At 35.6% G+C, this 100,499-nt stretch carries 98 protein-coding genes, 2 tRNA genes and 1 pseudogene (1 of these 101 cut by a window edge); 51 read left to right on the top strand and 50 right to left on the bottom strand.

Annotated features, from left to right (window positions below):
• The 8 genes from K4G57_RS09080 to glmS all read right to left on the bottom strand — a co-directional run.
• Window positions 1-119: the 5' end (the start) of a hypothetical protein gene (locus K4G57_RS09080; protein ID WP_236035815.1), read on the bottom strand. 460 nt of this gene lie to the left of the window's left edge; 119 of the gene's 579 nt are visible here — the first part of the coding sequence; the start codon lies at window positions 117-119; the stop codon falls past the left edge of the window.
• Window positions 82-669 (bottom strand): class I SAM-dependent methyltransferase, encoded by a 588-nt coding sequence (locus K4G57_RS09085; RefSeq protein WP_236035816.1) that lies wholly within the window; start codon window positions 667-669, stop codon window positions 82-84. Before K4G57_RS09085 ends, K4G57_RS09080 begins: the two co-directional genes overlap by 38 nt.
• A 17-nt stretch (window positions 670-686) precedes the next feature.
• On the bottom strand, window positions 687-1,502 hold the full coding sequence (locus K4G57_RS03840) for a radical SAM protein (protein ID WP_236033208.1): 816 nt from the start codon (window positions 1,500-1,502) through the stop codon (window positions 687-689).
• On the bottom strand, window positions 1,484-1,756 hold the full coding sequence (locus K4G57_RS03845; RefSeq protein ID WP_221561803.1) for a hypothetical protein: 273 nt from the start codon (window positions 1,754-1,756) through the stop codon (window positions 1,484-1,486). Before K4G57_RS03845 ends, K4G57_RS03840 begins: the two co-directional genes overlap by 19 nt.
• On the bottom strand, window positions 1,749-2,486 hold the full coding sequence (locus K4G57_RS03850) for a glycosyltransferase family 2 protein (protein WP_221531890.1): 738 nt from the start codon (window positions 2,484-2,486) through the stop codon (window positions 1,749-1,751). The genes K4G57_RS03845 and K4G57_RS03850 overlap by 8 nt, the downstream gene beginning before the upstream one ends.
• Complete coding sequence (locus tag K4G57_RS03855; RefSeq protein WP_221561804.1) at window positions 2,483-4,039, bottom strand: capsular biosynthesis protein; 1,557 nt, start codon at window positions 4,037-4,039, stop codon at window positions 2,483-2,485. Before K4G57_RS03855 ends, K4G57_RS03850 begins: the two co-directional genes overlap by 4 nt.
• A 3-nt stretch (window positions 4,040-4,042) precedes the next feature.
• On the bottom strand, window positions 4,043-4,432 hold the full coding sequence (locus tag K4G57_RS03860) for an HAD hydrolase family protein (protein ID WP_221531889.1): 390 nt from the start codon (window positions 4,430-4,432) through the stop codon (window positions 4,043-4,045).
• A 104-nt stretch (window positions 4,433-4,536) separates the two neighbouring features.
• Window positions 4,537-6,330, bottom strand: coding sequence for a glutamine--fructose-6-phosphate transaminase (isomerizing) (gene glmS, locus K4G57_RS03865; protein WP_221531888.1), 1,794 nt, complete (start codon window positions 6,328-6,330; stop codon window positions 4,537-4,539).
• A gap of 353 nt (window positions 6,331-6,683) precedes the next feature.
• Between glmS and K4G57_RS03870 the strand changes: the two genes are divergently transcribed.
• Complete coding sequence (locus K4G57_RS03870) at window positions 6,684-7,805, top strand: phospholipase A (RefSeq protein WP_221531959.1); 1,122 nt, start codon at window positions 6,684-6,686, stop codon at window positions 7,803-7,805.
• 2 nt (window positions 7,806-7,807) lie between these two features.
• On the opposite strand, the gene K4G57_RS03875 is transcribed toward K4G57_RS03870, so the two are convergent.
• Entirely contained in the window at window positions 7,808-8,875 is a 1,068-nt protein-coding gene (locus tag K4G57_RS03875; RefSeq protein ID WP_221531887.1) for an isopenicillin N synthase family dioxygenase, read from the bottom strand.
• A gap of 278 nt (window positions 8,876-9,153) precedes the next feature.
• Here K4G57_RS03875 and K4G57_RS03880 point away from each other — a divergent pair, with 278 nt between their 5' ends.
• The 4 genes from K4G57_RS03880 to K4G57_RS03895 all read left to right on the top strand — a co-directional run bounded on the left by K4G57_RS03880 (window position 9,154) and on the right by K4G57_RS03895 (window position 14,732).
• Window positions 9,154-10,377, top strand: a complete 1,224-nt coding sequence (locus tag K4G57_RS03880) for a LamG-like jellyroll fold domain-containing protein (RefSeq protein WP_221531886.1) — start codon at window positions 9,154-9,156, stop codon at window positions 10,375-10,377.
• Entirely contained in the window at window positions 10,374-11,849 is a 1,476-nt protein-coding gene (locus K4G57_RS03885; protein WP_221531885.1) for a hypothetical protein, read from the top strand. Before K4G57_RS03880 ends, K4G57_RS03885 begins: the two co-directional genes overlap by 4 nt.
• Window positions 11,850-11,928: 79 nt before the next feature.
• Window positions 11,929-13,161, top strand: a complete 1,233-nt coding sequence (locus K4G57_RS03890; protein WP_221531884.1) for a LamG-like jellyroll fold domain-containing protein — start codon at window positions 11,929-11,931, stop codon at window positions 13,159-13,161.
• Window positions 13,158-14,732: a hypothetical protein gene (locus K4G57_RS03895; RefSeq protein WP_221531883.1), complete on the top strand. Its 1,575-nt coding sequence runs from the start codon at window positions 13,158-13,160 to the stop codon at window positions 14,730-14,732. Before K4G57_RS03890 ends, K4G57_RS03895 begins: the two co-directional genes overlap by 4 nt.
• A gap of 155 nt (window positions 14,733-14,887) precedes the next feature.
• On the opposite strand, the gene dnaK is transcribed toward K4G57_RS03895, so the two are convergent.
• Both dnaK and grpE read right to left on the bottom strand, forming a co-directional pair.
• Entirely contained in the window at window positions 14,888-16,768 is a 1,881-nt protein-coding gene (gene dnaK / locus K4G57_RS03900) for a molecular chaperone DnaK (protein WP_221531882.1), read from the bottom strand.
• A 25-nt stretch (window positions 16,769-16,793) separates the two neighbouring features.
• On the bottom strand, window positions 16,794-17,366 hold the full coding sequence (gene grpE, locus K4G57_RS03905) for a nucleotide exchange factor GrpE (protein ID WP_221531881.1): 573 nt from the start codon (window positions 17,364-17,366) through the stop codon (window positions 16,794-16,796).
• A gap of 268 nt (window positions 17,367-17,634) precedes the next feature.
• On the opposite strand from grpE, the gene pgp3 reads away from it, so the two are divergent.
• Entirely contained in the window at window positions 17,635-18,525 is an 891-nt protein-coding gene (gene pgp3, locus K4G57_RS03910; protein ID WP_236033204.1) for a peptidoglycan metallopeptidase Pgp3, read from the top strand.
• A 9-nt stretch (window positions 18,526-18,534) separates the two neighbouring features.
• Window positions 18,535-19,152 (top strand): class II aldolase and adducin N-terminal domain-containing protein, encoded by a 618-nt coding sequence (locus tag K4G57_RS03915; RefSeq protein WP_221531880.1) that lies wholly within the window; start codon window positions 18,535-18,537, stop codon window positions 19,150-19,152.
• 204 nt (window positions 19,153-19,356) lie between these two features.
• Here the strand turns inward: K4G57_RS03915 and K4G57_RS03920 are convergent, their stop codons facing one another.
• Window positions 19,357-20,568 carry an NAD(P)/FAD-dependent oxidoreductase gene (locus tag K4G57_RS03920; RefSeq protein ID WP_221531879.1) on the bottom strand — a complete coding sequence of 404 codons (1,212 nt, stop codon included), beginning with the start codon at window positions 20,566-20,568 and terminating at the stop codon, window positions 19,357-19,359.
• A 290-nt stretch (window positions 20,569-20,858) separates the two neighbouring features.
• Here K4G57_RS03920 and K4G57_RS03925 point away from each other — a divergent pair, with 290 nt between their 5' ends.
• Window positions 20,859-22,634 carry a Na/Pi cotransporter family protein gene (locus K4G57_RS03925; RefSeq protein ID WP_221531878.1) on the top strand — a complete coding sequence of 592 codons (1,776 nt, stop codon included), beginning with the start codon at window positions 20,859-20,861 and terminating at the stop codon, window positions 22,632-22,634.
• Window positions 22,635-22,735: 101 nt separating this feature from the next.
• Here the strand turns inward: K4G57_RS03925 and K4G57_RS03930 are convergent, their stop codons facing one another.
• The 4 genes from K4G57_RS03930 to flgB are packed head-to-tail and all read right to left on the bottom strand — an operon-like array spanning window position 22,736 to window position 25,770.
• Window positions 22,736-24,493 (bottom strand): peptidoglycan D,D-transpeptidase FtsI family protein, encoded by a 1,758-nt coding sequence (locus tag K4G57_RS03930; protein ID WP_221531877.1) that lies wholly within the window; start codon window positions 24,491-24,493, stop codon window positions 22,736-22,738.
• A gap of 3 nt (window positions 24,494-24,496) precedes the next feature.
• Entirely contained in the window at window positions 24,497-24,814 is a 318-nt protein-coding gene (fliE, locus tag K4G57_RS03935) for a flagellar hook-basal body complex protein FliE (protein WP_221531876.1), read from the bottom strand.
• Between the two features lie 10 nt (window positions 24,815-24,824).
• Window positions 24,825-25,325, bottom strand: a complete 501-nt coding sequence (gene flgC, locus K4G57_RS03940; protein WP_221531875.1) for a flagellar basal body rod protein FlgC — start codon at window positions 25,323-25,325, stop codon at window positions 24,825-24,827.
• A gap of 10 nt (window positions 25,326-25,335) precedes the next feature.
• Window positions 25,336-25,770 carry a flagellar basal body rod protein FlgB gene (gene flgB / locus K4G57_RS03945; RefSeq protein ID WP_221531874.1) on the bottom strand — a complete coding sequence of 145 codons (435 nt, stop codon included), beginning with the start codon at window positions 25,768-25,770 and terminating at the stop codon, window positions 25,336-25,338.
• A gap of 194 nt (window positions 25,771-25,964) precedes the next feature.
• Here flgB and ilvD point away from each other — a divergent pair, with 194 nt between their 5' ends.
• The 12 genes and pseudogenes from ilvD (at window position 25,965) to K4G57_RS04005 (ending at window position 36,724) form a co-directional block, all read left to right on the top strand.
• A complete protein-coding gene (gene ilvD / locus K4G57_RS03950; protein WP_221531873.1) occupies window positions 25,965-27,659 on the top strand; it encodes a dihydroxy-acid dehydratase in 1,695 nt (564 codons plus the stop codon).
• Between the two features lie 101 nt (window positions 27,660-27,760).
• Complete coding sequence (locus K4G57_RS03955) at window positions 27,761-29,836, top strand: HsdM family class I SAM-dependent methyltransferase (protein ID WP_221561805.1); 2,076 nt, start codon at window positions 27,761-27,763, stop codon at window positions 29,834-29,836.
• Window positions 29,773-32,193 (top strand): restriction endonuclease subunit S, encoded by a 2,421-nt coding sequence (locus tag K4G57_RS09300; RefSeq protein ID WP_221561806.1) that lies wholly within the window; start codon window positions 29,773-29,775, stop codon window positions 32,191-32,193. The genes K4G57_RS03955 and K4G57_RS09300 overlap by 64 nt, the downstream gene beginning before the upstream one ends.
• A gap of 97 nt (window positions 32,194-32,290) precedes the next feature.
• Window positions 32,291-32,566, top strand: coding sequence for a hypothetical protein (locus K4G57_RS03965; RefSeq protein WP_221531962.1), 276 nt, complete (start codon window positions 32,291-32,293; stop codon window positions 32,564-32,566).
• Window positions 32,517-32,693 (top strand): annotated as a pseudogene (locus tag K4G57_RS03970) (dihydroxy-acid dehydratase); the annotation flags it as partial. The gene K4G57_RS03965 and the pseudogene K4G57_RS03970, both read left to right, overlap by 50 nt.
• A 2-nt stretch (window positions 32,694-32,695) precedes the next feature.
• On the top strand, window positions 32,696-32,854 hold the full coding sequence (locus K4G57_RS03975) for a hypothetical protein (protein WP_221531870.1): 159 nt from the start codon (window positions 32,696-32,698) through the stop codon (window positions 32,852-32,854).
• A 202-nt stretch (window positions 32,855-33,056) separates the two neighbouring features.
• Window positions 33,057-33,992: a DNA adenine methylase gene (locus K4G57_RS03980; protein ID WP_236033215.1), complete on the top strand. Its 936-nt coding sequence runs from the start codon at window positions 33,057-33,059 to the stop codon at window positions 33,990-33,992.
• Between the two features lie 2 nt (window positions 33,993-33,994).
• Window positions 33,995-34,378: a hypothetical protein gene (locus K4G57_RS03985; protein ID WP_221531868.1), complete on the top strand. Its 384-nt coding sequence runs from the start codon at window positions 33,995-33,997 to the stop codon at window positions 34,376-34,378.
• Window positions 34,379-34,452: 74 nt separating this feature from the next.
• Window positions 34,453-35,022: a hypothetical protein gene (locus K4G57_RS03990; RefSeq protein WP_221531867.1), complete on the top strand. Its 570-nt coding sequence runs from the start codon at window positions 34,453-34,455 to the stop codon at window positions 35,020-35,022.
• Window positions 35,015-35,872 (top strand): hypothetical protein, encoded by an 858-nt coding sequence (locus K4G57_RS03995; protein WP_221531866.1) that lies wholly within the window; start codon window positions 35,015-35,017, stop codon window positions 35,870-35,872. The genes K4G57_RS03990 and K4G57_RS03995 overlap by 8 nt, the downstream gene beginning before the upstream one ends.
• A gap of 174 nt (window positions 35,873-36,046) precedes the next feature.
• Entirely contained in the window at window positions 36,047-36,367 is a 321-nt protein-coding gene (locus tag K4G57_RS04000) for a restriction endonuclease subunit S (protein ID WP_346728170.1), read from the top strand.
• A gap of 54 nt (window positions 36,368-36,421) precedes the next feature.
• A complete protein-coding gene (locus K4G57_RS04005) occupies window positions 36,422-36,724 on the top strand; it encodes a hypothetical protein (RefSeq protein ID WP_221531864.1) in 303 nt (100 codons plus the stop codon).
• Between the two features lie 50 nt (window positions 36,725-36,774).
• Here K4G57_RS04005 and K4G57_RS04010 read toward each other — a convergent pair whose 3' ends face one another.
• The 8 genes from K4G57_RS04010 to K4G57_RS04045 all read right to left on the bottom strand — a co-directional run bounded on the left by K4G57_RS04010 (window position 36,775) and on the right by K4G57_RS04045 (window position 40,530).
• Window positions 36,775-37,413 carry a LysE/ArgO family amino acid transporter gene (locus K4G57_RS04010; RefSeq protein ID WP_236033203.1) on the bottom strand — a complete coding sequence of 213 codons (639 nt, stop codon included), beginning with the start codon at window positions 37,411-37,413 and terminating at the stop codon, window positions 36,775-36,777.
• The gene (locus K4G57_RS04015; RefSeq protein ID WP_221531863.1) at window positions 37,414-38,181 is read right to left on the bottom strand and encodes a TSUP family transporter; all 768 of its coding nucleotides are present in this window, start codon (window positions 38,179-38,181) and stop codon (window positions 37,414-37,416) included. It lies immediately after the preceding gene.
• 39 nt (window positions 38,182-38,220) lie between these two features.
• Window positions 38,221-38,595, bottom strand: coding sequence for a prepilin-type N-terminal cleavage/methylation domain-containing protein (locus K4G57_RS04020; protein WP_221531862.1), 375 nt, complete (start codon window positions 38,593-38,595; stop codon window positions 38,221-38,223).
• Window positions 38,595-39,065, bottom strand: a complete 471-nt coding sequence (locus K4G57_RS04025) for a type II secretion system protein (protein ID WP_221531861.1) — start codon at window positions 39,063-39,065, stop codon at window positions 38,595-38,597. Before K4G57_RS04025 ends, K4G57_RS04020 begins: the two co-directional genes overlap by 1 nt.
• A 120-nt stretch (window positions 39,066-39,185) precedes the next feature.
• On the bottom strand, window positions 39,186-39,845 hold the full coding sequence (locus tag K4G57_RS04030; protein ID WP_221531860.1) for a 16S rRNA (uracil(1498)-N(3))-methyltransferase: 660 nt from the start codon (window positions 39,843-39,845) through the stop codon (window positions 39,186-39,188).
• A gap of 1 nt (window position 39,846) precedes the next feature.
• The gene (locus K4G57_RS04035) at window positions 39,847-40,257 is read right to left on the bottom strand and encodes a hypothetical protein (protein WP_221531859.1); all 411 of its coding nucleotides are present in this window, start codon (window positions 40,255-40,257) and stop codon (window positions 39,847-39,849) included.
• Window positions 40,258-40,330: 73 nt separating this feature from the next.
• Window positions 40,331-40,407, bottom strand: a tRNA-Met gene (locus tag K4G57_RS04040).
• 48 nt (window positions 40,408-40,455) lie between these two features.
• Window positions 40,456-40,530 (bottom strand) — tRNA-Gln (locus K4G57_RS04045).
• Between the two features lie 119 nt (window positions 40,531-40,649).
• On the opposite strand from K4G57_RS04045, the gene K4G57_RS04050 reads away from it, so the two are divergent.
• Window positions 40,650-41,684: a bifunctional 3,4-dihydroxy-2-butanone 4-phosphate synthase/GTP cyclohydrolase II gene (locus K4G57_RS04050; protein WP_221531858.1), complete on the top strand. Its 1,035-nt coding sequence runs from the start codon at window positions 40,650-40,652 to the stop codon at window positions 41,682-41,684.
• Between the two features lie 266 nt (window positions 41,685-41,950).
• Here the strand turns inward: K4G57_RS04050 and K4G57_RS04055 are convergent, their stop codons facing one another.
• From K4G57_RS04055 to K4G57_RS04080, 6 genes are all read right to left on the bottom strand, one after another.
• On the bottom strand, window positions 41,951-42,472 hold the full coding sequence (locus K4G57_RS04055; protein WP_221531857.1) for an HIT family protein: 522 nt from the start codon (window positions 42,470-42,472) through the stop codon (window positions 41,951-41,953).
• Between the two features lie 8 nt (window positions 42,473-42,480).
• The gene (locus K4G57_RS04060; RefSeq protein ID WP_221531856.1) at window positions 42,481-43,941 is read right to left on the bottom strand and encodes a Mur ligase family protein; all 1,461 of its coding nucleotides are present in this window, start codon (window positions 43,939-43,941) and stop codon (window positions 42,481-42,483) included.
• 53 nt (window positions 43,942-43,994) lie between these two features.
• Window positions 43,995-44,729, bottom strand: coding sequence for an alpha/beta fold hydrolase (locus K4G57_RS04065; protein ID WP_221531855.1), 735 nt, complete (start codon window positions 44,727-44,729; stop codon window positions 43,995-43,997).
• Window positions 44,729-45,766 carry a D-alanine--D-alanine ligase gene (locus tag K4G57_RS04070; protein WP_221531854.1) on the bottom strand — a complete coding sequence of 346 codons (1,038 nt, stop codon included), beginning with the start codon at window positions 45,764-45,766 and terminating at the stop codon, window positions 44,729-44,731. The genes K4G57_RS04065 and K4G57_RS04070 overlap by 1 nt, the downstream gene beginning before the upstream one ends.
• A 94-nt stretch (window positions 45,767-45,860) precedes the next feature.
• Entirely contained in the window at window positions 45,861-46,931 is a 1,071-nt protein-coding gene (locus K4G57_RS04075; protein ID WP_221531853.1) for an alanine racemase, read from the bottom strand.
• A 31-nt stretch (window positions 46,932-46,962) separates the two neighbouring features.
• On the bottom strand, window positions 46,963-47,280 hold the full coding sequence (locus K4G57_RS04080) for a c-type cytochrome (RefSeq protein ID WP_221531852.1): 318 nt from the start codon (window positions 47,278-47,280) through the stop codon (window positions 46,963-46,965).
• Between the two features lie 186 nt (window positions 47,281-47,466).
• Here K4G57_RS04080 and K4G57_RS04085 point away from each other — a divergent pair, with 186 nt between their 5' ends.
• The 7 genes from K4G57_RS04085 to K4G57_RS04115 all read left to right on the top strand — a co-directional run bounded on the left by K4G57_RS04085 (window position 47,467) and on the right by K4G57_RS04115 (window position 54,639).
• On the top strand, window positions 47,467-49,092 hold the full coding sequence (locus tag K4G57_RS04085; protein WP_221531851.1) for a sensor histidine kinase: 1,626 nt from the start codon (window positions 47,467-47,469) through the stop codon (window positions 49,090-49,092).
• A complete protein-coding gene (locus K4G57_RS04090; protein ID WP_221531850.1) occupies window positions 49,089-49,760 on the top strand; it encodes a response regulator in 672 nt (223 codons plus the stop codon). The genes K4G57_RS04085 and K4G57_RS04090 overlap by 4 nt, the downstream gene beginning before the upstream one ends.
• Before the next feature lie 81 nt (window positions 49,761-49,841).
• Window positions 49,842-51,677, top strand: a complete 1,836-nt coding sequence (locus K4G57_RS04095; protein ID WP_221531849.1) for a DNA polymerase III subunit gamma/tau — start codon at window positions 49,842-49,844, stop codon at window positions 51,675-51,677.
• Between the two features lie 8 nt (window positions 51,678-51,685).
• A complete protein-coding gene (gene tsaE, locus K4G57_RS04100) occupies window positions 51,686-52,093 on the top strand; it encodes a tRNA (adenosine(37)-N6)-threonylcarbamoyltransferase complex ATPase subunit type 1 TsaE (RefSeq protein WP_221531848.1) in 408 nt (135 codons plus the stop codon).
• A complete protein-coding gene (gene lptB / locus K4G57_RS04105) occupies window positions 52,093-52,815 on the top strand; it encodes an LPS export ABC transporter ATP-binding protein (protein ID WP_221531847.1) in 723 nt (240 codons plus the stop codon). The genes tsaE and lptB overlap by 1 nt, the downstream gene beginning before the upstream one ends.
• On the top strand, window positions 52,812-54,137 hold the full coding sequence (locus tag K4G57_RS04110) for an RNA polymerase factor sigma-54 (protein WP_221531846.1): 1,326 nt from the start codon (window positions 52,812-52,814) through the stop codon (window positions 54,135-54,137). Before lptB ends, K4G57_RS04110 begins: the two co-directional genes overlap by 4 nt.
• 82 nt (window positions 54,138-54,219) lie before the next feature.
• Window positions 54,220-54,639: a DUF1104 domain-containing protein gene (locus K4G57_RS04115; RefSeq protein WP_221531845.1), complete on the top strand. Its 420-nt coding sequence runs from the start codon at window positions 54,220-54,222 to the stop codon at window positions 54,637-54,639.
• A 50-nt stretch (window positions 54,640-54,689) separates the two neighbouring features.
• Here K4G57_RS04115 and K4G57_RS04120 read toward each other — a convergent pair whose 3' ends face one another.
• The 7 genes from K4G57_RS04120 to recA are packed head-to-tail and all read right to left on the bottom strand — an operon-like array spanning window position 54,690 to window position 60,456.
• A complete protein-coding gene (locus K4G57_RS04120; RefSeq protein WP_221531844.1) occupies window positions 54,690-55,553 on the bottom strand; it encodes a menaquinone biosynthesis family protein in 864 nt (287 codons plus the stop codon).
• Window positions 55,554-55,589: 36 nt separating this feature from the next.
• A complete protein-coding gene (gene waaF / locus K4G57_RS04125) occupies window positions 55,590-56,639 on the bottom strand; it encodes a lipopolysaccharide heptosyltransferase II (protein WP_221531843.1) in 1,050 nt (349 codons plus the stop codon).
• Window positions 56,636-57,127, bottom strand: a complete 492-nt coding sequence (locus K4G57_RS04130) for a shikimate kinase (RefSeq protein ID WP_221531842.1) — start codon at window positions 57,125-57,127, stop codon at window positions 56,636-56,638. Before K4G57_RS04130 ends, waaF begins: the two co-directional genes overlap by 4 nt.
• The gene (locus K4G57_RS04135; RefSeq protein ID WP_236033201.1) at window positions 57,114-57,896 is read right to left on the bottom strand and encodes an AMIN domain-containing protein; all 783 of its coding nucleotides are present in this window, start codon (window positions 57,894-57,896) and stop codon (window positions 57,114-57,116) included. The genes K4G57_RS04130 and K4G57_RS04135 overlap by 14 nt, the downstream gene beginning before the upstream one ends.
• Window positions 57,893-58,138, bottom strand: coding sequence for a hypothetical protein (locus tag K4G57_RS04140; protein ID WP_221531841.1), 246 nt, complete (start codon window positions 58,136-58,138; stop codon window positions 57,893-57,895). Before K4G57_RS04140 ends, K4G57_RS04135 begins: the two co-directional genes overlap by 4 nt.
• A complete protein-coding gene (gene eno, locus K4G57_RS04145) occupies window positions 58,138-59,409 on the bottom strand; it encodes a phosphopyruvate hydratase (RefSeq protein ID WP_221531840.1) in 1,272 nt (423 codons plus the stop codon). The genes K4G57_RS04140 and eno overlap by 1 nt, the downstream gene beginning before the upstream one ends.
• A gap of 18 nt (window positions 59,410-59,427) precedes the next feature.
• Window positions 59,428-60,456: a recombinase RecA gene (gene recA / locus K4G57_RS04150; protein WP_221531839.1), complete on the bottom strand. Its 1,029-nt coding sequence runs from the start codon at window positions 60,454-60,456 to the stop codon at window positions 59,428-59,430.
• A gap of 164 nt (window positions 60,457-60,620) precedes the next feature.
• On the opposite strand from recA, the gene K4G57_RS04155 reads away from it, so the two are divergent.
• From K4G57_RS04155 to K4G57_RS04180, 6 genes are read left to right on the top strand one after another with little or no spacing between them, the layout of a single operon-like run.
• Window positions 60,621-61,034, top strand: coding sequence for a hypothetical protein (locus tag K4G57_RS04155; RefSeq protein WP_221531838.1), 414 nt, complete (start codon window positions 60,621-60,623; stop codon window positions 61,032-61,034).
• A 10-nt stretch (window positions 61,035-61,044) separates the two neighbouring features.
• Entirely contained in the window at window positions 61,045-61,404 is a 360-nt protein-coding gene (fliN, locus tag K4G57_RS04160; RefSeq protein WP_221531837.1) for a flagellar motor switch protein FliN, read from the top strand.
• Entirely contained in the window at window positions 61,401-61,967 is a 567-nt protein-coding gene (locus K4G57_RS04165; RefSeq protein WP_221531836.1) for a hypothetical protein, read from the top strand. The genes fliN and K4G57_RS04165 overlap by 4 nt, the downstream gene beginning before the upstream one ends.
• A complete protein-coding gene (locus tag K4G57_RS04170; protein WP_236033200.1) occupies window positions 61,957-62,787 on the top strand; it encodes an energy transducer TonB in 831 nt (276 codons plus the stop codon). Before K4G57_RS04165 ends, K4G57_RS04170 begins: the two co-directional genes overlap by 11 nt.
• Before the next feature lie 28 nt (window positions 62,788-62,815).
• The gene (locus tag K4G57_RS04175; RefSeq protein ID WP_221531835.1) at window positions 62,816-64,921 is read left to right on the top strand and encodes an ATP-dependent helicase; all 2,106 of its coding nucleotides are present in this window, start codon (window positions 62,816-62,818) and stop codon (window positions 64,919-64,921) included.
• A 31-nt stretch (window positions 64,922-64,952) separates the two neighbouring features.
• Window positions 64,953-65,099, top strand: coding sequence for a hypothetical protein (locus tag K4G57_RS04180; RefSeq protein WP_221531834.1), 147 nt, complete (start codon window positions 64,953-64,955; stop codon window positions 65,097-65,099).
• Here the strand turns inward: K4G57_RS04180 and K4G57_RS04185 are convergent.
• Window positions 65,058-67,724: a calcium-translocating P-type ATPase, PMCA-type gene (locus tag K4G57_RS04185; protein WP_236033199.1), complete on the bottom strand. Its 2,667-nt coding sequence runs from the start codon at window positions 67,722-67,724 to the stop codon at window positions 65,058-65,060. The genes K4G57_RS04180 and K4G57_RS04185 overlap by 42 nt on opposite strands.
• Window positions 67,725-68,076: 352 nt before the next feature.
• Entirely contained in the window at window positions 68,077-68,286 is a 210-nt protein-coding gene (locus tag K4G57_RS04190; RefSeq protein ID WP_221531833.1) for a hypothetical protein, read from the bottom strand.
• Window positions 68,287-68,456: 170 nt separating this feature from the next.
• On the opposite strand from K4G57_RS04190, the gene K4G57_RS04195 reads away from it, so the two are divergent.
• The 8 genes from K4G57_RS04195 (at window position 68,457) to htpG (ending at window position 79,530) form a co-directional block, all read left to right on the top strand.
• Window positions 68,457-71,000, top strand: coding sequence for an AsmA family protein (locus K4G57_RS04195; RefSeq protein WP_221531832.1), 2,544 nt, complete (start codon window positions 68,457-68,459; stop codon window positions 70,998-71,000).
• A gap of 10 nt (window positions 71,001-71,010) precedes the next feature.
• A complete protein-coding gene (locus K4G57_RS04200; RefSeq protein WP_221531831.1) occupies window positions 71,011-71,769 on the top strand; it encodes an exodeoxyribonuclease III in 759 nt (252 codons plus the stop codon).
• A complete protein-coding gene (gene ybeY, locus K4G57_RS04205; RefSeq protein ID WP_221531953.1) occupies window positions 71,759-72,217 on the top strand; it encodes an rRNA maturation RNase YbeY in 459 nt (152 codons plus the stop codon). The genes K4G57_RS04200 and ybeY overlap by 11 nt, the downstream gene beginning before the upstream one ends.
• Window positions 72,218-72,226: 9 nt before the next feature.
• Entirely contained in the window at window positions 72,227-72,814 is a 588-nt protein-coding gene (locus K4G57_RS04210; protein ID WP_221531830.1) for a metal-dependent hydrolase, read from the top strand.
• Between the two features lie 8 nt (window positions 72,815-72,822).
• Window positions 72,823-73,485, top strand: coding sequence for a response regulator transcription factor (locus K4G57_RS04215; protein WP_221531829.1), 663 nt, complete (start codon window positions 72,823-72,825; stop codon window positions 73,483-73,485).
• Between the two features lie 21 nt (window positions 73,486-73,506).
• A complete protein-coding gene (locus K4G57_RS04220; protein WP_236033198.1) occupies window positions 73,507-74,841 on the top strand; it encodes a sensor histidine kinase in 1,335 nt (444 codons plus the stop codon).
• 209 nt (window positions 74,842-75,050) lie between these two features.
• Window positions 75,051-77,339, top strand: a complete 2,289-nt coding sequence (gene flgE / locus K4G57_RS04225; RefSeq protein WP_221531828.1) for a flagellar hook protein FlgE — start codon at window positions 75,051-75,053, stop codon at window positions 77,337-77,339.
• 313 nt (window positions 77,340-77,652) lie between these two features.
• Window positions 77,653-79,530: a molecular chaperone HtpG gene (gene htpG / locus K4G57_RS04230; protein WP_236033197.1), complete on the top strand. Its 1,878-nt coding sequence runs from the start codon at window positions 77,653-77,655 to the stop codon at window positions 79,528-79,530.
• A 159-nt stretch (window positions 79,531-79,689) separates the two neighbouring features.
• Here the strand turns inward: htpG and corA are convergent, their stop codons facing one another.
• From corA to K4G57_RS04255, 5 genes are all read right to left on the bottom strand, one after another.
• Window positions 79,690-80,646: a magnesium/cobalt transporter CorA gene (gene corA, locus K4G57_RS04235; RefSeq protein WP_221531827.1), complete on the bottom strand. Its 957-nt coding sequence runs from the start codon at window positions 80,644-80,646 to the stop codon at window positions 79,690-79,692.
• An 80-nt stretch (window positions 80,647-80,726) separates the two neighbouring features.
• Window positions 80,727-81,935: a phosphoglycerate kinase gene (locus tag K4G57_RS04240; RefSeq protein ID WP_221531826.1), complete on the bottom strand. Its 1,209-nt coding sequence runs from the start codon at window positions 81,933-81,935 to the stop codon at window positions 80,727-80,729.
• Between the two features lie 75 nt (window positions 81,936-82,010).
• Complete coding sequence (locus K4G57_RS09305) at window positions 82,011-83,021, bottom strand: sensor histidine kinase (protein WP_221531825.1); 1,011 nt, start codon at window positions 83,019-83,021, stop codon at window positions 82,011-82,013.
• 2 nt (window positions 83,022-83,023) lie between these two features.
• The gene (locus K4G57_RS04250; protein WP_221531824.1) at window positions 83,024-83,347 is read right to left on the bottom strand and encodes a rod-binding protein; all 324 of its coding nucleotides are present in this window, start codon (window positions 83,345-83,347) and stop codon (window positions 83,024-83,026) included.
• Window positions 83,348-83,357: 10 nt separating this feature from the next.
• Window positions 83,358-84,455 carry a flagellar basal body P-ring protein FlgI gene (locus tag K4G57_RS04255; protein ID WP_221531823.1) on the bottom strand — a complete coding sequence of 366 codons (1,098 nt, stop codon included), beginning with the start codon at window positions 84,453-84,455 and terminating at the stop codon, window positions 83,358-83,360.
• Window positions 84,456-84,609: 154 nt separating this feature from the next.
• On the opposite strand from K4G57_RS04255, the gene K4G57_RS04260 reads away from it, so the two are divergent.
• From K4G57_RS04260 to K4G57_RS04285, 6 genes are all read left to right on the top strand, one after another.
• On the top strand, window positions 84,610-84,912 hold the full coding sequence (locus K4G57_RS04260) for a hypothetical protein (RefSeq protein ID WP_236033196.1): 303 nt from the start codon (window positions 84,610-84,612) through the stop codon (window positions 84,910-84,912).
• Between the two features lie 81 nt (window positions 84,913-84,993).
• Complete coding sequence (locus K4G57_RS04265; RefSeq protein WP_221531822.1) at window positions 84,994-85,827, top strand: DNA-methyltransferase; 834 nt, start codon at window positions 84,994-84,996, stop codon at window positions 85,825-85,827.
• Between the two features lie 61 nt (window positions 85,828-85,888).
• Window positions 85,889-86,236, top strand: coding sequence for a hypothetical protein (locus tag K4G57_RS04270; RefSeq protein ID WP_221531821.1), 348 nt, complete (start codon window positions 85,889-85,891; stop codon window positions 86,234-86,236).
• A gap of 29 nt (window positions 86,237-86,265) precedes the next feature.
• Entirely contained in the window at window positions 86,266-86,934 is a 669-nt protein-coding gene (locus K4G57_RS04275; protein ID WP_221531820.1) for a response regulator transcription factor, read from the top strand.
• Window positions 86,925-88,184 carry an ATP-binding protein gene (locus K4G57_RS04280; protein WP_236033195.1) on the top strand — a complete coding sequence of 420 codons (1,260 nt, stop codon included), beginning with the start codon at window positions 86,925-86,927 and terminating at the stop codon, window positions 88,182-88,184. Before K4G57_RS04275 ends, K4G57_RS04280 begins: the two co-directional genes overlap by 10 nt.
• A complete protein-coding gene (locus K4G57_RS04285) occupies window positions 88,184-89,134 on the top strand; it encodes a Ppx/GppA phosphatase family protein (RefSeq protein ID WP_221531819.1) in 951 nt (316 codons plus the stop codon). The genes K4G57_RS04280 and K4G57_RS04285 overlap by 1 nt, the downstream gene beginning before the upstream one ends.
• Here K4G57_RS04285 and K4G57_RS04290 read toward each other — a convergent pair.
• The 6 genes from K4G57_RS04290 to K4G57_RS04315 all read right to left on the bottom strand — a co-directional run bounded on the left by K4G57_RS04290 (window position 89,131) and on the right by K4G57_RS04315 (window position 96,676).
• Complete coding sequence (locus K4G57_RS04290) at window positions 89,131-90,003, bottom strand: DMT family transporter (protein ID WP_221531818.1); 873 nt, start codon at window positions 90,001-90,003, stop codon at window positions 89,131-89,133. The genes K4G57_RS04285 and K4G57_RS04290 overlap by 4 nt on opposite strands.
• Window positions 89,991-91,469, bottom strand: a complete 1,479-nt coding sequence (locus tag K4G57_RS04295) for a sugar phosphate nucleotidyltransferase (protein ID WP_221531817.1) — start codon at window positions 91,467-91,469, stop codon at window positions 89,991-89,993. The genes K4G57_RS04290 and K4G57_RS04295 overlap by 13 nt, the downstream gene beginning before the upstream one ends.
• Window positions 91,466-92,581 (bottom strand): CDP-glycerol glycerophosphotransferase family protein, encoded by a 1,116-nt coding sequence (locus K4G57_RS04300; RefSeq protein ID WP_221531816.1) that lies wholly within the window; start codon window positions 92,579-92,581, stop codon window positions 91,466-91,468. The genes K4G57_RS04295 and K4G57_RS04300 overlap by 4 nt, the downstream gene beginning before the upstream one ends.
• Complete coding sequence (locus tag K4G57_RS04305) at window positions 92,578-93,075, bottom strand: CDP-glycerol glycerophosphotransferase family protein (RefSeq protein ID WP_221561807.1); 498 nt, start codon at window positions 93,073-93,075, stop codon at window positions 92,578-92,580. The genes K4G57_RS04300 and K4G57_RS04305 overlap by 4 nt, the downstream gene beginning before the upstream one ends.
• On the bottom strand, window positions 93,072-95,063 hold the full coding sequence (locus K4G57_RS04310) for a motility associated factor glycosyltransferase family protein (protein ID WP_221531813.1): 1,992 nt from the start codon (window positions 95,061-95,063) through the stop codon (window positions 93,072-93,074). The genes K4G57_RS04305 and K4G57_RS04310 overlap by 4 nt, the downstream gene beginning before the upstream one ends.
• A 65-nt stretch (window positions 95,064-95,128) precedes the next feature.
• Entirely contained in the window at window positions 95,129-96,676 is a 1,548-nt protein-coding gene (locus K4G57_RS04315) for a flagellin B (protein ID WP_221531812.1), read from the bottom strand.
• 181 nt (window positions 96,677-96,857) lie between these two features.
• Here K4G57_RS04315 and K4G57_RS04320 point away from each other — a divergent pair, with 181 nt between their 5' ends.
• The 3 genes from K4G57_RS04320 to K4G57_RS04330 form a co-directional block, all read left to right on the top strand.
• Entirely contained in the window at window positions 96,858-98,936 is a 2,079-nt protein-coding gene (locus K4G57_RS04320) for a glycosyltransferase family protein (protein WP_221531811.1), read from the top strand.
• Complete coding sequence (locus K4G57_RS04325; protein ID WP_221531810.1) at window positions 98,936-100,258, top strand: CDP-glycerol glycerophosphotransferase family protein; 1,323 nt, start codon at window positions 98,936-98,938, stop codon at window positions 100,256-100,258. Before K4G57_RS04320 ends, K4G57_RS04325 begins: the two co-directional genes overlap by 1 nt.
• 18 nt (window positions 100,259-100,276) lie before the next feature.
• Window positions 100,277-100,499: GTP 3',8-cyclase MoaA family protein (locus K4G57_RS04330; RefSeq protein ID WP_221561808.1), on the top strand; the 223-nt coding region annotated here is incomplete at its 3' end.

The raw sequence follows: 100,499 nt of genomic DNA on the forward strand, positions 1-100,499 counted from the left end.
TTTTGTTGGAGTAAAAACTCTATTACGTTTTCATTTATAAAAATCGTATGCTCAAAATTTAGGCAGTTTGTCCATTTATTTTCAAGCCATTTTTGCATATTGGGGAGAGAGAACACCATCTGCCCCCCCCCTATTATTTAGAATCTTGTAGCATTTTTTTAAGAATTTGTGTGGTTCATAGATGTGTTCAAATAAATGGCTATGCACAATGCAGTCAAAATTTTCATTGATGTTGTGATTTTCAAAATAGCCGTCTATGTATTTTACTTGGCTATTTTTATTTGTTGAGTTTGGTTCAATAATTGTCCAATTTATGTCGCTTTTTTCTAAACAATTTTTGGATAATTTTCCATGTCCCCCGCCAATTTCTAAAACATTCTTAGGAGGAGATTCTAAGATAAAATCTGCAAACTCTTTATGGTGGTTCTCCCAGATAGCACCAACACTACCTGCGTCATGCCCATTTTTGTATAAAATCTCTAAAGGGATAAGTTTTTTAAGAGCGATGACTCCACTTTGATATATCACCCATTCTTGCATAGGTGATATATCGTTGTTGGGTTCTTTTGGATCCACACAACCACAAAAAAGCGGAAATTTGTCATTGGATAATTCTTCAAATTCCTTTTGGGCTGTGATTGGGCAAAATTCTCTGTTAATGTAGTGCATTTGTTATTTCCTTGTTTTTAGTATTGAGAATCTTCTACGCATTTTTTACAAATAGGATGCATTTTATACATTCCATCGCAGTGAAGATTTCTTAAATTTTGCATTTTTGGAGAGTTCCAAAATTCTGAAATTTTAAAATTTTTGTTTTTATTAAGCTCCTCAAATAAATTTCCTATGGGCATTTCATCCCCATAGAAAGTGCAACATGGCAAAACATTTCCTTCAGCAGTAATGACTAGATTTTTGTTAGGAAAAGAGCATTTAAAGCTCTCCATTTTTGTCGTTGTTTTGCTTTTTAGGTTGCTTGTGCTTCTTGGGGGTTTTACCATTTCTTGCACACCAATCATATCCGCTTTATTCTCCCAAAAGTCTATAAACGCATTAAGCTCATGTTCATTTAACTCTGTTCTTACAAAATTGACTCTAATTAAAGGTGCAATGCAATTTCTTTTGTTTTTGATTTCTATTAAGTGCATTATATTATGGACAACTTTTTTGTAGTCTCCACCAGGGCGCATTTTATTGTATGTGTCTTCAGTATAAGCATCCAGTGAAATTTGTATTCTATCCACTCCAGATTCTATTATGGATTCTGCCCTTTTTTCATCAAGAAGCATTCCATTTGTGGAAAAATAAATGTCTAAAATCCCCATTTTTTTAGCATGCTCAATAAACCTTTCTAAGTCTTTTCTTAAAAGGGGTTCGTTCAAGTAGTTCATTCTTATGGATTTTAGTCCCATATCTAATCCCTCATCAATAACTTTACAAAAAACATCAAAGGGAAATTCAATTCCTTTCTTGTCGGCATTGGATTCTACTGATAATGGGCACATTGGGCATTTAAGATTACAGGTTGCATTGAGTTCAAAGTCAATTTGTATTGGAAATCTTGGAAAGAATTCGTATTTAGAAGCAGAATTATACTCCTTGCGGTAAGCATTCCATAATGCCCCCCCCCCCCCTCATTTTTAGCATTTACCCATTGGTATTTTATACTTTCAGCGTCTTTTAAGGAAGCTAGTGTATCAAATTTTTCAGCACCTAAAACTCCTGTAAAAGAAGTTTTATCTCTAGTAATTTTAGCCATTTTTATTCTCCTTGTTGTTTAAAATTAAATAATCTTCTGGTGTCCCACAAAAAATAATTGCATTGCGTGGAATCTCAAAATATCTAATATCTTTTCCTTTGTGAATTAAAGAGTTATACAAAGGGGCAATGTAGTATTCTCCTTTGTTTGTGATGTTATTAGCAAGACTTGTGTTAAAAGCCTCTAAGAAATCACACGCTTTTTTAAAGTAATACAATCCGCTACTGCATAATGATGATATTCTCTCTTTTTCTGTTGTTTTTATGACTTTGTTGCTATCTCCTGGCAGGATAAAACTCCATTGTTCGCCATCGCCTTGAAAAACCTCTAAATATCCATCAATTTTTTCATAATCAAGAGTAGCGGGGAGTTTGAAGTTTGGACGAAATGTGTCTATGTTGAATATTAAGATACTTTCATCTTGGGGAATATTTGCATTTTCTAATCCTAAAGATACGGTGTGTGCTTGTCCTAATGTCGGCTTTTCTAACTCCACTAACACATAGTTGGATAAATGCAATTTTTCACATTCTTTAACGATGAAGTCTTTTGTTTCTAAAATTTCTCGGTAGATAAATAAAAATTTACAAGATTTGTAATACTTATTAAAACTATTGACTGCATTAAAAAATACGGAATTCTCTTTAATCTTTAGCATATATTTTGGTTGCGTAAAGCCAAATTTTGTAAATCTACTGCTTAGCCCAGCCATAGGAAAAATGATTGTCATTTTATATCCTTTTTTAATTGGCAAAAATCATGATAGAGTCTAAAGGCATTAGCAAATAAAGCCATTTGTCGTTTTTTGTCATCACCATGGAGTGGAAGCATTGAGAGAAATATATGAATCATAATTGCATAAATCTCTAAATTATCATTTATAAAAATTTCTAAAAATTTATTTTGAATTTCCATAATATTTTCTGGAGTTTTTATGTGAAAGTCAATCCTTCTCTCTTTGATTTGAAGTTCATAATAACCGCATATAATAAAGTCATATAAGCCTATGCAAGAGTGCATAAGCTTTGCATAATCGTATCTAGAATCCCCATAAGGCGTAACTTGATTATTAAAGTCAATTCCTCTTGGGTCAAATGTTTTAATGCTGTCTGAACGGAAATCATACATAATGTTTGAAAAGCAAAAGTCTCCATGAATAAAGGAATTTATTTTCGCGTCTTTAATGTGTAAATTAATATCAGATAGCATTTGAGAGATTGAGACTTTTGTTTGTTTAAATTCCCATTCATCGTCGTAATTCATGTTATTTGCTTCTAAAAATACATTTAATCTTTCTTTTGTTTTAAAGACATAATTAAAATTGATCGGAACATTTGTAGTGTTGGAGTGCAAGACTTTTAAAAAAGCATTAATTACTCTAAAGATTCTACCCCAAACATAAGGCTGCAATCTACCAAATACAAATAATTCAGATAACGTGTTAAGGTATAAATATTCTACTTTATAAGAAGTATCACTAGTTTTTAAAAAAGATGGAATATTAATAGTAAGTTCTTTTGGAAGTTGTTCAAACCAAAAGATTTCTCCTTCTATTTTTGTATTTAGAGTAGAGGATTTCATAAAGTAATTATCGGAAATGGTCAATGTGTTAAAAGCTCTTTGTGATGTAACTTTCTTCTTAGAGTTAAAATAGCTACTTAGCAATCCAAAATCAAACCAGTCTTTGTTAAAGCAGACATGAAAGGGATTATTTTTTGAGTAAAGCTTGATTCCTTCTATAAAAGCAAAATCACTTTTTAGCAAGGATTGAACAAATTGATAAGGTTTTTTGATACTAATTAACCCATTTAGAATTAAATTATTGTCTATTAAATTATTGTCTATTAAATTATATTGATTGCTTAAATACTCCCAAGTATGTCCAATATCTGAATAGCATACACTTAGTGTATCTAGCGAAAAATCGGTTTTGGTATTAATCTTAGAGAAGTAAGTATCCCCATGCAAAATGATTAAACGCTCATCTAATGGGAATAGCATATTAAGGCAATAAACTACGGATTCTCCAAGACTTAGATTGTCTGGGACATATATCAATTTGCCCCCCCCCCCTAATAAATTATAAAGCTTATTTTTATCTGTTTCATCAATTTTGAAGCTTTTTGGTAGAGATAATGCAATTTTTTCATTCCTAGAAGAAAATAATTCTATTTGATATTCGTATAAGCGTTTATTTCCTAGTGGTAAAAAAGCTGGAGGAATCTTTCCAAATTCTGCTTGAAATTCTGAGTCTAAATATTTTGCGGAAGTTATTAGAACCATAAATCACTCGCCAATATTTTTTTGTTTTTCTTGTTTTAGTAGCTCTAAAATATTTTCATAACGCATTGAGCAAAATTCGCTAGGTCTTATCGCCTTATCGTCAATATAAAATCCATCAAATCCACACCATGGCTTACCAACAATGACTTCATCATAAGGCACATTGTGTTTATTAAGCCACTCTAATATATTAGGTAGTGTATGGATATTAATCTGCCCTATATTGCCATTGTGTGTGCGCATACCTCTACTAGTAGATATAGTGATATTAAAACCCATTTCTTTGTATTCTCTAAGTTTGCGGATAACTTGAGTATTAGGGGTTTTGTTGCTATAAGAATCATCGGATTCTATTGTTAGAGTCCCATCAAGGTCAATAATAATGTTTTTCATGATTTGAGCCTTATAGTGTAAATTTTTAAGTTAATATAGAATTTGTTCAAGAAAACCCCTCTTTATTTGATTTTAGTTGAAATTATACATAGTTTTTTGTGAATCTATTCCACTGTTACGCTTTTTGCTAAGTTTCTTGGCATATCCACATCATTACCTAGACGCACTGCAACTTCAAGTGCAAAGATTTGTAAAACAACCATCATTGAGAAAAACTCCACCATATAATGCTTAGCACTAGGAATCGCAATCCAATCATCACATCCTTCATAATATTCTGCGCTTAAAGCACAAATCATCGCATCACGTGCGCTAAGCTCTTCTACATTGCTTTTAATCTTATCATAGAGTAGGTTTTGTGGCATTAATGCAACACAAAATAATCCTAAGTCCGCTAAAGCAATAGGTCCATGTTTCATCTCTCCACTAGGATAGCCCTCTGCGTGCAGGTAGCTAATTTCTTTAAGTTTCAAAGCTCCCTCTAATGCTAAAGGATAGAAAATATCACGTCCGATAAAGAAAAATCCATGTCCATGCAAGTAGCGACGCGATAAGCGTTTGATATGTTCGTGGAGTTTTTTATTTACCTTTGTTGCAACACTTGCTTCAAGCATTATGCTAGCTTCATTTTTGAGTGTGGCTTTATCTAGGATTCCACGTTTTTGTGCTAGAAAATTTGCTAAAATCCATAGCACCATTACTTGCGTAGCAAAGGCTTTTGTGCTTGCCACACCTTTTTCAATCCCCGCGCGCGTAAGCAAAGAGTAATCACTCTTGCGCACGATAGAGCTATTATCCACATTGCAAATTCCAAGCGTTTTTAATCCGCTTTTTTTTGCAAGTTTTAGTGCTTCAAGTGTATCTGCAGTTTCTCCGCTTTGAGAGATGACAATAAAAAGTTCATTTTTGTGTAAAATAGGTTCTTTGTAGCGAAATTCACTCGCAATCTCTACCTTAGTTTTTAATCTTGCAATGCGTTCTAACAAGTAGCTTCCAGCAATGCTTGCGTGATAGCTTGTTCCACAAGCACATAATGTGATAGAATCAATGGAATCCAAATTTAGCCCTTCTAGCTCATCAAGGCAGAATCCCTCCTCGCTTACACGTCCCATCATTGTTTCTAGCAAGACTTTGTGTTGCTCATAAATTTCTTTTTCCATAAAGAAAGTAAAGCCGTCCTTTTGTGCAGAGAGTTTATCGCCACTTAGAGGTTTTGTGTTGTTAAGTGTGCTAAAGCTTCCTAGCTCCATTTTGCCAATTTCACCATCTTCTAGGTAGCTTACTTCGCTTGCAAGCCCAATTAAAGGTGCATCCGATGATGCAAAAAAGATTTCTTTTTCATCTGCGCTTTTACCAATAAGCAAAGGTGAGCCATTTTTAGCATAAAAGATTGTATTTGGTGCTTTTTGTGTGATGAGCAGAATTGCGTATGCGCCTTTTAAGTCGGCTATTGTCTTTTGAAACGCACTAAAAGGGTCATTTGTTTGTGCTACATAGGATTCAAAAAGATGCACAACCACTTCAGTATCTGTTTGGGAGTAGAAAGTGCAGCCCTGTTTTTGCAGAGATTCTTTGATGCTTTGGTAGTTTTCAATGATTCCATTATGCACAACATTGCTGTAATGCCCGATGTGTGGATGAGCATTCACTTCTGTGGGTTTGCCATGTGTTGCCCAGCGCGTGTGTCCAATGCCTAACCCAAAGCCACTTGTGTGGAATTCTTTGCATTTACGCTCTAAGTTTATAAGTTTGCCAACAGCCTTAAAAGTGTGAAGTTCTCCATTTTCTAACACAGCAATTCCTGCGGAGTCATAGCCTCTATATTCTAGCTCTTTTAAGCCATTTAATAAAAAGGATTTTTTCTCGTTATTGCCTATGTAGCCGATGATTCCACACATTTAGTTTCTCCTGACAAAATAAATTGCAGAATTGTTGCATAAAATGCGTAAAGGAATGGTAAAAGTGGCAAATTTGCTTCAAAATTGTTTAAAATCTATCCCTTTATGCTAAAATTCACGTCAAAATTGTAAGAAAATGTTGTAGCATTTCTAAGTTGTGTGCATAATGTGGATTTAAAGAGTATTGTCCATTAATGGAGATAGTAGCGGAATTTGCACCAAGGGGAGAGGGATTCTATATTATTAGGGGATAAAAGCATTAACATGCATGGAATCTTAAATATGAGGATTAAGAAAGGATTTAAAGCGCATATTTTTTGGGAGAAAATATTAAATTAAGGATAATATTTTTGATGTGGTTTAGAATTTTAAGTGTCTTATGTTTGCCTTTAGTTGTGTATGGTGATGGGCTAGAGGAAAAGTTATATAAAAAACTAAATTTTAGTGCAGATGAGCGCGCTAAAGTTTTGATTTTAGACAAGCAAATGCAGATTTTACAAGTCATTAGTGTGCAAAAGGGGCAAAAAGAATTGAAGCTAAATTTGCAAGACTCTGATGAGCTTTTTGTAACTTTTGTGGAGAATCCCCAGCATTTATCTTCTGCGCCTTTGGCAAAAGATTCTAAATATTTAAAAGAGTTTGCAAATGTGGAATCAAAAGAGATTCAAAAAGAGTCTGCTACAACGCTTAAAGAGGGTGTAGAAAATGCAAGTTTTGAGAGGGATATTAGTCGCTATGAGGCGCGCTTTGAGCGGAATCGTTTATTGGGAGATTTTTTAGGATTTGAGCCTTATAAGTTTAATTACCTCTTACCTGCAAGTGTGAGTTTTAATAAAGAACAAGGGCAAACAAAGCGCACGGAAGCAAAGTTCCAAATTAGCATTAAAAAGTTGCTCATTGATGATTTATTATTTAAGGATTTGGATTTTTATTTTGCTTACACGCAACAGAGTTTTTGGCAGATTTATGATAATGAAAACTCACGCCCATTTAGAGAAAGTAATTATGAGCCTACTTTGTATTTTAGCTATCCTTTAAAACAATATAATGTGTTTTTTGACCGCGTAAATTTTGGCTATGTGCATCAAAGTAATGGAGAGGATTTGCTAAAATCTAGGAGTTGGGATAGACTTTTTATAGAGGGTATTTATGGCTATGAAAATTTTGTTTTAGGGCTTAAGGCGTGGTATCGCATTAAAGAGGATGCTAATAAAGATGATAATCCTGACATTTTGGATTATATGGGATATGGGGAGTTAAGTCTGGGTTATGGGATAAATAAACACCTTTTTACACTTACTTTGCGAAATAATTTGCAATCAGATAATAGAGGAGCATTTATGCTAGATTATTCTTATCCTTTGTATAAGAATCTTTATTTGTATGTGCAGTATTTTAGTGGGTATGGAGAGAGTCTAGCAGACTACAATCACTCTATTGAGCGAGTAGGTGCAGGGTTTTTGTTTGTAAGATAGCCCTATCCTAATAAGGATTGTTGTAAAGCGGAAGTTTTGATGGGGTTTGCTGGGTTTTGTGGGTCGTAAATATCGCTATAAAATTTTTTTGCAACTTCCTTATGAGAACGTAATCTGTGCTTTAGGTAATTCCAACCAATTTCTGGAATAAGTGGATTTGTAGGGTCGTTTTCTATTCCGCGCATTTCTTTTTGCAAGTGTTTAGGGAGCTTGAAAATTGGAATTTTTTTGTCTAATTGCGCTCCTAAAAACATTGGAATAGAGATTCTATCTTGTCCTTTTAGCGGGGATTTCACACGATGCATTGTTGCTTTTAGGTAGCCATTTGTAGCAAGCTCTAGAAATTCTCCGATATTAATGACAAAGGCTTTATCTTTATGTCCCACATCAATCCATTCTCCAGAATCTAACTGCACCTGCAGTCCGCTAACTTTATCAATCATTAAAAGTGTCAAAAATCCATCATCTTTGTGCGCACCAACACCTTGTGTTGCTTGACTATAAGTCTCCCCTTCTTTAGCAATTCCGGGATAGTGGATAAGCTTAACATGTTGGTAAATGTCCTCTTTAAAAAGCGCATCAAAAACATCTTCTTTGCCATATAGAGCTAAAGAGAATGCTCTTAAAAGTGTTAAGCCCATATTTGTTGTTTGTTCTTGCCATAGATAGAATGTTTCTCGTAATTCTTTTTGCGAAGAAAGCCATTGATTTGGTCCATGTAGGCGCATATATGCAGGTAGGTTTGAATCTTTGGTATCTCTCTCAAAGCCTAAATCAAGCTCTTCTCTCCAGTCTTTTGAGCCAAGTGTGTATTCTCCGCCAACTTGTGTGTATCCCCTAAAATGTGGCGAATTATCAATACTGATTTTTAGTTTTTCTTCTAAGGGGAGAGCAAAGAATTCTTGACTTAATGCAAAAAGTCTTTGACAAAGATTCCAATCTACATCATGACCTACAAGGTAAAAAAATCCTATTGTGTGGGCAGCGTAGCGTAAATCCTTGAAAAGTTTCTCTCTTTCGTTGTTGTCGCCTTTTAATAGGGATAAATCAATCACAGGAACATTAGACATGCATAGCCTTTATAAAAAATAAGAAAAGATTATATCACAATTAAATTTTACATCGTGTAAATTGGGTTTTAGAAGAGGTTTGTGGGAGAGATTATTTTTACAACAAAGAGTGAAAATTTTATGCAACTTTAAAGACTAGAGTCTTTGTAAATCCTCTCATTTGAATAAAAATGCAAGTTTCCTAACTCAAGCTAACTTTAAATAAAACCATAATCAAAGAAAAATCCATATTAACTTTTAAAAGTTTTTGACGATATATAATAAATAAGGGGGAATACATGAAAATTAGTAAGTTTTTAGCAGGGTTTCTAATTGCTACGATTGGCTTTAATGCGAATGCAAACGAAATTGAAGTTAAAGTAGGGGAATCTTTAAGTGGTAAAAAAGCACAAGAGGTGCTAAGCAACTCTAAGGAGTTGAATTTTTCTAAAGGTTTTAAAAAACAAACGGTTAGTATGCTAACTAAGGGAATTGGCGGACAATATCCTTTTGATACTTTTTCCATAGATTCATCTACTGATGCGTTATTATCACTAAAAGATTCAAGCGGTAGTGTTATTTTATATGTTGCATACACATTAGATGAAGCGGTAGATACAGGCGATAATTTATTTTTTGATAATTCAAGGTTATTTGATATAAAAACCTACTACATTCAAGAATGGAATAGTAAAACTAATAAGCTAGAAGGCAGATATGTTAATGCCTATGAATATTATAATGGTGGGCATAACTTTAATGCAGCCTATACAGAATGGGGAATGCCACATTCAAATAGCTTTGGAATGTGGATAAAACTTAATGCATATTTTTCAAATCATATTACACTTTTTTCAAGAAATGAAAGTTATAGCGAAGATGGTGGGTATCGTTCTGATTATTTTAACTTTTGGTTATTATCAAATGGACGACTTTCTGTTACAAGTAAAATCACAGATTATTCTGTGGATTCACTAACAACAACAAAACCTATTCCACTTGGTAAATGGGTCTATATTCAAGCAACACAAAATGCCCTAAGCTATCAGATTGGTTGGAAGACACAAGATGGCAGTGATGAAGAGCTAGTAAGTAAAGTCTTTGATAAAGCAACTTTAAATATAAGAGATTGCGACCCAAATTTATATTGCACAAAAAAAGAAAATATTCAAAGGAATAGGGTTTTTGATCATATTTCTTTAATGAAATATGTCAATGAAAATAAAAATGTTATTAACATTAAAGAAGTGTTCTACAATCCTGATATTGGAATGTTTGCACTGATGAATGCTTATAAAGCAAAGGAGCAATTAATTTTTCCTTTCTATTATAGATACGCAGATGAAAAAGGTAATCCTATCATCCATTCAATAAGCGAACTTGCAATTGAAGCTTATAATATTTTATCTGGTGCAGGCTCTTCAAAAATTACCATTGACGATTTTGATATTTATTATGATACTGCAACTTTAAATATCATTGTGGTTGATTTTAGAAATAATAGAAAAGGATCTTGGCAATGACAATTAATCCGCCAAATCTAAATTATGGACTATCTGAAGCTGGTATAAAGAATGTGAAGCTCAATGCTACAAGTTCTATTGTAATTGGCTCTGCAAAAGAGATAAGTGAGAGAAATGAGGTTGCGCGCAATGCTGATGCTATTTTGAATGGTGGCGGTTTAAACTATTTTAAGATGTATGATAGTAGTTATAGCAAAATAAGAACTTTTGGGGAGGCGCATTTAAATTATGATAAATTTGATTTCGCGCTCTCTACGCTCTCTACAAATCGAATGGGCGGAACTTATGCGCAAATTGACTCCATTAGCACATTAAATAGTGCAGGTAAAAGCAAATTCCTTGACACTCCTATTGGACAAATGGAAATCTTTTTAGACTTAGAGGGCGATAATGATAAATACGGAGTTGGAAAAGTTGGCTTTATGGGGCAATTAATCAATTTAGACAACAATAGAGATGGTTATTTAGATGCAGACGATGAGTTTTTTGATAAGTTAAAGCTAAAGGGTTATAACTCTTCTGGAGAAGAAGTTATCTTAAAGCTTAGTGATGTGTATGGTGCGCTAGATTTAACAAAGTTTGTTAAAACGCAAAAAGAAATTGATAATAAATATGTAGTGAGTGGCACAACTCTTTTTCGCCCAGAGGAAAGCTATGATAAAGTAGAGCAAGGGCAGCTTAGGCAGTTATTTAAAAATTATGGCGATAAAGATGGGTGGATTCAAATGGATAATCTGCCTATGGGCATGAATTTTGCGTATAAAAAGCTCAATTTAGATGGTTCTACAAGATTACAAGCCTTTAGTATAGGTGCTTCAAACAATGATAAAGATAAAACTTACATTGAAAATATACAAAGTCGTTTTAATGCAATGTATCTAGACTATTATGCAGAAGATAGTTTTGCTTCTAGATTTGCAATCAAACAAGAGTTTCAAACCATTACAGGAATGCAGTTTAGCGAAGCTAAATTTAAAGAATTTTATGAGGGGCTAAACAATCCAAAAACTGCAGAAAAGTATGCAAATGCCTTAAAGGATATGGACGCAGTTGTCGCAATGCAGCTTAATGCTGATGGCTCTTTCACGCTAAAGTTTGATTCTGGCAGGACATTAGAAGTTGCAGAGCTTTACAGCACAAATGGAGAATTTAACCTCACGCAAAAAGGAGAAAGGGCAAGTGTTATGAGCGAAGCTTCAAGCCTCAATGAAGAAGAACTTAATAAACTTGATTTTACACAAGTGGGAATGCAAACAGATAATGGAATCGTATCTTTAGCAGATTTAGGCATACAATTTATCCAAAAAGAAATGTTTGCAAATGGAAAAATTGCATTTGTTTTAACAAAAGGAAATGGTTCTACACTGATTGCTTCAGATTTATATAAAATCAGGAGTGTAGAAAATATGCTTTTATTTGAAGAGTTAGAAGAAAAAGATAAATTACACCCTAGATTTGAAACAGAAGCATAAGGGATAGATTAAGGTTAGGGTTTATGAGTGCTAACTTTTAAAAGTTTTTGACGATATATAATAAATAAAGGGGGAATACATGAAAATTAGTAAGTTTTTAGCAGGGTTTCTAATTGCTACGATTGGCTTTAGTGCGAATGCAAATGAAATTGAAGTTAAAGTAGGGGAATCTTTAAGTGGCAAAAAAGCACAAGAGGTATTAAAAAATCTTTCTCAGGAAATAAAGTCTATACTAAAGGCTCTACAAAATCCAAAAACAAGAGTAGCAAATAGTATAAAAGGCGGGGAATATCCTTATTACAATGATGTGATTCCACCTTTTAATTCAACAACAGATTCTCTTGCGGCATTAAAAGATAGTCATGGTAATACTATATTATTTGTAGCCTACACGACAAATGTTCCAGTGGCAACAATTGGTGAAAAAGCAACTATTAATCCTGAATTAAAAGATAGGGAAACAGGAGAGAAAACCTACTACATTCAAGAATGGAATAGTAAAACTAATAAGCTAGAAGGCAGATATGTTAATGCCTATGAATATTATAATGGTGGGCATAACTTTAATGCAGCCTATACAGAATGGGGAATGCCACATTCAAATAGCTTTGGAATGTGGATAAAACTTAATGCATATTTTTCAAATCATATTACACTTTTTTCAAGAAATGAAAGTTATAGCGAAGATGGTGGGTATCGTTCTGATTATTTTAACTTTTGGTTATTATCAAATGGACAACTTTCTGTTACAAGTAAAATCACAGATTATTCTGTGGATTCACTAACAACAACAAAACCTATTCCACTTGGTAAATGGGTCTATATTCAAGCAACACAAAATGCCCTAAGCTATCAGATTGGTTGGAAGACACAAGATGGCAGTGATGAAGAGCTAGTAAGTAAAGTCTTTGATAAAGCAACTTTAAATATAAGAGATTGCGACCCAAATTTATATTGCACAAAAAAAGAAAATATTCAAAGGAATAGGGTTTTTGATTTGCGATCATTTGTTGATGTTTATGTAAATAATATAGAATTTAGGAACTATATTAACATTAAAGAAGTGTTCTACAATCCTGATATTAGAATGTTTGCGCTGATGAATGCTTATAATCCGAGTCAAACACTCATAGGAGTTAGCAATGGTTTTACAACTTATCCTATAAATACTATAATTCAAGAATCTTACAATATCCTAACAGGCGGGACTTCTTCTATTTTAAAATACGAAGATATTGATATTTATTACGACCCTAATACAGGAAATATTGTTTTACTAGATTGGAGGATTAATAGGATGGGGGCTAAATGATGTCTATCAATAATAAAATCAACACAACAAAGCTTAATTTAGATAATTTAAGCACTCTAAGCCAGAAAATAGGAGGGAATGCACTTAAATTAAAAGAGCGCACTCCACAAGAAATTGAGCAAAATAAAATGCTTGATATGCAAAAAAAAGTAGATGCAATTCTAAGTAATAACCACTTTGCAACAACATTAGATGAAAATAAAAAACATTATTTTAGCCGATATTTTGCAATCTCTCCAATTCATAATAGAAATGATGGTTATATTCATACAACCACTTCCTTGCCAAAAGAGTACCTCTATCAAGGGTTGCAATTCAACTCTGCTGGAAATTCTAAATTCCTTGACACTCCTATTGGACAAATGGAAATCTTTTTAGACTTAGAGGGCGATAATGATAAATACGGAGTTGGAAAAGTTGGCTTTATGGGGCAATTAATCAATTTAGACAACAATAGAGATGGTTATTTAGATGCAGACGATGAGTTTTTTGATAAGTTAAAGCTAAAGGGTTATAACTCTTCTGGAGAAGAAGTTATCTTAAAGCTTAGTGATGTGTATGGTGCGCTAGATTTAACAAAGTTTGTTAAAACGCAAAAAGAAATTGATAATAAATATGTAGTGAGTGGCACAACTCTTTTTCGCCCAGAGGAAAGCTATCAACAAATGCAAAAAGAAGATATAAAAAAGATATTTGCACAATATGGGGATAAAAATGGCTATATTGACTTTACCAAAACTTATAAGTCTGAGACAGATAAAGAATGGGAAAAAACCTATGTATTTTGGGAATTTATGCAAAGTTCTAATTTTGCCATTAAAGATACAAAGCTAAATGGAGAAACGCGTTTAGAAAGAATGCATTTTGTAACTGATTTTAAATCCCCTCTTGCATTTGCAGAAAATGTAGCAAAATTTGAAAAAGATTTTAAAAGAGGCTTCAATAATAACATTAAAATGCGCTTTGATACAATGTATAACAACTATTATGCAAACGATAGTTTTGCAAATCGTCTTAATATCAAAAGAGAATTTGAAGTTGTAACAGGGTTAGGGTTTAGCGAAGCTAAATTTAAAGAATTTTATGAGGGGTTAAAAGGAGTAGATGCGAGTAAGTATATTGACGCATTAGATGGTGAGCTAGATTATATTAAAGGAATGCTGCTTAATGATGATGGCACTATTACTTTGGATTTTTTCTCTGGTAAGAGTATTAATGTTGCAGAGCTTTACAGCACAAATGGAGAATTTAACCTCACGCAAAAAGGAGAAAGGGCAAGTGTTATGAGCGAAGCTTCAAGCCTCAATGAAGAAGAACTTAATAAACTTGATTTTACACAAGTGGGAATGCAAACAGATAATGGAATCGTATCTTTAGCAGATTTAGGCATACAATTTATCCAAAAAGAAATGTTTGCAAATGGAAAAATTGCATTTGTTTTAACAAAAGGAAATGGTTCTACACTGATTGCTTCAGATTTATATAAAATCAGGAGTGTAGAAAATATGCTTTTATTTGAAGAGTTAGAAGAAAAAGATAAATTACACCCTAGATTTGAAACAGAAGCATAAGGGATAGATTTTTCACTGCTTAAGCCACTTTGCTCTTTATACTGCTTTTTTGTTCGTATTGCGATATTCTTGGGATTTACTTTTTGTCTGTTTATGGGTTTGCTTAATGAGGTTAAATTAAGGGGTTTGGAATCCTTTAAGGATTCCATCGGTTTTTACTCCACTTCTGCGTCAATAACATCATCATCTTTTTTGTTATTAGCTTGTGCGTTTGGATTTTGCGCATTGTCGTCTTTTTTATACATTGCTTCTGCAAGTTTATGGCTTGCTTCTGTTAATGCTTTAACCTTTGCGTCAATTTCTTCTTTTGTGGCGTTGTCATTTTTAAGCACATCTTTTAGTGCATTAATCGCATTTTGAATTTTTTCAGATTCGTTTGCGTCAATTTTATCTTTCATTTCATCTAGGCTTTTTTGTGTTTGATATACTAGGCTATCTGCTTGATTGCGCACTTCGATAATTTCTTTTTTCTTTTTATCTTCTTCTTTGTTGAGTTCGGCATCTTTTACCATTTTTTCAATTTCAGAATCAGAAAGCCCACTAGAACCTGTAATTTTAATTTCTTGTGCTTTTCCTGTCGCTTTGTCTTTTGCGCTAACGGTTAAGATTCCATTTGCATCAATGTCAAAAGTTACTTCAATTTGGGGCACACCTCTTGGTGCTGCTGGGATTCCGCTTAGCTCAAAATTTCCTAGCACTTTATTATCACGTGCCAACTCTCGCTCACCTTGTAATACTTGGATTGTTACAGCAGGTTGATTGTCTTCTGCTGTGGAGAAAACCTGATTTTTCTTTGTTGGAATTGTTGTGCCACGTTCAATAATTCTAGTCATCACGCCACCTAGTGTTTCAATTCCTAAAGAAAGTGGTGTAACATCAAGCAAAAGCACATCTTTGACATCACCTTTTAACACGCCCCCTTGAATAGCAGCACCTACCGCGACAACTTCGTCAGGGTTGACGGATTTATTAAGTTCTTTGCCGATAAATTCTTTTACGCGTTCTTGCACTTTTGGGATTCTTGTAGAACCTCCCACCATTACAACTTCGTTGATTTCATCTTTGTTTAAATCCGCATCTTTAATTACGTTGCCGATTTTGTCAATGGTTTGGTTAATGTATTGCTCAATTAAGCCCTCAAATTTTGCTCTTGTAAGTTTTTTTACTAAGTGTTGTGGTCCTGCTCCTGTCATTGTGATAAAAGGCAAGTTGATTTCAGTTTCTTGCGCACTACTTAGTTCTTTTTTAGCATTTTCTGCTGCCTCTTTTAGTCTCTGAAGTGCCATTACATCATTTTTAAGATTTACGCCTTGCTCACTTTCAAATTCGCTGACTAGCCAATCAATAATGGCATTGTCAAAATCATCTCCACCTAAAAATGCATCGCCACCTGTCGCTTTGACTTCCACAACATTATCGCCTGTTTCAAGAACGGTAACATCAAATGTTCCACCCCCTAAGTCATACACTACGATATTTTCGGATTGTTTTTTATCTAATCCATACGCAAGGGCTGCCGAAGTTGGTTCGTTAATAATCCTTAAAACATTTAATCCTGCAATCGTTCCTGCTTCTTTTGTTGCCTTTCTTTGCGCATCATTAAAATACGCTGGCACAGTGATAACTGCTTCTGTAACTTCTTCTCCGAGATAGCTTTCTGCATCGGCTTTTAGCTTCATTAGAATCTTAGCTGAAATTTCTTGCGGAGTGTAAATCTTGCCTGCAATTTCAATCGCACATGCTCCATTTCTATCTACTACCTTATAAGGAAGCCTTTTTTTAGCTTCTTGTGCTTTGTCTTCATTAAACATTAGCCCCATAATTCTTTTAATAGAATAGATAGTTTTTTCTGGATTTGTAACAGCTTGTCTTTTTGCTGGGTCTCCTACTAAAATTTCGCCTTTATCTGTGAAAGCTACAATTGAGGGGGTTGTGTTTTTTCCCTCTTTGTTTGCAATGATTTTTGCCTCATTGCCCTCAAATACCGCCATTGCTGAATTTGTTGTTCCTAAGTCAATTCCTAATACTTTTCCCATTATGTGTCCTTTAAAATGAATTTAATTATTTTGCAATGCTTACCATTGATGGTCGCAAAACTCTTTCTTTATATGTGTAGCCTTTTTGCATTACTGCAACAATATCCCCTGTATTATGCTCTGGGCTTTCAACTTGCAAAATTGCATCGTGAAAATTTGGGTCAAATGCACCATCAGTAGCAATGGGCGTAATCCCGTGTTTAGCAAGAGACTTTAGCAGATTCTCTAGTGTTAATGCTATGCCTTCTTCGATTTTACTCAAAATAGAATCTGTATGCTCTGCATTTGTTTTAGAATCTTGAATGCTTTTTAGAGCAATTTCTAGCGCATCAATACTAGGCAATAAGTCTTTTGCAATTCTTTCATAGGCATACTCTAATGCTTGATCTTTATCGCGTTCTAAACGTTTTTTTGTGTTTTCAAAATCTGCATAAGCACGTACATATTGTTCTTTTAGCTCCGCAATTTGCGTTTGCAATGCTTCATTTGTAGAATCTTCCATTGTGCAATCGCAATCTTGAGAAGGTTGCTCAAGACTTTCAGTCTCTTGTTGCAACTGCTCATCGTGCAACTGCTCATCGTGTTTGTTATCTTGCACTACTGCTCCTTTTTAGTTAATCAACAACTTAAAAGATGAATTTTAGCAATTATTCTCTCAAATTTCAAGCAAAATTATATAACTTTAGCCTTTCATTGTCAAGTTTAATTAATAAAATAAACTAAACTTTCTTAAAAATTAAAATTCAATTTTACAAAATATGAGGTTTTGTGTAGTGGCATTTAGTATTTTTTTGCTTTTAAGTAAAACTGCGTTATGCTATAAGAATCATATAAAATTTAAGGTTGCTTACAAGAGGTGCTTAGGAATGTTTGGAAAATATTTAGTTGGAATTAGAAGCGCGTTTATGCTTGCTTGTTTATTAGTCCAAGTTGCACAGGCGGTGAATAAGGGTGCAGAACATATAGAAAACAAAAGTGTAGAGCAAAAGATAGAAAAACACACAGAATTTGTGGTGGAAAATGGGAAAACCATCGTTTTAAGCACAACAATGCAGAATCCAAAACCCATAATGTTTAACAAGAGAGCTTACCAGTGGGTTGCACATCCAAGCGATACGACAAAAAAAATTGTGATTTTAGCGATACCTTACCATACAAAGCCTAGCATTATAGCCTTAGAGAGCGGGGCTAAAGTGGAAGTGGTACAAGGAAATTACAAGAAAGAGAGCATTCAAGTTAGTCAAAGCAAGGCAAAGCCAAATCCTAAAAACCAAGAACGTATTAAAAGAGAACGTGATGAAGCAAATGCAATTTATAGTAATTATAGTCAAGAGCGTCTCTGGGATTCTGCATTTGTTCTGCCAATGCAGAGCAAAATTACAAGCTCTTACGGGAATGCGCGTGTGTTTAATGGAGAGATTAGAAGTTATCATAGCGGCACAGATTTTAGAGCAGCTATTGGCACAAAGATTTTTGCAAGTAATCGCGGTAAAGTTGTGATTGCAAAAGAACGTTTTTTAGCTGGGGGTTCAGTGGTATTAGATCATGGGGAAGGCGTGTTTAGTATGTATTACCATTGTAGTGAGATTAAAGTTAAAGTTGGCGATATTGTGGAAAAAGGCACACTAGTTGCACTTAGTGGTGCGACAGGGCGCGTGAGTGGTCCGCATTTGCACTTTGGAATCTTAGTGCGTGGAGCACAAGTAGATCCTCTAGATTTTATTGCGCAAGTCAATGGGCTTTTTGCTAGTAATTAAGGGGATTATATGGATTATAATATTGATGGAGAGGTTTTAAAAAATCTCAAAATAATTTCACTCTCAATGTTTCGTAAAAACTTTTTTGGAATCTTTCATGGCTCTTTATCTACAAAGCTTGAAGAAGGGCATTTTTTGATTAACAAAAAAGACGCTATTTTTGATGATTTAAATCAAGATTCTTTGATTATGCTCTACCACAAGCGAGATTATCGCTGGAGCGAAGCAAGCGTTGATGCATTCATTCATTCGCTAATTTATCAAAATATTCCAAATGCAAAATATATTGCTTATAGTATGCCCCCTTTTACTGTATCTTATACGCTTACACATAAACAAATCGTTCCTAAAGACTACTTTGGCTACAAAATGCTAGGCACACTAGATGTGTATGACCCAAAGGATTTTGACAATTGGTATGAGCGCGCTGATATTGAGATAAATCGTTATTTTAAAGAAAGTGATAAAAAAATTATGGTGATTAAGGGTTATGGTGTTTATGTGTATCATAGAGACTTACAGATATTATCTAAGTTGTTAGCGCTTTTAGAGGACACTTGCAAGATTCTGCATTTTAGTTCTATTTTGGAGGCTAGTAAGCAAAATCAGGATTTATTTGATATTTAGAAACTCTAAAAAATCTTTTTATTTAAAAATTTTTGAAAGTTTAAATAAATGCAATAAAATAAAATGTTTCTTTTAGCGGCTTAAAGTTTTAATGCATAAAATTATTACGCATAAGAAATTTGTAAATGCTGCAACAAGAAAGTATGCAAATAAGTTTGCATTAGATAAGGCGGAATCTTGTTTTTTAAGATTCCTTTTATAAGTTTAATTGCTCGTGCGATAGCGGAATTGCCCTTTTTTAAAGACCATATTTAAGCCACCAATGCTATATAGCCATTTATTTTCAATAGTATTTTTCATAAATGCCGCAAGCTCTCCTTTGACATTTTTATGATAGACGATTCCTACGCCATCTGTATGTCCTATGGAGCAAACTGTCCCTCTGTGATTAAATTTAAAAGGTTTTTCAAAAGGTTTATTTTCTAGCTTTGCACATAAAAGCTCTGCAACATAATCTCCCATTTGTGCGGCAAGTTGGGCTGTTGGAGCGTGAATAGCATCTTTGTCTGTGGCAATGGCACAATCACCTACGACATAAATATTTTCAAAGTTTTGACATTGAAGTTGCGGATTTACAGAGATTCTGCCATTTTTATTTGGAATAATAGAATGCTCTACAATATCACTTCCTTTAACTCCTGCACTCCAAATGATTGTATTGCCATATACGCTGTGTGTTTTGCCCTCACTCTCCACAACCACTTCGCCTTCTTTAATTTCTTTAATATCGGCGTTAGATAGAATCTCTACGCCTAAATTTTTGAGCTTGGATTCTGCTGTTTTAGCAAGGGAGTCGCTAAATACGGGCAAAATGTGTTTGGAACGTCCAATGCATGTTACTTTTGGAATCTTTCTATCAATCCCGCAAATTAAACAAAGCTCATTAAGCTGTGTTGCAAGCTCTGCTGCAAACTCAATTCCTGTAAATCCTGTGCCACATACAATAACTTGCAAATCTTTTGGATTTTTAGTGTGGATAAATTCTTTGAATTTATTTTCTATATTTTTATCAAGCTTTAGTGCAGAGTTTAGAGAAGAGAGTGTGTAAGCATATTTCTCCACACCTTTAACACCAAAATTATTAGGTTTAAATCCAAGTGCAATTACCAAAATATCATAGGAGTATTCTCCGCCATTGCCAACGACTTTATTTTCTTTTGGGCAGAGCTGTTTGATTTTATCTTTGATAAAATGCACCTTATTTAAATCTAAGACTTTGCGATAATAGATTCTTGCTTTTCTTGCACTCAAAGTTCCAATTGCTACTTTATGTAATAATGTCGTTTGGTAGTGGTAGTCGTGTTTGCTAATTAATGTAATTTCAGCATTCCCTTGATAGTTTCTTTGAAGCCCTAAAGCCGCCTTTAATCCACCATATCCGCCACCAATAATTAGAATCTTTGCAGGTTGTTGCATAACCAATCCTTGATTTAAAACTTTAGGATTCCATATTAAGATAAAGTTGTTGATAAAATCCTAAAAGGTTAAAGAATCCTTTATTTTCTAAGAGTGAAGATGTGTATTTAAGAAATATTTTTGTTTAAATTTTAAAAGTCAAAGAGTAATCCTATTGTTAAGAAAAGATTTAGTGCATTAGAAGAATAAGGATTATTAAGCAAATTGGACTAAAAACTAAAATTTTGTAGGATTTAGGTTATAATTTCGCTTTTTAATTCTGTTTAATTTAGCAAAAAAGAGGTTTGGTGATGCAAAATATAAGGCGCTATGTTTTAATGGCTTTGGCGGTTTTGTTGTTATATTTTTTGGTGGTGTTCCCAGAGTTCGCAAAAATTTTAGCTGGTGTTGCGATTTTACTCATTGGAATGATGAATCTAAGTGATGGATTTAAGGCATTTAGTGGAGGAATCTTAGAGAGTATCTTGACAAAATCCACAGACACACGTCTAAAAAGCATTGTTTTTGGGGTGGTTACAACAATGCTAATGCAAAGCTCCACGTTGGTTTCTGTTATCTCTATTTCTTTTTTATCAGCTGGGTTAATTACGCTTGCACAAGGTATTGGAATCATTTTTGGAGCAAATCTTGGAAACTCGGCTGGTTCGTGGTTAATTGTAGGTTTAACAAGTATTAAGATCTCAGTATTAGCGATTCCTTTAATTGTGTGTGGGGCGGTTTTAGGATTCCAAAAAGATAGCGTTCTTAAGGGGGCTGGGTCAATTTTTATGGGAATTGGCTTTTTCTTTTTGGGTGTGGATTATATTAAAGTTGGATTTGAATCTTATAAGGAAATTGTGGATTTATCACGTTTTAACTTTGATGGCTTTAAGGGAGTGTTGATTTTTGTAGGGCTTGGTGCACTTACAACAGGAATTGTGCAGAGCAGCCATGCAACTTTAGCAATTATTATTTCTGCATTAATTAGCGGACAAATTGGCTTTGAAAATGCATTAGCCGCAACACTTGGAACGAGTGTTGGAGGCGTGGTAACAGCTGTTGTGGCAAGTTTAAGCACAAATATTGAGGGTAAGAAGCTTGCCATTGCAAATTGTATTTTTAACTTTACTATTGCAATTATCGTCATTGCCGCATTTCCTTTTTTTGTAAAAATGGTAAATCTCATTGCTGAAATCTTAGGTATTGAAGCAACAAACTATGCGTTAAAGACAGCACTTTTTCACACTTTGTTTAATCTTGTAGCGGTGCTTTTAATTTCTACTTTTATTCGTCAGATTGTTTTTGTGCTAGATAAGATGATTAAAGCTCCAAAAGATAGGGATATGGATGCACCTTTATATTTGGATTCTAACATTATTGAATATCCAGATACCGCAATTGACGCTTTGCAAAAGGAATCTATGCATTTGTATAACAATGCTTATGCGCTTGTAGCACACACAATTGGCTTTAATCGTAGTGATATTCGTGGTAAAGAAAGTTTTGATTATATCGTTAAGAATAAAAAGTGGTTTAGTGGAGATGTGGATTTAGATTATCTGTATAAGCGCAAGATTAAGGTGCTTTTTGATGCGGTAATGGAGTTTGCAACTAAAGCACAAAGGTATGTAGAAGATGAAAAGAAAAACGATCGCATTTATTCTTTTAAAATTGCAGCACGCAATCTTACAGAAGCGACAAAAAACTTAAAACTAATCCAAGCAAATATGAAAGTGTATTCTAACTCTAAAAACCCATATTTAGCGGAGAAATATAACGAAATGCGTAAGGATTTAGGAATGCTCCTAAGAAGTGTGGAAGAGTTAAAAACAATGAAAGATGAGAATGCATATTTGATTTTAAAGCAACTTTTAGCGGCAAAAGAAATGCCTAAAGAGTTAGATTATAAAAATATGCGTGATGTGGAAATGCTTATTAGTGAAGAAAAAATCAGTGTGGCAAATGGGACATCTATTTTAAACGATAGTGCTTTTATTGCCGAGATTGCTACACATTTAATTGAAGCAATTGGAATTATTTTTACAAAAGAAAGTTGGGAGGATTTGGAATCCAAGCAAGAAGTTTAGGGGTTTAAAATGAAATTGCAAAAAGAATGTGAGTAGAAGTTAAAGGCACAATTTCAAAAAAGGGATTCTAACTTGTAAATTCAAATTAGGGTTGGAATCTATTATTGCTCCAAATACCCTTCTTTAATGAGTAGTTCTACAACTTCTCTAAAGAGTGGCACAGCAGTGCGTGCAGCAAAATAAGCATTTGTTTCATTGGGTTCAAAAACGCTAATGCCCAAAGTGTATTCATTGCCTGCTTTATCACTTGCAAAGCCAAAAAAGGAGCTATTGTATTTGCGCACATATTTTCCTCCTTGTGCGATGTGCGCAGTTCCTGTTTTTCCACCTATGGTGATTCCGGGCACTTGAGCAGTTTTTCCTGTGCCATCACTGACAATTTTAATGAGGGTATTTTTCACTGCATTTGCTGTGCCATCGCTAATAATTCTAATGGGCGTTTGGTGTTTTAGCTTATAGCGGATAGATTTAGAATCTTGTAGATATTCTACTAAATAGGGTTCATAAGCGATTCCATGATTAATAATGGTATTGTAAGCCTTTAGCATTTGCATAAATGTTGAGCGCAAACCATAGCCATAAGAGGCAGTTGCGCGATACACTTCACTACGAAATCGTCTAGCATCAGGAATCACTCCCACGCGTTCATAAGGCAAGTCAATCCCGCTTAAATTTCCAAAACCAAAGGCTTGCAAGCCCGCATTATATTCTGCTGGACTTAAGCGTTGAGCTATTTTTGCCATTCCGATGTTGCTAGAGTAGAGTAGCACTTCTTCTGCACTAGAGGATTCTAATTTATGTGTGTCTGTAATGGTAAAATTATGCAATTTGAAGCGACCATTTTCTAAATTAATCACTTCATCTTGTTGCACCAAATTTTTATCTAACAACATTGCATAAATAATGGGCTTGATAATACTTCCGGGTTCATAGGAATATTCAATGGCATTCGCATTGAGTTTTGGATAATCTTCTCTTGTAATTGCATTTGGATTAAAACGTGCACTGCTTGCTAAACTTAGGATTTTGCCATTTTTGCTTTCCATAATACCAACTAGAATTTCTTTTGCGCCAAGCTCTTGTGTGTGGCGGTCAATTAAACGCTCTACCTTTTTTTGGAGTTTTAGTGGAATAGAGCTAATAACATCATAGCCATCTACACGTTCTTTAAAGATGGAATCCTTATTTAAAACGACATTAAAACCAATATCACGTGCACCTATCATTAATAAATCGCTATTTGGTTCTAATTCTTCATCAAAGCTTTTTTCAATTCCTTTTACACCATTTACGCGTGTGATTTTAGAATCATTCTCTTTATTGATGTAGCCTAAAATTGGCTCCATTGTATCCCCGTAGAGGTAATCACGTGATTCTCCACTCTCAACAACTGAAAGTCCGTATTTAAAAATGTTTCCGTTTTTGTCCTCGTAACTTTGAAAAACACTAAGTTGATTAAGCTTTAAGTTGAGCTGCTTTAAATAACTAGCACTTTTAGAGTCAATGTTATAAGAGAGTGTTACATTTCCTTTTTGCTCAAGCTTTTTGCGGATTTCTTGCTTAGGAATCTTGCTGTAAATACTAAAGAGATTGATGAATAATTCTTTTTTTTGCGGATTGATATTATAGGTATTTACCACGGCTTTATAGACTTTTTTGCTAGAGGCTAGTAAAAATCCATCACTACTATAAATGTTACCTCTAATAGCACTTTCAACGCGTTTTGTTTGGAGATTTGGGAGTTGTCGCTCTGTAAAATTGCGGTAAAAAATCGCCCCTAAAAAGATACAAAATCCTATTGCTATCAAAATAAATAGTAGCAGGATTTTTCCTGCTTTTTTACTTTGCGCACTATTCACAGATTAAATTTGTGTTTTGATTAATTCTTTATAGGCACTAATTGCCTTATTGCGCACTTCAAGCATGAGTTTCATGCTATTTTCTGCTTTTCCAATTACAACAGCTGCTTGATGTAAATCTTTAATTTGTCCTGTTGCCAGATCCGCCATTGCTTGTTCGGTTGTTTTTTGGTAAGTATTGACTTCATCAACCGCATCTTTTAGCATACTGCCAAAACTTTTTGCAGGGGGATTTAAATCATGGTTTGGCGATAGATTAGGCACATCTTGGAGTTTAGAGTTAAGCTTCTCTAAATCTACTCCATATTTTTTAATTTCCATTTATAATCCTTTATGCCTGGAACATTGAAATCGCTGTAGAAGCCATATTTTTAGCACTTTGAAAGACTGCAACATTTGCCTGATAAGCTTTTGATGCTTCAATCAAGTTTGCCATTTCTACAACGGGGTTAATGTTTGGATACGCAACATAGCCTTCAGAATTTGCATCTGGGTGGCTTGGTTCGTATTTCATTCTAGGTTGAGTATCATCACGCACGATTTTATCAACATAGACACTCATTAGCGTTGGTTTAGGCTTACGCCCTTCATCAAAACTATCCATTTCATCTAATGGATCTTCATATTCTAGCAAATTATTGCTTTTTTCATACTTTTGATTTAAAACTTTATCAAAATCAAAGGCTTTAAGCACTAATTCCCTTCTTCTATAAGGTCCGCCTTCATCTGTGCGTGTGGTGTTTGCATTTGCAATATTGCTTGAGATTAGATTCACTCTTTGACGTTGAGCGGAGAGTCCATAACCACTAATATCAAAACTTGATAAAAACATTTATTCTCCCTTAAATATTTCTAGATGAATCAATAGCGTAAGTGTAGATTCCACCCTGTTTGCGCAACGCACCAACTAAAGCTTGATACATAATATCATTTTTCCCCATTTCGCTTGTTTCAATGTCTAAATCCACGCTATTTCCGTCGTTTCTTGCTAAATGCCCATCACGATAAAACATTGTCGGACGATAGGGGTTTTCGTCTTTTGCTGGCAACAAATGATTTTTGTTTGTAATTGCTACATTAAGCTCTAAATTGCGGTTACGATTGAAAATTTCATCTGCTTTTAATGCCATCATTTGTTCAAAATTCACATCTTTTGGGCGATACATAGGCGTAGAGACATTAGCAATATTACTAGCAATCATATCACGACGTAATGCTCTGTGATCTAGTGCTTCTTGTGCTAATGCGCGTGCTGGACTATAACTAAAAATACTCATATGTAACTCCTAAAAGATAAACTTTAAAGAAGTGTAAAGCAATATTTGTTCCAAAAATTTATTAGTTTGTGTTATCTTTCATACTATTTTATTGCCTATTTTTTAAGTTTGTAAATTTATAGAATCTCTTTTGCATTAAATTCTAGAATTAAGCTTTAATGCTACAATTTCACAAAGATTTTAAAGGAGATTGTATGCGAAGCGATATTATCAAAAAAGGACATCAAAGAGCGCCACATAGGAGCTTATTACGTGCCACAGGGCTTAAAGATGAGGATTTTAACAAGCCCTTTATTGGTGTGGCAAATAGTTACATTGACATCATTCCGGGACATTTTTTCTTAAACAAATATGCCGCAATTGTCAAAGAAGAGATTAGAAAAGCTGGGGGTGTGCCTTTTGAGTTTAACACAATCGGCGTAGATGATGGCATTGCTATGGGGCATAGCGGTATGCTTTACTCCTTGCCAAGTAGGGAGCTAATCGCCGATGCGATAGAATCTGTGATGAATGCCCACGCCCTTGATGCGATGATTTGCCTCCCAAACTGCGATAAAATCGTACCCGGTATGCTTATGGGAGCATTACGCGTGAATGTGCCAACAATCTTTGTAAGTGGCGGTCCTATGAAAGCAGGTAAGCTAGAAGATGGCACGATTTTGGATTTAAACTCCGCATTTGAAGCGGTGGGAGCGTATGAGAGTGGCAAGATAGATGAGAATAGGCTGCATGAGATAGAATGCCAAGCGTGCCCTAGCGGGGGGAGTTGTAGCGGAATGTTTACTGCAAACTCTATGAATACACTCTGTGAAGCTATGGGCGTGGCATTAGAGGGGAATGGGACGATTCCAGCTCTAACAAAAGAGCGCGAAGAATTGTTAAGAAAAGCGGCTAGACGCATTGTAGAGATTGCGCTAGATTCTACAATGAGCGAGAAATTTAGATTCCGCAATATTTTGAATGCAAAAGCCGTGCATAACGCCTTTGTAGTAGATATGGCTATGGGTGGTAGCACGAATACGATTTTACACATGCTCGCCATTGCCAAAGAAGCCGAAGTGGAATTTAATTTAGAATCCATTAACAAAATCGCTACAAAGGTCGCACATATCGCTAAAATCGCCCCCGCGCTAAGCAGTGTGCATATGGAGGATATTAACAAAGCCGGTGGAGTTTCAGCGGTAATGCATGAAGTGGCTAAAAGGCAAGATAGCGCACTCTATTTAGACGCGCTAACTATCACAGGTGAGAGCTTAGGGGAGCGCATAAAAGGCGCGGAGATTACGGATTCTGCCATTATCCGCACGAATGCTAATGCCTACTCGCAAGTTGGTGGGCTTAAAATCCTCTTTGGCAATCTCTGTGAGCAAGGCGCGGTGCTAAAGGTTGCTGCTGTGGCAGAATCTATGAAAGAATTTAGCGGCAAGGCGATATGTTTTAACTCACAAGATGAGGCGATTAAAGGCATTGCAGGGGGTAAGGTCAAGCCCGGGAACGTGGTTGTTATCCGCTATGAGGGTCCAAAGGGAGGACCGGGAATGCAAGAAATGCTAAGCCCTACGAGTTTGATTATGGGAATGGGCTTAGGGGAGAGTGTAGCACTCATCACAGATGGCAGATTTAGCGGGGCGACACGTGGGGCGTGTATAGGGCATGTAAGCCCAGAAGCCGCAGAGGGTGGGCTAATCGCGCTTATTGAAGATGGCGATGAGATTGCGATCTCTGTGAGCAAGGGGAGTTTGGAGCTAAAGGTGGATTCTAAGACTCTAGAATCTCGCAGGGCGCAATGGAAGCCCATAAAAAAGGAGATACAAAGCAAATGGCTTAAAAGATACGCCTTGCTTGTGAGTAATGCCGCAAATGGCGCGGTTTTAAAAACGGAGCTATAAACCAACAGAGCGCGACTTTCAATGAAAGCTGTGCTTAGAGTGAATTTAATTTGACGCGGCTTTAAAGAGTTGTGAAAACTAAAACAAAAATGGAGGAAAAAATGGCAAAAAGTGTTGAAGAGTTAGTAGAAGACAAAATCAAGCAAGATTTAACAAAGCTTAATATTTCTTATTATTACAAAACACAATCTATTAATGATGAAATAGACCAAGCTCTTAGAGCCTACCCAAGTAAGAGCGGAGGGGAGGGCAAGAATTATCCTGATATTAAGCTTTTTTTGCAAACGCCTGAGCTTAGAAAAATTCCTGTGATGATTGAAATCAAAGGCACAAAAGGAAAATTAGCAAAGCTTAAAAATGGAGAGGTGGAAAATCTCAACGACAAAGGCGAAGCGCATTATAAAAATATCAGCGAATACGCATTAAATGGCGCGGTGCATTATGCTAATGCTATTTTAGATTATACCCATAGTTATGATGAGGTCATAGCCTTAGGCATAAATGGCTTTTATAAAGATGATAAAACAAAGGATTTGAGCCTAGAATACGCCTTTTATTATTTAAATCGCAAAAATCTCTCTTTGCCCAAGAAAATAGCCGATTACAAAGATCTTTCAGGCTTTTCAAAAGAGTATTTGCAAGATTTTGTTAGCAAGATTGACACGCTTTGCCTAAGTCAAGAAGAGCGTGAAAACTTAATAGAAAATTTAGAAAGTGATATTGAAACAAAACTTAATAAACTTAATCAATTCTTACACGATGAGTTATTAAACATCAACCCAAATGCTAGAGTAGCCTTGCTTGTAGGTATGATTATGGCAGCTCAAGGCGTGAAAGACAAGGTTGCCCCCTTAAGATTAGAAGATTTAAAAGGTGAGAGCGGCACAAATTCTAATGATGGCACAATTTTTATAAATAAAATCAATGATTTTTTAGAGTATAAAAACCTCCCAGCAGAAAAAATAAAAATGGTTATCAACGACTTAGAATCCGCCTTTATCCACTCTAAGCTTTGGCAACAAAGTGGCTTTACAAAACAAGTCGAGAACAACGACCAAAGCCCTTTAAAAAAGACTTATGCGCAAGTGTTGCAAAATATCCTCCCCCTAGTGCGTAAGCTCCAAACCGCAGATATTGCAGGCAGGCTTTTTAATTCTATCACCAAATGGCTTGAAGTGCCTGATAATGAAAAAAACGATGTGGTTTTAACGCCCCGCTATGTGGTGGATTTAATGGTCGCATTATGTAGGGTGAATAAAGATTCTTATGTGTGGGATTACGCCACAGGTTCGGGGGCGTTTTTGATAAGTGCTATGAATGCTATGATTAAAGATTGTGAATCCATAAAAAGCCCTAAAGAAAAAGAAAGCAAAATCGCCCATATCAAAGCCTATCAGCTCTTAGGCGTAGAAAAAAGAAGCGATATTTATTTGCTAGGGATTTTAAATATGATTTTGCTTGATGATGGTTCAGCAAATCTTTTGCATAAAGACAGCCTTAAGGAATTTGAGGGCAAATACGAGCAAGGAGCTAAAAAAGACCAAGTGTTTCCTGCGGATATTTTCTTGCTAAACCCGCCTTATTCAGCAGCGGGCAAGGGCTTTATCTTTGTAGAGAGGGCGTTAAAGAAGATGAGTAAAGGCAGGGCTTGTGTGATTATCCAAGAAAATGCAGGTTCAGGCAATGGCTTGCCCTATACCAAAGAGATTTTAGAGCATAGCACACTCCTAGCAAGTATCAAAATGCCTAGTGATTTGTTTGCGGGTAAATCAAGCGTGCAAACTGCTATTTATCTCTTTGAGGTAGGCACTCCTCATAATGAAAAACAACAAGTGAAATTCATAGACTTTAGCAACGATGGCTACACAAGAGCCGCGCGTAAAAAGGCAAAAGCTAGCACGAATCTCAAAGATACAGATAATGCAAAAGCAAGATACGAAGAGCTTGTAAATTTGGTCGCTTATAACCATACGAATTTACACTATTACAAAGATTGCTTTGTGCAAGATTGCATAAACTTAGAGGGCAGGGATTGGACTTTTGCCCAGCATAAGAAAATCGACACTAAGCCTACTTTAGCGGACTTTAAAAAATGCGTGAGTGAGTATCTAGCGTGGGAAGTGAGCAATGTTTTAAAAAATACAAACAACACAAAGGAAGGCGTAAATTTTCTCTAAGCCCTCGTTTAGCAGAGCTTGAATCTAACTTCAAGCAAAACGGGGGCGAGTGGAGAGAGATTAAATTAGGTGAGTTGTTTTGGGTAGAGTCAAGCAAAAAGATTTTTCATGCTAATACAATTAAAATCTTTGATAATCAAATTCCAGATTCTTATGCTTATGTTGTGCGTTCAGCTCGTAATAATGGCATAAGAGGATATGTTGTTGAAAATAAAGAATTTTTAAATCCAGCAAATACTTTAACTTTCGCACAAGATACTTTTTGCGTGTTTTATCAGGAAAAGCCCTATTTTACAGGCAATAATGTTAAGGTTTTGCTTTCTAAATTTGATGAATTTAATTCAAAAACTGGTATTTTTATAAGTGCGATTTGTCAAAAGGTTTTACAAGATTTTACTTGGGGTGTAGGTTCTACCCAATCTTCAATCCAAAATTTAACAATCTCCCTCCCTGTGTATCCCTTAATCCAAACTAAAAATACAGATTCCACCTTTTTAAGCCCTCATCAAACTGAGTCAATTTCTTATCAAGCTGAATCGGTTTCTTATCATTCTGACCCCTCCCTTTGTCATTCTGAGGCGTTAGCCGAAGAATCTCTTAAAAATTCCAATAGAGATATTTCGGTCGTTTCACTCCCTCAATATGACAAAGACTATAAAATCGCCTTTGATTTTATGGAATCTTATATCAAAGAACTTGAGGAAGAGAGGATTCAAGAACTTGAGGCTTACCTCTTAGTTGCTGGGCTTAAGGACACTACCTTGAGTGCGAAAGAAAAAGAAGCTTTGCATATTTTTGCAAAGCTTCTTGATTCTAGCGGGGGGGGGGGGTTATTTTTAACTCAATCTCAAAGCAAAAAGTCGCCTAAAAGCTTAGAATCTTTTAAAGATTCTAAGCTTTTAAATTTTGAAGATTCTAGATTAAGCCCTGAATTTTCACATTTTGCAAATTCCGCCTTAAGTGCTTTAGCCACAAGTCAAATGCCTGCTTTAGAGTGCAAATGGCAGGAATTTAAAATTGGGGAATTGTTTGAAAAAATGGAATTAAAAAAGTTGAATCCACTTGATACACGAGAACTTAGAGTAACTAGCCCTGATGAATGCCACACGATACCAGCAGTAGTAGCAAAAGTTGGAAATAATGGTGTTATGTATTATGTAAATAAAAATGATTTTGAAACAACAAGCAATAAAATAGTTGTAATTGCTGATGGTGCTGTTGCCTCAGGCTTGGCTTATTACCATGAAAAAGAATTTACTATCTTGCATAATGCCTATGCTATTAAACTAAAAAATACAAATGAAACTAGACGAATCGGTTTATATTTAGCCGCCGTTATGCAAAAGTCTATTTTTGATTTTTTTAGTTATGAGAATAAACCAACTTGGAATAAAGTAAAAGAAAATTCTATCTCCCTCCCTGTGTATGCGGATTCTAAAATCGCCTTTGATGTTATGGAAGATTTTATCAAAAGTATAGAAAAAGCCCATATCCAAAGCCTTTATGATTTCTGGCAAGAAAAGCTAAACGCTTATGAATCCGTAGTGCGGGGGGGGGGCATAGAATTTAAGCTAGAAGAGTATTTAGTGTTTTTTAAGAATGCTAAAGCTATTAAAAATAAAGCTATTGTTTGGAGAGAGTTTAAAATCGGGGATTTGTTTGAAAAAATAAGTGCTAGGTTTTTAGGAAAGGGTAATAAGTTTGAGGCTGTGTCTAAGTCCAAAACAAACGAATTTTGTATCCCTGTTGTTTATGCAAAATTTGGTAATAATGGAATTATGTATTGGGCTAAAAATGGTGATTTTGAAACATATGAAAATATTTTATCTATTGTTTATAATGGTGCAATAGCAACAGGAAAGGTCTATGCACAAAAGGAGAAAACAGGAATTCTTGCTGAAAGTTATTTTATAAGATTGAAAAATATAAATGTTAGTTTTGAAGTTAATTTATTTTTGCAATGTGTTTTAGAAAAAGTTTTATATCCAAAATACTCTAGAGATAATTTGGCAACTTGGAATAACAAAGTAGAAAATGATTCTATCTCCCTCCCTGTGTATGATTGTCAAACTAAAAATACAGATTCCACCTTTTTAAGCCCTCATCAAACTGAGTCGAGTCTTTGCCATTCTAAGTTAAATTCTTATCATTCTGAGCAAAGCGAAGAATCTCTTAAAAATTCTAATAGAGATATTTTGCTACCGCTCAATAGGACAAGCGATAAGGACAAAGACTATAAAATCGCCTTTGATTTTATGGAAAACTTTATCAAAGCCTTAGAAAAAGAAAGCATAAAAGATGTGGTGTTGTGGGGTGAGAAAAAACTAAAGGCATATAGGGCTTATGTGAAAAGTTAAGTTTCAAGGCTTGTAAAATTTGTGGATTTTATGCTTAAAAGCGTTGAGTTTTATAAAAACCCTTGCAACTCTCCCCAAGTAAAACGCGCTAACATATATGCAATCCCAAACATTACAAGGGCGGTATTTTAACACAAAAAGGCTAGGAACAAGCAAAAAGTGGCATTTTAGGAACTTAAGCCCAGCTAGACACTTAAAACAATGGATACTTTTTGAAAAGCTAAAAATTTACCCCCAAGGTGAGATTTGTGTTTATCCACATATAATTCCTGCCTACCTCGTTGCTAATGCCTACTCGCAAGTTGGTGGGCTTAAAATCCTCTTTGGCGATCTCTGTGAGCAAAGGGAGCTTGGAGCTAAAGGTGGATTCTAAGATTCTAGAATCTCGCAGGGCGCAATACAAGCCCATAAAAAAGGAGATACAAAGCAAATGGCTTAAAAGATACGCCTTGCTTGTGAGTAATGCCGCAAATGGCGCAGTTTTAAAAACGGAGCTGTGATTTTGAGATTTTTAACGCAGCTTGGTATAAGTGTGATTCCAAAAGCTTCTAGAGCATTAAAGCAAAATTTAGAAATTTTTGATTTTGTGCTAGATTCTAAAGATTTATGGCAACTAAAACAACTTGATAGGAATAAAATTTTTAGCTGGGATAGTCCCTAGGGGCTTAAAGTGAATTTATAAAACTTTTTAAAAAGATGCGCTAAAGGGTTGATTTTAATTTATGCTTTTATGCTCAATGTGTTATAATTTTTTCAAACAATTTTAAGGCACTCCATTGACACAACAACATTCTTTATTTGATTTAAGAGAATTACAGCAAGAAAAATCCACAAAATCAAATTCTACTCCTAAAGAGCATTTTTTGCACTCCCTCAAAGGCAAAAATTTAAATTACAAACGTTACGCTAAAAGTCCCTTGCGTTATGGGGGTGGTAAATCCTTAGCGGTCGGGCTAATAGTAGAACATTTTCCTAATGATATAACAAGGCTTATTTCGCCATTTATGGGTGGGGGTAGCGTAGAAATCGCAAGTGCCTTAGAGCTTGATTTAGAGGTCAAAGCCTTTGATGTCTTTGATATTTTGGTGAATTTTTGGCAAGTTTTGATTAGGGATTCTAAGGGACTTTATAAAGCATTGCTTGCACTTGAACCTACTAAAGAGACCTATGCTAATATAAAAGCAGAGTTGAAATCCTTTTGGAATGAAAGGCATAAAAATGCACAAAATATCCCACACAAAAATTTAGATTCTCTAAGCCTTGCACGAGATTATTATTTTAATTTTAATCTCTCTTATGGACCCGGATTTTTGGGGTGGATGAGCAAGATTTATGAAGATAAAACCCGCTATTTAAACGCTTTAGAGAAGCTTAAAAATCTGGGGCAAGATTCTAGGTTACAAAATCTAAGTGTAGAGTGTGCAAGTTTTGAAAAAGTGTTTGAAAAATACCCAAATGATTTTTTTTACTGTGACCCGCCTTATTTTTTAGAGGGAGATTCTCAAATGTTTAAAGGAATCTATCCTATGCGGAATTTTCCTATTCATCATAATGGCTTTAATCACGAACTTTTGAGTAAATACCTTAAGAATCACAAGGGTAAATTTATTCTAAGCTACAATGATTGTGCATTTGTGAGAGAGGCTTATAAGGATTTTAAAATCTTAGAGCCTAAATGGCAATATACAATGGGGCAAGGCGAAACACGTATTGGTAAAAATCGCCTTAATCGCAATAATGGACTGGGTGATAAAAATAATGTCAAACAAAGCCACGAGTTGTTGATTATAAAGGAGTGAGAATGAAAATAGATAAAGTAAAAACCGCCTTTAAAATTGCTGATGTGGAATTTGTAGAGGGTAGCACAAGGCTTAATTTTAACTATCTCAAAGATTTAAAAGATGAGAATGGTAACCCTCTACCCCAAAAGATTCTTACTCAAAATAAGAACATCAAAGGACTTTTTGAGCTTAAAAATGTAGAAAATGCTTATATTTCTTACAAACTGATTGAGCAATGTTGTGTGGAGGATTATTTGAGCGTGGAGAAGGGTAAATACCCTGAATGGAATGTGCAAGAGCAAGGAATGGACTGGCCAATTGATATTAAAAATGAACATGCAGAAATTCTAAAAAACAGCTCTACAAGAGAAAAAATCATCAAAAGAAAAGAAATAAAAAGATAATGAGTGAGATACTAGACTACCGCAGATTTATGCAAATACCCAAAATTCAAAACTTAATATGGTGGGAGTAGAGAATGGAGTTATTTTTATTTATTTTTTACTTGATATATATCGCAATGGCACTAACGCCACTTGTAGTAATATTCATATTGCAAAATAGAGATATACAAATATTTATTTATAAAAATATTGTTTTTAATAATCTCATTGTGACTTTGTGTATAATCGTTCTTGCTTTATTGTTATCTCATCTTTATATCTATTGTGTGAAAAAATATTATCAAAATACCCAAAGTGAGCTAATGGAATGCAGTGAGATTGAAATTGCAGAACCTAAATATATTCCTATTTACATTGCCTATTTTGTAATTGCTGTGAGTATTAATAATTTAGTAATTTTTAGTGTTGTACTTATTTTAATTTATCTTTTAATTTTAAAGGGTAAGTTTTCATATTTTAACCCTTATCTTTTATTTTCTGGCTATCACTTTTATGAAGTATCTGTGGATATTAATAGGGAAAAATATGCCAAATATAAATTGTTTTTAATATCTAAACAAAAAATAAAGGAAATGAAGTCACATAATAATCTTATAAGATTGAATGATTTTACTTTTCTAGATAAAGGAGATAGAAATGGCTAAAGTGAATGTTTATGGAAAAGCAGGAAATAATTTTTACAAGGTTACAGAACATTCTCTTGATGGTGTTTGGGACTATAAACTTGAGGGGTATGATGAAATTGATTTTGTAGAACAAGGAGGGGGAAATTATGTGCTAGGTGAAAATGAAATATTTTTCATAAAAACTAAAGATGAATATATAGGAGAGTATCTTGATAGAATGAAACACACAGATAATTGTAATTCCATAACTAAGAATGCTTTAAAAAAGGTAGAAACTTTATATGTTTTTGAAAAAATAAAAGATAAATTTCATCTCTACATTCAACGAATAATGCCTTCAGCTAGAGTCGAGAAAACTTATTTATCATTTAACCCAGATATTAAATTTGCTCATATTGAGACGAATAAAATCAATATACCTATTTGTAATCACACGCATCTTTATTGGAATCAAGAAGAGCAGAAAATATATTTTGCAAAATTTAGCGATTTAGAGCTGGTATTCCCTAGTTTTTCTAAATATTACAGAGAAGCAACAGAAAAAGATATACAGCTTTTTAAAAATAATGAAAAATATCCATTTTTAAAAGTTCAAATTTCAGATATTGAATCTTTATCAAAAAGAAAACTTAAAACAATTGCAATGATTGTTGATGAATTAGAAAAAGTAAAAAATAAATTTGAAGAATATAAAAACTATGCCCTTAAATATAAGCAGGATTTTATTAAAGGTGATAAATTTGAGATTAATAATGCTAAAGATATAGACCATTTAGCTGATATAGTTTTTAGAAAAATTTATACTACCGAAGCGGGCGATGAAGAAATAAGGGTTGCTAACTCATATAAAACAATCCCAAACAAGTGAAATCCTATGCCAAATCTCCTCCTCTACACCACACAAGATAAAAGGTCAAGGTTGAACTTTATGAGCTTGGCAAGAGTGTGTATCTCAATCAAGATTCTATGGCAAAACTTTTTCTAAAGAAACTTCATTTTGAATCCTTAAAACAAAATGTAAGCTTGCATAGAAATATTTAAAATCGGGGATTTGTTTGAAATCTCAACAACAAAAAAGAAATTTAATGCTAATGAAATAAAATTTGGTGGTTCTTATCCTTATGTTGCAAGAGGGGATAAAAATAATGGAATTCGTGGTTATATTGATGAGGATATGCAATTTTTAAATTCAGCACATACGATAAGCTTTGGACAAGATACCGCAACAATGTTTTATCAAAATAAGCCATATTTTACAGGGGATAAAATCAAAGTTATGTCTTTAAAAAATGGAAATCTTAACAGAGTAAATGCGAGTTTTTTAATTGCTGTGATGAGAAAATCATTTTTAGGCTTTAGCTAGGGAAGCAGTTCTTTTAATGTTGATGTTTTAAAAAATGTAACAATCCCCCTCCCTGTGTATGATTGTCAAACTAAAAATACAGATTCCACCTTTTTAAATCCTTGTCAAACTGAGTCGAGTCTTTGCCATTCTAAGTTAAATTCTTATCATTCTGAGCAAAGCGAAGAATCTCTTAAAAATTCTAATAGAGATATTTTGCTACCGCTCAATAGGACAAGCGATAAGGACAAAGACTATAAAATCGCCTTTGATTTTATGGAAAACTTTATCAAAGCCTTAGAAAAAGAAAGCATAAAAGATGTGGTGTTGTGGGGTGAGAAAAAACTAAAGGCATATAGGGCTTATGTGAAAAGTTAAGTTTCAAGGCTTGTAAAATTTGTGGATTTTATGCTTAAAAGCGTTGAGTTTTATAAAAACCCTTGCAACTCTCCCCAAGTAAAACGCGCTAACATATATGCAATCCCAAACATTACAAGGGCGGTAATGCTATTTAGGATTACCCAAGATTTTGGATTTTTAAAAAGCACACTTGCTTTATGTGCAGCAAATCCAAGGCAGAAAAACCAAAGGCAAGATGCGCTAATGATTCCGCCGCTTAAAAAGAATTTTTCATTTGTGCTAAATGGCAGAGCAATTGCGCCTAAGATTAGAATCGTATCTAAATACACATGCGGATTTATGAGCGTGATTGCAAGTGTTTGGATAATGGTTTTTGTAAGGCTTGTTTTATGTCCTTGTGTATTAAATTCTAAACGTTCTTTTGCCCTAAGGGCAGAGCATAAAGAGAGGATTCCATAGCTTAGCACAAAAAGCGTCCCAGCAATACCAAGTAAAATGGTAAAAATTTTGTTTTTAGCAAGAAATTCTCCGATTCCAAAAATTCCAATATTTACAAGAACGATATCACAAGCAATACAACTTGCACATACAAAAAAGATATGATTTTTTAAGATTCCTTGTTTGATTACAAACATATTTTGCGCACCGATACTTGCAAATAGTGAGAGTGCAATAAGTAGCCCTTGTAGATAAATCTCCACTAGCATTTAGAACTGCTCATAGAGAAGTTTAGCTGCCATTAGAAAAGAGACTGCAACAACAAGGGGCTTGACAATACGGATTCCATAGAGGATTGCCGCCCTAGAACCGAGATTTGCACCGATAAACTGCCCAAGTGCCATAAGTAGCCCAACACCCCAAAGCATGTGTCCGCCTATGGCAAAAAAGATTAAGGAAGCAAGATTTGTTGAGAAGTTATAAAGTTTTGCTTGTCCTAAGCTTTGCATAACTCCAAAACCCCCGATGATAATTAACCCAAGCATAAAAAATGAGCCCGTCCCAGGACCAAAAAAACCATCATAAAAGCCAACAAGTGCTATTGCAAGACTTAGATATGCGCGGTTTAGCTTTTTTGTTTTTTCCATCTCTTTAATATTAGGTGAAAATAAAAAATACAATCCAAAAATTAGCACTAAAAAAGGTAGAATCTTAGAGAGAAATTCCACTTGTATAAACTGCACACTAATTGTTCCTACTGCGGCAAAAATAAAGGAGATAATTGCAAAGGGAATGCTAGATTTTAAGTTGATATAGCCTTTTTTGTAAAATTGTAAAGTTGCAGAAAAACTTCCAAAAGAGCTTTGGAGCTTGTTTGTCGCTAAGGCTTGTAAGGGAGAGATTCCAGCAAGCAAGAGCGCAGGGATTGTTATCATTCCTCCACCTCCAGCAATTGAGTCTATGAAGCCTGCTACAAATGCTGCAAAGAAGAGAAATAAAAGCATATATATATCTAAATTAGCGATAAATTCTTGCATTAGGATTCCTAAAATAAAAGTGCTATTATAATGCAATTTCTAAAAAATATCGCACATAGATTCTCCATTATGCAAACGCGCAGTTTTGGAATATTGGCACTCTAGTGTGGAATTTTTAAGTTTAAAATACGCCTTAGCACCATAGTAGTTAATCATAAAGCCATCTTTTTGTTTGCTAAAATGGCAGTCCTTAGAAGTGAAGTCTAAATGGTCATATAAGGAATCCCAATTGATTTTTTGCTTTGCGTTTAGTTGTGCTTTTAAATCTAAGCGGAGGTTTAGGGTTTGGAGTTGGAGTTTCTTTACACATGCACTTTTGGTGTAATTGCTAAATTGTGGAATCCCAAAGCTTAAAAGGATTCCAATTAGCAAGAGTGTTAGGATAACTTCTAAAAGCGTGAAAGCCTGATGCATTAAAATACAATAGAGTTGCTAAGAAGTGGAATCTTAAGCGTAGAATTTAAGCCAATGCTCTCCACAAGTTTCGCGCAAGTATCGCCATTTGCATTTGGACTTGTTTGTGTGGAGAATTCTAGAAATTGCGCAGCATTTGGCGCACTAGCTAGCGCATTATTTGTATCAAGCAATCTTACGCTAATGCAGGGGTTTTGGTTAGAATCTTGTAGTTTGCTAGTGATGGCGTAGGCATTTAGATTCCAATTTGCACTACTTAACGTGATAGCAGTTAAGAAAGTCCCTTGCCCTTGTGCTAGAAAATATGCGGGAAAGGCAGTTTTTAACGTGTTTATATCACTTTTGAGTGCGACGAATTTCGCGTCATCACGGCTTGCAGAGATTTTTGGAATCGCAACAGCAGCTAAAATGCCTAAAATTACTAAAATAAACACAAGCTCAAGCATTGTAAAAGCCTTTTTGGTTTGCATTTTACTCCTTTATTTACGATTTCACTTTTAATTTTGAATGTAAAGATTCTAACAACTTTGACTCAAATGTGTAAAGGTCTAGTGGAATCTTTTGGAACTTTTGTAGAGATGCTTAAGGGTTTATAGCATTTTACTTGTGGCATAAAGTGCTGCGGTTTCGCTACGCAAAATGTTGCAATTTGGAGCACTAAAGCTTTGTTGTGTGTTTAGCAGTTCGCGCTCTTTTTGACTAAAACCACCTTCTGCGCCGATTAAAAAAGGAATCTCTAAATGCGTTTCTAAGGGTTTTGCGCCAAAATCCATCACTGCAATTTTTGGGTATTTTTGTAACACTTCTGTAAGATTATTTAGTAATTCCATTTTTAAACGCGTGAGGCGTCCGCACTGCTCACAAGAGTTTTCTAAAATACGATTTAAACGTTTGTTATCCAGTTTGAAATGTTTTTGTGAAAAATCCGCATAAAAAAATGTAATGCGCTCTAAATTGAGCTCATTTAAAAAAGGGAGTGTTTTTTCAATGTTTTTAGGGTCAATCATCGCCCAAATCAAATGTCCTTTTGGTGCTTTGGATTCCACATTGTACGTAGTTTTTAGTTGCAAAGTTGCAGATTTTTTACTAAGTTTGATAATTGCATAAACATAGGCGTTTGTATCTTCTAAATTACACAGCATTAAGGAATCTAATTTGCGTGTTCTGCGGGAGCGAAAAAGGTGATTATAAGTCTCTCCATCTAGTGTAATTGTAGATTCTCCAGCACATTTGTGATAAGTAAATTGCATTTTAGCGCACCATAAAGAGTAAAAGTAACACAAAGGTGCAAAAATCTAAGCTATATTTGATTTTTGCAAAGAGGAAAAATTTCTCACGTTTTGTAAAATCTGCTTCCATACGGATTTGTTTTTGAAATTTATGACGTTTAATTTCAGCAACTAAAACTACAATCCAAAGTGTAAGCATTAGGATAATTTTAAACGTAAAAACAAAGCCTAGCATTGCCCAAATCACGAATCCGCTAAATGCAGAAGCACTAAGGAGCGTGTAATACGCAGGTGCGCAGACTGCTAATGTGCGAAGTTTTTTTGTGTGTGAAAGGTTTGCAAAAAGTGCGTAAAGATTCCAAAGTGGTGGTAAAAGTAAAGGAATAGAAAGTGATAAATGGACAAAGATAAGTTCAGAGCCGATAAATTCCATAAAATATTGCTTTAAGTTTTTTAGAATTGTAACAACAAAAGCTTACTTTGTAAAGGTTGTATTAGTGGAGTTTTGGTAGCGGGGGGCGGATTTGAACCACCGACCTTTGGGTTATGAGCCCAACGAGCTACCGGGCTGCTCTACCCCGCGATAACTAATTAAAAAACGAAACCGCTAAATTTTTTGTAGTTTAAGAAGTGGCTGGGGTACAAGGATTCGAACCTCGGAATGCCTGGACCAAAACCAGGTGCCTTACCGCTTGGCGATACCCCAATGTTTTTAAAGGTGGGATTATAATCTTATTTTTCTTATTTGTCAATAGCTATTAAGATTTGGTTTAGTAGGCGTTGTGTTATAATGCTAGATTTGTAAGAAAATTTTTAAGGTTTTATATGGAGAATGAAGCAATTGTCCGTGTTGAAGTCGCAATTAAGGCGATTCAAAATGGTGAGATGATAATTGTTATGGACGATGAGGATAGGGAGAATGAGGGCGATTTGGTGTTAGCAGGAATCTTTAGCACTCCAGAGAAAATAAATTTTATGGCGCAAGAGGCGCGTGGGTTAATTTGTGTGTCCATTCCTAAAGATATTGCACAAGCACTTGACTTGCCTCCAATGGTAAGTAAAAACAGCTCTAATCATGAGACGGCTTTCACGGTTTCTATTGACGCAAAAGAAGCAAAAACAGGAATCTCTGCATATGAGAGAGATTTGACAATCCAGCTTATGTGTAAAGCAAGCACGAAGCCAGAGGATTTTGTGCGACCAGGACACATTTTTCCACTTATTGCCAAAGAAGGCGGTGTGCTAGAGCGCACAGGGCATACGGAAGCAAGTGTAGATATTTGTCGTTTAGCAGGACTTAAACCTATTAGCGTGATTTGCGAGATTATGAAAGAAGATGGATTAATGGCAAAGAGGGGGGATAAATTTTTAAGTGAATTTGCAAAAAAACATCATTTAAAAATTTTATATGTTTCAGATTTGATTGAATACCGGTTGCAGTTTGAACAACTTATTAAAGTAGTAAGTAAAAATTCTTGTAAATTTTTAGGCGCAGATTCCATAAAAATGCAATTTAAAGATCATTTAGGTAGAGAGCATTTTGTCTTTGCTTTTGGTGCGCCTAAGATTCCATTTGTGAAATTTCATAGCATTCGTGAAGATTTGGAGTTGTTAGAAAATGAAAGCCTCTTTAGCGCATTAATGGATTCCATAGCACAGCTAAAGGCAGAGGGAGGTTATCTAATATTTTTGCGCACGCAAAATAATAAAGATATTAAGGGCTTAGGGATTGGTGCGCAAATTTTAAAAGAACTCGGTGTGAAAGATTTTAAATTGTTAAGTAGCTCTAAGATTAATGAGCTAGAGTATGGCACTCTAAGTGGCTTTAATCTTAAGATTTTAGAGTGCGTAGAGATTTAAAATAGAATCCAAAACACTTGAATAAAACCATATAAGATACCGCTTGATAAGTGTAATCTTTAATATCTTTGCTTGTGCTTTTGTTGTAACGGAATCTATGCATACTTTTATGTTAGGATTTAGTTATAAAATTTATTTTAGCTAATGAATGAAAAACTTGCATAAGGAGTGATGACGTAAAATTCAAGGCAAAAAGCAACCTCTTTTTAAAGCAATTTTATGGAGTTGTAGTTGTATGTGTTTTTAGGATATTTGACCAAATTATTTTATGAAGCAAAATATACTTCTGATAGTGCTTTAATGCGTTTAAAAATCATATCAAAATTTACACCATACGCACGCGCATCGCCAATGGTTGTAAGAAAGTTTGTATCGCCAATGTAACGAGGCACAAGATGTAAATGCAGATGTTCTGGGATTCCAGCTCCACCAGCGCGTTCAATATTCATTCCCATATTTATGCCACTTGCGCCAAATTCTTTTAAAAGTGCTACTCCTTTTTGTGCGAATGTTTGTAAGCGCAGCCAAGTCTCTAAATCAAGTAGCTCTGGAGAGTGCGTGTGTGTGTGGGGAATGATTAGAAAATGTCCGGGCGTGTAGGGGAATTTATTCATTACACAAAAAATCTTAGAATCCCTATAAAAGACGTGGTTTGAAGTATCGCTTAGGAGAAAATCTTCTTTTGTGTTTGTGTGTAAATTTACCCCTTTAGAAATCGCACAAAACACGCATGTGTCTTTCTTGGAATTAAAGTATTCACTGCGCCATGGTGCATACAAATAATCCATTTTCTTTCCTAAATATAGCTTGGAGCATCGTTTGCAAACAAAATCAAATCCCCACTACTCGTTGTGGATTTTAGTATATGTTCAATATTTGTTTTATCTTTTAGGAGAATCTTTTGTGCATTGTAAATATTTGAGCGCAAGATATTTGCGTTAAGTTCTCCTGTGATAATGGCTAAATCAAAGACTGTATCAATTGCCCTTGCGAGTTTAATGTTTGCCTCCTTAGAACTCTCTATGAGTCCCGGAGTTACGATAATCTTCTTGCCATTATGCAAGGAAGAAAGGCGGATTGCCTCAAGCATTCCATCAAGGTTTCCATTATAGCTATCATCTAGGATAATCTTACCATTAACGACAATTTTGCTTAGGCGGTGATTGATAGGTTCTAGTTTTTGGGCTTGTTTAATTAAACGTTCATTGCTAATTCCAAGGTCGCTTCCCACAGCAATCGCAGCACTAATGTTAATTACATTAAAAGCCCCTAAAATACGTGTTTGGAAGTTTAGCTTCTCGCCCTTAACCTTAAGTGAGAAATTCGTCCCTTGTAGTGTAGCTTCCACATCGCTTGGATCTTGTGGGAAGTTGATGATTTTTGTTGGAGGGTTTGTAGGTTGGATATTGTCCTTATAGATATAAGCCACGCTTAGACGCTTACTCTCTAAAATCTCGTATTTTGTGCGGTAGATATTTTCAATGCTTTTAAAATATTCAATGTGCGCCTCGCCGATTTTTCCAACAACAGCAATTTGTGGCGCAATAAGATCTACAATTTCCTTAATATTCCCAACATCTCTAGCTCCAGCTTCTACAATGTAAATATCTGTTAGGGGTGAGAGGTTTTGATTAATATCTGCAATGATTCCAGTTAGAGTATTTACGCTACGTGGGGTGGAATAAACTTTGAAGCTTTCTTGTAGGATTTGGGCGAGATAGTTTTTAAGACTAGTTTTACCATAGCTTCCTGTAACTGCAATAATTGTAAGATTTGGAAGGTTTTCTAGCTTATCTTGGGCAAGTTTTTTATAGCGATTTAATAGAATCTTTTCTATTAAAGAGGAGATGAAAATCGAGATAAACAGAGGCAAGAGGTAAATACACTGAATCATGGGTGAATACCCATTTACACCTAAGAGTAAAAGCTCATTAAAAACAATAAAAACAATATAGAGTCCAAAAAAGCGTAATATTCTACTTGTTAGAATGAGTTTTTTGCTAAGATTAAAAATCCAAATCCCAAGTCCTAGAAAATAAAGACAAAGCCCAGCATAAAAATAAACACTATTGGGAATAAAAATAAAATAGAGAATTGGTAGAGCGAAGTAGAACAAATGCCAACGTTGCTTGTGGTGCTTAAAAAGAACACGTGTAATTTTGTAGTGATACCATTGGAGATTGACTATGGCGTAGTAGCCAAGAGCTACAAGAAAAATCCAACGCGTCGCTATTATGAAAATATCAGTATCTTGCAAAAAGGAATCCTTAAATAGAAAAATTGCGAAATTTTAACAGAAAATCATTTAAATTATAAATTTATATAAAATTGACGCTCAATTTCTTTTGCTTGTTTTAGAAAAAAGAAATGGTCTCCCTCTAAGGGAAAAAATTTGGAATCATAAATGAGTGTGTGGATACGTTCCCCAGAGCTTAAAGGTGTGGCAAGATCTTCTTTGCCCCAAAAGATATAGCAAGGGTTTTTAAAGTTTTTAAAAATGCTTGAAAAGTCTTCATCCACGACATTTTTAAAGGTTTGGTACATAACTTCGTCCATATTTTGCACATCTTTAGAGCGCAAAAGATTCCGCAATAGTTGGTTTTTAGGCAGAACTTTGTTTAAAAGTTTTGTTGTGACAATTTTCGCGCGCACTTTTAGGCTTTTTTGTGTTAAGATTCCAGCACTGCTTAGTAAAATTAGTATCTTTGGGTTTAAGAGTGTGGCAACCTTGCCTCCAAAGCTATGTCCTATAATCGTAACTTTTGCAGGTTCTAGTTGTAGAGATTCTAGCATTAAGCGCATAACCTCTGCATAATCTTGTGTATTTAGAGCAAAGGGAGGAGTTTTAGAATTTCCAAAACCCGGCATATCAATATAATAATGTGTAAAATCTCTAAAAAGCGCGTTAAATGCCTGTTGCATAAGATTTTTATTTGCTCCCCAACCATGTAAAATTACAAGGGGTTTTGCTCCATTTTGCGCATTTTGTATTGCATAAGAGATGCTAAACTCTCCTCCCTTGTGAGTTAGAATCTTTTGTGCCACTATTTACCTTTTGCAAATTGAATTTGGTGTAGCAGTGCATAATCTACTTTAATACCATTTGGTTTTGGTAGTGCAAGTAAGAGTGTTTCTAGTGCAGCTCTAAAGTCTTTAAAGAGGTAGTTTGCTAAGCTTCCTGGCACGGGGTTGATTTCATTTAAATAACACACATTATCTTTAAAAAAGAAATCACAGCGGATTAATGCGCCCTCAAAAGCATTTATATAAAGCTTTGTAAAATTCTCTTGCAAGATTTGTTTTAACTCTGCGCTAATCTCGGCTTCCTTAGCATTTCCTGTGCGCGAAAAATCCAAATATTTCTTCTCGAAATCTAAAAATTTATTTTTCTCTGGCTCTTCAATGAAAGAAAAACACATTCCATCTTTGCCTTTGAATCCAGCAAGATTGTATTCCTTGATTCCGTCAATAAAGGGTTCAATCACAACTTTTTCATCATATTCAAAAGCACTATCTAAGGCGTATTGTAAATCTGCTTGTGATTCTGCGATACTAATGCCAAGCGAACTTCCAAGCCGTGCGGGTTTGATAATCACAGGAAATTCTAAATCGCTTAGCAGAGTTTCATTGCGATAAAGCACATGGTGTGTGAGGCTTTTTACACCACGACTTGTAGCAAAGGATTTAACGAATTCCTTGTCATAGCTTAGCACACACGCAGGATTGCGCGGTCCAATGTAAGGGATTCCATAAAAATCTAGCAAGGAAGCCACTATGCCATCTTCGCCATCACCTCCGTGAATTAGATTTAAGATTGTGGGAAAGTTTAGGGGTTTTTCTCCAAAGAGTGTGTGCACATAAAATCCATTTTTTTTGGGGTAGATTTTTGGGGCTTTTTGGTAAGCATTACTGCTAAAAAACTTAGACTGCATCTGTTCTGCCATAATATGGTAGAAGTTATGGTTGGAATCTAAAAAAATAAAATGCTTAACTTCTGGAAGTAGCTTTTTTAGGGCGATTGCACTTACGATACTGATTTCATGTTCGTAGGATTTTCCGCCAAATAAAATACAAAGATTCACGATTTTTTCCTTCAAAATGCAAAATAAAACTTTAAAATCATACCAAAAGTTTGGAGAATTTTAAACACACTAGACAAACTATAAAGTTGGAATCTTAAACGATAATGCGCGGAATGTAGGCGTGTAAATGTGTTAAAATTTCATAAGGGATAGTTTTAAAAGCGTTAGCAAAAGCACGGACATCGTTAAATACGCATACCTTTGGTGTATCACTCTCAACACTAATGCAATCCATACTAGCACGTGGTAGGATTCTATAACCCTCAGCGGTATATAATTCCATTCCCTCCCGTAAGCGAAAAAGTCCATCGCCATAACCGATATCATAAGTAGAAATTGAGCCATTTGTTTTTAATGTGCTAACCCCGCTATAACCGATACTCGCTCCTTTTTCTAACTTTAAAGTAGAAATTTTGTTTGCAAAGAGTGAGGCGATTGGTTTTAGTTTTGGTATCTCTAGAGATCCAGAATTGTAGCCATAAAAAGCAATTCCAATGCGAAATAAATCATCTTGTAATTCTTGTGGCAATGTTGCATTAAAAGCACTTGCGCGCATTGCACCAGAAGAGCTTAAGGAGTGAAACCTAGGGCGTGGAATCTTAAAATGCGCACACAACTTTAGTGCTTCTTTTTTGATTTCCAAAAATTCTATATTTTGTGCATAAAATGCACTGCTTAAATCATCTCCATAACCATTATGCGTAAAGATTCCTTTGAGACGTAAATTGTGTGCTTGAATGATTGTAAGTGCCTCGTGTAGTTGTTCTTTGGTGATTCCATTACGATGCATTCCACTATCTATTTTTAGCTCAATACTTGTGTTAGCGGGATAATCTTGTAAAGATTCCAAACTTGGTACACAAAAAGCGATATGTGGAATATTAAGTGCGGATTTTAAGGCACTTTGATTAGGCAGTGAGTTTGGATAAAGAATGGTAATATTTTTAAAAAGAGGTGCGATGCTTAGAGCTTCTTGGATATTTTTGACAAATGCAGTTTGGATTCCAACTTCTTTTGCCAAAGTCGCAACTTCTGTAATTCCATGTCCATAGGCATTATCTTTTAGCACAATAGCGATTTTTTCAGAGTTTTTAGGGGTTATGGCTTTAGTAATTATCTTATGATTGTAAAAGAAGTTGTTTTTGCTAATTTCTAAATATGGCATAAAAAGCCCCCCAAAATGGGGGTTTTTAGAGTTATTTTACAGGAGGAAGTTTTGAGATATAGTCTGCAACTGCTTCAATATCCGCATCTGTTAGCTTGAAGTTTTTCATATTTGCATACATAATAGCTTTAGCACCTCCATTATCTGCTGTTCCTGCTGCATAACCTTTAAGTTGCTCTACGAGTCTATCTTTTGCCATACCAGCAATTTTAACATCTCCTTTACTTCCTGGTGCTACTCTTTCAGCTTTTGCGCCGTGGCAAGCAATACATTTTTTGTAGATTGCTGCACCATCTGTTGCCATTAAACAGGCACTTGCAAGTGTTAGTCCTAGTAGAATTTTTTTCATACGAAACTCCTTATTTGATTTGTGTCTGTAATAATAACTTTTTAACTTAAAAGAATCATAAAATTTATTTAGATTTAGCCTTAATTTTTAAAAGAAGTTTTAAAATTACCCAAAAAATTTTCTGTTAGCAAAGTGTTGCATTTTTTGGTGTTACAATAAGTATTCTATTTTTAGGAAGGATAAGTTTTGCAGATATTTCGTATTTTTGGGACGACACTTGAGCATAAAGCGCGGATTTTGGTGTTTAATATTGCTTCTGGGCTACTCTCATTAGCCATTGTATCCTTCGTGTATCACTTTGGTTTAAAATATGATTATGATATGCTTTTTATGGAATATAGCCAGTCGCTCGTGGAACTTGAGGAGGTTAGGCATACACTTAATAACTCGCAAAATCTCACACATGGAATCCATAATAAAGAAGAGATTTTGCAAGCAAGGCATAGCATTATTATGCAGTGGAATCACTACAAAGCTTTGCAAGATAGGTTTTTAAATCAAAGTGATTCCACGCATTTTTTACCAAATGTGTATCAATTTTTCGCAAAAGACGATTCTGTATTGCGCAAAAAAATGGAATTGCAAAGTGATTTGGAGAATTTAGATGCTGAAATTGGTACGTATTTGGAATTTTTAAATCCTAAAAAGCCTCAAAATGTGTCTATTCAAGCTTTAAGTGAGGAAGTTAAGCAAAGTATTAATTTGCTAAACCATGAGATTTCTAGAATTGCACATCTAAACTTGCAATTTACAGAAGTCAAAAAAATGCGGAATAATACTTTGCATAGTGCATTACAAAAAATAATATTAGTAATTATGTGTTTAATTATGCTTATTACAATGTTATTAAGTTTTCTTATTTTGCGCAATATAAAAAATCTACATGCAACACTGGAGCAAAAGGTTAAAGAAAAAACTAAAGAATTACAAAATTTAAACAATTCTTTGCAAGAAAATATTGAAAAAGAGGTGCTTGAGAGTCGCAAAAAAGACCAAATTATGTATCAGCAAGCACGTCTTGCAAGTATGGGAGAGATGATAGGAAATATTGCGCATCAATGGCGACAACCACTAAATGCGCTAATGCTGTTGATTCAAACTTTCAAAGTCAAATCTCAAAATGGCAAACTCACACAGGAATTTATAGAAATTCAAGTTGAAGATGGACTAAAGATTGCAAAGAGAATGTCACAGACTATTGAGGATTTTAGAAACTTCTTTAACTCTGCAAGCGATAAAGAACCTTTTAATTTAAGAGAAAATATCTACGATTCTATCTCTTTAGTAGATGCGTTTTTGAAACAAAATGAGATTGAAATCCTCGTAGATTGTGCTGATAATATTATGCTTTGTGGTTATAAGAGTGCTTTTTCTCAGGTGTTATTAAATCTTATTAAAAACTCTGAAGATGTGCTAAAGGTGCGCGAAGTGATGCCGGCAAAAATTAGAATCCTAGCAGAAATCATACAAGAGAGTGAAAATAAAGATAATCCTACAAAAGATTGTGTTAGGATTCTATTTATGGATAATGGTGGTGGAATTAAGCTTGATGATATTCAAAAGATTTTTGAACCTTACTTTACAACAAAGCATAAATCCGTAGGAACAGGAATTGGACTATATATGTCTAAACAAATCATAGAAAAGCAAATGCAAGGAAGTATTGAAGTGCGCAATGTGCGCTATGATGATGCATTTAACATTGTGTGCAATGGCGGAGAGTGTGCGCAGGATTGTAGATTTAAAGATGGCACTTGCGGGGCGCAATTTATCATTACAATTCCACTAGATATACAAAAGGAGGGAGAGTGATTAGCAAAAATGATGAAAAAATTTTAAAACATCTTAAAGTATTGTATGTAGAAGATGAAGAAGATATTTTAAAATTTGCATCAATGGTGCTTGAGGATTATGTAGATAAGCTTTTTATAGCGCGCAATGGCAAGGAAGCTTTGGAGATTTTAAAACAAGAGAACATTGATTTGGTGATAACAGATATTTTAATGCCAAAATTAAATGGAATCTATTTAATCCGCGAAATCCGTAAAAATCCGCTTTTAGAAGTTGCAATTATTGTTGTAACCGCGCATACAGAAACGCGCTATTTATTAGATTGTATTGAGTTGCGTGTTGATGGCTATATATTAAAACCTATTGATATAGAAGAGCTTTTAAAAACGATTCTGCGCTCTGTTTTGCCGAAGTTTCAAGCTAGCGAAATAAGATTGCAAAATGTGTTATTAAATGCCATTTCTATTTTTGTAGGTGGCAAGAAAATAGAAATTATTAGATATTTGATTGAGCATAGCGATAATGAAAATATTTTCTATGGTTCTTATGAGGATATTGTTCAAGAAGTGGGTGTGAGTAAGCCTACGGTTGTAAAAACCTTTCGTCAGCTCATTGATACAGGATTACTTGTGCGCTTAAAAAATAAAATCTACAAATTTCAATCTAATATTGCGCAGTATAAAGAGTGATGAACGCAATTTAGATTCTGCACTTAACTCAGATTTAGGCTTACTTGGTGTAAAATTGCGCTTTTAACTCTAGGATGGGATATGGAACAACAAGCATTAGCCTTAAAATACCGCCCAATGGACTTTGATGAGCTTGTCGGTCAAGAGGCGGTTAGTCGCACACTCTCTTTAGCGTTAGATAGTAAGCGTTTATCGCATGCATATTTATTCTCTGGATTGCGTGGGAGTGGAAAAACTTCTAGTGCTAGGATTTTTGCACGTGCATTGCAATGCAATAGCGGTCCTTGCTCTAAGCCTTGTGGAGCTTGCCCAAACTGCTTAGCTGCAAATCCACACAAAATGAGCCATATTGATATTATGGAGCTTGATGGTGCTTCTAATCGTAAAATTGATGACATTAGGGATTTGATTGAGCAGACAAAATACCATCCTAATATGGGACGTTTTAAGATTTTTATTATTGATGAAGTGCATATGCTAACAAGGGAAGCTTTTAACGCATTATTAAAGACACTAGAAGAGCCACCAGAGTATGTGAAATTTATTTTAGCAACAACAGATCCCCTAAAACTGCCCGCTACAATCCTGAGTCGCACCCAACACTTTCGCTTTAAACGTATCTCTGATAAACATATTTTTGAGCATTTAAAAAAGATTTTAAAAAATGAACAGATTCCTTATCAAGAAGAAGCACTTAAAATGCTTATAAGAAGCGGAGCGGGTTCTTTACGTGATACCCTTACATTGCTTGATCAAGCCATTATTTATTCAAATTACAATGTTACTTCTGAAGTGTGTGCAAATATGCTAGGACTTATTAATGTAGAGAGTTTAAATACACTTTTTGAGTGTGTTTTTGCACAAGATAGAGAAGCATTGCTTAACGTGCTTGAAGGCTTTTTTGAGTATGAATGCGGAATACTCTTAGATGAGATGAGCATTTTCTTAAAAGATAGGCTTTTACAGGGCGATGATATGCGCTATTCTAGTTTGCTTGTGGATCGTTTTTTTAGAATTATCACACAGGCTAAGGAATTATTGTTTTTAGGTTCGGAGAGTGAGTTTGTTTTAACACTAAGCGCATTTAAAATGCTAGAGGCTCTAAAGGTTGAAAGTATTGAGATTGCAATTGAGCATTTAGAGAGAGATTTTTTTGAGAGTCCGCTAAAACCGCAAATATGGGCAGACACAGGGGCGCAGAATGTGAAATCTAAAATAGATTCTCAAGAGGAGAAAATAGAAACACCAAGACTAGAAGCCTTAGAAATTAGGGAGCAAAATACAGAACTAGAAGCTCAAGCGATTCTAGCTAGGGAATCTAAGACACTGCAATCCCAAGTTATAGAAACTCCAAAAGAAGTGTCTAAAAATGCAAAATGCAAAACAACAGAATCCAAAAGTGCGCAAGATTCTGCCCAAGAGCACGCAAAAGCCCTTTTTGAACTTTTAAAACAAAAGATTTCTGCACATAATTATGATTTGGGCGAGATTTTTACTAAAGATGTGCGTTTTGTTAGCTTTCAAGATTCTGTGCTAACTTGGGAAACACTGTCTGCAGATAAGGGCAGAGAGCGTTTAATTAAGGCTTATAGTATTATTAAAGGCTATGTATTAGAAGTTTTTGGAATGCAAACACAAATTAAAAATATTAGCAATCCACATGAAGTGCAAAATGCAGAATCCAAAATTTTAGATTCCAAAGGCGCACAAGATTCTATATCTCAAACGCAAGAAAATGTGCAAACAAATACACAGCTAAATTTGCAAGATTCCGCTACTCTTTCTTCACAAGAGCAAGTTCAAAGGGAAGTTACACAAGCTTTGCAAACACCACTTTTGCAAAGTGCGCAAGAATTATTAGATATTAAGCAAATTAAAGTGCGTGCAATTCCTATGGATTCCGTGGGATCTCATTAAGGCACACAATGGAACTTATCTTGTCGCAAAATGAGATTCCGCAATTATTAGAGATTTTAGATTTGCCCAAACGTCGTGGAATCTATTTGCTAAGCGGGACTTTAGCAAGTGGAAAGACAACACTTATTCAAGCAATGGTAAAAACACTAGGTATAGAGGCAAATGTTACTTCTCCAACTTATCTAACCGCCCTAGAATATGGACATGGAGTATATCATTATGATATTTACCAAAAGGACTTAAATGCGCTTTTTGCATTGGGATTTTTAGAAGAAATTGAAAAAGAAGGCTGGCATTTTATAGAATGGGGTGATGAAAATTTAGCTAAAATTCTAAAAGGAATTGGCTTATCCTTTTGTCGCATTGTAATTTCGCTACAAGGACAAAAGCGTAAATATACCATAGAGGAATATTGATGCACACATTAGAAGCGAAACATTTGAGTAAAACCATTAAAAAAACACAGGTTATTAGGGATATTTCCATTCGCGTGCAAAGTGGTGAAGTTGTGGGACTTTTGGGTCCAAATGGTGCAGGAAAAACGACGACTTTTTATATCATCTGTGGGCTTCTTAATGCAAGTGGAGGAAGTGTTAGCTTTGATAGTAAGGATATTACAAAACTTAGTTTGCATAAACGCGCACAGCTTGGGATTGGATATTTACCGCAAGAATCTAGCGTGTTTAAGGATTTAAGCGTGGAAGAGAATTTGCGCATTGCTGCTGAAGTGTGCTTTGAGGGAGAGAAAGCACAAGAGAGACGCATTGAAGAGTTATTAGAAGAATTTAATATTGAGCCAATTCGCAGTCGTAAGGGGGTAAATTTAAGTGGAGGAGAGAGACGTAGGGTAGAGATTGCACGCGCATTAGTGAAAAGACCAAAATTTATTTTGCTTGATGAGCCTTTTGCTGGTGTAGATCCTATTGCGGTGCTTGATATTCAAAGTATTATTAAAAAATTATTAGGCTTTGGCATTGGTGTGTTGATTACCGACCATAATGTGCGAGAAACACTTAGTGTGTGTGATAGGGCATATGTTATCAACAAAGGCACTTTGCTTGCAAGTGGCGACGCAAAGGCAATTTATCAAAATGAGCTTGTGCGCAGACATTATTTAGGTGAACATTTTAAAGCATGAAACTCCGCACACAAACTTCTGCAACCTTAAAAGCAAAACTCTCTTCAACACTGAAAAGTTGGTTGCCGATTTTGCAAAGTGGAATGGGTGAATTAGAAGAAACGCTTAATAGTTTTGGAGTGGAGAATCCTTATTTTGAAGTGAAATCTGGGATTGCAAATTCACTAAGTGCAGAAAGTGCGGCACATAAAAAGCGTCATCAAGAAAGAATACGTGGCGCAAAGGGAGGAAATGTTGAGGGTGATGGAATTGAGCAGTTTTGTATCCAAGAAGAAAGCTTAGAAGAGGTTTTATTGCGTCAAATTGAGCCACCTTTGTTTCCAACAAAAAACTCCCAAGAAATTGCTAAAAAAATCATTGAAAGTCTTGATGATGAAGGCTATTTTGATGGGGATTGTGAAACAATTGCTAATGTGTGCAGTAAAGAGCTAGAGACAAATATAAGTGCTACTGAGGTAGAGAGAATTCGTTTGCGCTTTTCTTATCTTGAACCTCCAGGAATTGGCGCACTTAATGTGATAGAATCTTTTAGATTCCAGCTTGATAATCTTGATGTTCCAAGTGATGTGTATGGGTTGTGTTTGGAGATTTTAGAGGATTTAGAAGGGCATACAAAATTTAAAAAAAATCCTTTGTATCCTAAGGCAATGCGTGCGATTCAAAGTTTTAAAAATCCCCCAGCTCTAGACTTTTTTCAAAAAGAAGTTGCGGTGATTCCAGATATTTTGGTTTTGGAGGATAAAGACGATATTCAAGTGCAAATTAATGATAAATATTATCCTAGTATCCTTATCCAAAAGCAAGAGAAAAATGAGAAAAATAGTGTAAAAGATGCGTTTATTAAGACTAAAATCAAAGAAGCGCGAGATCTTGTAGATGCGCTAGAGATGCGTAAAGCGACTTTGTGTAAGATCGGACTAATGATTGTAAATTATCAATATGAATTTTTTAAAGGCGGTGAGATAAAGCCAATGACCTTAAAGGACTTAGCAGAAGACCTTGATCACTCTCCAAGCACGATTTCTAGGGCGATTTCAAATAAATATTTAGAATGTGGGCGTGGAATCTTTCCGCTTAAAAACTTCTTTGCAACTGCTATTGATGAAGAGACTTCAAATACTGCGATTAAGGATTTTGTAGCAGAACTTATCCGCAATGAAAACAAGCAAAAGCCATTAAGTGATAGCAAGATTTTAAAGCTTGCAACAGAGAAATTTAAAGTTACAATGGTGCGCCGAACTATTGCAAAATATCGTGCACAGCTAAATATTGCAAGCTCAAGTGATCGTAAAAAACTTTATAAAATACAAGTGGAGGATTGAATTTCACATTTGCTTTAGGGACACTTTAGACATGCTTTACACTTTGGGGATAAAATTGCATCATCTTAATTAAGGAGTATTTATGAAAAGTAGAATGTTAGTGGCTGTTTTTCTTGCAGGTGCGTTAAGCATAAGTGCTTTTGGAGCAGATTTTTCTAAAGTGAGTAATGAAAAGCTAATTGAAATGTCTGGAACAGTGGCTCCAAAAGATTATCCTGATTACAAAATGGAAGTGTTTAAGCGCACGCAGGAGATGAAAGTCAAAGATGCGAAAGTTTTTAAAACTAGATTGCACGAGCAAAGGCGAAATGCACTTGAGGCGATGCAATTAAAAGAGCGTCGAGAATATCGTGACGCAATCCGTGCTGAAACACAAAAACGTATTGATTCTATGAGTGTTAAAGAAGCGCGTGAAAAAGGTTTATTAAAAGATTATCATCACCCAAAAAGATATGATAAAGATGGCTATAACAGAGATTGTGCGCCTTGCCCTAGAAAATAGGGCTGTGGAAGATCGTCTATAGAGGCTTGAAGTTTTTTGTTTTTAAGCTTTTAAGAGTTACGGAGATTTGCGTATTCTGAAGGAATCAAGCAGTCCTCCACATTTAGAATCTGTGTGTAGATTTTGTAGTCATAGCCAATTCTAAAGAGTGCATTTATTGCATTTAATTGTGTTTGACTAAGGCTTATGGAATCTTTATTTGCATAGAGGTTGAGGTAGATTTCAAGTTTTTTAGAATCTACGCGAATGAGATTGCGCTCTAGCAACATTTTGGAGAGAAGGAGTTTGTTTTCTAGTGCGACTCTTACTGCCTTTGTTAGCAGTTCCTCACAAGTGATTGCGACACTTAGTGGTAAAGAGCGACGAATACACATTCCGCCTAATGGCAAGGGAAAATCTTGCTTATTTAACTCACTCCAAATATCCCAAATTTCTCTTTCTACTTCCAAATTTTCATCGTATTGTAAAATGGATTCATGGATTAAAACTCCAGCATCTACTTCACCGCTTAAAATAGCATTTTCAATTTCTAAGAAATTTTTATAAACGATTCTAGCATCAGGGTATGCGATTTTAAAAAGCATTGCATTTGTTGTGTGTGCTCCGCTTAATGCAACTTTGAAATTGCGTTTAAGTTTCTTGCCCTTTGTTTTTATGAGTTTTGGACCATAACCATTGCCAAAGCTAACACCAGTTCTTAGCAAACATTGCTCTTTGGAGATTAAAGGATACACACTAAAAGAGATTGCAGAAATATCTAGCGCGCTCTTGAGAGCTTTTTCATTTAGTGTTTGAATATCTAATGCGCAGTTTTGAAAAATAATATCTAGATGGCTTACCCAGCCAAATGCGATAGCATAATACATAAACAAATCATCAGCATCAGGTGAATGTCCAATTTGCAATGTTCTCATGGCTTACTCCTAAGTTCTGTGGGATTTTATTTGAAATTAGCTTATAAGGGATTGAATTGCCTTAATGACTAGGTTTGGTGTGAGTGCGCGCATACATTTGTGGTAGTCTTTGGAATCTTTTAGCAGCGGACAAGTGCGTTGCATACAAGGCATACAAGAGAGTTTTTTTCCTAATGTTTCAAGGGAGATAATTTGAGCATTCTTAGCACAAAATGGCGCAGTTTCTTGTGCATTTGTAGGACCAAAGAGGGCTAAAGTTGGAATTCCTAATGCACTTGCAATGTGCATTGGACCGCTATCGTTAGTTAGTAGTAAGTCTAAATGTAAAAAATATGCTATCAGGCTTGGAATATTTGTTTTTCCGCTTAAATTAAGAATGGCATTATTGTGTTGGAATTTTGTTGGTAAATGCTCTAAAATAGTTGCATTGATTGGACTTTCACTCTCTACACCAAAGAGTAAAATTTTGTAATTTTGCTCTAGTAAATATTCTATACATTTAGCAAAATAGGATTCTTCCCAACGTTTTGCTGCCCCAAAGGCAGCCCCCGCATTAATGCCTGCGATTTTGGAATTTTTAAAATTACTTGGAAGTGTGATATTTATGGGCTGTGGCTTTAGATAGAGTTTTTTTGGAATTGCTATAATCTCTGTTGGATTTTTGAGAAGTTCTAGTGTAGAGGTGGTGAGTAGGGCAAAACGCATTGCTTCATGCGCGTTTTTAGGCTTTTTTGGGTGATGGTGCAATAAAAAGCTTCGTAGTTCTTTTGCAAAACCTGCACGGAGTTTTGCGCCATTAAAAGCTAGAAACAAAGCAGAGAGAAAGTTGTTTTGAAAAGTTAATGCAAGGTCGCAAGGCGGAATCTTTTTTGCAAGTTTATATAAATTTAGGATTCTGAATTTGCCTTTTTTGCTGGTGTCTTCTAGGATTGTAACATTAGGATAATGCGCAAAAAGCGCAATGCTAACTTGAGAACCAACAAGAAAAAAATGCGCATTTTTAAAATTTACAAACAAAATCTCCAGACCATAAGTTGCCATAAGAGCGTCACCTAGCCAGTTTGGAAGTCGGATTAAAATATTCATAAAAGGCTTAGGATTTCTTGTGTGATATTTGGAATACTTTTATTAGCATCAATAGTGTAATGTGCGGAATTTTGGTAGATTTTTAGACGTTCTTTGTAAAGCTTAAATGCGGAATCTTTTTTGTGAAAAAGTGGACGTTTAGCGATTTCTTCGTTGTTCAAGCGCGTAAAAATTGTTTCAAAATCAAGGTGTAAGAGAAATACCTTTCCCATTTTTTTAACATTGCAGAATATCGGCATTCCACCACCTGTGGCAATGATTGTATGCGTGATGTGTTTTGCAGTGAAGTCGCAAAATTTGGATTCTAACTCTCTAAAATATGCTTCACCCTTTGTTGCAAAAATCTCCGTAATGCTTAGGTTTTCTTGGTAAGCAATAAGCAAATCACTATCTATTGCTAATGCTCCGTTTTCTTTATGGATAGCTCTAGCAATAGTGCTTTTGCCACTACCCATAAAGCCAATTAGCACGCAATTAGTAGAGTTCAATGCTGTAATTTCCTGTTTTTGTGTCTTTTGTGAGGTTATATTTATATTGCCCGTCTAAATCTAGTGTAATGCGATAAAAGTCTAAATGCGTATTTAGGCTAATTTGCGGAATTGTTGGAATCTTTGGTGTAAAGGATGTCTTTAGAGGTTTCTTGCTAGGTGCTTTAAAATCTAAAATCAAGCGCGTAGGAGACGCAAGAGTGAAGTCCCTAAGAAGTGTTAAGTGTGTATTAAGCGAGATGCTATTTTTAGTAATTTCAAAGTCAAAATACTCTTCTAATGGAAAACTTTCCTTGTTTGGAATATTAGGTGTTTTGGGCTGGATTTCTTGACTTAAAACTAAGGGAAAATGCCAATCAATATCGCCCTCTAACTCTTTTTCTAGTGTTGTGATAGAACCATTTAGATTCTGATACTCTAGGGTAATTTTTTTAATTTTTCTAGCAGTAGAGGGTAAAATTAATTCAGTTTTAGTGAATAAATCAAGTTGGGGTGCATTCGTGATTTGCCCGCTATCTTTTGGTGTGATGATAGGTGTAAAAGGGTCGCGCATTTTTCTTGTCGCATTGTTTTCTTGTGCGTTTGTAAGCTCTCTTGGAGCTAGATTTTCCATAATCCCTGTGGGTTCTGTGGAGGTTTCTGCTGGGCTTAGATTTTGTTTATTCGTATCAATACTTAATGTTGGAATTTCAGGTAGCGCAGTTTGGGGTTCTGTTTGTGCATTTAGAAGTGTTAGAGCAAAAGTTAGCATTAGAGTTAAAAATTTCATTTTGGTTCCAATCCTTTCAATTCAAAAAGTTCTTTTTGCAAGGTTGCATTTTCGTGCATTAGGCGATTAACTTCTTCACGCATTTGTGTTTCTTTCTGGTTAATCTCTAATAATACACTAAATGAGTTGTTTCCAAAAAGCAAGTTGCCAATATACACACCTACAATGCAAACTAACAAAATAAAGCTAAAAAAAGGCAGAAGCTTGTAGAATCCTCCCTTTTTAAACTCTAGCGATTCCATTATTTGAAGAGTTGTTTTCCTAGATACACAGGCGCACTAAGTTCGCCTTCAATAGCTAAGAGGCGATTGTATTTTGCCATCCTCTCACTTCTAGCAGTAGAGCCTGTTTTAATTTCTCCCGTATTTAGTGCTACAGCAAAGTCGGCGATGAATGTATCTTCACTTTCTCCACTTCTGTGGCTCATAATGCAGCGGTAACAATTGCGCTGTGCTAGGCGGATTGTTTCCATAGTTTGAGTGATTGTTCCAATTTGGTTTGGTTTAATTAGCACAGCATTTGCGATGTTTTTTTCAATACCTTGTGCTAAAATCTTTGCATTTGTTACAAACAAATCATCTCCTACTAGTTGCACTTTGTTGCCAAGCTTTTGGGTGAGTTTCTCCCATCCACTCCAATCGTCTTCGCTTAGCCCATCTTCAATAGAGATAATAGGATACTTAGCAATGAGTTTTTCGTAATATTCAATCATCTCTTCTGCGCATAGCTCTCTATTTTCTCCCCTTAAGCAATAGATTCCTTTGTCATTAACAAACTCACTACTTGCAACATCAAGTGCAATTGCAATTTGCTCCCCCTCTTTATATCCAGCTTTTCTCACGGCTTCTAAAATAACTTGGATAGGCTCTTCATTGTTTTTAAGGTTAGGAGCAAATCCTCCTTCATCTCCTATACTTGTGATATGTTTGGAATCTTTTAGGATTTTTTTGAGATGCTGGTAAATCTCTGCACTTGCACGCATTGCCTCACTAAAGCTATTAAAGCCTATTGGCATAATCATATATTCTTGAAAATCCACTGTGTTATCTGCATGGCTTCCACCATTGATGATATTTAGCATAGGGATGGGAAGGGTAAGAGCATTTGCACCCCCTAAATAACGATAAAGTGGTATATTTAGACTTTGTGCAGCGACTCTAGCAACTGCCATTGAAACACCCAATGCTGCATTTGCTCCTAGATTTGAGAAATTTTCTGTGCCATCTAAAGCAACTAAAAGATTATCAATTGCAACTTGGTCATAAGGGCTTAGCCCGATGATTTCTTCTGCAATTTTTGTTTGGACATTTTCGCATGCTTTTAAGACACCTTTTCCTAAAAATCTCTCATCGCCATCTCTAAGCTCCAAAGCTTCTCTTTTTCCTGTGCTTGCACCACTTGGGACAATTGCACTTGCAACACTCCCATCACTTAAAAGAGCCGTTGCTTTAATCGTCGGGTTGCCACGGCTATCTAATACTTCTTGTGCGCTAATATCATCAATATAAACCATATTTTTATCCTTATCTTGTTAGTCTTCAGTATTATTATTTGATAAATCATCTGTAATGGAAATGGAAGCTTTGATTTTTTCTTCAATTTCTTGTGCAATTTCTGGGTTTTCTTTTAAAAAGATTTTTGCATTTTCTTTGCCTTGCCCAAGTTTTTTATCTCCATAGCTTAACCAAGCTCCACTTTTATCCACAATATCAAGTTTTACGCCATAATCAATAAGCTCACCCTCTTTACTGATCCCTTCTCCAAACATAATGTCAAATTCTGCTCCTCTAAAGGGTGGGGCAACTTTATTTTTTACAACTTTTGCTTTAACACGATTCCCAATGTTTTGTTCGCCTTGTTTTAAAGAAGCGATTCTGCGCACATCAATTCTCACACTTGCATAAAACTTTAGTGCATTTCCTCCTGTTGTTGTCTCTGGACTTCCATACCCCATAACACCGATTTTCATACGGATTTGATTGATAAAAATAACGGTGGTATGCATTTTGTGAATCACGCCCGTTACTTTACGAAGAGCTTGACTCATTAAACGCGCTTGAAGACCAACATGTTGGTCTCCCATATCGCCATCAATTTCACTTTTTGGAGTCAGTGCTGCAACAGAGTCAATGACAATTAAATCCACGCCGCCACTACGTGTTAGTGTCTCTAAAATTTCTAGTGCTTGCTCACCAAAGTCTGGTTGTGAGACAAGCAAGTTCTCTACATCTACACCTAAACGTTTTGCATAGGTTACATCAAGTGCATGTTCTGCGTCAATAAAAGCGCAGATTCCACCTGCTTTTTGACACTCTGCTACAACTTGCAAGGCAAGTGTTGTTTTTCCGGAGCTTTCAGGACCATATACTTCAATAATCCTGCCTTTTGGGATTCCGCCAATCCCTAGTGCAATATCTAGCCCCAAAGAGCCTGTGCTAATTGCATCAATTTTATCCACAGGTTTGTCACCGAGTCTTATAAGCGCACCCTTGCCAAAGGCTTTATCAATTTGCTTAATGGCAAGCTCAATTGCTTTTTGCTTATTCTCATCTAAAGCCATTTTTTCTCCTAAAAAATAAAAACTTTATTCTAGCTAAATAACATAAAAAAATGCAATAATGTGGAATTTTTGAAAAATTAACGCACTATACTAGGGTTGTATATCTCACATAAAGTTTAATAAATTTTAGCTATAATGAAATTTTACAAAAAGAGGGTAGTATCATGGATTTGATTATTGAAAGGGCGTTTGTGCAGGTGCTTCAAGATACGCTAGGAGCAACTCCATTGCGCGTTGAGGGCAAACTTTTAAAAGGTTATCTTTCAAATATTGATGTTGCGTTTGAAGATGGGAGACGTAATGCCATTACCTTTGTAAGCTCTAAGGAATTTTTAGAATCTTTAGGATTTTGCTTATTTGGAGAGAATGTGTCTGATGATTTAGAGTTGCGTGATTTATCGCAAGAATTAGCAAACTTAACAATAGGTTTAGCAAAAGTATTAGCTGTTAGAGAGAATGTGAGTTTTAATATCACAACACCGCGTGCTTTTGGTTTTGGAGAGTTTCAAGATGTGCAATCGCGTTGCTTAAATTTTGAGCTAAATGGCGCACTTTGTTCATTATTTATGCACACATAAAAGGAAAAATATGCCAGCAGATGAATTTACACTCGCAAAAATCCAAGCACCTAAGCAAGAGGATTTAGCACGTTACTTAGAAGGGATTATGAATAACTATGGTGGGCTTTTGGATATGGAAGTTGTATTTCGTTCCGAGCTAGGCTCTACAAAGGTTCCACTTTCAGAAATTTTGCAGTTTGAAAAAGGGTCAATTATTGATTTGCAAAAACCAGCAGGGGAGAGTGTGGAGATTTTTATCAACGGGCGGATTATTGGTAAGGGCGAGGTTATGGTGTATGAGAAAAACCTTGCAATTCGTGTGAATGAGATCTTGGATTCTAATGCAATTATTTATTATTTAACACGTGAGAGTATAAGCACTGTATGAAGCCTATTTGTTTATTGTTATTTTTATTTTTTGGGATTTTTGCATTTGCAGATAATGTTGAAAGTGCTATTAAGCAAAGCGGTGCTGTAAATACTAGCATCTCTCCTGATTTTACCACGAATAAGACTACACCCAAAGACGCTCTGATTTTGCCACCTTTGCATGATTCTAATGCGGAATCGCAAAACTTGTTTCCCTTTGAAACAGGACGCTCTCCACTTGAGGGCATTAGTGGATTCCAATATTTTGGCGTGATTTTAATTTTACTAGGCTTACTTGCTTTTTTATGGTATGTGAAAAACCGACTAAACGTCCCAAAGTTAAAAGTGCGCACAGGCTCTTTTAGGTTTTTTAATAAAGACGCTAATGAGAGTGAGGGGCAAATTGACGTGCAGTCTGTAACCGCACTAAGTGTGCAAAGTAAGTTAGTTGTTTTTGAGGCATACAACAAACGTTATTTGGTGATTTTAAATCCCAACGATACAACGCTTATTGATTCTTATGAAATTAAAAGCACATTTAAGGATATGTTAGACCAAGACAATCAAAACAATGCGAAATAATCTAATTGCTCTTTCTCTTTCTCTACTTATCCATTGCATTCTTTTTTTATTGCTTTTTTTGCGTTTTGAAGCAAAACTTGAAAATATCTACAATCCTCCTCAAATGGGGAGTGAACAGGGTGAGCGTGTGAGTTTGAAGCATTTTAAATTTCAACAAGGCGAAGCTTCACAAAACATGGAATCTAAAACAAAAGATTCTAAAAGTGTGGAATCCTTAGCAAGTTTGGAGTCTAAAAAACAAGCAATGCAACAAGAGATTAAAAAAGAAATTCCACAAAAACAAGAGCTAAAACCACAAGAAAAACCTCGCATTGCGCAAAAGAAAGAATCCAAAATGGAAGCGGATTCTAAACTTAAAGAGATAAAAACTGCCAAAGCCACACAAGCTAAACCAAGTCAAGCTTCTAAAACTTCCAATTTAAGTGCGTTAGAAAAAAATCTCTCATCGCCTTCTATTTATGACTTTGGGATAAGTGAGCAAACAGAGCAAATTAAGGATTTGTATGGAGCTGAGTTTGGCTCTTTAAGCCCAAATGCGCAAAAGTTTATTAAAAGCAATTTAGATAAAATTGGAAAAATCACACAACGTTATTTAAAATACCCAGCAATTGCTGGAAAAATCGGACAAGAGGGCGATAATATCGTGGAGTTTTATCTGTATCCAAATGGAGATATTACAGATTTAAAACTTTTACACTCAAGTTCTTATACGCTTCTTGATGATAATTCCTTGCATACCATTAGAATTGCCTATAAAGACTATCCCTACCCAAGCGAGAAAACAAAAATCCGCATTCGTGTGATGTATCGGATTTATTAGATATAATTTGCGTTTTTAAAGGTGGAGTATGCAAGATTTTTTAGACGACTTAAATCCTAGTCAGCGTGAAGCGGCAACAAGCATTGATGGGGCACTTTTGATTTTAGCTGGTGCTGGAAGTGGTAAAACAAAAACAATCACTGCGCGTCTGGCTTATTTGATTGATGTAGTTGGGATTCCACCTAGCAATACTTTAACCCTCACCTTTACCAATAAAGCAGCAAGTCAAATGCAAAAACGTGCTTTAAGTATGATTAAAAACACTTCCATACACCCACCTTTACTTTGCACTTTTCATAAATTTGGATTATTGTTTTTGAAGTTTTATATCACGCATTTAGGGCGCAAGGCGAATTTTATTCTAGCAGATAGTGAGGATACTAAACGTATTGTTAAAGAGCTAAATAGCGATTTAGCTCCACTGCCTTTAGTTCTTAGTGAAATCTCACGTTACAAAAATGCGCAAATGACTTCTAGTGAGGCACTAAAAAATGCGCATAATGACACATATAAACATATTGCTAAAGTCTATGGACGTTATGGTGAATTTTTACTGCAAAAAAATATGGTGGATTTTGATGATTTACTTTTGTTGCCTTTAGAGATTATGCAACAAAATCCTCAAGTCGCTAAAGAAGTGAGTGAAAAATATCAATACATAATGGTAGATGAGTATCAAGATACAAACCATTTGCAATATTTGCTTTTAAAATGCCTATGTTCTACGCACCAAAACCTTTGCGTGGTGGGTGATGATGACCAAAGTATTTATAGTTGGCGTGGAGCAAATATCCAAAACATTTTGCAATTTAGTGAGCATTTTAAAGGTGCTAAAGTGATAAAACTACAAGAAAACTATCGCTCCACACACACAATTTTGCAAGCTGCAAATGCACTTATTACAAAGAACAAAGAGCGTCTTGGAAAAACATTAATTAGCACTTTGGGCAAGGGAAAAAACATTGAGATTCTCCATGCTGGTGATGAGCAAGAAGAGGTGCAAAAAATCGCAAAAGAAATTCGCAAACTCTTAGATTCTGGAGTAAATCCTAAAGATATTGCTATTTTGTTTCGCTTAAATGCACTCTCACGCTCACTAGAAGAGGGCTTTAATCGCGCTAGGATTCCGTATGTGCTAGTCGGCGCGATTCGCTTTTATGAGAGAAGCGAAATTAAAGATGTGTTAAGTTATTTTCGTGTGCTTGTGAATTTAGAAGATGATTTTTCTCTTGCTCGTATTATTAATAAACCAAAACGTGGAATTGGAAAAACAACATTGGATAAAATTTTACAACTTGCACAAGCACACAAAACTAGTGTGTATCGCCTCTTTATTGCAGATTCCATACAAGAAGGGTTGCAAGAAACTCTAAAGAGCGCAATTGGTAAAAAAGCTTATGATGCAATAGAAGAGTTTTTTGCCACAATGTTAAGCCTACAAGAGAGTTTGAGGCAATCTAGCTTAAGTTTTATTGATACATTTGAACAAAAAATTGGGCTTTGTGAGGCTTTAAGTAAAAGCCATGATGAGATTGATAGGGTGAGTAATATTGAAGAATTTTATGGTGTGTATCGTGAGTATATCAAGCAAAATCCGCTAATGGAGTTAGAAGATTTTTTAAACGACCTTGCGCTTAGAAGCGACCAAGAAGATATAGAAATGCGCAAAGAGAGCAGGGGTATTGTGGGTGTGTCGTGCATGAGTGTGCATTCTAGCAAGGGGTTAGAGTTTGATTATGTGTTTGTTATCGGACTAGAGGAAGGTTTTTTTCCGCTTGTGCGTGAAGATAGCAATATAGAAGAAGAGCGCAGACTTGGTTATGTGGCTTTTACACGTGCGAAAAAAGAGCTATTTTTGAGCTATGCGGATTCTAGGTTTTATCGTGGGAATCGCGCAAGTTTAGCCCCTTCACGTTTTTTAAGTGAAAGCGGTGTGTGTGGGACGCATTTTAAAGAAGAAGCAAAAAGGGATTCTAACACAGGCAGCTTTAAAAGAGGGGATTGTGTCATGCATAAAATCTTTGGTGCAGGTAGAATTTTAGAAGTAAGTCAAAGCGGAAAAGAACTCAAGCTTAAAATTAATTTTGGCGGACTTGAACGAGAGATTTTAGGAAGCTATGTAAGCAAGGTATAGTGTGATTACGATTTTGTGCATAGGGTGATGTGTGCCATTTAGAGTGCTATGCGCAAATTTTAAAATTGCTTTTTGCAAGGATTTAATAGCCATAAATAATGAACAAAATATGTTAGATTCCACATTTTTAGAATCCCTAGCGCATTTTGCGCAAGAAAAAGCGCAGAACTTCGCCTAAGAGAATGACGCTAAAACTTGTGGCAATGATTTTGCACCAAAGTAGAAATTCCAAAGGTTGTGTTTTGAAGACTTGCGCGCCAAACTCCACAATTAGCACTTGTAATGCAAATGTCAGCATAAAAGTCCCTAGCATTAAGTGATTGCTTAAGAGATTGCTAAAAATACTTTGTGTTTCTAGTTCCCTTGCGTTAAAGGCGTTAAAAAGCTGAAAAACAACAAATAAAGTAAAAAGTGTTGTGCTTTTTTGTGTATCTTGTGCGCCTAAAAAGTTTGTAAAATATTGCAATAAACACACTACTGCAATAAAGATTCCGCTACTTGTAATTAGCCATAGCATATTACGTGTGATGATGTTAGCATTGCGTTTAATGGGTTTTTGCTCCAAGATGCATTTAGATGCAGGTTCTAGCCCAAGAGTTAGGGCTGGTGGTCCGTCCATTATGAGATTAACCCATAAAAGTTGCAAAGCACTAAATGGTGCGGTAAATCCACACACAACAGCGGCAAGAACGATTAAAACAGAGCTTAAATTCACGGTGAGTTGGAATTGGATAAAACGTTGAAAATTTTGATAGATTCCACGTCCTGATTCTATGGCTTTAACAATAGTTGCAAAACTATCATTAAGTAGGATAATATCACTTGCTTCTTTGGAAACTTCTGTGCCATTAATGCCCATTGCTATTCCAACATCAGCACTTTTTAAGGCGGGAGCATCATTGATTCCATCACCTGTGAGTGCGACAATATTGCCTTCAGCCTTTAGGGCATTTACAATTTGCATTTTAGTGCTTGGTGTAGAGCGTGCAAGGATTGTAATGTTAGGAAGAATCTTTAAAAGCTCTTCTTGGCTTAGTTTTTCAATCTCTTGTGCTTCAATGGCAATAGAATGCTTATTTAGCAAATGCAATTGATTGCCTATGGCTTTTGCAGTCTCTAGGTTATCTCCTGTTAGAATCTTAAGGGTAATGCCAGCATTTTTACAAGCTTGGATTGCAGCATACACATCTTCACGCAATGGATCGGCAATTGCCACAAAGCCACAAAACTCCATTTCTGATTCTAACTCTTCGCGTTGTGGTATGGAGGCACTAAGTGGAATCTCTTTTTGCGCAAAGGCAATCATGCGGTAAGCTTGGGTTTGATAGGTTTTAATATTTTTTATAATGGAATCTAAATTTGAAAATCTTTTGCATTGGGTTAGAATTTTCTCTGGAGAGCCTTTAGAATAGCATATTAATTTATCGCTAAAGCGCACAAGCGTGGTCATATTTTTTGTTTGTGAAGCAAAAGGGTAGGTGTGTAAAATTTCGGCATTTTGACGCATTTGTTGATAATGGAATCCTAGATCTTTAGCATACACAAGTAAGGCGCATTCTGTCGGATTACCAATAAATTCGCCATTATGTCCAAGATTTGCAGTAGAGTTTAGTGTGCAATTTTCTATAAAGTGCTGGAATGGAATTCTAAGAGATGGGCTTAACGTTTTTTGTGTAAGCATTTGATCTAAGATAAAGCAATGTTTAATGGTCATTTTATTTTGTGTAAGAGTGCCTGTTTTATCGCTACAAATGATATTTACACAGCCGATAGTTTCACAAGCTACAAGTTTTTTAACAAGTGCATTTTGTTTAGACATTTTAATGATGTTAAGTGCAAGTGAGATTGCTACGATTGTGGGTAAGCCCTCTGGCACAGAGGCAACAATTAAAACAATGCTAGAAATAAAAGCTTGTGCTATGCTCTGGAATGCGATTTCCCCCCTAAAGATAAAGAATCCTACTTGGATAAAAAAGGCTAGCATTGCGGCAGTAGCACCAAAAAGAGTGATTTTGCCGCTTAATGTTTTTAGCTTCTCTTGTAAAGGAGTGGTGGATTTTTGTTTGCAATCAAGAGCAGTTGCAATTTTGCCAAACTCTGTATTATCTCCTGTGGCTACACATAGGGCTTTTGCGTTGCCTTGCGTGATGAAACAGCCTCTATAAAGCATAGTGGCATTTGTGATTTCTTGATTATCTTTTAAGGAATGCTTTAAGCTTGGCATACTTTCGCCTGTTAGACTTGATTCATCACTTAAGAGACTTTGTGCGTGGAGAATAACACAATCGCTTGGAATCTTATCTCCACTCTCTAATAAAATAATATCCCCTACAACCACTTCTTCTTGAGGGATTTGCGCAATTTCTCCATGACGTAAAAGACGCACTTGATTGCCCTGTGTGATAGCATTTAGTGTTTCAAATGCCTTTTGACTGCGACGTTCCATTGTAAGTGTGATACCAATGGAGAGAAAAATGGCAATAAAGATTCCAACGCATTCTAAGAAGTTTGCGCTTCCCTCTGCTAAGTATTCGTAAGTATTAATGCTAAGTGCTAGGGTAGCAGCAAAAAGTAGCAATAACACCATAGGTTCTTTAAAAGCATTGAAGAGTTCGTTAAGTAGGCTTGGTGGAGGAGTTTTGCTAAAGGCGTTAATCCCAAATTTTGCTCTGCTATTTTCTACTTGAGTTTGTGTTAAGCCATAGTTGGAATCGGTTTTTAAAGCGAATTGTAGCGGAATGTCTTGTGGCATTTCTAAAGCTGTTTTTAAAGGGTTTGCTTGAATTTTTGGGTTAGGATTCAAAATGGCTCCTTTTGCTAGATATGAGCCAAATTTGCAGTAGAGGGATCATATATAGCTTATTTAAGTTATATATGAGTCTCATAATTTAAGGCAAAACCAGAATCTTTAAAGACTCATTATGTTGGCTTGCCACGCCTATAAAAGCGCTTACTACTCCCTCATAGAGCTAGAATTGTAACAAAATTTCATAAAAAAGCAAAATTTGTTGCATTAACAAGTCCCATTAGGTTAGCCTTTACACCAAAAGTTGGGCAATCTACGCATTTTGCTAAGGGTTTTTTAAAATTAAAATTAATAAAAAGTTAGAGTTTAAAGTCTTTGAGAATCACCTAAAGCACTTAGGTGCTTTAGGCTATGCCATAATATCTAGCAAATTTGTGCTTTGGTTTGGAGTTTGTGTAGGTTGGCTTGGCGTTTGTGCTTGTGTTTGCAAATTTGCTTGCGCACCTTCCATTCCGCTTAAGAGTGAACTCATAAGTGTCTCTTCACTATCCATTGCTTTTTTAAGAGTGTTTAGGTTTCCACTTAACGCCACTGCACTGCTGTCAATACCTGAAATCATAATAGACTCCTTTCTTATGATTTATCATTCCTTTTTGTAAAAAGAATTGACACATTATATATCGGCAGTTTTTACAAAATGCTAAAGAATAAAAATTTTATTTATATTACACAATTGTTTGGGAATAATTTGCTAGAATTCCGCTTTATTTGGCTTAAAAAGGTGTGTTTATGAAAAAATTTTTAAAAATTCTTGCAATAAGTGTTGTTGGGGTCTTAGTAATCCTTGTTGGTGTGGCATTTTGGCTATTTTCAAGTAGCGGAAATGCGTTTTTAAAAGACAAAATCACAGAGATTGCAAACCAAAAAGCTCCCATTGGATTAGAATTTACACATTTTGATTTAGGTTTTAATTCCTATGCTTTTGCAATCACAGATAAGCAAAAATCTCAAATTGCGCTAAGTGGGGATTACTCGCTCTTTTCTCTTAATACAAAGGCAAAAGTGAATGCACTCATTAAGGATTTAGCACTTTATGAAAAACTTATAGGAATGCGTTTAAATGGTGACGTGAGTGTTAATGGTGATGTAATCAAGGAGTCTAATAAGCTTGCTATTAATGCAGATATTAAAGCCTTTAATAGTATGATAAAAGCAGATGTGAGCTTAGAAGACTTTAAGCCCAAACGTTTATTTTTAAGTAGCAAAGAGGGGATTTATGTAGAATCTTTACTCTCTTTTTTGAATCAGCCACAATACGCAAAAGGTAGAATCTTAATCAATGCAGATATGGACATTTCAAATCTACAAGCACCAAGTGGAGGATTTAATATTGCTTCAAGTGCAATTACGCCAAATACTGCACTTTTGCGTAAGACTTACGGGCTTGTGCTTCCAAAAGATTCCATTAAATTAGCAATTAATGGTGTTGCAAAGAATGATAGCATTACCACTACACTCCTTGCAACTTCTAGTTATTTAAATGTGGAATCTAACAACCTAAAAGCAAGCATTGTAGATTTCTCAAGCAATGGAGATATTAAGGTGAGTGTAAAAAATATCGGCTTTAGCGATTTTATGCTAAAAACCCCGCTTCTAGCAAATATCAACCTAAAATCTAGCAATATTGCTAACCAAGAAGCAACACTAGCTCTAAATGCAGTAACAAATCCGATTCTTGCACATATTGTAATGCCAAATTATGCACCACAAAGCGTCAAACTCAATGCAAAAGATTTAAATCTAAAAGAACTTGTTCAACTTGCTTCTAATTATGCAGATATGAAAGATTATGCCGTAAATGGTAGTGTAAGTTTAAATGCACTTGTGGATAAAATTAATCTCTCCCCGCTAAATTATACGTTAAAGGGGGATTTAAAAAGCACGATTGCAAGTTTGCAATATCAAGGCTTGGAGATTGGCAAAGATAATACACTAAATGCGGAAATTAGCGGTAATGCAAAGGACTTAAAAGTGCGGGTGGATAGTGATTTATTTGATTCTAAATTGTTAGCAAACGCAGAATTAGAAAGTAACGTTCCACAAAATGTGCAAGTGGATATTAAAGGATTAAACTTACAAAAACTTGCTAAGCTTTTGCAATACAATGCGCAAGGTGTTTTAAATGCAAAAGCAGATTTGACAAATTTTAAAGATTCTAATTTTGATGGAGATTTTAGCGTAGAATCTAAGCAGATTACTCTAGCAAAGGCGACTTTAAACAAGCTTAGTGGAATGGAGTTTAAAAAGGATTTAAGTTTTGCATTGGAGGGCTTAGGAAAAATTAAAAATGGCAGTGGGGAGGCTATGTTAAATGTAGATGGCAAAGACATTCAAGCAACAATCCAAAATGCAAAAATAGATTTGAAAAATAATGCTTATAGTGCAGATTTTGCTCTAAGCACACCAGAGATTGCAAATATTAATCCCTTATCAATGGCACTAAAGGGGGCTTTGAGCCTTAAAGGAAGTGCAGGTTTTGCTAATAATAAGCCTAGTTTAATTCTCCAAAATAGAGATTTTGGAAGCTTTGATGTGGCACTAAAGAATGAAAAACTGCTTGTTAGCGGGAAAGATTTGGATATTAAAAAGATTGCAGCTTTTACGGATAATGGGAAGCTTATTAAAGGTGGAGTTGCAAATTTAAATGCGGATTTAAGTATTAAAGGAGATGATGCAAAAACCATTATCAAGCATTTAAATGGAAGTGTGGAGTTAAACACTAGAAATTTAGAAATTTATAGTATTGATATTGATGCGCTTGCTAAAAATTATGAAAACACAAATAGCGTGAATTTGCTTGATGTGGGAGCATTTGTGTTAGCTGGTCCGCTTGGCGTTGCTGTAACTAAAGGGGGCGATGCAGGAATGTTGGGCTTAAATGCAGTGGTAAATTCTAAAAGTGTGATTAAAGAGTTAGAAGCGAAATTTGCACTTAAAAATGGCGTTGCACAAGCAGAAGATGTAGCCTTTGCAACGGGCAAAACAAGAATGGCAGCAGTGGGTGCTATAAATCTCAATAATAACGCATTTGAGAATTTTTCTATTGGATTACTAGATGAAAAAGATTGTGCAAAATACTCCCAAAAAGTCAGAGGCACATTAGATAATCCAAAAATTGAAATTACACAAACCGCTATTAAAACAGCAGTAAATCTTGCATCTTCTATCTTTAAAAAACTAAAAAAAGGAGCAGAAGTTGTTACAGAGCCTGTTTTAGGAGAGGCTAAGGCTTGTGTGCCATTTTACCATGGCAGTGTGAAACACCCAAAATAAAAGGAGTAAAATGCGATTAATTTCTTGGAATGTCAATGGATTGCGTGCGTGTATGAATAAGGGTTTTATGGAGTTTTTTGGCTTTATAGATGCAGATGTTTTTTGTATTCAAGAATCCAAAATGCACAAAGAACAAGCGACTTTTGACTTCCCAAATTATGAAGAATATTGGAATAGTGCGGAGAAAAAGGGCTACTCTGGCGTGGCAATTTTTAGTAAGCAAAAACCTTTGAACGTAGAATACGATATGGGAATTGCTCATCATGATAAAGAAGGTCGCATTATTACTGCTGAATTTAAGGATTTTTATTTAGTGAATGTCTATACACCAAATTCTAAGCGGGAGTTAGAGCGATTAGAGTATAGAATGCAATGGGAAGATGATTTTAGAGTGTTTTTAAAGGGTTTAGAGTCTAAAAAACCTGTGATTGTATGCGGGGATTTAAATGTTGCCCACAAAGAGATTGATTTAAAAAACCCTAAAACAAACCGCAGAAACGCTGGTTTTACCGATGAAGAGCGCGAGAAGATGAGTGTGCTTTTAGATTCTGGATTTACAGATACTTACCGCTATTTTTACCCTAATAAAGAGGGGGCTTATAGTTGGTGGAGTTATATGGGAAAGGCTAGAGCAAACAACACGGGATGGCGGATTGATTATTTTTTATGCTCTAAGGCTTTAGAATCTAGGCTAAAGAGTGCTAGTATTTATCCAGAAATTTTAGGGAGTGATCATTGCCCAGTGGGATTAGAGATTGATGTGCATTGATGTAGATAATCAAAGTGAAATTCTCTTAGATTCCATCTTTTTAGAGCAATTAGAATCCATTTTTTTAAGTGTTTTGGAGGATTTAGGTTTAGGCAAAAAAGAATGCGAACTTCTTCTTGTGGATAATGCAAAAATTCAAGCCATAAACTTAGAATTTAGGGGAATAGATAAAGTAACTGATGTGTTATCCTTTCCCTTAGAATCAGAGTTTTCATCTCTACTTGGAAGCGTGGTTATCTCCACGCAATACGCACAAAAGGTTGCAAATGCGCTAGGGCATAGTTTAAAAGATGAAATTGCCCTACTTTTTATCCATGCAATCTTGCATTTAGTAGGTTTTAATCATGAAGTAGATAGCGGAGAGCACAGAGAAAAAGAAGCAGAGCTTGTGGAACGTTTTTGTTTGCCAACAAGCCTTATTGTCCGCACACAGGGCGAAAAAATGTAAGGATTAAAGATGTTAGGTAAAACACATATTGCTTTTGCTCTTGGAATTGGTGCGTTTGTCGCAGTGGGTTTTTCTGTGCTAACTAACACACCGCTAAGCCTAAAAGAGCTTAACGTGTTTTATGGAGGGGTAACTTTGGGGGCATTACTACCTGATATCGATGAGCCAAATTCTACAATTGGCAAAAAAACTCTTGGAATCTCAAATGCGATTAAAGCACTCTTTGGGCACAGAGGGCTAACGCATAGCATTACTTTTATTGTTGGGCTTGGAATCTTATTGTTAGTTTTAAGCGCATTTGGTGCGGAAATGCTAAGTGGAATTCCGCTAGTTAGTGGTTTTGTTAAAGGTTTAGACGACGCGGTGCTAGAAGTATTTATCTTTGGGATTTTATTTGGCTGTGTGTTACATCTAATGGGCGATATGCTAACGCCTAGTGGTGTGCCATTGCTACTTCCTTTTAGCACACGCAATTTTCATCTAACGCCTACATTTTTGCGCTTTAAAACAGGTGGAATTTGGGACTATGCAGTGGGTGTTTTTAGTCTTGGAATCTTTAGTGTTTTAAATGCATATTATTTTGGATTCCATTTTTAGGAGAGTGTGTGAGAGCAAAAGTGTTGTTATTAGAAGATGATATGGCATTGCAAGAGATTATCGCGGAGTGTTTAGAAGAGGAAGGCTATGCAGTAGTGTGTTGTGATAATGGCTTGGATGCGGCAAATAAAGCCTATGAAATGGATTTTGATATTTTATTGCTTGATGTTATGGTGGCAGGACAAAGCGGATTTGAAGCATTGCGTGAGGTTAGAGAAAGTGGCAAGGACACACCAGCGATTTTTATTACCGCATTAAACACGCTAAGAGATTTAGAAATGGGTTTTAGAAGGGGTTGTGATGATTATTTGCGCAAGCCTTTTGAGCTTTCAGAGTTGCTTTTACGTATCAAAGCGCAGTTAAAACGTAAAGGTAAAGGTGCGCTGTTTGATTTTGGCAATGGATATTGTTTTGATAGCAAAAGCGGAATTTTATATTTAGAGAATAAAGTGCAAAAGATTCCCGCAAAAGAGAGAGAATTACTAAAGATTTTGCTAAAACATGAGGGTGAATTCGTGAGTTTAAAGCAAATTTATCTTGTGCTTTGGGGATATGATGAAGAGCCAAGTGAGCTTAGTTTGCGTGTGTATATTAAGAATTTGCGCCATATTGTAGGGAAAGATAATATTCTAACAAGGCGGGGTGAGGGCTACTGCTATAAGAAAGTTTAAATTTAAGAGAGGCAAAGAGAATTGAAATTTAAAATGGATATGAGTAAAAAAACTGCCTTTAAGATTCTAGTGCTGTATATGCTGACAAGTTGTGTCTTTTTAGCACTTGTATTTTATGGTTGGTATCAGACAAAAAAGGATTCTATTATAGAATCTAAAGTCAATACTCTTTTTGAAAATGCGCACACTTTGGTGGTGCATTTGTATGAACAATCTCAAAATTATCCTAGAAATTCTAACGCTCTAGATTATAAAAAACTTTTAGAAACTGCCCATAGTGAGCTAGGAATTACGTTTTTGCTTGTTAAAAAAAATGGTGAAATACTCTTTAACACACAAGAGAATATTAAAGACTCTAAAGAAGTTAGAGAGATTTTAAGCGCACCAGCATTTTTACAAGCACCAACTTTAAAAACATCAAGACATCACAAAAATGATAAAATCGTGCGCATCAATGATGGAATGTATCTCATCACCCAACGTATGGGAGGGAGATTTTGGCATGTAATGCGACAAAGCTTTGGCGATTTAGATTCCAAAATGGAATCTAAAGATAACATTTACTTGCTTGTGTATTCTAAGGGTGTGGAATCTGAACTCTATGCACTTCTTAGTGTGATTTTTATAAGCTTTATTGGTGCATTTTTAGCAATGAGTGTGGTTGCGTATTTTTTAGTCTCTTTAAGTCTAAAGCCACTAAGAGAGAAAATCCAGCATTTAAATGCGTTTATTAAGGATTCCACACATGAGATAAACACGCCACTAAGTGTGATTTTAATGAGTATTGAGCGCATTAAAATGTATGAGCTAAGCACCTCCCAGCAGCAAAAATTTGAACGTATAAAGTTAGCAGCACAGACGTTAGAGCAGATTTATCAAGATTTGCTTTTTTATGCCTTTGATGAAGCAAAAGATTTAAAGCTTGAAAATGTCGCATTAGGGCAGTTAATTACAGAGCGCATTGCGTATTTTGAACCTTTTTTTAGAAGGAAAAATATCGCAATTTCTTTTTCTTTAGAGCTTGAGGATAGTGTGGAGAGCGTGATTAGCGCAAATTACAGCAGAATCGTGCGTATGGTGGATAATTTGCTAGATAATGCTTTAAAATACACGCAAAATGGTGGAAGTGTGGAAGTGGTTTTGGGTGAGAATTTCTTAAGCATAAAAGATAATGGTTGTGGGATTAGCAAAGAGCATATTGATAAGATTTTTAACCGCTATTATCGCGCTAATTCTGACCAAGGCGGATTTGGAATCGGACTTGCATTAGTGCGGCAAATCTGTATGCTTTATAAGATAGCAATCACTTGCAAGAGTGAAGAGGGCAAGGGAAGTGAGTTTAGATTAGAATGGTAGCTCTTTTATGTTGTTAGACTTTTATCAAAGCTTTCTGTAATCCATTGCTAAATCTAAATAGAATCTTTTGGGAAGTTTTTTGCTAGCTAGGGCTATTTTATGCTGCTTAAGATTAAAAATTTAGAAAGAAAATTTAAAATTAAATAGGAAAAAGTTGGAATAGTAATTGCTTAACACTTTGCAAAATACTTTGTTTTAAAGGATTGCAAATGTTAAGAAGTTTATGGTCAGGTGTTAGCGGTATGCAAGCACACCAGATTGCATTAGATGTTGAGTCAAACAATATTGCAAATGTAAATACAAGTGGTTTTAAGTATGCAAGAGCCGATTTTTCTACAATGGTTAGCCAAACAAGACGTGCTGCTACGATTCCTTATGGAGGCTATGGAGGAATGAATGATTTCTCTATAGGTTTAGGAACAGGAATTGAAACAACAACAAAAGTTTTTGAGCAAGGTTCTTTGCAGAATACAGATAGAAAAGGCGATTTAGCATTAAGCGGCAAGGGATTGTTTGTTGTGAGCAATAATGGCGGATATTCTAATATGTATACTAGAGATGGTGCATTTATGTTTGATGCAGTGGGAAATCTTGTAAATACTAGTGGATTTATCGTGCAAGGCTGGGTTAGAGACTTATCTAAACTCAATTGTGCATGCGGAAGCGACTCTTTAAATCGTGTGGATTCCACAGGTCCTGCTGGAAATATCACGATTGACCCACGTCTTACTATCCCTGCGAAAAAAACAGGTGTTGTTACGGGGAATATTAACCTAACAAGTGGCAGTAAGACAGAAAATATCGGTTGTCCAAGTCCTCTTGATAGCACTAGCGCGAATAATTACATTGCTGGAGGCTTAGATAGAATCTATGATACAACAGACAAGCAACACGAAATCCCACAAGATATGGGAGTAATGTTTAATGACGCAGGAGAAGCTATGCGTTTGCAAGAGGGACAAGGTGTATGGATAAGCTACCAAACTGCCACAACACAACCAATATCTCTTGGAGGTAACATTCAAGCAGGTGCGGTTACTACTACTGTTACAATTAATGGACAAACAATCACTTGGACAAATGATCCAACTGCAAATGGTTCTAGCCACCTTCTTGCTGCTCAAAGAGCGATTAATAACCATAAAGACAAAACAGGTGTAGAAGCAATCATACAAGGTAACAACTTAATTTTGCAAAACAAAAATCAACTTGATGGGGATGGTAGCAATAAAAATATCCGAGCATCAGGATTTGATAATGGAATCTTTCAAGGGGGTGGTTTTGGACCAAATAATACAGGCTCCGCTCTTGTTACCACTGCTTTTGAATACCGCTATAGCAAACAAACAACACCAAGTTTAGACGATGGGCAGTTTAGAAGCACAGAGGATTTACGCACACTAATGCAACATGATGCAAATCGCGTGAAAAGCTTTGGTGGAGATTCTGGGGCGTATCAAGCAGCAGCGGCTGCTGCTGGTGTGAATCCCGGAAGAATCCCGGATAACTATTCAGGAAGCACTTATAGTGTTAAAGTTACTTTAAATGGCACTGGGCAATTTGTGGTTAATAACCAAGATGATGGCATTAGAGCAAGTGCGGCAGCAGCTCCGGGTACGCTTACAAATCCAGAGTTTGATAGCTTAAATATTTTTGTCTCTGCTTTTAATGATGCAAACAACACAACAAATGTGTTATTTAAAAATCAAATGAAAGCTATGAACACAGGTGTGCTAGTAGAAGGCGGACAAGTAACAACAACTGCAGGTTTAAGAATGGCAACATTTGCGCAAACTGTGGATATTTATGATAGTTTGGGCAATAAGCATCAATTTACAATGCAGTTTCAAAAAGAGGGCGATTCTGAATGGAGTTTCCGTATCATTGTGCCAGAACCTGCGGAGCTTATTGGTTCTACTGCACAACGTCCAAATATTTTAGAAGGAGGTAGCGTAACCTTTGGGGAGAATGGGGAGCTACTAGGAGTCAATCCATCTACTATCCAATTCAAGCCAAATACAGGGGCTAGTTTCCCACAAAACATTGAATTAGACTTTGGAAAAGGCGGAGGATTTGATGGACTTACAAGCACCGCTAGAGAGTCTCAAGCACAAAAAGTTAATGGAGATGGCTATGCTTCTGGGGTTTTGAAGGACTATTACTTTGACAGAACAGGAACAATGATAGGGAATTTTGATAATGGAATAAATTTAGCCCTAGCACAAGTAGCAGTAGCAACATTTGCTAACTATGAAGGCTTACAAGAGAGTGGAAGCAATCTCTACGCAGAGTCTGCAAACTCTGGACGTGCGACTATCGGAGCTGCTGGAACAGGTGGACGTGCTGACATAGAAGCTTCTAAGCTTGAGATGAGTAATGCGGATTTGAGTCGTGGGCTTACACAGCTTATTGTTGTGCAAAGGGGATTCCAAGCGAACTCTAAGTCTGTTACCACTGCTGACCAAGTGCTAAATACATTGCTAGGCTTGAAGCAGTAATTTTAACTTCTAAAATCTTGCGCTAATCCTAAAATTCTTGTAGGGGCGCAGGATTTATCACTTCTTTTAACTCTTTTAATTTTTTTAAGATAGCTTTTTGTGTATTTTTAGTTTTTTCATTTGGGATTCTTTATTGAATTTTGGGATTGTTTCTTGAGGAATTTTTGGCATTCTGTGGTTATAAGTTTATAGATTCTGACTATAAAATATTATTTTATTTAACTAAATAAAGTTGATATTAATAATATAAACTTTATTGATTTTTTTCTATTTTTTGTTATAATGCGCTAAATTTTTTACAAAAAGGATAATTATGGCAAAACATACTTTTCAAACAGAAGTGAATCAATTGCTAGATTTGATGATACATTCTTTATATTCTAATAAAGAGATTTTTTTAAGGGAGCTTGTAAGTAATGCATCGGATGCTCTTGATAAATTGCAGTATTTAACACTAACTGATGAGAAGCTAAAATCCCTAAGTTTTACGCCTAGAATTGACATTGCATTTGATAGCGAGAAAAACACACTCACTATTAGTGATAGTGGTGTGGGTATGAATGAAGCAGATTTAATAGAAAATCTAGGAACGATTGCAAAGAGTGGGACAAAAAACTTTTTATCCAAACTTAGTGGAGATAAGAAAAAAGATTCTGCGCTTATTGGGCAGTTTGGCGTGGGGTTTTATTCTGCATTTATGGTAGCAAGTAAGATTATCGTAACGACTAAAAAAGCAGGAGAAAATCAAGCGTATGCGTGGATTAGCGATGGTAGTGGAGAGTTTGAGATAGAGCCTTGCGCAAAAGACACGCATGGGAGTGAGATTAAGCTCTATTTAAAAGATGATGAAAAGGAGTTTGCAAGCCGTTGGCGCATTGAGGAGATTATTAAAAAATACTCTGACCATGTTCCTTTTCCTATTTTCTTGCATTTTAGTGAGACTAAAAGCGAGGGAGAAGATAAAGAGAAAAAGGAAGTGCTAGAGCAAAAATGCGAACAAATCAACAAAGCCTCCGCCCTTTGGCGCGTGGCAAAGAAAGATTTAAAAGAGGAAGAGTATAAGGAGTTTTATAAGACTTTGAGTTATGATTCTTTAGAGCCACTCTCTTGGGTGCATACAAAAGTAGAAGGCTCCATAGAATACACAACATTGTTTTATATCCCGCAAAGTGCGCCCTTTGACTTATATCGTGTGGATTATAAAAGTGGCGTGAAGCTTTATGTCAAACGCGTGTTTATTACTGATGATGATAAGGAGTTATTGCCATCGTATTTGCGTTTTGTGCGTGGGATTATTGATAGTGAGGATTTGCCTCTTAATGTTAGCCGTGAGATTTTGCAACAAAATAGAATCTTAGCCACGATTAAATCTGCTTCTACAAAAAAGATTCTAAGTGAAATTGAAGCATTGCAAAAAGATACAGAAAAATATAGCAAATTTTATAAAGAGTTTGGCAGATGTTTAAAAGAGGGTGTTTATAGCGATTTTGAAAACAAAGAACGTTTGTTGGAGTTGTTGCGCTTTAGCAGCACTAAGAGTGAGGGCAAGGAGATTTCCTTTAAAGACTACAAGGCGCGTATGATTGAGGGACAAAAGGCGATTTATTATCTGCAAGGTGAGGATTTGGAACTTCTTAAGAGTTCGCCATTGTTAGAGACGTTTAACAAAAAGGGCATTGAAGTTATGCTCTTTAGCGATGAGATTGATGGAATCGTAATGCCAATGGTTAATGAATATGATAAAACTCCCTTGCGCGCAATCACTTCCAAAGAAGCCTTAGAGGATTTAGGCGAAGCTAATATTGATGAGGCAACCCAAGAGAAATTTAAGGATTTGTTAGAGAGTATCAAAAAAGCTTTGGGTGATGAGGTGCAAGAAGTGCGTTTAAGCACTAGGTTAGTAGATGCACCCTCTTGTGTGGTAGAAGCTGAAGACCAAAATAGTGCAATGCTAAAAATGATGCGTCAAATGGGAATGCAAGGAGGCGATATGCCAGAGTCTAAGCCGATTTTGGAGCTAAATCCAAACCATAGTATTTTAACCAAAATGCTTGCAAGTGATGACACAGAAAAAACAGAGCAAATTGCGCATTTGTTACTTGAGGAGGCAAAGTTGCTTGAAGGGGGCAAACTCAAAGATGTGAATGCGTTTGTGAAGCGCCTAAACACTTTATTACAAGCAAGCATTTAGTTTTTTTGGAGTCTTAAAATTTAGGTTTTTTAAGGCTCTAAAATCCCCAAAAATTCTCAAATAAAAAACTTCAAATATTTAGTAAAGGCTTCAAAAGAGATTCTATATTTGGATAAAATCCTATGCCTTTAAGGGATTATTAGAATCCTAAAGGTGCATTTATAGCCATTTTTTCTTTTTGAAATAGAGAATTGGAAGCACGGTTGAGATAATCATAATCCCCAAAACTATCGGATAAGAATAAGTCCATTCAAGCTCGGGCATGTATTTAAAGTTCATTCCATAAATGGTAGAAATTAATGTTGGAGGCATCATAGCAACGGTTACAACGGTAAAAATCTTAATGGTTTTGTTTTGCTCAATGTTGATTTGGTTAGAAAAGAGTGTTTGGATATTATCTAGAATATTCATATTGACATTTGTAAATTCTACAAGAGAGTTAATGTCTTTTAGCACGATTCCTAAGTCTTTTTTAACTTCCACATCGGCTTTGTTTGTGCGTAAAAGCGCGGTGATTGCTAACCTTTTATCAAAAAGACTATCACGCAAACTAAGATGCATTTCTTGCAAGGTGGAGAGATTTTCTAAAATATCATCTCCTAAACGTTTGTCAAATATAACTGCACGACGTAAAAGACGTGTTTGTTTAGCAATCCCCTCTAACATATCTGCGTCTTTTTCTACGCGCAATTCAAAGATTTTTGAGATTAAATCAAATCCATCTTCAAAGTTCTTTGGGCTTGCAAGCACACGTTGTTGGATTTCATCAAAGACCTTAAACTCACTATAACGCACGGTAAAAAGGATACTATGCGTAAGCAAAAAGGTAATTGTCTCATTGTGTAAAATATTCTTTTCATTAGGACGCGTTAGAAAGTAGGTGTTTATGGTAACCGTTTCGCTATCTTCCCAATAACGTGCGGATTCTTCAATTTCTTCTCTTTCTTCTTTGGTTGGAATATCTAGTAGGTAAGTCTTTGAAAGGTAGGCAATCTCTTGTGCGGTAGGGTGTAGCAAGTCAATCCAAAGCACATCTGCACTTGCGTCAATTGCTTCCACAGATTGAATGCTCTCACGTACAACCATTCCATTACGTTTAATAAATAAATTTAACATTATCACTCCTTTAAGATTCTAAAGGAGGATATCCCCCTTTAGTTTGGTATTTATCAAAATGTTCGGGGGTTCATCCATTGTTATGCTCTTTTGTCCAAAACTTCAAATGCTGGAAGCACTTCACCCTCAAGCAACTCCAAGCTTGCTCCACCACCTGTTGAAGTGAAGCTTATGCTATCTCTATTTCCTGCCTTATCCACAGCATCGGCAGTATCTCCCCCACCAATAATGCTATAAGCATAAGTGTCGGCAATCGCATGTGCAATGCTAAAAGTTCCGCGTGAGAATTTTTGCGTTTCATAAGCCCCTAGCGGTCCATTCCAAATAATTGTTTCACAATCTTTGATGACTTCATTAAAGAGTTTCACGGTGGCTGGTCCAATATCTACTGCCATTAAACCTTCTGGAATGTCTTGTGCGGGGATAATTTTAATCTCTTTTGGATCTTTAATATCATCAGTTGCAACAACATCCACAGGCAAATAAATCTTTACACCCTTTTCTTTAGCACTTCTTAAAATGTTGCGTGCATCTTCTAGTAGGTGGTCTTCTGTTAAAGATTCCTTTGTATCATAGCCAATGGCTTTTAAAAAAGTGTTGCTCATCGCTCCACCGATAATGATTTTATCTACGACATTTAAAATAGAATTTAATAGTGTAAGCTTAGAAGATACTTTAGAACCCCCTACAATTAGCAATAGTGGGCGCAAAGGATTAGAGAGGGCGATTGCAAAGGAATCAATTTCTTTTTTTAGAAGCAATCCCGCAACTTTTTCTTTTGCATAATTTGCCACGCCATAGGTAGAAGCGTGTTTGCGGTGGGAAGTCCCAAAGGCGTCATTAACATAAATATCACAAAGCTTTGCAAGTTTTTGGGAGAGTTCTGTATCGTTTTGCTCTTCTCCTGCATAAAAGCGGATATTTTCTAGTAGCACAATACTCCCATCGACTAATGTGTTTAAGGTAACTTGTGCATTTTCTAAGCTATCAACAAACACGACATCTTTAGATAATAAGCGCTCTAAACGTTTTAAGATATGTTTTAAGGAAAAAGAATCACTTTTGCCCTCTGGTCGTCCTAGGTGGCTTACTAAAATAATGGATTTTGCGCCATTGTCAATGCAGTAGTTAATGGTAGGAATTGCTTCACGGATTCTTGTGTCATCACTAATATTTGACTCATCATCTATTGGAACATTGAAATCCACACGAATTAAAATGCGCTTGTCCTTGAGATTGACCTCACGAATGCTTTTTACGTTTTGCATTTTTTGGATATTTTCACTCATGCTTATCCTTTCTTTGTAAAATAGTTAATTTAATCTTAACTAAAAATGCCTTAATTCCTAATGTAAAAGCAAAATTTAAGCATGTGGAATTTTTATTGCAAAACCTTTTTTATTGTTTTGCAGGAGTGTAATGCTTCCATTGTGCGCTTCAATGATTTGCAAAGAGAGTGCAAGTCCTAAGCCATTGCCTTTGAGTTTGGTGCTTTTAAAAGGTTCAAAAAGAATTTCTGGATTTTCAATAGCTTTGCCATTGTCGTAGATTTCAAAAAGTGCGTATTCGCTAGTATTGCGAAAATTAATCTCTACAATTCCTTCTTCATTCTCACCCTCTTCAATGGCGTCAATGGCGTTAAATAGGAAATTTTGTAACACAATGCAGAGCAAATCAAAATCCGCTTCAAAATACTCTTTATCAAAATTAAACACAAAGGCAATATCTTTAGAATAAGTGTAATGGCTAATAGATTCATTTAGTTCGTCTTCAATGTTTTGGGGGTCAATCTTGCTACGACTGCAATGCACTCCTTTAGAAAAGAGTAATGTTGCCTTAACAATGCGTTCCACTCTCCAAATGGATTTCTTGATTTCAAGGACTAGGGATTTGTTTTTTAAATCCACGCGGTTAATAAGTGTAGAGGCAAGCAGAGCAACAGAACCCACAGGATTGCGGATTTCGTGAGCTAAATGCGCGGAGATTTGTCCCATTGATGCTAAACGTTCTTTACGTTTCTCGCTAGTAATATCCGTAGCAGAGATAATACGTTTATTGAGTTTAGTATTAGAATGCACAAGATAGACTTTATTATATTCAAGCTCAATTTCTTGGCGATTATTTTGAGAGAAGTCAAGTTTTTCTAAAAGCTCTGGAATCTCACATGCAAGGCTATTTTGATAAAAAATCTCCCCTCCTTGCTCTAGCACCCAAACTGCTGTTGGCAAGACATCTAGCACTTCTTCAAAGAGTGCTTTTAGCTCCACAAATTCTTTTTCAACTTCGTAAGTTTGTGTGATAAGCTCTTTTAAGCCTTTTGCGAAAGATTCTTTATCGCTACTACTTAGAGACTCTAATAAATGTTCATCAATCACAATTAGCCTTTAATGCCTTGTTTGCCTTGTAAATCTTTGAGATAATCAAAGAGTAAATCACTAAAGCCAAAACTTCCGCTTAGGGATTCTGATAGTGTGTCGCGATACATTGATTCATAAATATCATGACCGGGTGCTTTTGGAAAAAGTGTGTCGTCCATTTTTAAAGAAATATCCAACATTTGCTTTAAAAGAAGTGCTTCAAACGCATCTGTTTGCTCCCTAAGTCTTGAGTCATCATCTGTTTTTTGGATAGTTGGTGTGGATTTTACTGCATCAAGCAATTCTTTAGAATATCCGCTAATTCCATTAAAATCAATTTGCATAGTTTCTCCTTTAAATAATTTCTAAGTCAGCGTTAAACGCACCAGCTTTTTTCATTGTTTCTAAAATCGCAATCATATCTTTTGGTGTCGCACCCATTCTTTGCAAAGCACGTGTTACGCTTGAAATGGTTGGATTATTTTGCGCACTCACCATAGCTTCTGCTGCGCTAAATGTTGCTCCACTTCCCATATTAACAGCCTCTGGGTCTGTTATTGCTTCATTACTAACTTTAATTGTAATGTTATTGTGTGTAACAACAATAGGAGAGACTTCTACGCTCATTCCTGCGATGATTGTGCCTGTGCGCTCATTGATAATGATTTTATCTTCTTTGACTGCATCAATGTCAATTTCTTGCACACGTGCTAAAAACTCCACCATGCTCATGTCTTGTGGACGTTGTAGTTTGATTGTGCGTGGGTCAATAGCTGTTGCAATGGGAGCTGGTGGAGTTTGCGTGGTTTGCCCTTGTGTATTTTCTGCGTTTTGTGCTTGTGGTGCAAAGGCTGCATTGATGCTTCTTTGGATACGGATTGCATTTTGAAAATTGGATTCTTTTAGGCTTAATGTGGCGTTGATTTTATTGTATAAATCATAGCTAACTTCTCTCTCTACCGTTGCGCCATTTGGCAAAACTCCTGCTAGTGGATGGTTTGCACTCCCTCCGCGCTCACTTTTACCTCCGATTCCTACTGCGCCTTGTGCGACTGCATAGATTCTACCATCTAAACCACTAAGTGGCGTTAAAAGCAGTGTTCCACCCTCTAAAGATTTTGCATCGCCAATGCTTGAGACTAAAATATCAATTTTATCCCCTTGTCTTGCAAAAGCTGGGAGCTTCGCTGTTACCATAACCGCAGCAACATTTTTAGAACTAATATCATTTGCATCAACTTTTACATTAACACTATCTAGCATATTTGAGATAGATTGCATTGTAAAAGCTGAAGTTGTTTTGTCTCCTGTTCCGTTTAAACCCACAACCAAACCATAACCAATTAATTGGTTATCACGTACGCCTACGATGTTTGCTAAATCACTCACCTTTGCGCTAAATGCTGGGAGCGCAAACGCAATACAGAGCATTAAAAGTTTTGTTATTTTCATCGCGTAATGTCCTTATTTCGCTAAAATCTTTTAAACTAAAGCAATAACTATTCCAAAATTTTATCAAATATTCCTTTGTTAAGCTTGTGTCAAACTCACGCATTTTTAAGGGATTTTAGCTACAATACTTTTACTTCTAGTAAAGGTAAAATCAATGACGCAAAATTTACAAGAATTGATTAAAATTTACGCTTTAGACTCTCATGTTAATTTTAACACACATTTGCTTGGACAATCAAAAGATACTTTGATTGCGTTATTAAGCGAACTTCTAACGCTTTATATTAATGATAAAAATAGCTCTACAATTAGAGAGATTTTAAGCGTCTCTCTTGCAGGATATATGCACAATACAGAAAAATTGGATTTAATGGTTTTAGGCAAGATGGGTTTGGTAAGCCTATTAATTGTGAGGCAAAACCTAAAAATATCCGCTCTGATTCAGCAAAAAAGTTAAATGGTGGAGGGAATTTTACCGATTACACTTGGGGGACAATTTTTAGAAAAAAAGCCTTTTTGAGTTTTTAAAGGATTTTGTATGTTAGTGTGTGGAGATGCGCTAAAAGAATTGCAAAAATTACAAAGCAATAGTGTGGATATGGGGGTAACTTCGCCTCCGTATAACAAGCAGGAAAACAAAAAAGGTTGGCTTGTAAAAAATGTGATTTATGATGCTACTAGCGATAAATTAGATGAAGAACATTATCAAAAAAATCAAATTGCAGTGCTTAATGAAGTGTATAGGGCAATAAAAGAGGGGGGAAGTTTTTTTTACAACCATAAAATCCGCTGGGAAAAAGGCAGATTGATTCATCCATTAGAATGGATAGGCAAAACACAATGGAATTTGAGACAGGAGATTATCTGGGATAGGGGAATTGCCGCAAATATTCGTGGTTGGAGATTTTGGCAAGTTGAAGAGAGAATTTACTGGCTACAAAAACCAAAGGGTAAAAACTTAATTGGAGAAGAGCTACAAAGCAGGCACGCGCTTTTAAGCTCTATTTGGCGTATACGTCCAGAAAACAACAATATTCACCCAGCCCCTTTTCCACTTGCTCTGCCCTTGCGTTGTATTTTTTCTATTTTAAATCAAAAGGGTGGGGTTGTGCTTGATCCTTATTGTGGGAGTGGCACAAGTGGAATTGCCGCAAAGATTCTAAATTGTGAATTTATAGGGATTGATAATTCTCAAAATTATTTAGAGTTTGCAAAACATAGAATTGCAAATTATGAAGACTATATCCAAGAGGCGCAAAATGAATTGCAACTCCATAAGGTTAGAGAGAGTTTTAAAGAGAAAAAACAAAAAGGCAAAACAAAAAATAGATTTTTAGCAACCCCATCCTTGTTTAATCCCAATACAAATTAATTCTACTTCTTAATTAAGAAGCACTTAGGTAAAATTGCATAATTTACATTTGAGGGGATTTATGCGTTGGATTCTATCTTTATGTCTTATTGTGCAATTAGTGAGTGCAAAAGAGATTGCTGAAGTCTTGCAAACAATGCAATTTGATGCAACAAAACAAGATTTGTTAAGGGAAGCGGTGGGGGAGTTTTACGTGCAAAAACGTGTATATATGCGAAATAATTATCGCATTAGGGATAAAATGCTAATTGCCTTGCAACAAAAGGAAACAAATCTTACACAATATGTGGAATTGTTAAAGGAAGTGAGTGAGCAATACATTTTAGCAAAGGTGGCTTTTTATCGTGCAGTAGTTGGAATCTTAGGGGAAAAACAGACTGAAAAATTGATAGAAAAGCTTAATGAGTGAGTGTTGAAAAGGACTAAGGAAGGGAGCTAATGTATAAGATTTTGATTGTAGAAGATGATTTGGATATGCAAAGGCTTTTACAAGATTATTTGCGACAAAGCGGAATGGAGGTCATCACAACGGATAATCCAAACATGGCATTAGAGTGGATTAGACAACAAAAAGGATTCCATTTAGCTGTGCTTGATATTATGTTACCTCAAATGGATGGCTTAGAATTGTGTGAGAGGATTAGAGAGATAAGTGATATTCCTATTATTATGTCCTCTGCGCGTGGGGATATTAGCAGTAAAATGCTAGGATTTAAAAATGGTGCAGATGATTATTTGGCAAAATCTTATGAGCCTTTAGAACTTGTTGCGCGTATTAATGCACTCTTAAAGCGCTATACACAAACACAATGCACAACCTATAAGGATTTAGAAATTGACCACACAAAACGTAAGGTTAAGGTTGGAGGATTTGCTGTTGAACTCACTCCAGCGGAATTTGAAATTTTAAATTTACTTTTTACGCACAAGGGTGAGCCTTTTTCGCGCAACTCCTTATCACAAGCAATTGTAAGCATTGCTCCAGATTCGTCATTACGAAGCATTGATACGCATATTAGGAATCTCCGCGCAAAACTTGGAGATGATGCAAAAACGCCTAAATATATTCAATCTGTTTGGGGAATAGGGTATAAGTTTTGCGATTAAATTTAAGACGTTGGATTCCACCTTTGTATGTTCAAATTTATTTGCTTTTTATTTTATCGCTTGGCATAGGTGGAGTTGTTACCTATCTTGCAAATTTGAATACTTTAAAAAGAAATGAAGAAGCAATTTTAAAACAAACAGCTTTTTTTGCACAGCAATCTTTAATGGAGCTAATGAATGGGGATTTAAGACGATTAGAAAATGTGGTGAGAGAATTTCATTTTAAGATTATTAGAAAGATTCCACCTAATGCGCAGGTTTTGTTAGAAAACCAAAATACCTTTGGGACAATGCAGATTTTTAAGGTGCAGCAAAATTATGGATTCCATCTTGAGTATTTGGGCATGAATTTAGTAGCGTTTAGGGATTTTGGCATAGAGCTTGCAAACAATGGCGGGTTAAATATTTGGATATTTTTAGACTTTTTGGTATTGCTTTTGACATTTTCTATGATTTTAGCTCTTTTACATCCTTTAAAAGTTTTGCAAAGTGGTTTAGAAGCCTTTGGACAAGGGAATTATAAAATCCATATTCCTGTGCCAAAAGAGCCACAACAAGCTAAATTAGCAGAGAGTTTTAATACAATGTGTGCAAGGATTTCTAAGCTAATGTTAGCAAGAGAGTTTGTATTAAGAAATATTGGACATGAGTTAAAGACACCTATTTCTAAGGCAAAGTTAGCTTTGGAGCTAATGCCCAAAAATCCTCAAAAAGACCTAGTTAGCAAATGTATTTATAACCTTGATAATTTAACAAGCCAGATTCTAACTTTTGAGAAAATTCAAGAGGGTAAAGATTTGCTCTTTTTGGAAGATTTTGATGTAGAGACGTTATTTATTAAGACTTTTGAGAAACTCTTTATAGAAGAAGAAAATTTAGAGATTGTATTAGATGAAAATTTTAAAATTCATGGGGATTTGCAGTTTTTATCTATTGCTTTAAAAAATCTGATTGATAATGCCTTTAAATATAAAAGTGGTAGAAAGATTGTCCTAAGGGCTTATGTGAGTCATGGAGAGTGTAGAATCGCAGTTAAAAATTATGGAGAAGCACTGCAACAAGAGATTGCATTTTATCTTGAGCCTTTTTCGCGCGATAAGGCACATGAGCTAATTTCTGGCTATGGACTTGGGCTTGGAATTATCAAGGGTGTGCTAGAGTTACATCATTTTAGGTTAGAGTATTCCTATGAAAAGGGTGTGCATTGTTTTGTCATGGTGTTTAATAGGGAATGCAAAAAAGGAAATTAATGGAGATTATTGGGATTGATTTAGGTAGCAATTCCTTACGTGGTGTGCGTATGGAGGTGCGCAATAATGGAGAAAAAAAGGAATTTGTGGCTTTAAAGGAATACGATTCCACAGTGCGCACAGCAGAGGGTTTAGAAAAGAGTGGAGAGATTTGTAAGTCGGCAGTTTGTCGCATTGTGGAGCATTTGTTAGAGATGAAAAGGGTTTTAGGGATCACGCAAGGTGATAGTGTTGTTGCACTCACAACACAAGCTATGCGTAAAGCCCGCAATAGTGAGGCAGTTATTGAAGAGATTTTTCATAAAAGCGGAATTAGATTTCGTATTATTGATGGGCTTTTAGAGGCAAAAATCACTGCTTTAGCCCCAAAACTCGCGCTAGAGCGATTAAAAATACAGAAAAAATACCAAAAAGACTGCTTTTTATTGGTGGATATGGGAGGGGCAAGTAGTGAGTTTATTGTGTGTGGAGAATTTGGAGGAGTGGAATTTGCAAAAAGCTTTGAAATAGGGATTGTAAGTGCTAAGGATAGGTTTTGTAGTGTGGAGAATTTAAAAATATGTAAAGATGTGTTTTTAAAGCCGATTGTGGAGTTTGTGGAATCCTGCAAGATAAAAGGAGCAATACCAAAATTTCTTCTAGCAAATAGTGGAACACCAACGCTTGTGTGCGCTTTTAAATTAGGGTTAGAGAAGTATGATGCTAGGTTGGTGTTTGGCAAAGAGCTTGTAAGGGCAGATTTTGATGCGATGTTGCAGGAGTTTTTAGCCTTAAATAAAGAATCGCAAATTGCATGTGTTGGAGAATATAAGGCTGATGTTGTGCCTTTTGGAATTGCGTTATTTACTTGCTTTATGGAGGCTTTAGGGTTTGAGGAATGTTTAGTAATGGATGAGGGTTTAAGGGAGGGAGCAGTGATAGCTTCTGTGCTTGGATTGTTAAAAGCTTAGGGTTTTTTTGAAAATTTTGATTCTGCTAGGATAACTCCAAAAAGTGTTAAAAATGCGCCAAAAAGGGCTAAGATAGAGAGCTTCTCTCCTAACACAAAGAAAGCAGTGATAATGGTAATTATAGGGGTTAAATAGACATAAACATTTGTTTTGACTGCACCAATAAGCAGTGTTGCATGATTCCATAATACAAAGCATAATCCCGAAGCAAAAAGCGATAAAAAGAGTAGATTCAAAGCAGTATTTAACTCTAGTAGAAGCTCTAAATTTGGTGAAAATTCTAAAAATAAAAAGCTAGGGAGCATTCCTAAGATTCCATAAAAGATTATACGTCGTGTAACTAGGAGAAGATGATTTGTTTTTTGCATAATTTTAAGAATCAAGAGTGAGTAAGTAGCCCAACCAAGTGCTGATAAAAGCGCAAATCCATCGCCTAAAGGATTCAAAGAAAAGCCCCCTTCTTCATAGCTTAAAAGCACAATTCCTCCCATACATAACGTAAAAGCTATAAAAAAGACAGAGGAGAGTTTCTCAATTTTTAAAAAAGTTGCAAGTAGTGCAGTAAAAAGTGGTGCAGTTGCGATGATGACACTAACATTTGAAGCTTTAGAATAGTCCATTGCAAGATTTAAAAAGAGGTTGTAAATTGTGATCCCGCTAAGTCCAGCTAGAATAAAATAAAGTTCTTCTTTGGGAGTGGATTTTAAGAATCTTGGACATATAAGGAGTAAAAAGCAATAGCCAATAATAAATTGCAAAAACAAAAGCTCAAGAGGAGTAAAAACTTCTAAAAGAATCTTAACGCAAACATAAAGACTAGACCATAAAAACACACTAGCAAAAGCCAGAAAATGCCCTATAAATTGCATTGGAGTTCTTTTAGGGTGTAGTGTAGGCGCATAAGGTATTCTCTTCCTAAAGTGATACAATCATAATACCAACTCCATAACGCCCAAACATAGCTAGAAATAAGTTTGCCTTGTAGAATCTCTTTGTAGGTGATATGGGGATAGAGGGTTAGGAGATTACAGATTTGCTCTCTGTTTAGCTCAAGCTCACCTGCTAGATTGCCCATCTCCCAAATAGGCGTGCAAAATCCTGCAAATTCAAAATCAATTAATTGGATTTTAGAATCTTGCGCGTTATAAAGAATATTTGGTAGCTGTAAGTCTCTATGGCAGAGTACAAACTCTTTTAAATCCGCTTCCTTTACGATTTGAGAAATGTATTTATGCTCTTGTTTGCTTAGGAGTGGAATTTTAACTAAGGATTCGTAGTTTTTAATCTCATTGCTTAAAAGGATTTTTGGAAAGCTAGAATAATCTTTGTGCTTAAAGCTATGCAGTGTTTTAATCGCATTGACAATTTTTTCTAAGATTGTAAAGTTAAGTTGCTCTTTTTTTAAGGGTTGGTAACCTTGCAAGTAAGTCGTAAGCTTAATATCGCTAGGGTAAAATTCTGCTTGTGGGGTGATATGCTCTCCTAAGAATTTGGTGATTTTCTGCTCTAACTTGGTGTTAATGATTACATCTCTGTGGGTGCGCGGAATCCTAATAACCTTATCTTCGCCTAAAAACTTGATTTTATAGTTAATGTTTGTAACGCTAAAGAGTCTTTTGGCGATATTATCATCAGCGCATTGTTTAGCAATTTCTTCTGGGGTGATAAGCTTAGAGATGAGTGCGTCATTGAAAGAATCAATTTCAATGTATAAGGAATCTAAACCAAAGATATAAAAGTCAATTTTATCCATAGATTTTAAAATGCATGCCTCCCAATACTCTGTATCCTCGCATTTTGCAAGGGCATCTTTTATGATGCTTAAATCCTGCGCGTTGTCAAAAAATGCGATTCCATCTCCATAACCATTTGTTGCGTTTGTATCAATATCTAAGAGTTTGCAATTCTCATCTGTAATGTATCCCCAAGAAGGATTCTCATGGAGGATTTTTTGTGCTAAAAATTGTGAAACACCCCATTTGATTTGTGTCTCTAAGGAATCTTGAAATGCGCTTGTTAAAAACAAATCCCCATTTAAAATAAATGTGCCTTTTGTAATTTTGTTTTGCACATATTTTAAAGAAGCAGCGGAGTTTGTAGAAGCATAATGTTCAAACACTACTTTTTGAAATTTTAACTTTTCTGCTAATGGGTCAAAAAGAGAGTGTTTATAGCCAGTAACAACAATAATCTCTTCTACCCCACATTTTCTTAAATGCAAAATTGCATTTTCTAATAAGCTCTTGCCTTTAATTTCTAAAAGAGGCTTAGGCTTATTGAGCGTTAAGGGTTGCAAGCGCGTTCCTTTGCCTGCACATAAAATAATGGCTCTCAAAGTCTCCCCTCTAAAATCTCTTCAATATTTTGCAAAATTGCTTCAATAGAATCTCCAAGATGATAAACATTTTCATTGCGCAGGGCTTTGAAATATTCTCTCTCTTTGGCAAAGTCTATGGTTTTTAGGAATGCTTTAAGTTCTTTGAGATTCTTTGCGCAATGCCCTTGTAAAATGTAGCCACCATCATTTTCTAAGCTAGGATCCAAAGGAGTTGGCATAAACATAAAACTAGGTCTTAATGTGGTGTAGGAATAGGTAAAACTCGTTGTGCTCCAATCTGTTAAGAGAAAATCTGTGTAGTTAAAAAAAGCATTTCCTGCATTTGCATCAATACTAATGCGCTCCTCATTTGCAAAACTCGCATTAATTAAGCGGTAGAAATAGTGGTCAGAGCTATAATTAAATGGGTGGGCGCGATAGGAAATCTTATAATCTGTTTCTTCTAAAAGCCATTCTAAAAGAGTGATTTCACTTCCAGCAAAGGCGTTAATTTGTGCATTTCTTTGATGGACATAGCGCAATGTAGGAGCGTAGGTTATGGTGTTTTTGGGCGTGTAGTGGTATTCTTTTAAGGCTTTATCAAGCTGTGGGTATCCGCTTGGGAGAAGTTTAATCTTTGCCTTATTTTTCAAGCGGTATTTGAAAGCTTGCATAGCAGTTTTTGATGGGACAATAATGTAATCCATAGAATCCATTAGTCCGCATACGCAAGTTAAGCGATGAGGGAAGTAAATGCGTTTTGCGCTTTTGCTTAAAAATTCCCTATCAATCTTGCCATCTTGATAACCCACTTCATCTGCTGTAAGAATTAAATCAATCTCTTCAATATCCACATTAGGATAGTAGGTTTTTCCCTCTTCTATAACTCTCCAAGGAAAAAGCACATTATGGTGTCCGCTTTTTTCAAAATCGTCATTTAAGATTCTATCTACAATGGTAAGGACATTGTATTTTTCTTTGAGTTTTGCAATGAGATCTCCAAATTGTGCGCGATAAGTTGGGTAGTAGGAGACCACAGCAATATTTTTTTTCTCTTTACTTAGGAATCTTTGAATATGTGTTTTAGAGAGTTGATTAAACTCCTCTAGTAGTTTTTCCTCTTCTGTCATAGTAAATCTCCTTGCAAAAATTCTGCAATTTCTTTAATCTTAGAATCTTTCGTGTTTTCTAGTGTGTTTAGTGTAGCTTTTAGCTCTTTTAGTGAAGTTGCAATAAAGGTTATTTTTTGGAGCATACAATAAAGTCTATCATTGCCAAAATCTATGCTTGTAAAAGCAGGAAGATAAAGGAGACTAGGTTTTAAAAATGCGAGGCTAAATTGTAAAGCAATATTAGAAGTGTCTGTGATTAAAATATCTGCTTCTTTTGCCTCTTGTAAGTTTGGCAGTTGTGCAATGGAGCAGTAATTTAGAGACTCTAAAATAACCTTGTGGTATCTTGCAGGAGTTTTTGGGTGAGGCAAGTAAAGGAGTCTATTATCCCCCCCCCTCTTCTTATTTAGAGCAAAAAGAATTTCTAGCACTTGCATATCATAAGTGCAGAGGCAATTTGCATGGAGTAAATCAAAATCTTCTCTAAAAGAAGGCGCATAAAGAATGGTCATTTTTTCTCCTTTGTTTCTCGTGTTTCTTGTAAATTTGTAGCGATTTTTGCTTCAATCTCTGCGAGTTCTTTTGCGTCATACCAACTTGCAATTGCACGTTTTGCAACTTCTAGGGTTGCATCCATTCCACCAGCAAGAGAGAAAAGCCAAAACTTATGCGCATAAAGCCAGTCAATTTGCTTGACTTGTTTTTCAATGAGGGAATGCACAGGACGCACAACAATTTTAGCAAATTCTAGTTCTTGATGCACAATATAGCTTTGCACCGCATCTGAAAAGACTTTAATGAAAATATCCTCTTTAAAAAGATCTTTTATGGAATCAATTTTATCTGAAATGTTGTCCATTTCTTTAAAGTTAATTTTCTCTAGTTTGTTTTCGCGATTAAGTCGTTCTAGCTCTTCTGTCATTTTAACCACTCTTAAAAAAGTGTCTTCTACGATTTTTTTAGTTTGATAACCATATTCTAAAAATTCTTTAATCTTGGTTTTAATCTGTTTTTGAGAATTTTTGATTTCTGTTGTTGTAGGTGGTGTGAGTTTGATTTGCTTTTTTGTAATTTTTGGTAGAGATTCTAACACTTCTTTAAAAGGTATCTCTTTTGTGCCTTCTATTCTAGCTCCTCCCTCTGTGGAGTTTATGGCTTCTATGGGGTAGGGGGTTTGTGCAATGTCTTTTTCAAAGAAATTTAAAAACATATTCCAAACTCTATTTGTTTCTACTACACCTTTTCCTCCATAAGCTGGGACTAAGATTTTATCTAATGTGTTAGTAGCGGGCTTGTATTGCTCTTCTTGTTCTCCAAAAATTGCATCTTTAGAATGCGTTTTGCCATCTTTTCCAAAGGCTAAATCTTGTCCAATAAACACACAACGTTCAAATTTACTATGCACAATAATTTCATACGCCATATTTGCAGCACTCATACCAATCCCTGCATAACCATATTCTATTAAATTAAAAAATCTTGTGTAGCCAAATGGGCGCATACTAAAGGTTTTTGTGCCTTGTGTAATTGCGTCTGTTGTGGCTTTATGCACAATACTAGTCATTGCAAAGATGATTCCTTTTTGTGCTTCTTGCGGAGTTTTTAGATAAAAATCCGCTGTGAGTTCTACACGTTCTAAAGTTACGACAATATCGGGTTTAATGCCATGCTTAATAAGAATGGGGAAACTTGCATCCACGCTAAAAATCGTGATTTTATCAGCATGTTCTTTTAAGAGTGGGAGTTGCTTATATAAAGATGGTCCTGTGGAGACAATCACAGCGGTGCTTGTTGTCTTTGCATTTTCAATAAGATTTAGCATAGAGGGCGTGGTAATCATTTCTGGAAGATTTTGCAAATGGTGTTCTAGCCCAATTAGCGCATCTGTGGAATCATTTCCGACAGCAATCACATGGTGTTCTAAGCTGCGCGTTAGGATTCCATTGATTTTTAAGCATTCTTCAGAGTAGCGCCCATAATAGCTATTTAGCAAGTGAAGATTATAAATGCGTGAATAAATCCACTGCCCATCTGTTACCAAGAATTCATCAAGCTCCCCAAAATTTGTTGTACGTGTCCAAAAAATTAAAAGTTTTTGGCTTAAGATTTCTTCGGAAAAATCCGCAAAACTCAATGCAATATAAATTAACTCTAATTCTGGTTCAAAGATAAAGAGTTTTTTAATGTTTTTATTTTGATTAAGTAAGATTCTATAAAAGACACCATTGCCACAACCAAAAAAGTAAAAAAATGGGTGGAGTTTAAAGGGTTCAAATTCTTTAATTTTATCCGTTGTCTCCTCTAAAGGACTTTTTTGGTAGAGAGAAACTTTATTTTTCTTATCGTAAATATTAATATTTAGAGGGTCTTTACCGATATAGACTTCGTATTTTTGATTCACCTCTAATGTTTTAAGCTGTGCGGCAAGTAAGGGATTGACTTTTAAGAGAGCTTCTATATTTTTATCAAAGCGAGGGTTTAGGGATTCTTGGTTTTGCATAATAATCCTTGAGTAATGCGATTGCGAGTTATTTTAAGTAAAAAACCCTAAAAAAGGGCTTTAGACTATTGAAGAAGCTTAAGAATGTTTTGTTGCACTTGGTTAGCTTGTGCCATAGCAAAGCTTCCAGATTGTGCAAGAATGTTTGTCTTAGAGAATGTTGCAGATTCTTCTGCGAAGTCTGTATCACGGATTTGAGATTCTGCGGATTTAACATTAACTTGTGTAACGGTGATGTTATTGATTGTCGCAACAAGTTGTTGTTGCACAGAACCTAAATCTGCACGGATTCTATCTAAATGCTCTTGTGCAGATTGTGCCATATCCATAACAGCCATTGCACCCTCTAAGCTTGTAACACCAGCCCCAATTCCATTAGCATTAACTGCGGCAACAGCTCCGTTTGCATTTGCACCAATAGCAGATGCGATGTTTGAACCAAATTCTCCATTGACACTTCTTAGATTAACTGTATATTGTGCAAGTCCTGTTCCAGCTTGGAAAGCTCCTGCAGAGTGCAAACCAACTTGTGAGAAGTTTGTTCCAGAGACTAAAATGTCTCTAGCATTTAGGCGAATGAGTGTTAAGCGTCCAACAATTGCATGTGTCGCTCCTGAAACACCAACAAATGAACCCCCACCCATTACTGATGAACCACTTGTAACACTAATAGCAATTGCACGTCCATCTGAACTTGTAAGTTGCAAGGCTCCAGAAATACTAAGTGAAGCTTGCACACCTGTGCGCTCTTTTTGTGCGTTGATTGCATTAATCAATCTTCCGTCATAATCATTCTTTTGCACATCATTAATATCACCAATTGCGATTCCATTGATAACTAATCCGCGGATAGTTCCTGATGCAATAGGCTCACCTCCTTGCCCCATAACGTTATAAGTTGCACGCACTCCTAATGTATCAGAGTTTTTATTGATTGCTTCTGCTAACGCCCCAATCCCTGTTCCAGCAGAAGTGGAGATTTTTACAGATTCAATGGCGTAATTATTTGTCCCATCTGTATTTAGGAATTTAAGTGTAACTTCACCTAAGTTTGTAGCACCCGCACTTGCAACTAAATCCCCTCCTGTTTCATAGCGCACATGTCCGATTTTGTGAGAGTTTGTAGGTTGGATTGATGCTTTTACCGTAGTGTTAGAATATGCACCAATTTGAAATTCTTTATTTGTGAAAGCACCAGAGAGCATTTGCTGACCATTGAAGCTTGTAGTGTTTGCAATATTATCAAGCTCTTCCATAAGACGTAAAATATCGCTTTGTAAGGCGTTTCTCGTAACTGTTGTTTGACCATCTTGCGCTGCTTGTGTTGCTTTTGTTTTAATGGTATCTAAGATTTTAATTTGCTCATCCATTGCTTTATCAGCAGTTTGAATGATACCAATTGCATCATTAGCATTTCTTGTTGCTTGTCCTAGTGCTGCTGCTTGAGAGCGCAAACTATCTGCGATTGCCATACCAGAGGCATCATCTGCTGCTTTATTGATTCTAAGTCCTGAGCTTAGTTTCTCAAGTGCATTTGACATATTGCGGTTATTCACAATTCCTGAAGTATGTGCATTTAACGCATTAACATTGGTGTATATCCTATAACTCATTATGCATCCTTTGCAATAAAATTGAATTTGCAGGGTATAAAGCAAAAGGTATTCCACTTTTTGAATCCCTTAATTAAAATCCCGCAAAATAGGCTATTTTTAATTTTTTGTTTGTTTTAATTTAAGTTTTGATAGGATTCCGCCGATATTTAAGACTAATAAAATCATTGAAAGAATAGCAATGCAGTTTCAAACACAAGAAATTATAGAGCGCTTAAGAGTTGTGCAAAACAAGCAAGAAATTAATGCAGTTATGACGTTAGTTAGGGCTTTTGGTCAGGAGTGGCAAGAGGGGTTAAGTATAGCAGAGGCTAGGGAGATTATAGGGCTAATTAGAGAGAAAGCTTTAGAGATTATCTTTACAAAAGGTGATGTTCCAGATAGAGATTTTTTGTGGGCGTATGGAATCTTTAAAAGCCTTGAGAAAAAAGACGGGGTAGAGGCTTTAAGGGATTTGCGATTCCAAAACTATGCGGATTTGTGTTTAGCATATGTGAAAAACACTGAAATTTCTTACTATGAGCGGTTATTATTTATTGATTGTGCTTGTGTTGCGCTTTTGCTTGGTGGAGAGAGTGAAAGGGCGGTGCAATTCTTTTTATCCCATGTGATTTATCTAAGTTTGCGTGAGAATTATATTGCAGATTTAGATACTTTTGTGGGTGCATTTATCACCTATTATGCCTTTCCTATTGAGTGGGTTTTGGAGATCCAGAGAAATGCGCTTAAGAGTGCGTATTATTGGGAGCTAGAAGATGATGATAAGAAGTCGGTATTCCTATGGGGTATGCACATTTTTTGGAATGTGCCACACTATTTTAACAACTTAAAATGGAGAGAAAATTTTTCAACTTGGCTAGAAGTGTTAGAGCGCTTGTTAAAGCAAGGAAACTTAGATGTAGCAATGTATGTAAGCTTCTATATTTATCATAAATTTGGAAATTCTGCACAGACGCAAGAGGATTGGCAAGAATATAATGATAAAGTTGTCAAGCTTATGGAGACTTATTATGTGGAATACGGAAAAACACTTCCAAAATGCAAGGATAAGATAGATTCAAGCAATGGGCGCAAAATAAAAATTGGAATCTTAAAAGATAGAATTGTAGAAAATTCTCCCTATAAGGTGGAGTATTCCTTTTGTAAGAAGTTGTTGCAAGATAAAGAGTTCGCAGAGAAATACGAAATTATTGTGTATTCTATGGCATATATTCAAAAAAGTGATGATAATTTGCAAGTAATGCAAGATTTTGTGCAAGCTGGGGCATCTGTCTTTAGTCCTGCGTATAAAATGGTGCATGAGAAGAGTTATTATGTTTCGCATTTACAAAAAGCTTTAGCCCTTAGAAATTCTATTTTAAGCGAGGAGATTGATATTTTAATCTCCACAGGGACAATTGATTGTAGCGATTTTCTTTTTGCTACAAGAAGTGCGCCAAAACAGATTTTTTGGAGTCATGGAAATGGGAGGTATGCTATTGTTGGGATTGATGCAAGGATAAGCCATTCTCCCCCTTCGGATTCTCCTTATACGTTTGCAAGTTTTTATGTCTCTATGGATAAAGAGAAGTTTTATAATCCGCCACGTCCTAAAGAGGCAATAGAAGCAGAGAGGGCGAAATATCCTATTAGTGAAGATACGGTGGTTCTTGGGGTGATTGGACGTTTGGTAAAAGTAGATAGCGATGCGTATTTAGAATGTATTGCAGAGGTTATGCAAAAGCATACAAATACGATTTTTATTGCTGCTGGAAATGGCAATGCGCCTGTGATTAGGGAAAAGGTAGAAAAACTTGGAATCTCTGAACGTTTTTTTATGCCCGGATTTGTAGATGCGCATATTTATGGACACATTATTAATATATTTTGCAATACATTTCCTTTAGAGCAAGGAGAGAGTTTGAGTGAATTTGCTGTGAAAAGCAAAGGGTTAAGTATGACTAAGATACCTTCCATAGAAGAGCGCAGGGGAAGGGTGAGAGAATATTGGAGTGGAGAAAAGGGCGCAACTATTAGGAGGCTCTTTTTAGAAAATGGAAATGATCCGGATTTTATGTATCAATTCATTTTAGAAGGGGTTAATGATATGATTCAGCCTGATACGATACTAGGCTATAAAGAGGGATTAGAAAAGTGTTTGAAACTCTGTAAAGATGAAGAAATTCTTTCTTATATGAGGGCTATTAATAAAGTTTATATAGCAACAGAGAGTTATTTCGCGCTAAAAGGAATTGAACCCCTTTTTAAAGGAGTTGATTGATGCAATATTATATTTATCCCGCAGGCACTAATGGGAAAGCAATTTTTGAATTTTTAAGTATTTTTGAGCCAGAGAGTGCGTGTGTTTTGATTGATGATAGTTCTAGAGAGCATAATTTTGAATTTTTATGTCAAAACATTAAAAATGATGATGTGATTTTAATTGCGAGTAAATGGAATTATGAGAGGTTATGCAATCGGTTGAAAGAACAAAAAATTGATAATTTTATCAATGGCATAGAATGGATTGGCAAGAAGATTAATACATATATCAAAAAGAGAAGAAATAGGAGCAAAAAAGCAATAGGAATTGTCTTACAACATGAGATGATTGTTAAGAATTTTTATGGCATTGATAAAGATTTAGAAAAGTTTGGTTATGAATTAGTCTATATCGCTGGAACTAGGGAATTATATGAGGGAATAGATAGCAAGTATTTGCGCACTTTTGCAACAGATGCCCTTTTAGAAGAAATAGATAGCATAGATTTAATCATTGATACCTGCGGAGAACCCACAAATTTAAATGTTACAAGCCTAGATTTGACACATGGGTATCAAGGGACATTGCATTATCCCTTTGCAGACTATACAGAATCAGATATAAAATTTTTTAGTTATGCGGCTAAGAGAAATAATTATGTGGCTTGTGGAGGAAAAAAGATTAGAAGGGGTTATGAAGATTTTTTTAAACAATGTGGCTTGGAGAATAGGGCAGTAGATTTAGGGTATTTGAATCTCACACAAACTTTTAAGAATTACAACGTTTTTCTTAAAGAAAATGGAAATTTTGAGGAAGAAGTCGTTGTGATAGGCTTTTCTTTTTTAACCTTAGAGGATTGGAAAAAACAATTAGTTCAAGGGCTTTTAGACGCGCAAAAAAAAGTTTTTGTTATGGCACACCCTATTTTTGGAGAGCAAATTAAGAAAGATTTTCTTCCTTTGTTTGCATATCATACTAATTTCTTGCAGGAAAGCGACTTTAAGAGTAGAAATGAAATTTTTGCTAGAAGCATTTGTTTGATTACAGATTCTAGCTCTGTTGGTTATACCTATCCTTTGGTAACTGCAAAACGTTGCATTGTATGGACAGATGACAAAGAAAAGTATTGGACTAAAAAAATAGGGGAGGAACATTATTTTGACCCAAGATTACATGTATTATGCTCTAGTGTCCCTGAAGTCTTGCAAGTTATCCATACGCTTCCAGAATCTACGGAAGAATTTAGAAGCACTATTCAAAAATATAGAGAAGAGGAATGTTTTCATTTCTATGATAGTAGAGAAAAGACATTAGAATTCATACAAACATTGCTTAAATAAAGAATCAAGGACTACATAATGAATCTACAAATACAAGTAACAAGTGGTTGCAATTATACTTGCGGAATGTGCCATTTTCATGGAGAAAAACATAAGGAAGAGTATTTTAAGAAAAGACCCGAGTTGCGCAAAGACATGTCCTTAAAAGAAATTGAAACAATTCTACAAAAAGCAAAAGATTATGGAGTAAAGACTATTGACTTTACTCCAAATGGAGAATTCTTTACTTATAAAAATTGGA

It is taken from the genome of Helicobacter turcicus (assembly GCF_019711685.1).
GTDB lineage: Bacteria > Campylobacterota > Campylobacteria > Campylobacterales > Helicobacteraceae > Helicobacter_D > Helicobacter_D turcicus.

Excerpts from the sequence above, each read along its gene's own strand:
- K4G57_RS09085 (WP_236035816.1), bottom strand. The coding sequence starts at position 669 with ATGCACTACATTAACAGAGAATTTTGCCCAATCACAGCCCAAAAGGAA.
- K4G57_RS03840 (WP_236033208.1), bottom strand. The coding sequence starts at position 1,502 with ATGTGCCCATTATCAGTAGAATCCAATGCCGACAAGAAAGGAATTGAA.
- K4G57_RS03845 (WP_221561803.1), bottom strand. The coding sequence starts at position 1,756 with ATGGCTAAAATTACTAGAGATAAAACTTCTTTTACAGGAGTTTTAGGT.
- K4G57_RS03850 (WP_221531890.1), bottom strand. The coding sequence starts at position 2,486 with ATGACAATCATTTTTCCTATGGCTGGGCTAAGCAGTAGATTTACAAAA.
- K4G57_RS03855 (WP_221561804.1), bottom strand. The coding sequence starts at position 4,039 with ATGGTTCTAATAACTTCCGCAAAATATTTAGACTCAGAATTTCAAGCA.
- K4G57_RS03860 (WP_221531889.1), bottom strand. The coding sequence starts at position 4,432 with ATGAAAAACATTATTATTGACCTTGATGGGACTCTAACAATAGAATCC.
- glmS (WP_221531888.1), bottom strand. The coding sequence starts at position 6,330 with ATGTGTGGAATCATCGGCTACATAGGCAATAACGAGAAAAAATCCTTT.
- K4G57_RS03870 (WP_221531959.1), top strand. The coding sequence starts at position 6,684 with ATGTGGTTTAGAATTTTAAGTGTCTTATGTTTGCCTTTAGTTGTGTAT.
- K4G57_RS03875 (WP_221531887.1), bottom strand. The coding sequence starts at position 8,875 with ATGTCTAATGTTCCTGTGATTGATTTATCCCTATTAAAAGGCGACAAC.
- K4G57_RS03880 (WP_221531886.1), top strand. The coding sequence starts at position 9,154 with ATGAAAATTAGTAAGTTTTTAGCAGGGTTTCTAATTGCTACGATTGGC.
- K4G57_RS03885 (WP_221531885.1), top strand. The coding sequence starts at position 10,374 with ATGACAATTAATCCGCCAAATCTAAATTATGGACTATCTGAAGCTGGT.
- K4G57_RS03890 (WP_221531884.1), top strand. The coding sequence starts at position 11,929 with ATGAAAATTAGTAAGTTTTTAGCAGGGTTTCTAATTGCTACGATTGGC.
- K4G57_RS03895 (WP_221531883.1), top strand. The coding sequence starts at position 13,158 with ATGATGTCTATCAATAATAAAATCAACACAACAAAGCTTAATTTAGAT.
- dnaK (WP_221531882.1), bottom strand. The coding sequence starts at position 16,768 with ATGGGAAAAGTATTAGGAATTGACTTAGGAACAACAAATTCAGCAATG.
- pgp3 (WP_236033204.1), top strand. The coding sequence starts at position 17,635 with ATGTTTGGAAAATATTTAGTTGGAATTAGAAGCGCGTTTATGCTTGCT.
- K4G57_RS03915 (WP_221531880.1), top strand. The coding sequence starts at position 18,535 with ATGGATTATAATATTGATGGAGAGGTTTTAAAAAATCTCAAAATAATT.
- K4G57_RS03920 (WP_221531879.1), bottom strand. The coding sequence starts at position 20,568 with ATGCAACAACCTGCAAAGATTCTAATTATTGGTGGCGGATATGGTGGA.
- K4G57_RS03925 (WP_221531878.1), top strand. The coding sequence starts at position 20,859 with ATGCAAAATATAAGGCGCTATGTTTTAATGGCTTTGGCGGTTTTGTTG.
- fliE (WP_221531876.1), bottom strand. The coding sequence starts at position 24,814 with ATGGAAATTAAAAAATATGGAGTAGATTTAGAGAAGCTTAACTCTAAA.
- flgC (WP_221531875.1), bottom strand. The coding sequence starts at position 25,325 with ATGTTTTTATCAAGTTTTGATATTAGTGGTTATGGACTCTCCGCTCAA.
- flgB (WP_221531874.1), bottom strand. The coding sequence starts at position 25,770 with ATGAGTATTTTTAGTTATAGTCCAGCACGCGCATTAGCACAAGAAGCA.
- ilvD (WP_221531873.1), top strand. The coding sequence starts at position 25,965 with ATGCGAAGCGATATTATCAAAAAAGGACATCAAAGAGCGCCACATAGG.
- K4G57_RS03955 (WP_221561805.1), top strand. The coding sequence starts at position 27,761 with ATGGCAAAAAGTGTTGAAGAGTTAGTAGAAGACAAAATCAAGCAAGAT.
- K4G57_RS03965 (WP_221531962.1), top strand. The coding sequence starts at position 32,291 with ATGCAATCCCAAACATTACAAGGGCGGTATTTTAACACAAAAAGGCTA.
- K4G57_RS03985 (WP_221531868.1), top strand. The coding sequence starts at position 33,995 with ATGAAAATAGATAAAGTAAAAACCGCCTTTAAAATTGCTGATGTGGAA.
- K4G57_RS03990 (WP_221531867.1), top strand. The coding sequence starts at position 34,453 with ATGGAGTTATTTTTATTTATTTTTTACTTGATATATATCGCAATGGCA.
- K4G57_RS03995 (WP_221531866.1), top strand. The coding sequence starts at position 35,015 with ATGGCTAAAGTGAATGTTTATGGAAAAGCAGGAAATAATTTTTACAAG.
- K4G57_RS04010 (WP_236033203.1), bottom strand. The coding sequence starts at position 37,413 with ATGCTAGTGGAGATTTATCTACAAGGGCTACTTATTGCACTCTCACTA.
- K4G57_RS04015 (WP_221531863.1), bottom strand. The coding sequence starts at position 38,181 with ATGCAAGAATTTATCGCTAATTTAGATATATATATGCTTTTATTTCTC.
- K4G57_RS04020 (WP_221531862.1), bottom strand. The coding sequence starts at position 38,595 with ATGCATCAGGCTTTCACGCTTTTAGAAGTTATCCTAACACTCTTGCTA.
- K4G57_RS04025 (WP_221531861.1), bottom strand. The coding sequence starts at position 39,065 with ATGCAAACCAAAAAGGCTTTTACAATGCTTGAGCTTGTGTTTATTTTA.
- K4G57_RS04030 (WP_221531860.1), bottom strand. The coding sequence starts at position 39,845 with ATGCAATTTACTTATCACAAATGTGCTGGAGAATCTACAATTACACTA.
- K4G57_RS04035 (WP_221531859.1), bottom strand. The coding sequence starts at position 40,257 with ATGGAATTTATCGGCTCTGAACTTATCTTTGTCCATTTATCACTTTCT.
- K4G57_RS04050 (WP_221531858.1), top strand. The coding sequence starts at position 40,650 with ATGGAGAATGAAGCAATTGTCCGTGTTGAAGTCGCAATTAAGGCGATT.
- K4G57_RS04055 (WP_221531857.1), bottom strand. The coding sequence starts at position 42,472 with ATGGATTATTTGTATGCACCATGGCGCAGTGAATACTTTAATTCCAAG.
- K4G57_RS04075 (WP_221531853.1), bottom strand. The coding sequence starts at position 46,931 with ATGCCATATTTAGAAATTAGCAAAAACAACTTCTTTTACAATCATAAG.
- K4G57_RS04080 (WP_221531852.1), bottom strand. The coding sequence starts at position 47,280 with ATGAAAAAAATTCTACTAGGACTAACACTTGCAAGTGCCTGTTTAATG.
- K4G57_RS04095 (WP_221531849.1), top strand. The coding sequence starts at position 49,842 with ATGGAACAACAAGCATTAGCCTTAAAATACCGCCCAATGGACTTTGAT.
- tsaE (WP_221531848.1), top strand. The coding sequence starts at position 51,686 with ATGGAACTTATCTTGTCGCAAAATGAGATTCCGCAATTATTAGAGATT.
- lptB (WP_221531847.1), top strand. The coding sequence starts at position 52,093 with ATGCACACATTAGAAGCGAAACATTTGAGTAAAACCATTAAAAAAACA.
- K4G57_RS04110 (WP_221531846.1), top strand. The coding sequence starts at position 52,812 with ATGAAACTCCGCACACAAACTTCTGCAACCTTAAAAGCAAAACTCTCT.
- K4G57_RS04115 (WP_221531845.1), top strand. The coding sequence starts at position 54,220 with ATGAAAAGTAGAATGTTAGTGGCTGTTTTTCTTGCAGGTGCGTTAAGC.
- K4G57_RS04120 (WP_221531844.1), bottom strand. The coding sequence starts at position 55,553 with ATGAGAACATTGCAAATTGGACATTCACCTGATGCTGATGATTTGTTT.
- waaF (WP_221531843.1), bottom strand. The coding sequence starts at position 56,639 with ATGAATATTTTAATCCGACTTCCAAACTGGCTAGGTGACGCTCTTATG.
- K4G57_RS04135 (WP_236033201.1), bottom strand. The coding sequence starts at position 57,896 with ATGAAATTTTTAACTCTAATGCTAACTTTTGCTCTAACACTTCTAAAT.
- K4G57_RS04140 (WP_221531841.1), bottom strand. The coding sequence starts at position 58,138 with ATGGAATCGCTAGAGTTTAAAAAGGGAGGATTCTACAAGCTTCTGCCT.
- eno (WP_221531840.1), bottom strand. The coding sequence starts at position 59,409 with ATGGTTTATATTGATGATATTAGCGCACAAGAAGTATTAGATAGCCGT.
- recA (WP_221531839.1), bottom strand. The coding sequence starts at position 60,456 with ATGGCTTTAGATGAGAATAAGCAAAAAGCAATTGAGCTTGCCATTAAG.
- K4G57_RS04155 (WP_221531838.1), top strand. The coding sequence starts at position 60,621 with ATGGATTTGATTATTGAAAGGGCGTTTGTGCAGGTGCTTCAAGATACG.
- fliN (WP_221531837.1), top strand. The coding sequence starts at position 61,045 with ATGCCAGCAGATGAATTTACACTCGCAAAAATCCAAGCACCTAAGCAA.
- K4G57_RS04165 (WP_221531836.1), top strand. The coding sequence starts at position 61,401 with ATGAAGCCTATTTGTTTATTGTTATTTTTATTTTTTGGGATTTTTGCA.
- K4G57_RS04170 (WP_236033200.1), top strand. The coding sequence starts at position 61,957 with ATGCGAAATAATCTAATTGCTCTTTCTCTTTCTCTACTTATCCATTGC.
- K4G57_RS04175 (WP_221531835.1), top strand. The coding sequence starts at position 62,816 with ATGCAAGATTTTTTAGACGACTTAAATCCTAGTCAGCGTGAAGCGGCA.
- K4G57_RS04190 (WP_221531833.1), bottom strand. The coding sequence starts at position 68,286 with ATGATTTCAGGTATTGACAGCAGTGCAGTGGCGTTAAGTGGAAACCTA.
- K4G57_RS04195 (WP_221531832.1), top strand. The coding sequence starts at position 68,457 with ATGAAAAAATTTTTAAAAATTCTTGCAATAAGTGTTGTTGGGGTCTTA.
- K4G57_RS04200 (WP_221531831.1), top strand. The coding sequence starts at position 71,011 with ATGCGATTAATTTCTTGGAATGTCAATGGATTGCGTGCGTGTATGAAT.
- ybeY (WP_221531953.1), top strand. The coding sequence starts at position 71,759 with ATGTGCATTGATGTAGATAATCAAAGTGAAATTCTCTTAGATTCCATC.
- K4G57_RS04210 (WP_221531830.1), top strand. The coding sequence starts at position 72,227 with ATGTTAGGTAAAACACATATTGCTTTTGCTCTTGGAATTGGTGCGTTT.
- flgE (WP_221531828.1), top strand. The coding sequence starts at position 75,051 with ATGTTAAGAAGTTTATGGTCAGGTGTTAGCGGTATGCAAGCACACCAG.
- htpG (WP_236033197.1), top strand. The coding sequence starts at position 77,653 with ATGGCAAAACATACTTTTCAAACAGAAGTGAATCAATTGCTAGATTTG.
- corA (WP_221531827.1), bottom strand. The coding sequence starts at position 80,646 with ATGTTAAATTTATTTATTAAACGTAATGGAATGGTTGTACGTGAGAGC.
- K4G57_RS04240 (WP_221531826.1), bottom strand. The coding sequence starts at position 81,935 with ATGAGTGAAAATATCCAAAAAATGCAAAACGTAAAAAGCATTCGTGAG.
- K4G57_RS04250 (WP_221531824.1), bottom strand. The coding sequence starts at position 83,347 with ATGCAAATTGATTTTAATGGAATTAGCGGATATTCTAAAGAATTGCTT.
- K4G57_RS04255 (WP_221531823.1), bottom strand. The coding sequence starts at position 84,455 with ATGAAAATAACAAAACTTTTAATGCTCTGTATTGCGTTTGCGCTCCCA.
- K4G57_RS04260 (WP_236033196.1), top strand. The coding sequence starts at position 84,610 with ATGACGCAAAATTTACAAGAATTGATTAAAATTTACGCTTTAGACTCT.
- K4G57_RS04265 (WP_221531822.1), top strand. The coding sequence starts at position 84,994 with ATGTTAGTGTGTGGAGATGCGCTAAAAGAATTGCAAAAATTACAAAGC.
- K4G57_RS04270 (WP_221531821.1), top strand. The coding sequence starts at position 85,889 with ATGCGTTGGATTCTATCTTTATGTCTTATTGTGCAATTAGTGAGTGCA.
- K4G57_RS04275 (WP_221531820.1), top strand. The coding sequence starts at position 86,266 with ATGTATAAGATTTTGATTGTAGAAGATGATTTGGATATGCAAAGGCTT.
- K4G57_RS04285 (WP_221531819.1), top strand. The coding sequence starts at position 88,184 with ATGGAGATTATTGGGATTGATTTAGGTAGCAATTCCTTACGTGGTGTG.
- K4G57_RS04290 (WP_221531818.1), bottom strand. The coding sequence starts at position 90,003 with ATGCAATTTATAGGGCATTTTCTGGCTTTTGCTAGTGTGTTTTTATGG.
- K4G57_RS04300 (WP_221531816.1), bottom strand. The coding sequence starts at position 92,581 with ATGACAGAAGAGGAAAAACTACTAGAGGAGTTTAATCAACTCTCTAAA.
- K4G57_RS04305 (WP_221561807.1), bottom strand. The coding sequence starts at position 93,075 with ATGACCATTCTTTATGCGCCTTCTTTTAGAGAAGATTTTGATTTACTC.
- K4G57_RS04310 (WP_221531813.1), bottom strand. The coding sequence starts at position 95,063 with ATGCAAAACCAAGAATCCCTAAACCCTCGCTTTGATAAAAATATAGAA.
- K4G57_RS04315 (WP_221531812.1), bottom strand. The coding sequence starts at position 96,676 with ATGAGTTATAGGATATACACCAATGTTAATGCGTTAAATGCACATACT.
- K4G57_RS04320 (WP_221531811.1), top strand. The coding sequence starts at position 96,858 with ATGCAGTTTCAAACACAAGAAATTATAGAGCGCTTAAGAGTTGTGCAA.
- K4G57_RS04325 (WP_221531810.1), top strand. The coding sequence starts at position 98,936 with ATGCAATATTATATTTATCCCGCAGGCACTAATGGGAAAGCAATTTTT.